Genomic DNA, 115,343 nt, shown 5'->3' with positions numbered 1-115,343 from the left:
TAGCGTTAAACTTCAACCCACAACCCAACAGGACAATGATTTAAGTCATCTTAAAATTTTGATCGCTGAAGATAACGTGGTAAATACCATGCTGATGAAAAAGCTTTTTTCTAAATGGAAAATACAAACATCATTTGCTGAAAACGGTGAGCGTGCTGTAGAGCAGGTACAATACGGAAACTTTGATGTTATTTTAATGGATTTGCAAATGCCGATTATGAACGGTTTTGAAGCAGCCACAGAAATACGCAAGTTAATGGACACCAAAAAAGCCAATACACCAATCATCGCCTTAACAGCATCTGCTTTAACCGAAATTCGTGAAAAGGTTTTCCAATCGGGAATGAATGATTATATATCTAAACCTTTCAAGCCTGAAGAGCTTAGAGAGAAGTTAATCAGCATGACAACTGAAAAAGCTGTATAACTATTTTATCAGCTTTCTTTAACCCTCATAACTTGGTAGCTCCTGAACAAACTTATACGTTTTGTTAGGCACATCAATCAAACAATAATAATGTTGTAAACCGTTAGTTACCGCTAATAAGGGTGCTTGGTGCGTGATATTATAACGGGCAATCTGATCAAATACTTTCTGCGTAATCTCTACGGCAGGCGCCTTACACTCTACCATTAATGTTTTTTGGCCGTCTGAATTAAAAACAACAATATCCGACCGGCGAGGTCTGCCATGTACTTGTAAGCCGCCTTCTAACTTAATTAGAGCTTTCGGGTATTTTTTTTCTCGTATTAGGTATTGTACAAAATGCTGCCGCACCCATTCCTCTGGGGTGAGTACTAAGTTCTTTTTCCTAATCTCATCATAAATAAAGAGTTGTTCATTTTGCTCTGTTAACTTAAAAGGATAGGGAGGTAGGTGGAGCGGTTGTAACAAGTTCATGAGGCGAAAATCAGTATTTTGCCTGCTATTTCCTAAATCGTTATTTGTAATTTGGTACCCGAATGATGACTGCCGACGATATACTGAAAGATTTAGCAAAACGAAAATACAAACCAGTTTACCTGCTTCATGGCGAAGAGCCTTACTTTATCGATCAAATCAGCAATTATGTAGAAGATAAACTCTTAAGTGATGCGGAGAAGGGCTTTAATCAAACGGTATTATATGGCAAAGATACAGAGATCATGACAGTATTAAATGCAGCAAAACGTTACCCGATGATGGCTGAGCATCAAGTTGTTTTGGTTAAAGAAGCTCAAGATTTAAAGTGGGGAAAGGAGGACACTGATAAAAAAGGGATCAACCCGCTGTTGAGCTACATGGAAAATCCTTTGCCGAGCACCATACTGGTCTTTTGTTATAAATACGGTAAGTTCGATAAACGGAAAAAGGTATATAAAGCTATCGAAAAAAACGGGCTTGTATTTGAATCAGCTGCTTTGTATGATAATAAAGTTCCGGCATGGATAGAGAAATTCGTGTCAGAAAAAGGGTATCGTATAGGCGAGAAGGCAGCTAACATGCTTACGGAGTATTTGGGTAACGATTTATCAAAAGTTGCTAATGAGCTGGAGAAGCTGATGCTTAACATTGCAGCTGGTCAGGAAATGACTTTACCTTATATTCAGGAAAATATAGGGGTAAGTAAAGAGTACAATGTTTTTGAACTGCAAACAGCTTTAATTAAGCGAGACGTATTAAAGGCTAATCAAATAGTAAACTATTTTGAAGCAAACCCTAAAAGCAATCCTATTGTACTGATTTTAGCGAGCTTGAATAATTTTTTCAGTAAGGTACTGCAATATCATTACGTTAAAGACAAATCAGCACAGACTTTAGCCCGGGAATTGGGTGTAAGCCCGTATGTATTAAAAAATTACGAGCAGGCAGTGCGCAGCTATTCTCAGTTTAAAACCATGGATATTATAGGCTTGCTGCGCGAATATGATTTAAAAACAAAAGGCGTTAATGCAAACGCCTTACATGGTGATTTACTGAAAGAACTAGTTTTTAAAATTATGCATTAACACCAGTTCTGCTTATACCAGCACCATTTTCTAATGTTTAAATTGTAGCTGCTTTTTATTCGCCGGTATCAGGCTGAAAGTCTTCATCGTAAGCCAAATCATCTTCGTTGAATTGTTTCACTTCACCTGATTCTAGTTCTACTTCAACTAAATCACCATCTTTTAATTGGTTGGTATTTACTGTTCCTTTCTCGTCAGTTGCATCAATAACAACGCGATCGCCGTACTCAAATAATCCGTTTTTCATAGTTCATAAGTAACGCTTAGGTTATGTAAAAGTTTAGGTTATAGCCTATAATTTATCAATATAATTGTACATTCGGCACATATTATTAAGCTATTTGGTTATACATGAATCTACATCTACTGCTGGATACTAACGGCCGTATCAGGTTGGTTAGTAAGTTCAAAGAAAACTTTTTAGGGCATCAGCATGCAGATTTTACGGGCTCATTTATACAAGATTACTTATCAGCAGAAGATGCACAACCCTTATTGTATTTTTTAAAAACGGCATCAGCAGAAGATACAATCATCCGCTCTGCTTTAAGTTTTAAAACGCACAATGCAACTACGGCTAAAGTTGAGATTACATTAACCTGTTTATCTGATAACCCTACAGTTAATGGAATAGCTGCTAGTATCCGGAACATCGTTACAGAGCTGCCTGGCAAGCAAAGAAGTGCACATGCCATAAATGCCTCGTTCTATATTAATCATCCATTAGGGATATTGCAACTGAATAAGACAGGTGAGATTACTCGGGTTAATACACAATTACTAACTGATTCAGGTTACACACTTTCTGACATTCAGCATAAACCTTTGCTGAACTTTATATTGCCTCAATATCGATACAAAGCTTTGCGAAAATTTGTTCAAGCTTGTAATCAAGGTAAAGCTTCCACTTTTGATGTGGAAGTTTTTAAGGCTGGTGATGGGATACTTGATGTTAACCTTACCATGGTTGCCGTGCTTTTTCAAAACCAGATTTTTGAAATTCATGTATCCATAAAAAATATTACTGAAAGATTAGCGCTGCAGCAAACTTTAAAAAAACTGTCTATTGTAGCTGACAAAACTACCAACGGTGTAGTTATACTTAATCCAAATTTTCGGGTAGAATGGGTTAATGACGGCTTTTTACAAATGACAGGCTATAAGTATGCAGAGGTTCTGGAGAGTAAAATAAGCCAACTACTGAAGTTAGAAACGCTGGATTCAGAAGTTCTGGAAGACGCAAGGCAAAAAATGGCCAAAGGGGTAAGTGTTGAGCAGGAGATGCTTTGTTATCGTAAAGATGGCACTACTTTTTGGAACTTGATTAAAGCTACTCCGATATTTGATGATTTGGGAAAGCTAGAACGCTATATTATTATACATGTAGATATTACCGAAAAGAAAAAGGCTGAAATGGAGTTAAGGCTCTTAGCTGATGACTTATACCGACAAAATAAGGAACTGCATCAGTTTGCCTATATTGTGTCGCACAATCTGCGATCGCCGGTGGCCAATATTGTAGGGTTAACCAATTTACTCGAGCTGTTTAAGGATGATGCTGATGTGCATGGCCAAACGTTAAAAAAGCTGATTAAATCAGTAAATAACCTAGATGCCGTTATTAAAGATTTAAGCTATATTCTTACCGTTAATAATGCCAGTAAAGATCTGTTTAAAGAGCCCATTCATTTACAGGATTTATTGCATCAGGTACTCATTGATTTGCAGCCTATAATTGTGCACACAGATGCTGATATTATGCTGCCTCCTAAACCTTTGGTGGTTCATACGAACAGAGCTTATATGTACAGCATATTATATAACCTGATTAGCAATGCTATAAAATACAGGTCATATCAAAAGCCTCACGTTAAAATTGATTATTACTTCACCGAAGAGCATACAATAATATACGTAGCCGACAATGGCAAAGGTATCGATCTGGATAAGCATGCCGATGATTTATTTAAACCCTATAAACGTTTTGACGCTAAAGTAGAAGGCAAGGGTTTAGGCTTATTTTTAGTTAAAAGCCATGTGGAAGCCATGGGAGGAAGCTTAAACCTAAAAAGCAAATTGAATCAGGGTTCCACTTTTTACATTAAGTTACCGCTAGGATAAGCATAATAAACAGGTAGCCGGTTTACTATTTTTTTTATTCGTCCTGCTAAGCTATACCAAGCTTACAGATTAGAAACTCAAGTTACACCAAGTCTGCTTTTTAATTTTTTAAACTCTACCATTTTCATCTAATTTGCAAATGGCTAGGTACATCATAAATATTTTATGATGATTCATTCATGCTTTTGAAGCTTTCAATTTTTTAAATAATGCAATACTTTTTAGTTAAGTCCGAACCTTTTAAATATAGCTGGGAAAAATTTAATGAGGATGGCCGTACCTTTTGGGATGGGGTACGTAATTATCAGGCGCGTAATAATTTAAAAGCCATGAAAGAAGGCGACCTGGTACTCTTTTATCACAGTAATGAAGGAAAAGCTGTAGTTGGTGTAGCTAAAGTGGTGAAAGAGTTTTATCAGGATCCAACTACCGATGATGTCAACTGGGTAGTTGTTGATTTAGCACCCATGGAAACTTTAAAGAACCCAGTAACTCTGGAGCAAATCAAAACCGATGAACAATTAAAAGATATTGCTTTAGTTCGGCAGGGTAGGCTTTCAGTAATGCCATTAAAAGCAGAAGAGTTTGACCGTATAGTGGCTTTGGGAAGTTAGTAAAGCTTGTTTTTGTTTTGTCTTCTATTCTGGTAATTACATAAAACTTTACCATTTATTTATCAGTTAAATAAACATGAAATACAGATCATTCAAAGATGTATCAGTTGCCGAAGTTGGTTTAGGTACCTGGCAATTAGGCAGTGCCGATTGGGGAAATGTAAATGAAGAGGAAGCTTTGCAAATACTGCAGCGTTATGTAGACGCTGGTGGTAATTTCATTGATACGGCCGATGTATATGGAATGGGAGTCAGTGAGACGGTTATTGGTAAGTTCCTGAAATCTGTTAATAAAGAAATTTACGTAGCTACCAAATTGGGCAGGCGCGGAGACGCGGGTAATGGCTGGCCGCAAAATTTCACTTACGGTGCCATGAAACAGCAGGCTGAAGATTCTTTAAAGCATTTGGGTTTACAACAGCTGTTTTTAGAACAACTGCATTGCATCCCAACTGAGGAGATGAAAGCCGGTAAAGTGTTTGATAATCTTCGTCAATTACAACAAGAAGGATTAATCCGTTACTTTGGTGCCAGTGTAGAAACTTCAGAAGAAGCCTTGATTTGCTTGGAGCAAGAGGGGTTAGCCTCATTGCAAATTATATTTAACTTGTTCAGGCAGCATGTGGCCGATGAGATTTTTGCTAAGGCGAAAGAAAAAGGAGTAGCCTTAATTGTGCGTGTACCTTTAGCTAGCGGACTACTCAGCGGTAAATTTAGTGAAGACACACAATTTGAGCAGAATGACCATCGTAACTTTAACGCTAATGGCGAAAAGTTCAATGCCGGCGAAACATTTTCGGGTGTAGAATTCAAAGAAGGTATTAAGTTAGCTAATGAAATTAAAACGATGCTGCCGGATGACCACATGGCGCAATGGGCTATCCGTTGGATTTTAGATCACCCTGAAGTAACAACTGTAATTCCTGGCGCTTCAAAAATCAGTCAGGTTGATAGTAATGTATCTGCTTCCGAATTAGCTTCATTATCATCAGCCACACACCAGCAATTGCGAAAGTTGTATGATGAACAAATTCATAAACAAATAAGAGGGCATTATTAATAATGTCTTCTTATAAATCCTGGTAAGGAAAATTTAGTATGATTATTCTTTACCAGGATTTTTAATGCTCTCTAAAGTTTGTTTAGTAATTCTTCGTACAGAGTTAGGTTCTCTGCATCAAAGCATATAAAAGTTACTTTATCCAAAAACGTGTTTTGCTGTAAAAAGGCATTCACAGCATCAACAGCTACTTGGGCTGCTTCTGTTTTAGGGTAACGGTAAACTCCTGTACTGATATTGGGAAAAGCTATGGTTTTTACGCTGTGTTCAACGGCTAATTGTAAGCTATGGGTGTAGCAATTGGCTAATAATTCGGCCTCGTTCTTTTTACCGCCGTTCCAAACGGGCCCAACGGTATGGATAACATATTTAGCTGGTAACCTGCCGCCGCTGGTAATTACTGCCTCACCTGTATGGCAGCGCCCCTGGTGGGCTATAATGGCTCTGCATTCTTCCAGTATCTGCTTACCACCAGCCCGATGAATGGCTCCGTCCACACCACCACCGCCTAGTAAACTACTATTAGCCGCATTAACAATGGCATCAACATACAATTTGGTTATATCGCCTTGTAGTAACTCTATTCGCTTGTTCATGTATAACTGTTACTAACATATAAACAAGCATTAAGTTTATAGTTGGCTTAAGCCTCGTGTTTGGCAGCCATAAACAAAGCCTTCAGTTCAGTAGCATCATTAGGTTGCATGCGTCCGCTCAGGATAAGTCGTAATTGACGGCGGCGTAAAGCTGCATCAAATATGGTTTGTTCATCAGCCGTTTCTGGTGTAATTTCAGGCACCGGTACAGGTTTACCTTCCTGATCTACAGCTACAAAGGTGTAATAAGCTTCATTACTTTTAACACGTGTACCCGAAGGGATATTAGATGTCCATACGTCTAAACGAACTTCCATGGATTTGTTAAAAGCACGGGTTACTTTGGCTTCAATGGTTACCGCATCTCCTAACTTGATAGATTGTTGAAAAGATACATTATCTACTGAAGCAGTTACTACCAATCGGTTACTATGCTTCTGCGCCGACATAGCTGCGGCAATATCCATCCAATATAATAAGCGGCCGCCCATCAGGTTGTGCATCATGTTGGTATCATTAGGCATTACAAATTCATTCATGATAACTAATGATTCCTGGGGCTTTTTTGTGTTCATGTGAGTAGTGGTGTAAACTGCAAAAGTACACATTTAATATTAGAAGAATTATAGCTGCAACAGCCTAGCGCTTAATCGTGTTTATAGTTTTAAAACCAATTAGTTCTTCCCAGCGAGCGCCTACTGGCCGATAATAAACCAGAAGCTGATAATCATTTTCGGTTTCAAAGTAGCTGCCTTCCAAAGTTACATAATCAGGGTGGGAGGTAGTGTTAGGTACCCAAACATATTGGTAGTCGTAAACGCCTTGTTTAAGCAAGGTGTTTAAGTAATAACGATTACGAGTATCATCGTACGTAAAACGATTACTTGCATTTAGTGCGTAATTATTAAACTTACCTACTACATAAAGCGAACCATTGGCAGGAACTTGTTCGGCAGCAAAGCTAAAGTACATGCGTGCATAATCAGCATCAATACGAGCATCACGACCATCTTGATTACCAATAAAGTAGTTTCCATCATTGTCGTATTCAAGTAGATACCCATTTTTGTTTCGGCTTACATCTGTTAATAACAATACAGCATTTGCAGTATCTTTGAAAATACGCGCAACACGTTCTGAGTTTAACTTGAGCGTGCGAGTATCAAAATGCCGGAACTCATTGCCACCTGGAAAATCGTTGATGCTGATATCATTATAAAACAACTGGCTGCCTTGCACAAAGGTAGGTTGCGTATTCAGGTAACTAACTTCGGGATGCCCATTCTGCATCACGAGCACTTTAATGTCGTTGTATGGATTGGCTACGTTTATACCCGCGTAGTCAAATCTAAAATTTATTTTCTGGTTAGTTTGACGTAGCGATACGTTGTTAGATGGTACAACCTCGGCGCTAATGCCAGCTTGTGGATTAACTACGTAAATGCGCCGGGTTAATACAGGCTTGTTTTGATCGCCGTCTTCATAAACTTTTAATAAGTAGTTGCCGGATAGCTTAGGTGCTATGTTTTGGTTAGGAAACTTCACTTCATAGTGTACATATTTCTGCACCGTACCACTTGAGTACTGATAATCCAGCAAACGATCTTCCAGAAAGCTTTGTAAGTATTCTGCCGGCGATAGCTGAGAAGGCTGCCAACTGTTATCACAATGCTCAACGGTGTAGTAGTAATCGTGGCTTTGTCCACTCAAGTCATCAAAGCTTAACAAGATTTGATCGTTAGAACGCAGGTTAATAGCTGGAAATGATCCTTCTTTAGCTGCATTATAACAAAGTACACTTTTGATATTTGCACGGTAAACATTATCTGTATAAGTTATGCTTTGTGCAAAAGCTGCCGGTAAAAGCAGCATTAAGCAGCTTATACAAGTTATAGTAAAGATGAAGAACTTATAATAATTTAAGCTTGTATAATAATGCTTCAATTGCTGTGATACCTTTACCGGCAAAAACATAATTCAAATAATTAAGCTTCCAGTTCCATAATCTGCTCGGCCAGCGTTTCCCATTGTTGCTGTACCTGTTTTAGCGCCGATTGTTTTTGCTGATAAGCACTGTTGGTTTCTTTGAGCTTGTTAGCGTTGCTGTAAATGCTATCATCAGCCAATTTCGTTTCCAGCTGTTTTACTTCTTTCTCTAAATCGGATATTTGCTGCTCCATCCGACCTAAATCCTGATTTAGTTTTTTCAACTGTTTGGATTTATCCTCGGTAGGCTGCTGAACAACAGGTTTCTTTTCTTCCTTTTTAGGCTGAGGTGCCGGAGCTGCAGTTTTCGGCTGTAACTTGCGTTTATTTTGCCATTCCTCATACTCGGCGTAAGTGCCAGGGTACTCTTTTATTTTATGGTCTTCAATGTACCATATCTTGTTAGCGATATTATCCAGGAAGTAACGGTCGTGTGATACGGCAATAAAAGTGCCTTCATACTGCTGTAAAGCTTGGATCAGAATGTTTACTGACTGCATGTCCAAGTGGTTGGTAGGCTCATCCAGTATCAAAAAGTTAGCATCAGCCGTTAAGGCTTTAGCTAAAGCAACCCTTGATTTTTCACCACCCGAAAGCACCTTGATCTTTTTAAACACATCATCGCCGGTAAACAAGAATGAACCTAGTATGGAACGCAGTTCAGTATCGGTATGTTTAGGGGCAAAAGTTTGTAACTCTTGTAGTATTTCACTTTCCAGGTGCAAAGATTCCAGTTGGTGCTGTGCGAAGAAAGTTTGAGTTACGTTATAACCCGTGTCGGATTTGCCGGTGAAAGTCTTATCAGCACCTGCAATAATGCGCAGCAAGGTTGACTTACCACGGCCGTTAGCACCAATCAACGCAATTTTATCGCCTTTTTCAATGACTGCATTAGCATGATCAAGTATTTCCAGGTTTGGATAGCTTTTACCTAAATTTTCAATGTTGATTACGTGGCGGCCTGATTGCTTGGTAAATTTGAAGTTAAAGTTTACGCTTGGGTTATCATCATCCACATCATCTACACGCTCCATCTTATCCAGCATCTTGATGCGTGATTGCGCCATTTTAGCTTTAGATGCTTTAGCACGGAAGCGCTCAATTAAGCGCTCTTCCTGCTTAATTTTTGCCTGCTGGTTTTTAAACTCACCACGTTGAATTTCTTCACGCAGAGATTTTTCTTCCAGGTAGAAAGTGTAATTGCCGGCGTAAACAGTTAATTTACCTTTACGGGATTCAACAGTTCGGTTAATTACTTTATCTAAAAACCAACGGTCGTGAGATACGATAACGATAGCGCCTTCAAAGTTTTTCAGGTAATCTTCCAGCCATTGAATAGAAGGTAAATCCAAGTGGTTGGTAGGCTCATCCAGCAGTAGAATATCTGGTGCTTGTAACAGAATTTTAGCCAGCATTACCCGCATACGCCACCCACCTGAGAAGGTACTTAGTTTGCGTTCCTGGTCAACATCACTAAAGCCTAAGCCTGCTAAAATTTCGTGAGCTTTGTACTCAATATTGTAGCCATCTAAAGCTTCAAATTCCTGTTGCTTGTCACTGAGTTTGTTAAGCAAATCTTCACTGTAATCAGTTTCTAACTTTTTCAGTAAAGTTTCAATCTCAGTGTGCAATTGATTTTGACGATCAAAAGCTTCCATAGCCACGTGCAGAATAGACTTATCGGAAGCGTAAGAAAGCAAATCCTGATTTAAATAACCAATAGTCAGTTCCTTTGATTTAGATATAGTACCTGAAGTAGGTTTATAATCCCCCACAATCAGTTTCAGCAAAGTAGTTTTGCCAGTTCCATTAGCACCAATAAGGCCAATTTTTTCTCCGGGTTTAATGTGCCAGTTAGCTTCATCATACAGTGCACGCGCACCAATCTCGAACGTAAGGTTATTTATCGCAATCATTTATCTACAAATATACGAAACCATGTAGGCTGCTTAAAATGAAGGTTTAAAAATTAAAGAGCGCTGACTATTAAGTGCTATCGGCCTTGATGTGAAGTTGTGAAATGAATTACTTCACATATTTATTGTGAATAAAGTGAGAAAATTTGCGAATTTAATGAGAAATTTTAACTTTGCGGTAACATATAAACATCACAATTAACATCGATAATCTTCCATGTTGCAAAATGTATACTGGGTTTGCATAAAGATGATCTGTAATAATCGCCGATGCTTATATACAATAACTTCTATCGGTGCATGCACTGATAAAAACGTAGCTAGCTCATAGTTAAACAACTATTACTTGGAAGGCATTGATGATATTAGAATACGCTGGTACTACTTTACCTAAACTTAAACCAAACCCAATTAAAATTTCAACGCCTGTTGAAAGCAGACGTCAGGAATATCCATTTATCAACTTAATACGGTTTTTGTCGATGATGGGCATTGTTTGGGCTCATAACAAAGTATTTTCACCGTATGAAATTGATCCACTGCCCAAGGTAGATCATGCAAACATCTGCATTTATTTTTACCAGATATTTAAGTTTTCTGTACTATGCTTTTTCATTATTTCAGGGTTTTTACTTGGTTCTAAAATAGATCATGATAGCCCTAAAAACTATTTTATACGGCGTTTAACAACAACCTTAAAGCCTTACGCTGTTGCATTTATCATTCTTTTTTCAATAGTTTTCATCAGGGTTTTTCTACTGCATCATGATCAAGATCAACTCAAAACGGTAGGTGGTATTCTGCACTTCTGCTTTTTATCAAGTCATTTATGGTACCTACCTAATTATCTGATTTGTTTAAGTGTTCTATTTTGTTTTCACAAATTAGTTAATAAGGTTTCCTTTGGTTTGATTTTGCTCGGAATAACGTTAGTCTATTCAATAGCTACAGTTTACATCAAGCAATTTGAACTATCCCACACGTCTGCTTTATTTGCCTTTGTATTTTACCTTTGGTTAGGGGTATATATCCGGAAAAGTAATTTTGTACAAAAAATATACATGATGAATCCGTGGTTGTTACTTGGTTTAGTAATAGCTACTTATATCATTTCAAGTGTTGAGTCATGTTACTTGTATAAGCACCAGCTTAACTTTTTTAGCGTATTACGATTAGGAAATCAGCTATATGCTATATGCATGTTTATGTTTTTGGTTCGTGTATGTCCAAAAGCGCCGAAGTTTGGTTTTTTTAATCCGAGAGCCGAAACTTACGGTATCTACCTTTATCATGGAACCATTATGTATTACGTTTTCCCTAAGTTAATTATATGGGCCGATCAGTACTTGGGGGTTCAAATTTATACTTACAAAGCTCTTGTTTATGTACCACTAGCCATAGCGTCTTTTTTTGTCAGCTACCTTACAACTGTAGTGTTTGTGAAATTTTTGTTGCGATATAATTTGGCTTACTTAAAGCTAGGTAACTAAAAATATAGTACCCCTAATTACTAGAGGTTTATTAGTTTTAGAAGCAGTGGGAATGTTATGAAGGATTGATAAATAATTTTATGACCTTTATTATTCACATGAACGCCATCGCCAGAATTGAAATCCGGTTTAATGTTCCAGGTGTCATCACTTAACTGATTCAAATAATCATTTACATGGTTTGGAAAAGCAGCATTTAGTTCATCATCTACAGTTTTTAACCGTTTTCTGGTTTGTAGTGAAGAAAAGTTTCTAGGCTGAGTACCTGTAATAATATAAGCCACTTTAGAGGAATCTAATAATGAAGCCATCAATTTGAAATTGTTCATGATTTCAGTATCGCTATAATCATAAGCAATATCGTTAGTCGGTAAGTTAATAATAACCATATCCGGATGATAGCTTAATGCTTGAGTAATGTTATTATTTACAGCAGGGTAGGCTCTGGATGGTCCGGGTATAAAATTGGTGGGCATGACATTGTAAGTACTGAAACCACCAACACCTAAATTAATTATTCTTGCTTTTTTACTATTAAGTAACTGGCTGTTTAGCCTGTTTACCCAGCTTGAATCAATAGAACTGGCTCCGTAGCCTGCTGCTGTAGATGAACCAACTACAACAATTGTTTTTAGTTTACTGGATACTTTTAAGGGAATAGGGTTTGTAATAGCATTAAGTGTGCTATCATGCTTAGTGGTTGAATCAATTTCCGAAATTTTTTTGCAAGATATACAGCAGTTATAAAGACAGGCAAATAGAAAAAAAAGTCTGGTACGGTAAAGTATACTCATCTACAATATTTTATGAGTCCAATATATATATTGTATTATAAATGTTACAAATAAAAATATATTGAACTCATAAGTCAGATCGTGCTTGTTACTAAGCAGAACGTGAGATATGTGAGAGAATTTGTTACCAACTCATTTCACTGCTTTCAGCCAAGCTTGAGCCATTAAAGCTTCTCCTGCTACACTCGGGTGTACACCATCAGTAGTCCAGTAAGAGCCTGGAGCTGCTTTCAAAGCTTCGTTAAATAGGCTTTGGTAAGGTATAAATACAGCATCAAACTCCGTAGCTATTTCACGAGCAGCCTGTCGGTAGTTGTCAAAGGTAGGATACCATCTTTCATCAACAGCTTTCACGCCTTTAACCGCAAACGGTTCGCCTATAATCAATTTTACATTGGGCAGGGCTTGTTTGGTGCGGGTTAGCAAAGCTTTGTAATCATTGCGGTAAGTTTCTACTGTACCTTTATATCCGTTGGATAAGGTATGCCAAAAATCATTTACCCCAACCAGAACACTAAGCACGTTAGGTTTTATAGCTAAACAATCAGCTTCCCAACGGTCTGCCAATTGATATACTTTATTACCGCTAATACCTTTATTATAAATGTGCAGGTTTTTAGTTGGGTTGTTAAGTAACAACTGCGAGGCCGTTAAAAGCGCGTAGCCCGATCCTAAGGCCGAAGATGTATTAAAATTAGCATCTGTTTTGTTACGTCCCCAATCTGTTATCGAATCTCCTTGAAAAAGAATAGTATCGTTAACAGTTAAAGAAACTTTTTTGGCTGGGAGTGCTGTTGCTGCAGCATTAACAATGTCTGGGATGGAAACGGTAGCCAGTGTTGCAATAGCTGAGCTCTGGATAAATTTGCGGCGGTTAAGCATAATATAGGTAAATTGGTTTTGTAGGTACTTGTTGTTACCAAAGCTACAAATTCAAGGAATAAACTTCTAACTTCGCCTCATGTATTCTTTAATAAAGCCTATACTATTCAAGTTTGATCCTGAGAAAGTTCATCATTTCGTTACTGCCGGCTTAAAGCTAGCTAATCATGTTCCCGGTGCTACTGCACTAACCAGAACTGCTTGGAATGTTGAAGATAAGAGATTAACTCGCGAGGTATTTGGATTAAAATTCAAAAACCCGGTAGGGTTAGCTGCTGGCTTTGATAAAAATGGTGAACTGATAGCTGAAATGGCTAACTTAGGTTTTGGCTTTGTGGAAGTAGGAACAGTGACGCCTTTACCTCAACCTGGTAATCCTAAGCCTCGCATGTTCCGGTTGCCTACTGATGGAGCTTTGATTAATCGGATGGGATTTAACAATCAGGGGGCTGAAGTATTAGCTGCACGTATTAAAGCTTATCGTAAAACCCAACAATCGGAGCAGCAAGGAATAATGATAGGTGGTAATATTGGTAAAAATAAGAATACGTCTAATGAAGATGCCGTAAACGACTACATTAAATGTTTTGATTGCTTATTTGATGTGGTAGATTACTTTGTAGTAAACGTTAGTTCGCCTAATACGCCCGGCTTAAGAGCGTTGCAGGAAAAGGAACCACTCATGCACATCTTGAATACACTGCAACAGCGAAATAATAAGAATGGCAAAAGCAGACCTATATTATTGAAGATAGCACCAGATTTGACCAATGAGCAGTTAGATGATATTGTTGATATTGTGCTGCAAACCGGAATAGCTGGCCTGATTGCTACTAATACTACAATAAACCGCGAAAGTTTGCAAACCAACGGGAGTGTAGTTACTGAAACCGGAGGATTAAGTGGCAAGCCTTTAACCACTCGTTCTACAGAAGTAATCAGATACCTTAATCAAAAATCAAATGGAGCTTTTCCGATTATTGGAGTAGGTGGCGTACACTCTCCTGAAGATGCCTTAGAGAAATTACAAGCTGGAGCTGCGCTTATACAACTATACACCGGCTTTATTTATGAGGGACCAGGGCTAATTGGTCGCATCAATAAAAAAATCCTGTCAGTATAAACTGACAGGATTTTTAATATGGTAAGCTAAAATACTTGCTGAACAAGTTTGCTATTTTTAATTAAATGTAGTAGGTAATTGGGGCAGAAGCCTGATAATTACTTGGTCAAATTAGCTAAAACTTCGTTGTTTTTAGCAATTTGGCTATTTTTAGATTCTTTTGAGCGGCTGCCTGGTTCCAGGTTAGTAGCCAGTTTTAAGTGTTGTACTTCTAAACGAGAAACAGTTTTGTTTCTTCTGTCTTTTCTTTTTAAACGTGTAACGCCCATGGCAAATTTTATTTAATCGTAAATCCTGTGAGGTCGAGAGCGGATTCGAACCGCTGTAGAAGGTTTTGCAGACCTCTGCCTAGCCACTCGGCCACCCGACCATTCGTTTTAAATGGAGTGCAAAAATAATAATTAATATTTCACCAGCAACATTTATTTGTACCTTTTTCTGTTAAGTTCTGAACAAAATAGCGCTGTAGCGATCCCCACATTTAAAGATTCCGCGTTTCCCACACGCGGAATTGTGATAGCTTCGCTAATAAGTTGTTCAATATCAGGTCGCAATCCATTGCCTTCGTTGCCCATTACAATTAGCCCTTCTTCGCCAAAATTTGTAGTATAAATATTTTTACCATTCAGTAATGCACCATAAATTGGAAGTGGCAATGTGGTCAACAAATCTGTCAAAGTGGTATAATGCACTTTAACACGTGCCAACGAGCCCATAGTAGCCTGCACTACTTTAGGGTTGTAAGCATCAACAGTATCGGTAGAGCAGATGATGTTTTCAATACCAAACCAATCTGCTGTACGGATGATGGTGCCTAAGTTTCCAGGGTCTTGTATACCATCCAGTACTAAGGTGAACTTTTGTTTAATATTCTCTAATACAACAGGTGTGTAATCAGGTACTTGCACTAAGGCTAATGCATCTTGAGGTGTGGTGAGGCCAGTGATTTTTTCTAATTCAGCTACTGTAATTTCCTGAAAATTTAGTTTCTTTGGTATTTTAGGCAATTTAGCCGCTATAGCTGGTGTATAAAAAAGGGTTTGAATAGAATATGGTGATGTGATGAATTCGGCAACCGATTTATAACCCTCAACTACAAAAAGCTGGTGTTCGCGGCGAAACTTTTTATGTTGTAAGGATTTAATTAAACTGATCTGAGATTTTGAAAGCATACCTGGGTACTACGTTAAATGGCCTTACAATATTAAGTATTCTTTTCCTCTTACTGGTAAGCAGTTGTAGCTTAACACGCCGGCTGGATGATAACCAGGCACTGGTGCGCAAGTTAAAATTGCAGAATGTAGACAAAGAATTTTCTGAACAAGCTTTAACCTATGTTGATCGTCAGCAGCAACCTAACAACTGGATCAACCTGCAATTATATCTCACTTTCAATAAAAAAGGCAAGAATAACATTGGCGAACCACCATCCATTTTAGATAGTAACCTGGTAGAATATTCACGTATGCAGATAGAGCACTTTCTGCGTAACAAAGGTTATTTAAAGGCAAGAGTAAGCAGTGATATACAAATACGAAAGAAAAAAGCTAAGCTAACCTTTACAGCTGATGAAGGTCCGCTTTTTAGAATAAGAAGTATTCAGGATAGCATAGGCGACTCCAATGTGCGATTGTTGTACCGCATTAACCGACCACGTTTTTCACACGTACAGCCTGGTGGCCGTTTTGATACCGACAGCTTGGCTTACGACCGTGATGAGTTTTATCAAATCATGAAACGTAACGGGTACTATGATTTTTATCGTCAATACATTAACTATAACTATGATTCTACCTTTAACAATAAAGTAGTAGATATCAAGACAGTTATCGATAACCCAGACGGTAAGGCACATCATCCTACTTACAAAATCAACAACACACTGATTACTATATCTAATAGCGCTGGGCGTAGCACAGGTAAAGCAGATACTATACAGGTTGATTCACAATTTCGTTTTGTTGATTACTCCCATAAATTTCATCCTGAATCGGTTACGCGTTATGTGTTTCAGAGAAAAGGAGACCTTTATAATATTGATCAGCAATCATTAACTACATCGCGCTTATCGGAACTCAATGTATTCCGTAACGTACCCAATCCTGTATATATTAAGTTGCCCGATAGTGTAAATCGGAAACTGGACAGCCGTATTGATATTATTCCATTAAAGCGAATGTCTGATCGGGTAGAAGCAGAGTTTCTGTTTAACAGTGGTCGGTATGGTTATAACTTGGGTAACACTTTTACTGATCGTAATATTTTTAAACGGGCAGAGGTATTACAAATTAAGTTAAACTGGAGCGTATTATTTGATAATGCCAATACAGCTACAGCAGGCAGTATCGAAAATCAAGATTTTAAGATAGGAGCTAACTTAGTATATCCGCGCATTATTGCACCTTTTAATGTACCTACTTTAGGCAAATATGGTGTTCCGCATACTACTTTTTCATCCAGTTTGCAGCTATTTTATCAAAAAGGCTTGGTAGAACGCCGCAGTTTTATCAATTCATTAACGTATGATTGGGTGGAAACAGCTCGTAAACAGCATACACTTACGCCAATAAGTATCGAGTTTTCTAACGGAACTATTGATCCAATAGCTAAATCTACATTACTCAGCCAAAATCGTTACTCTTATATCTACCTGATTGGCCGAACCGTATATACGGCAAGTAGCCAATATACTTTTCAGTTGAATGCCAATAAGCTAAACACTTTAGGTAACTTTACTTATTTCAGAGGCTTTATAGATGTTGGTGGTAATACCTTAAGTTTGATTAGTAAAGTTTTAAATACTAAGCGAGATACAGCAGGTCAGCGTACGCTATTTGGATATGCCTTTGCACAATATGCCAAGGCTGAAGTCGATCTACGTTTTTACCGTTACTTAGGTGGAAATGAGCGACAGTTTATATTCCGTATAAACCCAGGTATAGGCATACCTTACGGTAATAGCAATCAGCTAATTTTTGAAAAGAATTATTATGCAGGTGGGGCTAATGATATTCGTGCTTGGTTACCGCGAACCTTAGGTCCCGGACAATTTAATCGGGCTGTATATCCTGATAGCACAACACGCAACCGTTTAAAGTATCTGGATCAGTTTGGTGAAATTAAAATTATTGGTAATGCTGAATACCGGTATAAACTGGCTGATAACTTTTTTGGCACTAAGCTAAAAGGTGCCACTTTCGTTGATTTTGGTAACGTATGGCGTTTGCACGAAACCAGTGACAATCCAGGCGGGCAGTTCCGGTTTGATAAGCTGTTTCAATCTACAGCTATTGGTATTGGTACAGGATTACGGTTTGATTTAAGTTACTTTATTTTCAGGTTTGATGCAGCCTTTAAGCTAAAAGACCCACAATTTAGTGGTGCCGACCAGTGGGTGCTAATAAAGCATTTTGATGAACTCTTCCACACCGGAAGTTTTAAAAACACTTACGAAGACAGTCATAATGAAACTTATCGATTTATGCAGCTCAATTTTGGTATAGGTTTACCTTTTTAACTTTTTTGTAATTATATATCTAAAGCAATTAAGGCCTTATCCTCGTAGTTTATCTAGCAAATTACTTAGCTGGTCTGCTTCCTGCTCTGTAATGTTCTTTTTTAAGAGATCGGCTGTTTTAAAAGAATTGTCCATCTGGTTTAATACATCCAATCCTTTTTCACTGATACGAATGTCTACTGCACGCCTATCATGATTGTTCGTACAACGTGATACCAATTCTTTTTGAACCAGACGATCAACAATACGCGAAGCATCAGACATTTTATCTAACATACGTTCTTTAAGCAAATTTACGGTAGCTGGTTTCGGGTATTGCCCACGCAATATACGTAGCACGTTAAATTGCTGACTGGTTAGGTTGTATTTTTCAAATTGGGAGCGTAGCTGGTTTGCCATCCAGCTATACGTATAAGAAAGATTTATAACAACTTTATGATAACTATCTTCAAATTTATCGCTTTGTATTTCTTTCTCGATTTGCATATATTATAATATAGGTTAACAGGCAAATATGTTTATTTCTTTTTAATTACTTTAACACATTTAGGCCGTCCAAAGTTCCACGGACAATGCAAACATTTGTTTTTGCAGCAGTGACCTCGTTTTAAATGGTACTCGCGTGTAAATACATAATTACCATCCGCATTGATATAATAGTCAATTTCTGCTTTCAACATTTAATTTAGAGCCTTAACAGTTAGTTGATTATCAAAATAGCTTTTCAGGTGACTGCCATCACCATGTAGAGTCCAAATTTGTTTTGGAGAAACTTGCTCAACAGTATATAAAATATTATCCCAGTCAGCATGGTCTGATATAAATAAAGTATCCTGCTGGTTCACCTGTAAATTTTTCCAGCCCGAAGCGAATATACGCTTCACACCAGTAGCTCGTAAATAACTGTCAAATGTAAAAGGAGGTACTAGGTAAACATACTCATCCTGTGTTTTCATGAGTTTTCGGTTATACATTTGGTAGTTACCTACAGCATAGCCTAATTGTTCATAAATTGTATTTATAGGTGCAATACGATGATGTACAAGTACTTTCTTGTTTGGAGCATATTCACTGATTAGTTTAATCAAACGTTGAGCTTTGCCTAATCCATATGCACCTAATAAAATGTTACTCTCAATTTCCTTTAGCTTTTTTATCTCTTCAACAGGGTCGGGGTGTTTGATAGCAGGATTGCCAAAAGTACTTTCGGTAATTAGTACATCTGCTTTTATCCATTCAATAGGTTCGCAGGTAGAGTCTGGCTGTAGCTTGTAGTCACCGGTGTATAAATAAGTAATACCCTCATAATGCATAACAACCTGAGCCGAGCCTAGTATATGGCCAGCAGGTATAAAGAAAATTTTTACTGCGCCTATTGTAAATGATTGATGCCATTTATATAAATGAAACTGGCCACCAGCGTTTTTACTGTAACGCAGTTGCATAAAACGTGCTGTAGCCGGCGTGCAATATACCTGCCGATTACCAGCCACAGCATGATCGGCATGCGCATGCGAGATAACTGCGTGTTGAACAGGTTGCTGTGGATCTAAGTAGAAATCACCGTAACGGCAGTATAATCCATGATCATCAAATACCAGGAAGTCGTCTAAAATCATGATAGGGTACTAGCTTTAGCTAAAAACTGTTCATGTAATGCTAGTACCTGCGGAATAACAAGCTTTGAGTTATCATTACAAATAGTGAAATTAGCTAATTTTATTTTGTCATCCTCCTGCATTTGTTTAGCATTACGGCTTTCTGCTTCTGTTTCGCTAATCCGATCACGCTGCATAACCCGGTTGATGCGCATTGTTGTGGGGGCTGTTACTACTATCGTAAAATCGCAAGCTTGGTTTGAACCACTTTCAAAAAGCAAAGCGGCTTCCTTCAATAGATATGGTGCTTGGTTTTGCTGTGAAGCCCAGCTATCAAATGCCCTAAATACGGCAGGATGTACCAGAGCATTCAGTTTTTGTAGCTCTACCTCATTATTAAATACAATGCCTGCTATATATTTTCGGTTTAAACTGCCATCAGGCAGGTAGGCTGCAGAACCAAATGTTTGCATAAGTGAGGCTATAAGTTCTGGATCGGCAGTCATCACGTTTTTGGCATGTACATCTGCATAGAATACAGGTATGCCAAGCAGTTCAAAAACTTTACTAACGGTGGTTTTTCCACTACCTATATTCCCTGTTATGCCAATTTTTAGCATATTATTTTTTAATTAAAAAATCAATGTTTTGCGGTTCAATGCTTACAATGTTACAGTAGGCAGGCGCATGTGTTATTTTAACAGGAAGCACACTATAGCCATATTGCAGATAAAAGTTTAAATCTGCGGTGGCTTCAAAAAAATCTTCATCTATTTCAGCATAGCGACTTAGCGGCGTGGTAAATGTTACTTTAACTCTTTGCGGAAAGACTTTTATATTATCGTAATGCTGATTGTTAATGATCTTGACGGGTACGCTTAGAACCTTTTCTGTAAACTCCTCAACGGGAATATGAACCTGAACAGTCTTCGGGTAAAAATTAATATTGGCTTCTTTGGTCGCTTGCAAATTTATATTAGCATCTATTGTATTACTAATATTCTGTAGTTTCAAGGTATCTGTTTTCCAACTGGTAATTTTATCAATCAAATTAGTTGGCCCATTTAAAATAATGTAAGCTGGTTTAACAACTATTCTGCTCGAATTTTTATATTGTGACTGATACTTAATGTTTAAAACAGGCTGTACCGGAACTTTTTTACTCAAGCGATTCGTAAAATCAAAATACAGCGTGTCTGGATCAATTGCTATAACCTTTTCATTTTGGTTGTGCTGCGTATTGATTTGAGCCAATTGAGTATTTAGTGCAATATAATTGCTATGCTCTAGGGTATGCAGGTCAACATACACGGGCTGTATGTCGGGGCTTATTTTTGAAAGTAACATTTGCCAGCCATTCCCTTGTACGGTTACAATAGCGGTATCTGACTGCAGAGACCGAAACGCTCTTTTCAGTGGTGTGTTTTTAAAGCTGATAACTTTTTTCGAGGTGAAGTTATAAGTACTGGATAGGGTAGCAAATACCCAAGCCACCATAGCTACCAGCAGGCAGGTAATAAAAGCGGTGAGCCGCCTGCGTTCAGATGCAGATAGTTTTACCAGTGCCATAATTTTTTACAAGGATGAGTAAAAGTAAAATGCCGCTCCGTAAGTTGCAAACGGAACGGCATTTCAGCTGAATATTGTAGCGTTAGTTAAGCTTTAGTTTCAACAGAGGTGGTGGTAGTGTTTAATGCTTTTGATGCATCTAGTGAAATGGCCGATTTATCAAACTTTACATTTACACCTTTATCAATCTCGATTACAAAATGCTTTTCAAATACTTCAGCTACACGGCCGTGTATGCCTGAAGTGGTAACAACTTTGTCTCCTCTTTTTAATTCATCCACATATTTTTTCTGATCCTTTTGCTTTTTTACCTGCGGACGAATCATGAAAAAATAAAATACCACGATAATCAGAATCATCGGTACAATACCGCTGCCGAGAATACCGCCGCCTGCTGCCTGCAATAAAATAGTTGCTGTCATTATAAAAGTTATTTTTTGTTAGGGTCAATTACTTCACCGGTTAAATGTACCATGCTTTGTGCTGGTATAGTGTTAGCCGTTACCGTGATCATTTTATCTTGCTGGCCGGTTTTACCAATGCTATTAAAAGTTACCTTAATGGTGCCTTTGTCGCCAGGTTTTGTAGGTTCCTTTGGCCATTCAGGTCTGGTACAGCCGCAGGTAGCCACCGCATCAGTAATAATTAAAGGTGATTTTCCATTATTGGTAAAATCAAAAGCATAAGTTACTTTATCACCTTGTTTAATTTTGCCAAAATCATGTACCTCATGTTCAAATTTAATAACCGGAGCTAAAGCCGGATTAACTTTTGTGGAAGCAGAAGTTGATGCAGAGTCACCACCGTTTTGCTGGTTAGTAGTGGATGATTGACAAGCCGCCAACGTGCCGGCCAGTAAAGCAATTACAATCAGATTTCTCATTTTTATTCAATTAAGCCACGGCCCGTTTTCCGTATTTTATGCTGTTCTTTCAATTCAAAAAGGATTTTATCTAATATACCGTTGATGAAAGAATTACTTTTAGGTGTACTAAATTCCTTTGCAATTTCAAGATACTCATTAATGGTAACTTTAACCGGAATAGAGGTAAAGTTAATAAATTCTGTAATGGCCATCTTCATCAGCAAAGTATCCATCATAGCAATACGTTCAGGTTCCCAGTTCTGGGTTTTATTGCTAATTAATTCCTGATATTCTCCGTCATGCCGTATAGCTTGTTCAAACAGATTTACAATAAAATCCCGGTCTTCAACCCAATTGCCGGTAATTTCAGCAAGTTTATTTTCTTGCGGGTTATCGTGCGAAAAGTTTTTGAACGTTTTGGCAATTAAAGCTTGTAGCACATCTTTATCAACCGGCCAGAAAATAAATTTATCTTCAAAAACTTGTTCGGCCAGAGATGATTTCAAAATCACCTTCTTAAAGATGTATTTGATAATGTCTTTATCGGTTTGCAAAGTATCATCTGTTTTTTTTAGATATGCTTTGTAATCATCAGAGTTTTTGAGTGCTGTAAATAATGTTTTAGCTAGTTCCGGATCAAAATCCCAAGATACTTTGTATTTCTTGATAGCCAGGTTGTACTCTTTGTTGGCATGTAGCGAAGTAATAAACCGGTTCTCAATAATTTTAAGATTAGGGTTTAAATCTTCAGCAGTAGGTAGGTGTTTGTTGGCTCTCTCGGCTGCATCATTATGAGCGTAGTGGATTACCTCATCAATCAGCGATAGCATCCAGATGTACATCTCATATACCTTATCAATGTTCTGCAGTAAATTCTTTTCGTGCAGTTTTACATCTTTTTGGTCTGTTTGATGATAGGCGTATAAAGCTTGCAATACTTTAACCCTGAGGTGTCTTCTGTTTAACATTTACAAGAACGATTTTAGGATGCGCAGTAAAAATTTCAATCAATGCTGTTGATTTTTGCCTAGTTAACAGCAACTAGTATGATTTGTTCAAATAATTACTAATTCATAGCTTGCGTGGTAAAACAAAGTTGATTATGCCATATTTAGCTTAACAAACAATGTTGTACTATGAAAGCAGAATAAATAATGTTTTGCTCAATGCGCTGCAAAAGTAACATTTTTACTTTTCCACTCAATACCAAAAGAAGTAACATTTTAACAAACAGCTTTGCCATACCGCATGTTGCCGAAGCAAGACTGTAAACCTGTATAATTACTCTATCTTTGTTGCTATTGAATATGAAAAGTCTGGCTTACCTAAATAAGTTTTTTTATAAATATCGCTGGCGGCTTATACCGGGTGTATTGTTTGTCGTTATCTCCAATATTTTTGGTGTGCTGCCTGCACAGGTTATCCGGGTCGCTTTTGATTTGGTGGCTGAGAATATTCAAATTTATCACCTGTATGCAGGTTTTAGCCGTCAAACTGTTATATACGAAATTTTTGGTTCCAGTCTGTTGCTTTTCGGCGTATTAGTACTGGTACTTTCTTTGTTGCGTGGTTTGTTTTTGTTTTTCATGCGCCAAACCATCATTTTAATGTCGCGGCACATTGAGTACGATTTGAAAAATGAAATTTATCAACATTATCAGGAGTTATCATTAGCCTTTTACCGGCGTAACAATACCGGGGATTTAATGAACCGAGTTACGGAAGACGTAAGCCGCGTGCGTATGTATTTGGGGCCTGGTATTATGTATTCTATTAACACGATAGTACTTTTTGTGTTAACGGTTTACGCCATGCTGAGCGTTAATACCCGTTTGGCCTTTTTTTCTTTACTACCTATGCCTGTGCTTGTACTGAGCATCTATTATGTAAATAATATTATCAACCAGCGCAGCGAGCGCATACAGGAAAGGTTATCTTCTCTTTCCAGCTTTGTGCAGGAAAACATATCAGGTATCCGTGTAATCAAATCGTATGTACGGGAAGCTTTCGTTAGCCAGGAGTTTGCTGTTGAGAGTGAAGATTACAAAACCCAATCTATGGCGTTGGTAAAGGTACAAGCTTTGTTTTATCCGATGATGCTACTGCTGGTAGGATTAAGTAATGTGCTGATTATCTATATTGGTGGTATAGAGGTCATGAAAGGTAACATCACCTCGGGTAATATCGCCGAGTTTGTGGTGTATCTGAATCAGTTGATGTTTCCGGTAATGTCATTAGGGTGGGTAACTTCGTTGGTACAACGTGCGGCAGCATCACAAAAACGAATTAACGAGTTTCTGCATGCACAGCCTGAAATACAATCACCTAATGTACAGCCGCAGGCTATTGCTGGTGGCATTACCTTTAATAAGGTAAGCTTTACTTATCCGGATACCGGGATTAAAGCCTTACAAAATGTGTCTTTTCAAGCTGAAGCAGGGCAGATGGTGGCGATAATTGGACGTACAGGTTCTGGTAAATCAACTATTGCTAACCTGATTATGAGGATGTACGATTGTACGCAAGGAGAAATCTTGATTGACAATACTCCGTTAAAGCAAATAAACTTGAACAGCTATCGTTCACAAGTAGGTTTTGTACCGCAGGAAGTTTTCTTGTTTTCAGATACCATTGCTAACAATATTGCTTTTAGCGCTGATGTACTGGATATGGCTAAAGTTGAGCAGGCTGCTAAAGATGCCGCGGTGTATAACAATATTATAGAACTGGAAGATAGCTTTGCAACGCTGATTGGCGAAAGAGGGATTACATTATCGGGCGGGCAAAAACAACGCGTATCTATTGCCCGGGCTATTATTAAGGAACCTCAAATATTAATTTTTGATGATTGCCTTTCAGCCGTAGATACCCGTACAGAGGAAGAGATCTTGAGTAACTTGGGTCGGTTAATGAAAGATAAAACCAGTATTATTATTGCTCACCGTATTTCAACTATTCGAAATGCCGATAAAATTTTGGTGATGGATGAAGGTTGTATTGTGGAACAAGGTAACCATGAAGACCTGATGCAACAAAAAGGCGTTTACTTTGAGCTTTACGAAAAGCAATTATTGGAAGAGCAGGAGAGTGCAGGGTAAGTAAGTCTATCATCTAGCATTGAAGAAAATGTATGTAAAATTCTTTCTATAAACTACCAAATGAACTAAGCCATATCGTAGTTTATAGAACATATATTTATTTGATGTATATTAAACATGTTAATATATTATTAACAGTTAAAAATATTTTCCACATTAGTAAAATTGTTATTGTCAATATTGAAAATTGTCTATATTTATGCAATCAAACTAAAACAATACACTTTATATGGGAGATTTTGATAATAGAGAGCGGGATGAAGTTTTTTCGAAGAAGGTAAGAGCCGGGAAAAGAACTTATTTTTTTGATGTAAAAGCCACACGTTCAAACGACTATTACATCACGATTACAGAGAGTAAGAAGCGTTTGGAAGATGGGTCTTTCGTGAAACACAAAATCTTTTTATATAAAGAAGACTTTGAAAAATTTGCCGAAGGTTTAAAAGACACGGTAGATTATATCAAAGACCATCAGGAAGTAACTGAAAAACGTTACGAGTATAACGAGTTATCAGAAATAACCAAAGCAGCCGGCGTTGCTGGTGCTGAAGAGGACTTTTCTTTCTAATTTATAAACCTAGAATTCAGAAGCAAAGCCCCGTCTTAACCAGACGGGGCTTTTTTATTTTCAATATAAAAGCTTGTATATGATTATTAATTGCAGCAATGCTAAATATGCATAATAGATACGGCAACAGTAAAGTAGATAATAAGTCCGGTTACATCTACTAATGTGGCTACGAAGGGAGCCGAAGAGGTGGCTGGGTCTAAACCTAATCGTTTAAGTAAAAGGGGCAACATGGAACCTGCTAATGACCCCCACAATACAATACCTATTAAAGCAATACCTACTGTAATACCCACTTGTAACCAATGAGGGCCATAGATATTGCTAAACAGTGTCCAGATGTAAATACGGCAAAAGCCGATTACACCTAAAGTTACCCCCAAGAGTAATCCGGAAAGTATTTCACGGCGCATTACTCGCCACCAATCTGCTACAGTAATTTCGCCTAAAGCCATTGCTTGAATAATCAGGGTAGAAGCTTGAGATCCGCTGTTGCCGCCACTTGATATAATTAAGGGCACAAACAAAGCTAATACTACCGCTTTCTTGATAGGCTCTTCAAAAAAACCCATAGCCGTAGCCGTTAGCATTTCGCTTAAAAATAAAATGATCAGCCAACCAACCCGCTTTTTAACCAATCGTAACAATGGAATATCAAGATAGGGCTCATCAAGGGCTTCCGTACCACCAATTTTCTGAATATCTTCAGTATATTCTTCATTGGCAATCCACAAAATATCATCTACCGTAACAATACCCAACAGAATATCATGTTTATCAGTAACAGGCAAAGCCACCCGGTTATTCATCCGGAAAACGTTAATGGCTTCTTCCTGAGGGTCATTAACATTTAATGCAATCAGGCGTTTATCCATCAAATCGCTGATTTTTGTGGCCGGATCAACCAACAAAATTTCACGAATACGAATATCATCCAGTAAAACACCATTATCATCAATCACATAAAGCACATCAATGGTTTCTGAGTTTTTACCGTAACGCCTGATGTGTGATAGTACTTTAACGACATCCCAGCTTGCTTTTACAGCAATGTAATCAGGAGTCATCAATCGGCCTACACTGTCTTCCTCATAGCCTAGCAATGATAAAGCTTGCTTACGATCATCAGGGGGTAAATGTAAAATAAGGTTTTTCACCGTATCCCCATGCATTTCACTAAACAGGGATGTACGATCATCCGGCGGAAGTTCGTTAATCAGTTCGATAATTTTGGGACCGGATAACTTTTTTAGCAGGCGTTCTTGAGTAGGGAAATCGAGAATACGAAAAACATTTACCGCACGATTGAGCGATAAGGTTTCCATGAATAAAGGGGCATGTTCAGGTAGTTCATCAATTAATTGCTCTACGTCCGATATGTTCAGGTTGTTCAAATAGTTGCGCAACTCTTCATGTTGATTGTTTTCCAGCAATAGTTCTATTTGTTCAACCATTTCTTCCATAGTCAGCCCTCGTTTTACATGTGATTAAATAAGTGATGCGTTTTTCTAACGCCCGCAAAAGTCGTTTATTTTTTCAAATTTCAAGGCAGATTTTGTGTTATCTTTGCGGGAATTTTTGGTGAAAGGGTAAGTGGCTGATTGAATTAGGAAAGTTAGGCAGGTAAAAACATTATTACACGCTTGTTCAATCTCAAATTCATTAGCTGTTTAACACAATTAACCACTTAACTTAATAACTACTCAATTAAATATAATGGGTTTACAATGTGGTATTGTAGGTTTGCCAAATGTAGGCAAATCCACGCTTTTTAACTGTTTATCAAACGCGAAGGCTCAGGCAGCTAACTTTCCGTTTTGTACTATCGAGCCAAATGTTGGGGTAATTACCGTACCCGACGAACGGATAACTAAATTAGCTGAACTGGTAAACCCTCAGCGTGTTGTACCGAATGTAATTGAGATAGTAGATATTGCAGGTTTGGTAAAAGGAGCCAGCAAAGGCGAGGGGCTCGGTAACCAGTTTTTGGGTAATATACGTGCTACTAATGCTATTATCCATGTGCTGCGTTGTTTTGATAACGACAATGTAATACACGTAGATGGCTCGGTTGACCCTATACGGGATAAAGAAATAATTGATACCGAGTTACAACTGAAAGACCTGGAGTCAGTTGAAAAGAAAATACAGAAAGTAGAGAAAGCTGCCAAAACCGGTGGTGATAAAGATGCTAAGAAAGCATTTGAGGTACTCACTATTTACCGTGAGCACTTGATGAGCGGCAAATCGGCACGTACGGCTGCTGTGAGTGAAGAAGATAAAGAACACATAGCTGACTTATGGCTGCTTACCGCAAAACCGGTACTGTATGTTTGTAATGTAGACGAAAGTGCAGTAAATACCGGAAACGCTTATGTGGAACGTGTGCGCGATGCCGTAAAAGAAGAAAATGCCGAAGTGCTGATTATTTCGGCACAAATTGAATCGGAGATTGCTCAACTGGAAACTTATGAAGAACGCCAGATGTTCCTGGATGATTTAGGCTTAGAAGAATCTGGTGTAAATAAGCTGATTAAAGCAGCTTATCACCTTTTGAATCTGGCTACCTACTTTACGGCTGGGGTTCAGGAAGTACGTGCCTGGACTATTACAGAAGGTTTTACAGCACCGCAGGCTGCCGGCGTTATCCATACCGATTTTGAAAAAGGTTTTATCCGTGCTGAGGTAATCAAGTATGAGGACTTTGTGAAATATGGTTCAGAAAACGCTTGTAAAGAAGCCGGTAAATTAAGCGTGGAAGGTAAAACCTATGTGGTAGCTGATGGTGATATCATGCACTTCAGATTCAATGTATAATTAAAAAAGAAGTAGCATACAAAATTGAAGGTTAAGGCACAATAAACCAGGTACTAAATTTTATTATTTCTACATTCTGTATTTATGCCTCTAAACAATATATTTGCAGGCAAAATACCAGCACCCGTAGTTCAATGGATAGAATGTCAGATTCCGGTTCTGATGATAGGGGTTCGAATCCCTTCGGGTGCACAAAAGGCTTATTCCTTGTAATAAAAAAGGTACATACTAGATAAAGCTCCCAATTTAGGGGAGCTTTTTTTATTAAGTAGATATTGAATTTGAAAAGATCATAATTTTATCAGCTTTACAACTACTATAATCTCTCATTGTTTCTCAAGATTAACCATTAAGCAATCTCACCCAATTTGGGTGATTGACGAATATGGGTTTGTAGATTAAATTTGACTTAAATAAAATCTATTAAACCAAAAGTTAATTATGAATTCAGTAACTATTTATAATAAGACTCCCAATTATGCTTGGGTGACAATTTATGGATCAGCAGGCAATCAGCTATCTGCAACTTGCGTTCCGCCAAATAATAGTACAACACTTACACAAAGTAATTTTACTCGGAATTACTTGGCTGAAAGAGACAAAGTTCGTGGTGAAGTAAAGCCACTTGGCAACACGGATTGTAGTAATCTCAATAACATCTACGACACGGAAGCTAAGTTTTTTATGGTTGATGGTGATGAGAATTATTTTTCGCTAAACCAAGGAGATGGTAATTTCTATTGGGATGTCAAAAACTCATGAGACTGATAAGGAGTGCTCTCAAGTTAACGTAATATTAAAAAATTAAGGCAACATGGCAGAAACAATTGAAATTATAAATAATGCATCGCAAAGCATATGGATTACGATATATGATGTCGCTAAAACTCAACATTTAGACTGGGGGTGTATTAATGGTACCTCTAGCCGGATGTTTGCTGCTGGTCAGTATACGTTGGGCAGTTATTATCATGTGCGTACAGAGGTTAAAGAAAGTGCTCAATGCGGAGGAAAGACTATTTGTGACACATCCATTCAAATAAGGTGTACCACTCATAACGTTGTAGGGCTGTATTGTCAAAGCGACGGCACTAACTGCTGGCTTAAACAAGAGTAACAAAATAATTCAATAAAGACTTAAGGCTTTACTTTTAATAACCTCATATCGCAATTAAAGCATCTATTTTGAACGTAGATGCTTTTTTGTTGCGGTTAAGTTGAACAGTGTTTTGAATTGATAATTGTCTGAACATCATTTGAAATATCTTTAAATAAAAAAAGCTTTCATATGAGTTACGGCTTTACAGTCGATGTTGATGGAATGCGGTCAGCTAGATACATAAGATCGAGTCAGCTATCCGCTTAATTACAAATCATTTGAGGCCACAGGAGGTATTAAAGGCAACTTCTAGTTACTAATCGATGCCATTAAAAGTGTAGGAGAAGACACTTTCTTTAGCTTTTGAATTTTATATAATTTAAGTACTCCGGGAAAAGATACTGCATTTAACCGCTGAGTTCTCACTGATAAACAATAACGTTTTATTGAAGAATATGTCGTGAATCTGAATGCCACGTAGGCAGCTATATGTGCCGGCTACAGCAAACCCACGGGCCGGCATATCGGTGCCGAGAACTTGTCAAAACCTTATATTCGAGTTTATATCAAAAGTCTATTGGAAGAAAAAGCTATGAAGTGGGAGGAGGCGGTAAAGCTTGTCGGTGGTGTTGGCAAAAGTTCTTAAACGCTTATCTCACCATTCGCAAGGTGAAGCATACCTTAAAATTTAAAAGTGCATTGTTGTTAATAATTGCAATATTCAATATAGATTCTTTTAGCAGTTCACGATTTGTAACAGCATAACAAAACTAAATATTTTTTACAACCGCGTTCTGGTATTCAAAACATGTTCTTATCAGTCAAGAACACATTCTTTTTGCTCAATCTATATTTTCATTATATTGCCAGCTTCAGCTATACGTGATGCTTGCACAGTTATAATTTGCCGCAATAACATGTGTACAGTATAGGTATTAACATAGGTTAATACTTAAGTTTTAACCTGAATTGATTATGCAATACAATGCTCAGCCTGCTACAAAGCCACATTATCCAATACTAGATGGCTTACGTGGCGTAGCCGCTATTACAGTTGTGGCTTTTCACATTTTCGAAACGCACTCTACCAGTCACCTCGATCAGGTTATTAATCATGGCTATCTGGCAGTAGATTTCTTTTTTCTGCTTTCCGGATTTGTTATTGGTTACGCTTATGATGATCGTTGGCATAAATTGACTATCGGTGATTTCTTCAAGCGTCGGTTGGCAAGGTTGCAACCTATGGTAATTATAGGGATGATTATAGGTGCAGCTTTGTTTTACTTTCAGGGTTGTGAACTTTGGCCAGGCATACAGCATACCCCTGTATGGAAAACGTTGTTGGTTATGTTGGTAGGTTGCACGCTGATACCTTTACCTATATCGGCAGATATACGTGGCTGGCAAGAAATGCACCCACTTAATGGTCCGGGTTGGTCGTTGTTTTTTGAGTATATAGCCAATATATTATATGCACTTTTTATCCGAAAGTTTTCTAAAACAGCTTTAACCATTCTGGTCGTGATTGCTGGTATTGCGTTGGTAGAATACGCAGTAAACAGTAAAACAGGTGATGTAATTGGCGGCTGGTCGGTAAATGCTGAACAACTGCGTATTGGTTTTACCCGTTTAACATTTCCATTTTTTGCCGGATTGCTGCTTTCCAGAACAGCTCATTTAACCCGCATTAATCATGCTTTTTTATGGTGCAGTATATTACTGTTAATAGTGCTGATTATGCCCAGAATAGGCGGAGCCAAGAATTTATGGGCAAATGGCCTTTACGACTCATTAAGCATCATCTTGATGTTTCCATTAATCGTTTATCTGGGTGCAAGTGGCGATGTGACAGGTAAGTTCTCCTCCAAGTTGTGTAAGTTTCTGGGAGATGTATCGTACCCGATTTACATTACGCATTATCCGCTAATATATACTTATACAGCCTGGGTGAGCTGGCATCATGGTATCAAATTTCAGCAGGCTTGGCCAGTTGCCATTCTTACTATCGTAAGTGCTATTCTGCTCGCATACGCTTGCTTGAAATGGTATGATGAACCAGTAAGGCGATGGTTAAGAAAGAAGTTTGCGATTTGATAAACAATTATTAACCGGATTGTACGAGCGACTTTGCCAGTTAATAATTGTTTATGTTTAATAAATACATTGCTACTCTTCGGATGAAGTGGCTAACGATTGTTGCAAAAAGTTTAGCAGATGCTGGCTAAGTAAATCTGGTGCTTCACGAGATGGAAAATGGCCAACACCAGGCATCAAAACTCTTTCGAAAGGTCCTGTAAACTTTTCATGTACGTTTTCACTAACATACGGCGGGTTAACGCCATCTACTTCGCCTTGAACAAATAATGCAGGTAGTGAAAGCGTTTTTGTAGCTTTTACTTCTTTTTCCAATTTTTCACTTTTAGGGTCAGGTTCTGCCTCATCCCAACGTGAACGGTAAGAGTGTAAAGTGATGTCTACAAAATCCGGGTTTTGCCAGCTTTGAGCTACCTGTGCAAAAGTATCTTCACTAAACCAGCCTTTAGGCGACCAGTTTTCCCACATAATATGTGCAAAGCCCCTTGGGTCTTGACGAACCGCATCTGCCCCGCGTTTAGTAGCTTGAAACCAGTGGTACCATTCTAGTTGAGCGTGTTGAAAAGGTGGAGTCGGCATACCACCTAATCGTGGTGGAGTTGACAGCAATGCTATGCATTCAACCCGATCTGGCCAACCTACCGCCATAGCTTCCGCAATGTTCGATCCCCAATCGTGCCCAACAATGCTGAACTTTTTTATATCCAAGCTATCCATCAGCTCAATCATGTCGAAAGCATGAATACCGGAATTTCCAGTTCGTGGCGTACTTTTTTCATGAAAAGTAGTACTGCCAAACCCACGAAGCCAGGGAGCAATCACCCGGTAACCGGCTGCCATCAATGGTGGTATTACGTTATTCCACGTAGTCGCATTATCTGGCCAGCCATGCAGCAGCAGTACTACCTGGCTATCATCTCGACCTTGTTCCAGAAATGATATGTTTAATAATTTGGTTGAAGCATGTTGTATCATTGATTGTCGTATTATCAAGTATATTAAATGAGCTAATGCCTATTGTACATAATTAATTAAATACTTTGCTTTTTGTTTAATCGACGCGAAACTACAGCCCTAAACTGTTGTTCGATGGATAGGAGCACAATGTTTAAGGAGTGCTTCTGATTAATAATTTACAATGATGACAACAGCAACGGAACAATCACAGGCACGTACTTGGGTTCAGGAGAATTTACCTGAAATCGGTTTAGGCGGTGTAGCTATAGGTAATGAATTTGAGTATGTATCTGATGAAGAGGCGTACTCTACTTTACAAGCCGCATGGCAGGCAGGGGTACGCTATTTTGATGTTTCTCCATGGTACGGCCTAGGATTGGCCGAACGTAGATATGGACACTTCTTACATAATCAAAACCGGGAAGACTATTTCATTTCTTCAAAAGTAGGTAAGCTGTTGAAGGCTAGTAAAAACAATAAAGGCGCTGAGTACTTTCCGGAAGCGCATTCTCCAAATAACGTGGTTTTTGATTACTCGGCGGAAGGGGTGAGAAGATCAGTTGAAGATAGTTTGCAGCGTTTAGGAATAGACAGTTTAGATATAGTATTTGTTCATGATTTATCACCCGATAATAAATTGCTGGAAGGTAAGTGGCTGGAGCATTTTGCTATTGCCGAAAAAGGCGCATTCCCAGAGTTAACCCGTATGCGTGAAGAAGGCTTAATCAAAGGTTGGGGATTAGGCGTAAACAGTCCGGAACCTATCTTGAAAACTATACAAGTTGCTCAGCCGGATGTATTTTTATTAGCTTCACAATACTCACTCATCGATCATAAAAATGCTTTAAACCAGGTATTCCCTGAAATCAAAAAAAACAACATGGCTTTGGTTATGGGTTCTAACCTGAATGCTGGCTTTTTGTCGGGAAGTGAACGTTATAATTATGATCCGAGTAAACCCATTCCGACCGAATACATAGCAAAGCGTGATAAGTTGCGAGAAATTTCTCAAAAGCACAATGTAGATTTACGAACAGCGTCTTTACAGTTTGCTTTATATCCTGACGTTGCCATTTCTGTAATTCCAGGTGCGCATACAGCAGCTCAGGTTATGGCTAATGTGCAATCATTGAAAGTAGAAATTCCAGAAGATTTTTGGCAAGAGTTAAAGCAGCAACGACTTATTGAAGAAAATGCTCCGGTGAGCTTTTCTTGATAAATAAAGCTTTGATTTTCAATATTAAATAAACATTTTAATAGTTACAAAGCGAACGAGCCTTCCAGGTACATATCTGAAAGGCTCCCTTGTTTTAAGGACTAAATAACATTGCTATTCAAATAGCCGATTATGAAAGATGCCCAAAATAAACCTCGAATTATTTGGCTTGTTGAATTAAGTAATTGTAGGAATTATTTCTAGCCCATTATGGTAATTATACTTTTGAAAAAGTTGATTTCGTAAGCTTTCACGTATCAATTTTAGCATTCATTAAACATTTTGCATGAGATAGGGGTTAATTTTATGACAAAAACATGGGGTTGTTTTTAGTTAACAAAATTAGTACACTAACCTAATACAATATAAAGTTAAAGCTGATGACTGATTCAAGCGGCCAAAAAAGGGTGATTATCACCAATGTATATCCAACGGTAGAAGAGGGCCGATTTCCGGCAAAAACAGTTATAGGCGAAGAGCTTACACTCTCGGCAGATATATTCAGCGATGGGCATGATGAAATTGCAGCAAGTGCTTATGTAAAGCATGCTAATGATGCCCAATGGACTGAAATTCCATTGACCTTTGTAATTAACGACCATTGGGAGGCCATTTTCAAAGCAGAAAAGATAGGTTTTTATGAGTTCCGGATAGAAGGATGGGTTGACCATTATACTACCTGGAAAAAGGGATTAAAGAAAAAATTTGATGCAGGCCAAGATATTGCTGTTGAACTTCAAATTGGGGTTGAATTGTTAGAGGAAGCTGCAACTGAAAACATAAACGATAAGCCCGAACTACTGACCTGGATTGATCAGTTTAAACAATCTAGTAGTCCTGAGCAAAGCGTTACCTTAGCGCTGAGTAAAGAAATTGCTAAGGTGATGTACAAGCATCGTCACCAAAACTTAGTTACGGTGTTTCCAATTACTTACCAGATAGAGGTAGAGCGTAAAAAAGCAGCTTATAGCACCTGGTATGAGTTATTTCCCCGTTCAGCCTCAGCAGAGCCGGGTAAGCATGGCAACTTCAAAGACGTAATAAAGCTACTACCACGTGTGGCCAAAATGGGATTTGATGTATTATATTTTCCACCTATACATCCCATCGGCGAAAAGAACCGGAAAGGAAAGAATAATTCTTTAACTGCAGGACCTGATGATCCGGGTTCACCTTGGGCTATTGGTAACCGTTTGGGTGGGCATAAGGCTATACACCCGCAACTAGGTACTTTGAAAGACTTTAAAGCTTTAATTCAAGAAGCTAATAAACTCAACATTGAAATTGCAATGGATATTGCCTATCAGTGTGCGCCCGATCATCCGTATGTGAAAGAGCATTCGCAATGGTTTAAATGGCGGCCTGATGGTACTGTTCAATATGCCGAAAACCCGCCCAAAAAGTATGAAGATATTTTGCCGTTCAACTTCGAAACCGATGACTGGCAAAACCTGTGGAATGAACTAAAAAGCGTAATTGATTATTGGATAGAAGCAGGGATACGTGTATTTCGGATTGATAATCCGCATACTAAAGCTTTCGGCTTCTGGCAATGGATGATTGGTGAGGTACGGAAAAAGAACCCGGAAGTATTGTTTCTGGCCGAAGCCTTTACTCGTCCGCGTATTATGGAGCGGCTGGCTAAAGCTGGTTTCAACCAATCATACACCTATTTTACCTGGCGCAATACCAAGCAGGAAATAGAAGAGTACATGACTGAGCTGACGCAAAGTGAAATGCGCTACTACTTCCGGCCTAATTTCTGGCCTAACACCCCCGACATATTACCTCCGGCACTTACCTTAGGTGGCGAAAATGCACATATTATGCGGGTTATTTTAGCCGGTACCTTATCATCCAACTATGGCTTGTATGGTCCGGTTTATGAATTTGGCATTAACGAGCCTCATGGTGTAAAGGAAGAGTATGTGGATAATGAAAAGTATGAAGTTAAGCATTGGGACTGGAGTGAGTACACCCGTATAGGTGAAATTATAACCCGCCTGAACCGCATACGTAAAGAAAATACTGCGCTGCATTCAACCTGGAATATCGAGTTTGCCGAAACCAGTAACGATCAAATTATCTGCTATGTTAAAGTAGATAAGCAAACCGGAAATAAGCTGATTGTAGTAGTAAATTTGGATGTATTTAATACCCAAAGTGCAAATGTTAAAATACCTTTACCTGAGTTAAACATTGGGTATGATGAACCTTATATAGTAAAAGATTTATTAAGCGGCAGCAAATACCAATGGGGCGAGTTTAACTATGTTGAGTTAAATCCTTATCAAATGCCTGCACATATTTTTAAAGTAGAAAAATTATAAACCATGCCTGAGAACATAACACCGATTGACGATAAATTACACTGGTATAAAGATGCCATTATATATGAACTTCATATCAAAGCATTCCGCGACGGCAATGGCGATGGTATAGGCGATTTTAAAGGCTTAATGGAAAAGCTGGATTACCTGCAAGACTTGGGGGTAACAGCTATCTGGCTGCTTCCTTTCTATCCGTCGCCGTTGAGAGATGATGGTTATGATATTGCTGATTATTACAATATTAACCCATCATATGGTGATGTGAAAGAGTTTAAAGTGTTTTTAAATGAGGCACATAAAAGAGGGCTGAAGGTGATTACAGAGTTGGTTATCAATCATACTTCCGATCAACACCCTTGGTTTCAGCGGGCGCGTAAAGCACCTAAAGGTTCTGATAAGCGAAATTACTATGTATGGACCGATGATCCTAAACAATACAAAGATGCCCGTATTATCTTCCAGGATTTTGAAGCTTCCAACTGGACCTGGGATCCGGTAGCTCAACAATATTATTGGCACCGGTTTTTTCATCATCAGCCAGATTTAAACTATGATAGCCCTATAGTACAAGAAGAAGTATTTAAAATACTGGATTACTGGTGCAAAATGGGTGTAGATGGCTTTAGGCTGGATGCCGTACCATACTTGTTTGAACGAGATGGCACCAATTGTGAAAACCTGCCGGAAACTCATGTTTTCTTAAAAAAGTTGCGTAAATATATTGATGATCGCTACCCTGGTACACTACTGCTAGCTGAAGCCAATATGTGGCCGGAAGATTCTGCTGCCTATTTTGGTGATGGCGATGAATGCCAGATGAATTACCACTTCCCAGTAATGCCACGTATGTTTATGGCTTTACAGATGGAAGATAAATATCCGATTACAGATATTTTCGACCAAACTCCAGAAATACCAAACACCTGCCAGTGGGCTATATTCTTGCGTAACCACGATGAGCTTACCTTGGAGATGGTGACCGATGAGGAACGTGATTACATGTACAAAGTGTATGTAAAAGATCCGAAAGCGCGTATCAACCTAGGTATCAGACACCGGTTAGCGCCATTGTTAGAAAATAACCGACGTAAAATTGAGTTACTAAATACATTGTTGTTCGCGCTGCCCGGTACTCCTGTATTGTATTACGGTGATGAAATAGGTATGGGCGACAACTTTTATTTAGGTGACCGTGATGGTGTGCGTACGCCAATGCAATGGGATGCCGACCGGAATGCCGGCTTTTCTGAAGCCAACCCACAGCGTTTGTACCTGCCGCTTATCTTAGATCCGCAATACCATTATGAATCGGTTAACGTAGATTTGCAATCCCAAAATACTTCTTCACTGTTGTGGTGGATGAAGCGTATTATCAGCACCCGTAAAAAATATAAAGCTTTTAGCAGGGGCGATATGAAATTCGTGCAAAGTGAAAACTCAAAGGTGCTGGCATTTACCCGTACCTATGAGGATCAAACTATGTTGGTGATCAGCAATCTGTCTCGTTTTACACAGCCAGTTGAATTGGAATTAAGTGCTTACAAAAGCTATGTGCCAGTAGAAATTTTAAGCCGGAACCGTTTCCCCGCCATTCGTGAAGATGCACCTTATTTCGTAACCCTTGGAGCTTATGCCAGCCAGGTTTTCCTGTTGGAAAATACACGTTCTGAATCACAGGATAATTCGCAGTTGCAAGATATTAAGCTAGACAGCTGGGAAGCGTTTTCAAGCCGCGAAGTTTTAGAACGATTCGAAAATCGAATTTTACCGGCTTACATGATGCGTATGCGTTGGTTTGGCGGTAAAAGTAGAGGAATAGAAAACGTTCATATTGTTGACCATGCTAAAATACCGCTAGAAGAGGGAAGCGCACATATCATACTAATTGAAGTATCTTATCGTGATGGATTACCTGATACTTACCAGTTGCCTGTAGCTTTTACTAAAGGACAAAATGCTTACAAATTACAGGAAAACTGCCCGCAATCGGTTATTGCTACCGTGAACATTAAGGGAGAAGAAGGAATACTGTATGATGCCATTTATGGTTTTGATTTGCAACAAGCTATCATAACCAATATGGGTAATCATAATGCTATTCCGCAATCGCAAGGCGAGCTTCTGTTTAAAGGAAACGAACAACTAAAACAGTATATAGCTGAAAATCCGCAAGCTAAACCTAAAGTGTTAGGCGCTGAGCAAAGTAATACTTCTATTACTTACGATGGTCAGTATTATCTGAAAATCTATCGTAAGGTTGATCGTGCTATTAACCCTGATGTAGAAGTTACTGAATTTTTAAGTCAGAAAGCTCAATTCAAGCATATACCGGAATTCATTGGCTCTATTGAGTGGAGTTTTGGTAAAGATACCATGGTATTAGGCATGATGCAGGAGCTGGTAAAAAGCAACAGCGACGGATGGGGATATATGCTTGAGCGGTTAGACGACTTTAATGAACAGCTGCTATCAAGTACTGATAATACCCAAATATCTACCGATTTATTGGGAGGCTTAACCAATCCTGTAAAATACGAGGAAATACCAGAAAGCTTGAAAGCTTTGCTGGATGGTAGCGTAGCTGAGTTGGTAAGATTGCTGGGCGAACGCACTGCCGAAATGCACGTTGCTCTTTCTTCAGATCATGAAGATCCAGCCTTTAAGCCAGAAGATTATTCATTGCATTACCAGCGTTCATTGTTTTCTTCATTGCAATCTTTAGTAAGGGTAGCTTTTCAGAGCCTGAGCAAAAACATCAAGCAGCTTACCGGTGAGGTTAGGGCAGAGGCTGAAGAAGTATTAGGTATGAAAGATGAGATTCTGGCTATCCTGAAAAAAATATATAGTCGCAAGATCGATGTAACTAAAATACGTATCCACGGCGATTATCATTTAGGTCAGGTATTATTCACCGGAAAAGACTTTTTAATTTTGGATTTTGAAGGTGAACCAGCTCGCAGCTACAGTGAGCGCCGTTTAAAGTATTCACCATTGCGTGACGTTGCAGGCATGATTCGCTCTTTCCATTACGCAGCATATGGCAGCTTGTTTTTAGATAATCAAATTAGAGAGGAAGATATCAATAAGCTGATTCCTTATGTAGAACAGTGGTATCACTACATGGCAGGCTTTTTCATGCAATCTTATCTGGATAAAGCTAAAGGACAAGCCTTTGTTCCAAAAGATGTTGAAGATTTAGATATTCTGTTACAAACATTCTTGTTGCAAAAGGCAGTTTACGAATTAAATTATGAATTGAACAACAGGCCAACTTGGGTGATGGTACCATTGAGAGGTATTAAGTCAATAGTAATGAAAAACCGATTGCAAACAGCACAACAACAGGCAAATGGAAGATTATAAAATTGAAGATGGACTGCAAACTGCAGAGGAAACACCCTGGTTCTCTTTGTTCTCGGATTTTGACATTACGTTATTTAAAGCCGGCAAACATTATCAGCTATACAATAAGTTAGGAGCACATCAGGTAGAGCATCAAGGCAAAAAAGGTACTTACTTTGCTGTGTGGGCTCCTAATGCTAAGTATGTATCGGTAGTTGGTAATTTCAATGCTTGGCAGCGAAACGATCATCCTATGCAGGTAAGATGGGATGAATCAGGTATTTGGGAAACATTTATACCGAATATAGCTGCTGGAGAATATTATAAGTACTTTATTGAATCGAACAATGGTTATCAAGTTGAAAAAGGTGATCCATACGCGTTCCAGTGGGAAACACCACCCCATACAGCAACGGTAACGGCTGATATAAGCTACACATGGGCCGATAAAACCTGGATGAGTAATCGTTCACAAGGTTCTGCTTTAAAAAAGCCAATTTCTATATACGAAATACATTTAGGGTCATGGCGTAGGGTAACAGACCCTGATAGCCGGTTTATGACTTATCGGGAAATGGCCATTGAACTGACTGCTTATTGTAAGCAAATGAACTTTACGCATGTGGAGTTTATGCCGGTAATGGAACACCCTTTTTATGGTTCGTGGGGGTACCAGATTACCGGATACTTCGCACCATCCAGCCGTTATGGTACACCGCAAGATTTAATGTATTTGATTGACCAATTACATGAAGCAGGCATTGGAGTAATTCTAGATTGGGTACCCTCACACTTTCCAACAGATGAGCATGGCTTAGGGTACTTTGATGGAACGCATTTGTACGAATACCCTGACCCACGTAAAGGATTTCATCCTGATTGGAAAAGTTTGATATTCAATTATTGCCGCAATGAGGTGCGCGCTTTTTTAATCTCAAATGCTTTATACTGGTTAGATAAATACCACATTGATGGTTTGCGTGTAGATGCTGTGGCCTCCATGCTTTATCTGGATTATTCACGTAAAGAAGGTGAGTGGATACCTAACGAGTTTGGTGGGCGAGAGAACCTGGAAGTAATCAGCTTTTTAAAAGAGTTTAATGATGCAGTACATGAATACTATCCTGACGTGTTCACAGTAGCTGAAGAATCAACAGCATGGCCGGGAGTAACTAGCCCGACTCATGCAGGAGGTTTAGGCTTTGACATGAAATGGATGATGGGGTGGATGCATGATACACTTGACTTTTTTGAAACTGAACCTGTGTATCGCAGCTACCATCACGGGCAAATTACCTTTAGCTTGGTATATGCTTTTAGCGAAAAATTTGTACTGCCGTTATCTCATGATGAAGTAGTTTATGGCAAGCACTCTTTAATTGATAAAATGCCAGGCGACCGTTGGCAAAAGTTTGCAAACTTGCGTCTGTTATATAGTTATATGTACGGACATCCTGGTGCTAAACTAATTTTTATGGGAGGTGAGTTTGCTCAACATCATGAGTGGCAGCACGACTATAGCTTAGATTGGCATGAAAGTCAGGATGCTCATCATCAGGGTATTCAAAAGCTAATCACTGACCTTAATAAATTATATCAGGAATATCCGGCTTTGTATGAAAATAACTTTTCACCAAACGGATTTGAATGGCTTGATGCAGATGATAGTAAAAACAGTGTTATATCTTGGATACGAAAAGGTGAGAACCAAGATGAACAGTTGATATTGGTAGCTAACCTAACACCTGTTGTTCGAGAAAACTATCGCATTGGCGTGCCACAAGTTGGAATATATACCGAAGTATTTAATTCAGATAATTTAAAATACGGTGGTAGCGATGTGCTGAATGAACCAGCATTAGAAAGCTATCCAATTCCTCTTCATGGCAAAAAGAACTCAATATTGCTTATATTACCTCCGTTGGCTTTAGTAGCTATCAAATATAAAGCAGGTTATGAATGGCTGTATTAAATAAAATTGAGCAACTCATAAATTAATTAAGGGTGCTCTTACTTCTGTGAAAATTTCTCTTCATCAAAAATGCACCTCTCAAACTATATGTTTTAGAGGTGTGTTTTTTTTATAAAAAAAGCATGTATCTTTTTTAGAAACGTACCGTATAAAAGGTATAAGTATTAGATTTTGATGGAACGTTTACACGAATTACAGATGAAACATGACAATCTTAAGGATGAGATTCATGAGCTTACTTACGCGTACTACAAAACGCCAATGAATGCAAATGAAAAAGAAACAATCATGGCTTCAGTATTTAATCTTAGATCACAGTGTAGTAAAATAGAGCAGCAAATAGTGAAGCAACAAGTTTTTACTATGCTACTTACCAACAATGCATACGCGGGCGTTAATTAATTCAAGAAAGAATATTTGTGTGCCAATATCTGGGTTATATAACTCTTGGTGCCTTGCTGGTCTATAACTGAGTGTGTTTGAATTCTGCCTTCCAAATGAATCATACGCCCTTTTACAAAGTTTTCAATATTAGTATATAAAGCTGATCTTGGAATCATTATGTCGAATACTTGCTCAAATTCTTTTTTAACACCTTGCTTTACATATGATTCTGTAATTAACAAAGGAAATTGAACTACATCTGCATGGCTACTTGATACATTATTAATGGCATTTTCAAGTAAATTACCTACTACATAGATTCGGTTTATACCATTGTTGTTTAGCATATATTCGTATTATAATTGATCGCAGCTTTTATAAAGCTTTAGTAACGGATTAATAATACTAAATTAAAGTTCTTTGTGAGAAATACTTGTTAAATTAAAGCTCATAAAATTTCTCATTTAGCAACTTTAATAAACATTTTAGTTGTAAGAAATGAGAATAAAAAGCTGGACTATGCTAATAGCTAGGTTAATCCATCAAGTAAATAGTTGGAATATACAGATTATCAAATCAAAGAGCATTTATTCACGAGCTTTTCTCTTTGTCGTACAGTTGACTTGATATAGTTAAATAGATAAAAGTAGGTTTGAGTAAATTATAAATACATCATTAAATTTTAGACATAGAATTATTTACTGTTGATTATTTTAAACAGTAAATAATGGCAAAATTAAAGGGTTGTACATTGGTTTTACTATACTAGTAATTTATTGTAAAACCCTCTCTCTATAACTTCTCAGTCGATTTGGTAAAGTTTGCTAGTATCAGAAATACTGTAATCGTCGTTGTGGTACAATTGACGTTTCTGAAAATTTAAAGTTTTCTCGAGTTAACGTTGAGATTATTGGCTAATAGTTCGTTGTATCTCTCTAGCAGGGTAATGTATTTGTCTTTCCATTTTATTTGGCTAGACTGATCTTCACTACTCTCAACATCATTTTTCTGTGATTTTACTTCATTATTGTTTTTGTGAAAATCTTCAGATGTGAATAGTTCTGGAAACTCAACCGAAAAATCATAATTTAAAACTGTAGATATTCGGTAAATGATATCAGATTTTAGACGTTTCTGATTAAACCAGTTATATACAGACCGACGGTTAACATTCATCAAACGCGCAAGCTCACTTATGCTATAACCGTTGCGTCTGATTATTCTTTCTACAATTTGACCGTAGTGTTTGTTCATAGTGTAATTATCTTATAATATATCTTTTATACAATTCAGTAGTGATGAAAACTTATATGGTTTATGCTTTAGCTGTAATAAGATTAGTGCTGGTATTTCCTATAACATGATCATAAGGAACTTTAACAATTAAGGCGCAGCCTAATTTTTCCATCACCATTAATACTGATTTACCTTGTAGCTGTACAACCTTACCATAATGATTTAATAGGGGCCCGTTGTTAATTTTAACGTTATTACCAACGTTTAATAAGTTAAGATTTACAGTTTCTATATCTACGTAATCTTTAACAATAGAATGGATTCTTGTTATTTCGGTATTTTCCAATAAAACTGGTTTATTACAATGTACTACAAAGTTTAATACACCAGGGGTTTGTAAAATTGTGTTTTGCTCCTGCAGAGTTGCATAAACAAACACATATGAATTAAATAAAGGCATTTCAACAATCTTTGTACGATCAGCCCATTTTCTTTGGCTTTTAACCACCGGGCAATAAGAGGCAATTCCCTGATCGCTTAATAATCTATCAACCTTTTTTTCCCACTTGGATCGTGTGTAAACAACCATCCATCTTCTCTCAATGGCTTTTAATTTATATGTGCTATCTACTGTCTTCATTCAAACTATTGTTGAAACTAACCAATAAACCAAGTGAAAAATAATGTAATTAATCTCTAACTTACCATTATTAGTCGTTTGGCATATGAAATTATTCTGCTTTACAAAACACTTCTTAAATAACCAGACTGATATGGAGTTATATAATTATGTTATATATATTTTCTAATTGATTTATTTTTTTAAGCGTATGGTAAACTGATATTGTAACACTAAGTTAAATATTATTCTGTTTACAAAAGCTCATATCGCATTATGTGTATGTTAATGTGGCTAACTGGGAAGTATTGGGAATGATTATAGTGACTTTTAGAGAAGTTACTTTTAGGTTGCTGTAAAATAGAAGTGATGTGAACCTGTGATAGTGTAGCGGTTATTAAAGGTTGTAAATTATAATAATACGAAAGTTATAAAAGTTGAATATATAAAGATACGTCTTATGCAAAAAACACTGGAATTGAAAATGCCAGATAGCTAAACGATCTTATATTATTTATACGAAATAACGTGTTGTAAAATTGGATTAGTAGAATGTTGGTTGATTTACGTAAACCATTGTTGGTTTACAACATATCTGCTCGGATTGTCTCTTTTATGTTTGCTACTATTTTAAGGTAAATAACAAGTAATATTCAAAATACTGAACATTGTTTTATTATGCAACTACACCTATATATAGCTGCATTAATTTCTAGTAGAATTTCGAAGATAAACAATGCGCATTGTTTATCTTAAATGTTGTAAGTGTCATTAAACATGTTTTATACCATTCAAGGCTTCTAGTTGTAGCAATGTTAACGCTCTGCCTGGTTGATCTATATAGTAATTGTATGGTACTAATTTACTGATGCCAAATTTAATCGCCTCCCTTATAGTTTAGTTGTTAAATAATGCAAATCTTCTCTTAAAAATATGCTTCTAATAGATGTGTGTTTATAGAGAATGTATTAAGGTTAATAAATTAATAGTTCCTAATTGTAGGCTCTTATTATGGATATAAGTACTACACGATGAAGTATATATTATTTATACGTTTAGAATAGATTGCTAAATGGGTAAACTTGTTTACTGTGCAATGGATTGCATAAAAATATATCCATTTTTAGTCATTTTAATTGTTTCTAAAGGGAAAAAATAGATTTTAATATTATTAGCAAAACCTGTATTTTAATGAAAGTATTGGCAAAAAAAGCTTTTTTCATTTAAAAAATGTATCATTTATCAAGTTGTTGCTTATAGCTGAATGTGCATTTATTCACATGTAAAAGCGGCTGTAAGCTACTAATACAGTCTATCCTGGTGCTTATTTCACATAAATTTACATTTACTGCACAACATCTGGTATTTGTTTTTATTATTACGGTCCTAACGTAAATTTGTCATAAGAGTTAATCATAATATTCACTTATAAATATATAGGCAAAAGAATATTGTAAATCTCTTTTGAAAATGAATACCGATGTAACCGGAATGGCGAAGCTATATTTCACAGTAACCTGTTTGAAGTTTGAGTTAGCCTTTTATCTGCATTAAATATTTAATGTATGAGGATTCATTATCATGTAGCATGCCTCTCGCATTGTCAAGGCTAAGCTACTTAATAATGAGGCAAAGGTTTCAGAAGTACATAATATAACAATAGCTTAATCAGACACGAATGGATACACAGATTAATGTTATCATGATTAATGAAGGTTTTTACAAGCACGGTGATATAGCTAGAGGGATAGAAGCATTTATAGCTTTTAATAATTATCAGCCATCTGCTCAATTGCATTTATATGGTGCGGGTTGCGGCGTTGGTCAGGATGTTGATCTTTGGTGTAAAAAAAGCAACATTCAAGCTCCTATTTATTTTCATGGTGAAGTGTCAAGCTATGAATTAAAAATAGCTTTAAATTCTGCAAAAGTATTTTTACACACCTCTTTAGAAAAACCATGTCCGACAGCATTAATCGAGGCCATGGCCTTGGGGGTACCAGTAATTGCCGGCAAGCACAGAGGAGAAGTTTCATCAGTGCTGAAAAACGGAGGTGGAGAATTGGTTAATGTTAAAAAAGTAAATGAGATTACGCTAGCATTGTTACATCTTGCTTTACCTAATTATCATCAACAAGTTTCGAATAAGGCTCGTGAAGTTGCTGTGCAACTCTTTTCAGACCGTGTGTTTAATCAGTACCTTAATATATATAAACAACAAGCTTTAAGTGCATAAAAGTTGCACATACTATATCTTAAAGATATCGGCTACTAAATATTCGTGACTTTAGTGAAGAGCCATACCTTATAACGATATTCATTTTCACATAACAGTTTTCATCTAAAAAATAGTTGCTATGAACTCAACCACAGTTTGTATGGGATATCCTTTGTTTAATGGTTCCCTAATAGATATTTCTCTTCATAAAAAAACTGTAGTTAATACAATTAATCAGTACTCTTATTGTATGGCCGAAAAAGATGAAACTTTTAAAGCTGCTTTAATGGAGTCTGATGTGTTGCTGCCTGATGGTGTTGGCATTACGGTGGCATCTAGCTTTCTAAATCGTCAGAATATTAAAAAGATTGCTGGTGCTGATTTTCATCATTATATGCTGGAAAAGATGAACGAACAATCTGGTTCTTGCTTTTACCTGGGGTCATCCGAAAATACATTATCTAAAATCAGGGAGCGTATAAAAGAAGAATACCCTAACATCAGAGTTGAAACGTATTCTCCGCCTTACAAACCTGAATTTACGGAGCAAGATAGCAATGATATGATTGCAGCCGTTAATAATTTTCAGCCCGATGTATTGTTTATTGGAATGACTGCACCAAAGCAAGAAAAATGGATTCATGCTCATAAAGCTTTATTAAATACTAAAGTAATCGGATCAATAGGTGCTGTGTTTGATTTCTATGCAGGTACTATTGAGCGGCCACCAAGTATATGGATCAGATTTGGATTGGAGTGGTTAGGTAGGCTGGTAGCTGAACCTAAACGTATGTGGAAGCGATACCTATATTATGGGCCTGCATTTGTTATGTTGCTGGTTAAAAATAAAACCAAACAAACGTTCAAGTCTAATCCATAACTAACTTAATAAATCATTAAACAGTTACTTCAAGCTTTGATAGCATCAACTTGAAAAGCTTAACAGATTTTATATTCAACTTACAAAACACATATTAATAATTTAAATCATTCACATTAAAATATTAGACGATGAAAAAAGCGATAGTTACCGGGATCACGGGTCAGGATGGGGCCTACTTAACGGAGTTGTTATTGGAAAAGGGCTATGAGGTGCATGGCATCAAGCGTAGGTCTTCTTTGTTCAACACCGACCGCATTGACCACTTGTACCAGGATCCGCATGAGGGTAACCCGCGCATGGTGCTGCACTTTGGGGATCTGTCCGACTCGACCAATCTGATCCGCATTATTCAGCAGGTACAACCCGATGAGATCTATAACCTGGGTGCCATGTCGCACGTGAAGGTAAGCTTTGATACGCCGGAGTACACCGCCAATGCCGATGGTATCGGTACGCTGCGCATCCTGGAAGCGGTACGCCTATTGGGCTTAACGGAAAAGACCCGCATCTATCAGGCTTCTACCTCGGAGCTATACGGACTGGTGCAGGCCGTGCCACAATCCGAAACTACGCCGTTCTACCCGCGTTCGCCTTATGCCGTAGCTAAGCTGTACGGCTACTGGATTACTGTGAATTATCGGGAAGCTTACAACATGTATGCTTGCAATGGTATTTTGTTTAACCACGAAAGCCCGCTGCGTGGCGAAACCTTCGTGACCCGTAAGATCACCCGTGCGGTAGCGAAGATTGCTATGGGCTTACAAGATAAGCTATACTTGGGCAACTTGGATGCACAGCGCGACTGGGGACATGCCAAAGACTATGTAGAGGCCATGTATCTGATCCTGCAACAAGAGAAACCCGAAGACTTCGTGATTGCCACCGGTGTGACCACCCGTGTACGGGAGTTTGTCCGCCTAGCTTTTGAGCGCGTTGGCATCGAGGTGACCTTCCGCGGCGAAGGTGCGAGCGAGAAAGGCTATGTAGTAAGCTGCACTAACCCGGACTACCAGATAGAAGAAGGCACCGAAGTGGTTGCGGTAGATCCTAAGTACTTCCGCCCAACCGAAGTGGATTTGCTGATTGGTGATCCGACCAAATCCCAAACCCAGCTGGGCTGGAAGCCAAAGTATGACCTGCAAGCGTTGGTAAGCGAGATGGTAGATGCCGATGTGGAGCTGTTCCAGAAAGAAAAGCTGCTGAAGGATTCCGGCTACAAGATCAAAAACCAGTACGAATAAGCTATCCTTTTTTTAGTCACTATTCCACTCACGTTAAAGCGTTAGATACCAAGCTATGGAAAAAGGAGCAAAGATATACATTGCCGGACATCGCGGCATGGTCGGCTCGGCTATTGTGCGCAAGCTGCAGGCCGAGGGCTACCAACACCTTATTACACGCACCTCCTCAGAGCTGGACTTAAGAAACCAGCAGCAGGTGCAGGACTTTTTTGCCCGCGAGCAGCCCGAGTACGTGTTTTTGGCTGCGGCCAAGGTGGGCGGCATTGTGGCCAACAACACCTACCGGGGCGAGTTCTTGTATGACAACTTGCAGATTCAAAACAACATCATTCATGCCTCGTATCTGCAAGGCGTCAAAAAGCTGATGTTTTTAGGTTCGAGCTGCATTTACCCCAAGTTAGCCCCGCAGCCGCTCAAAGAAGCGTATCTGCTGACGGGCCTGTTGGAGGAAACCAACGAGCCGTATGCCATTGCCAAGATTGCCGGCATTAAGCTGTGCGATGCTTACCGGGCACAGTACGGGTGTAACTACATCTCAGTGATGCCCACCAACTTGTATGGCTATAATGACAACTACCATCCGCAGAACTCGCATGTACTGCCGGCGATGATCAGAAGGTTTCATGAAGCCAAAGAGCAGGGGCTGCAAGAAGTGGTAATTTGGGGTACGGGTACACCGCGCAGAGAGTTTTTGTTTGCCGATGATCTGGCAGCTGCTTGTTATTACCTGATGGAGCACTACAATGAGCCGGGACTGGTAAACATCGGCACGGGCGAGGATATCAGCATTCGGGAGCTGGCCGAGTTAGTGAGTCAGGTGGTGGGCTATGAGGGCTCGATCAGTTTGGATACCAGCAAGCCTGATGGTGCCCCGCGTAAGCTCATGGACGTGTCTAAGCTGCATGAATGGGGCTGGCACCACACCATTGAACTGCCGCAAGGCATCCAACTCGCTTACCAGGACTTCCTCCTTAAACAAAAGGAAAAAGAGGATTTGCCTGCTTAATAAAGCTTAATGTACGCTGATGGTACCTGATCTATATTAAGAGAGCTGGTTTAAACCTACGTTAATTATCTACTACTATGCAAAACCGTTATTTATACACGTTACGATTTGTACTGGGTGGTGTTGATTTTGTATGTATAAACATAGTCTTTTTGATGGCTTATTATTTTACTAGCCAAATACAACACCATTTTGTACTAACAAACTATTTACAACTACTAATTGCTAACAACTTACTATGGGTAATAAGCGCAAGCTGTTTACACTTATATCATAAAAAAACAGTATTTAGCTCAAAAACGCTTTTTGCCTTACGGTGGAAGTGCGGTGTGATGCATGTATTGTGGTTAGGTACCATTATTTTAATGACTAACCAATTACAGGCAGTTTACCTCTTTTTGCTTCTGCTTTGCTTGCTGTTAAACTTACATTTGATATTTAGCCAGCTGAGTTACCATATAGTAGAACCATTATTAAAACAACGGTTTAAGTTTAAGAAGCCTATTGCACTGTTGGGTATAACACCAAACAGTGCACAGCTTGCTAGCTTTTTAAAAAGCAAAAATGCCAAATACAACTTGAATCGTTTTTTAGATGAGCATGAATGCTTAATGATGGACGAAACGCCAGTAAGTTTGGCAGATACTCGGGAGCAAATCAGAAAAGCTGCTGACAATGGAATAAATGAAGTATATGTTGCCCTAACGCCCGACAGGAGGATGGCTGACATAGAAGAACTCATTAAAGAAGCGCATAATCAATGCATAAGATTATGCTTGGTGCCTGATTATAGTTACTCTTTTACCAAAAATACACTTTCGGCAATAAATCCTCATGCGGCTCGGATTGAAGAGATGCAGAGTCGTTTTATAAAAAGGTTGTTTGATTTAGTGTTTAGCAGTATGGTAATTATTTTCATATTAAGTTGGCTATATCCTATACTGGCGCTTATTATTAAATGCCAAAGTCCGGGGCCCGTATTGTTTAAACAATTGCGTAGCGGCAGAAACAATGACGAATTCTGGTGCTACAAATTTAGGAGCATGCGTGTAAACCAAACTGCCGATCAGAAGCAAGCCAGTAAAAACGATGATCGTATTACACCTTTTGGCCGGTTTTTACGAAAATCAAGCTTGGATGAGCTTCCGCAATTCTTTAATGTTTTTTTGGGTGATATGAGTGTGGTAGGGCCGAGGCCACACATGTTAAAGCATACAGAACAGTATCGAAATTTGATTGACCGGTATATGGCTCGCCACTACTTAAAACCAGGTATAACCGGATGGGCTCAGGTTAATGGTTATAGGGGTGAGACTAAAGAAATACCACAAATGAAGAAAAGGGTTGATTATGATTTGTGGTATTTAGATAACTGGTCCGTTACGCTGGATGTAAAGATTATATACTTAACTGTTGCTAACATCATTAATGGTGAAGAAAATGCCTATTAGGATTAACCTAATAGGCATTTTATGTATGATGCTAAAATCTTTTAAATACCTACAAAAAGCATTTGACATACTATAGTTTTAACAAAGAACTTATGCCGTTAGGCTTATCTTTTAATAAGCATTCAGTACATACGTATTTCAGTTAAAGTTTAGAGAAAGGCAATCTAGGACCTGAGTATTACAAGTAAAGCATTATGAGAATAAGTGTACAAGGTTTAACCTTTCAAAAAATAATGTGTGTAAGGAATGTTTTAGATATGTTGCAATGTAAGCATATGATTTTGTTGTTTAACGCTGATTTATATACTAATATGGAACCTTGTAATTGTAATATGATTATTGAAGAGATATGACTTTGTTGGTTCTTTCTCTTATTTCTCAGTGTTTAAAATTCAATATACTATATTTTCTCATAATTATACAATGGGTACACAACTTCTGTGTTCTGTTTTGCGATGGTAATAGTTTGGCGTAAATTTATAATCAAATGGTAAATAACTATGAGTTTAAAAAGCTTACGCAGTTTATCATTAAGTTAAAAAAAAAGTGCCCGATGTAAGCGGAATGGCGAAGCTGTTTACTGATTAACAAGATATTTGGTCGATTTAATCTACTTTCTTTTGAAAGATGATTGTTTGAAAATATGATACTTCTATAGTAAACAATCGAGAAAAGTAGATTACAAACTAATGTTTATAGATGAATAAATCCAAGTAAAAAACAGATAAATGTTGCTTAAACAATAGTAATCCTTAAGTATAATCAAAGTCATATATATAATACTCTAACTCATGAATAAAACAAGTATTTTCTTTAGTATTCTAGTAATGTTTCTTTTTAGTTCGTGTGGATCTTACAAAGAAATACCTTACTTCCAAGATTTAGATAGTTCACGACCATCACAAGAGAAAGTTAATAATTATTCTCCTGTTGCTATAAAGCCTGCAGATATTTTAAGCATCATTGTGAGCAGCAGAAATCCTGAATCATCAGCTATATTTAATTTTCCTTCGGTTGCTAGTTCATCTAATCCGGAAGATTATCTTAACAAAGGATACTTGGTTGATGACCAGGGGATGATTAGCTTACCGCTAGTAGGCGTAATGAAAGTAAGTGGGTTAACCACATCTCAATTACGAGCAAAATTAAGAGATACTTTGCTCACCTATTATAAAGATCCTGTAGTAAATGTTCGTATCATCAATATGAATGTAAGTGTTTTTGGTGATGTGTTGCGCCCTAACGTATATAGTTTACAAAACGAAAGGACAACTATTACGCAGGCGCTTACTATGGCCGGCGATTTAAATATTACCGCTAAGCGTAAAAATATCATTCTGATTAGAGAAGAGAATGGCGAACGTAAGTACATTAACATTGATCTTACTTCTAAAAAGATTTTTGATTCACCATACTACTATTTAAAAAATAACGACGAGATATACGTACAGCCTGACCGTACAAAATATGCCACTGTTGATCGTGGTTACCGTATAGCAACTCTGGTACTTTCTGGTCTGTCTATTATAGCAATCGTTCTTTCAAATTTATACCGTTAACCATAATGGCTAATAATTCAGCTCAAATCAAAGCGCTTATTCAAAGCAACGGCCCCACAATTGATGTCAAAAGAATTGTATCAAAATATTTGTTTCATTGGCCTCTTTTCCTAATCGGTATTGTAGTTGCATTAGCAGCAGGTTTTGCTTATTTAAAACTAACAAAGCCTGTGTACCAAATAAAGGCGTCGTTAATAATTAATAACGATAAAAAAACACCTGATCAAAAAACGGCATTGCAGGAAATTGACCTGATTAATTCTAACAAGAGTGTTGAGAACGAAGTTGAGGTATTAAAATCTAACCAGCTTATCAAAAAAGTGGTGGAAGACTTAGAATTATGGATTTCTTATCAAAAGAAAACTAAACTTAACTCAACAGATCTTTACAAAGCTAGTCCTGTTAAATTAATCTTGCTTTCAGCAACCAGAAATTACAAAAATCCGGATATTAATATCATCGTTAAAGATAAAAGCTCGTTTTACATCAAGACTCCTTCAGGAGGTCAGCAGGAACTATCTTTTAACAACACTTACACCAATAGCTTTGGTGACTGGAAACTGGAGCCTACAAAAGATGTGTTGAAATATTCCGGTTCCCTTATTAAAATTTCTGTTGCCGATCCTGACGGGGTAGCTGCCGGATACCAAAAAGCCATTGACGTAAGTTTACCTAACAAGCTAACTAGTACTATTGTACTCGCCATCAATGATAATGTAGCCGAAAGAGGTAAAGATATTCTGAACCAATTACTAACTAATTATAAACAACTAGGTACTATAGCTAGAAACAAGGAGACAGAAAACACAATCAAGTTTCTTGATCAAAGAGTTGCTTCCTTGTCTCGTCAGCTTAACAGCGCAGAGCAGGGTATAGAAGGTTTTAAAAGCAGCAGAGGTTTAACAGATCTGACTTCTGATTCCAAAATTAGTTTGGAGAACATGCAATCCAACACTAATCGCCTGAATGATGTGAATATTCAGCTGAATGTATTAGAAAATATTGAGCGTAAAATCAATTCGCCTCAAGGGTTGGATAAAACCACTGCTGTTTTAGGGGTCACAGACCCAACTTTAACCAATTTAATTGGAAGATTGTCGGATTTGCAGTTGCAACGTGAACGTTTGCTGGCAACCACTCCGGAAACTAACCCTGATTTCGAGCCGATTAATCGTCAGATTACTATAACAAAATCAGCCATCAAAGAAAATGTTAAAACGCTTAAACAGTCTTTAGTTAGTACACAAGAAAATCTTAAAAGCTACAATTCTGGTTTTGAATCTTCTATCAAAGATATTCCTACTGCAGAACGCCAGTATGGTAGCAAAACCCGGCAGAAAAGTATAATTGAAAACTTATACACTTATCTACTTCAAAAAAGAGAAGAACTTTCTGTAAAATATGCTTCAGAGTTAGCTGATGATCATGTGGTAGATAATGCTTACATAGAAGCAGTTAAACGTCCTACAGCTCCTATTACACTTGGTGTAGCATTTTTATTAGGTATTCTTTTACCCGCCGGACTTATTTATACCCGCAATAGTTTAAATGATACTATTACTGATGTGCAAGAAATTAAAGATGCATTAAACTTGCCTATTATTGGTCAGTTACAGTATGAAGAGCCAGATAATGAATTAATTATAACTAAGGCAGGTACTAATGCTTTGAGTGAGCAGTTTAAAGCTTTACGTATTAACCTAAACTATAATTTAGGCAATAAGCCAGGTAGTGTTACTTTGCTAACATCTAGCATATCGGGTGAAGGCAAAAGCTTTATCGGCAGGCATTTGAGCGTGGCTTTGGCCTATTCAGGTAAAAAGACTGTAGTGCTGGAAATGGATATGCGGAAACCTCAGATTTCTAAACTGTTTAATTTAGAAAGCGAACATGCCGGTATAAGCGACTATTTGAATGGTGACGCCAGATTAAATCAGATTATACGTGATTCGGGTATAGTACCAAACCTGCATGTTATAAGTTGCGGAAAAATCGTTGACAATCCATCAGAGCTATTAGAAAAGGATGAGTTAAGGAGCCTGATTGAAACACTGCGTGGTATGTATGACTGTGTTATTTTAGATAGCCCGGCTGCTCACTTAGTTCCAGATGCTATGGTGATGTTTAGCTATGCAGATATTATCTTGTACGTTATTCGCCAGGGTTACACTAAAATTGAAGAGCTTGACTTTATCCAAGATATAATCCAACAAAAGCAGCTGTCAAATATCAATATCATTTTCAATGGTATTAAAAGAATTCAGTATGGGTATGGCTACAGTTATAACAATAACTATTATACTGACAATAAAAAGAGTAGAAAACAGAATTCTGTCTTTACAGATTTCTCAAGCAGATTCTAATAATACCAGAGCCTCTAAGTTAATTAGAGGCTTATTCTACCATATTTCCTGATCCAATTCAACAAAAATTAAAGGTTCACTTAAATGCAAGCTGCAAAACGTATTGCGTTAAATACAGGATTTCTTTATGGTCGCATGGCCATTACCGTATTTATTTCGTTGTACACTACCCGATTAGTACTGGCCACCTTAGGCGCCAGAGATTTTGGTATTTTCAACGTAGTTGGCGGTATTATATTGATGCTGGGTTTCCTGAATGCTTCTATGGCATCGGCCACTCAACGCTTTATGTCATTCACCCAAGGTAAAGGAGATCTGAATAAGTTAAAGCACATATTTAATGTAAGTACGCTATTGCATTTAATTATTTCAGGTATAATTTTTATAGTACTTGAAATTACAGGCTATATACTATTTAAAGGCGTATTAAATATTGCACCGGAAAGGGTAGCAGCTGCTAAGCTGATTTATCAGTTTATGATTATTAGTACCATGTTCACCATATCTTCTGTGCCGTATGATGCAGCAATTAACGCGCGCGAAAACATGTTGTTGTTTGCTATATTGGGTGTAGTTGAATCGGTATTGAAAATGGTGATCGCCATTATTGTTGCACATCAAGCTGGTGATAAACTAATAGCTTATGGTTTTCTGATGGCTACTGTTGCTATCGTGCTGTTTATTATTCGGGTAATTTACTGCCAACGGCAATACCAAGAGTGCAAGATTAACTTACGTGATAATTATGATGGTAAATTAATGCGGGAGATGACCAGTTTTGCCGGCTGGTCACTGATGGGATCTTCTACCAGCATGATTGCTTTTTATGGTCAGGGTATGGTAATCAATATCTTTTTTGGTACTGTTTTAAATGCCGCGCAGGGAATAGCTAATCAGGTCAGTGGACAATTGGGAGCATTCTCGGTTACCATGTTGAGAGCGCTCAATCCTACGTTGGCTAAAAGTGAAGGAGCCGGTGATAGAGAGTTGATGGTTAAAGCTGCCATGCTGGGTAGTAAAATATCATTTTTTCTCCTGATTTTACTTATACAACCCGCATTGATAGAAATGCCGTACGTTTTACATTTATGGTTAAAAAACGTACCTGCTTATACTATTGTATTTTGTCAGTTACTTTTAGTAAGAGATATGATTGAACAGCTTTTCTTAACGTTGTCAACTTCCATTTCTGCTGTAGGTAATATCAGAAGATTTCAAATTGTATCTTCTGTTCTAACATTCTTTCCGCTGGTTGTTACGTACTTACTTTATAGTTTAGGCTATCCGCCTTATGCTATGTATCTCGTTTTCATAGTATATTCAATTATCTATTCCGTAAACATTCTTTATTTCTCAAATAAGTCTTTCAATTTATCATATTGGCAATTTTTTAGTGAGGTTATTGTACGTTGCGTGCTTGCATTTGGTGTAGCGGCAGCGATTGCATGGGTGCCACATTATTTCATGGCAGAAAGTGTATTGCGGCTTATAACAGTTGCTGCAACTAGCTTTATATCTATTTTAATTGCCTTTTGGTACATTGGTTTTGCCAGATCTGAACGTTTAGAATTCCAGAAAGCAGCCAGCGGTTTAGGTATTATTTTGTTAAAAGTTATTAGAAAAGGGTATGAAAAAGGCTTGAAGCCCCAACCTAAAAAGAAACCCGAATGCGAGCAGAATGCTGATGTAGCTGCAGATGCAATTTATAAAGCGTTAACCTCTGATGAGCCAAGTATGATTGCGCGTTTTGGCAGCACAGAAATGATATGTCTGTGTAATTACATAGGTGTTAAAAATCATAAAAACCAGTTTGTGAATTTTATCAAAGGTAAAACACAACCCTGGTGGTGGGAAAACAACATTATTAACCAGATGCAGGTGTATAGTGGTTTCTTCCCTACCACAACTGAGAAAATAGAGCAGTTTTGCGAGTTGATGTTGCATGATATTCCTGAAGTGGATGTGTTAGGTAGCTGGATGGCTCAAGAAAGCTATTTTACAGATGAGCTAAAGCAAGCGACAAAAGTAAACTTCGAGTTATTGAACCCATACTTTTCAAAAACTCCTTGGACTAAAGCTTTAGAAGGTAAAAAAGTGCTGGTTGTTCATCCTTTTGCCGAAACTATCAAATCACAATACAATAAGCGAGAAGTTCTATTTGAAGATAATTTGTTGCCTGATTTTGAACTGGAAACAATAAAGGCAGTGCAAACTATAGCCGGTGTACCAACCAGCTTTAATGATTGGTTTGAAGCTTTGGATTACATGAAAGCCGAAATAGATAAGCGAGATTACGATATCTGTTTAATAGGTGCTGGTGCCTACGGGTTCCCGTTAGCTGCCCACGTAAAAAGAATGGGTAAAAAAGGTTTTCACATGGGAGGGAGCCTGCAACTATTATTCGGCATTATAGGCAAACGGTGGGAAACCGCTAATTATAATGATACCTACAATTATGCACGTTTAATTAATGAGCATTGGGTAAGACCAGATAATAAAGAAAAGCCTGAAGGAGCATTAAAGGTTGAAGGCGCTTGTTACTGGTAGTTTATCAATCAGTAGTGCTTTCTTCAATTAAATCAATTAAATAAATGTTAAAACTAAGCTAATGCGCGTTCTCTGGATTACCAATACGTTATTTCCTGACGCTTGTAAAGCGCTGAATATAGCTACGCCTGTTATTGGAGGCTGGATGTATGCCGGTGCAAAAGCATTGTTAGCTACAAATAGTAATATCCAATTAGCAGTAGCGTCTCTTTACTCGGGCGAGGAGTTGCAAGTATTGAAATTAGGAGAAATTACCTATTATCTGCTGCCAGGCGCTGGTGATGTTATATCGTACAATGCAAAGCTTGAAGCTTATTGGAAACAAATAGATCAAGATTTTGCTCCTGATGTAACACATGTGCACGGAACAGAATACCCGCATGGATTGGCTTATGTAAATGCTTGCGGAAGTGAGAAGGTAATAATTTCTATTCAGGGGTTAGTGAGTGTTTATGAGCGTTACTACTATGGCGGTATTAGCGAAAAAGTATTGCTGAAAAACATTACGATTAGAGATATTTTACGGAACGATACCATTATTACTCAACGTAATAGAATGGTGCAAAGGGGAAGCTTTGAAAAACAGATGATTCAATCTGTAAAGCATATTATAGGCCGTACAGCTTGGGATAAAGCGCATACATGGGCTCTCAATTCAGCTATAAAGTATCACTTCTGCAACGAAACACTCCGTGAGGAATTCTATAAGTACAAGTGGGGGTATCAGAACTGTAAAAAATACAGCATCTTTTTAAGCCAGGCCCACTATCCTATTAAAGGTTTGCAACAAATGCTTGCTGCTTTACCTTTTATATTGGCCCATTATCCTCAAACCAAAGTATATGTAGCCGGGCATAACTTTACCAATAAAGGTTTTCTGAAGATAAATGGATTCGGAAAATACATTCAATCACAAATTGAAGATTTAGGAATTCAAGACAATGTGGTTTTTCTGGGTATGCTTTCTGAACAGCAAATGTGTCAGCAGTTTTTAAAGGCAAATGTATTTGTCTGCCCATCTTCTATCGAGAACAGCCCTAATTCAATAGGAGAGGCTCAGCTATTAGGTGTTCCATGTGTAGCATCAATTGTAGGTGGCATGACCGATATGATTGAGGACCATCAATCAGGATTGTTGTATCGTTTTGAGGAAGTTGAAATGCTAGCCAAAAATGTATGCGATATTTTTTCTGATTTGGAACTGACTCAAAAACTTTCAGAAAATGGTAGAATTGCGGCTTGGGAACGCCATAATAAAACGGCGAACTCTACCAGAATGGTTGAGATTTACAACAATGTAGCTAAGGTTGATACAAGTTATATGCAGGTATCAAATCAGGTTTAAAGGAGAAACTTAGAGGATGATTAGTACAAGACAACTTTTTAAAACTGCGCCTTTTTTCATATTATTAATAGCTGTTAATTCAATAGTCGATTACTCATCACTTCCGTTACATAATATAACCATTTGGTGGATTATACAACTTATTACGCTTTTGATGTTTTGGCGTTTTAAAAGTATTCTGGAAACCACTATTAATAACTATGATATGCGGGTGGTTAAATGGTATTTGCTATGGAATGTGATATGTATCATCAGAGGCTTATTTGTAGCTGAAACTTACTGGGATTGGAAAGGCTTCACCAGTGCTTCATTAGGAATACTTGTTCCGATAGTCGCATTTTCAGCATCGTGCTTGCCCTTATGGCAATCAATAATAAAGTTTTTCTTAAAGTTCGGATTGCCATTGTTTTTATTGCTGTCGTTCGCTATTTCAAAAGATGCCTATGGCTTTTTCTTGGTTCCTGTAACTTTCCTGCTGTTTTTTTTACCGGTTATACCGTTTAAAGGAAAAATTATCATCACTTTTTTTGCTATATGGGTAATGTTTGCTGATGTAACCGCCAGAAGTAATGTAATTAAATTTGGCGTTCCGTTTGTACTGCTTTTGGTTTACTGGACTCGCAATATTGTTCCTGTAAAAATTCTGGAGGTTTGTAGAATAGTACTTATTGTTACTCCAATTATACTGTTTTCACTAGCCGTAACTGATACCTTTAATGTATTCAAGATAAACGAATATGTAAGTGGTGATTATACAAAATCAAAAGTTAATGCAGATGGTGAAGTAGTAGATGAAAGCTTAACTACAGATACGCGAACCTTTTTGTATGAGGAAGTATTAGGGACCGCCAAAAAATACAATACATGGATTATAGGTAGAAGTCCAGCGCGTGGAAACGAAACAGTTTGGTTTGCCGATCTGGCAGAAATAACCGGTCGTAAAGAACGCTTGTGGAATGAAGCTGCAATTCTTAACGTTTTCATGTGGACAGGCATTGTTGGCGTGGCATTATACCTACTTGTATTTAATAGAGCTTCATACATGGCTATAAACCATTCAAATAATATTTATTCAAAAATGTTGGGTCTTTTTATGGCTTTCCGCTGGGGATACGCCTGGGTAGAAGATGGTAACTTTTTCAATATTACAACGGTGTTTTTGTGGTTTATGTTGGGCATCTGCTTAACAACATCGTTCAGGAGCATGACTGATGAAGAAGTAAAAAACTGGATTGGCGAAATATTCGGTAAACGAAACATTAAAGAGGAGCTCGAAGAATTAGAAATGCAGCTTAATGCATAAAATAAATTTATACTTAAGCTTTGTATATAAAAGTTTGATAGTACGCTTAAAAGCAACCTGCAAGGCAGTTCTATAAACTAAAATGATAAAAGATGCAAAAAATCATCGTTACTATATTTAAGGTGTTGCGTAGAATAGATGTATACTGTTCTGGTGCTGTAAATCAACTCTTGTGTAAGATTCTGTTTTACATTAAAAATGTGCAGCATGCTAACTTTAAAACAGAAGGTTTGCCTTATGTATCTATTGCTACAGGTGGAACATGTGTTATTGGGTCTGGACTTGATATGAATAATACTTTGTCATCCAATCCTATAGGTCGCCCACAGCCTTGTGTATTCTTTGTTGACAAAAATGCGCAACTAATTATCGGCAGTAATGTGGGCATGAGTCAGGCTGCATTAATCTGCCATTCAAGCATTACTATTGGGAATGATGTAAAATTAGGAGGAGGTGTGTGTGTGTATGATACCGACTTCCATTCTATAATACCAGAAATCAGGAAAAGCCCTGCACTTGATTTAGCTAATAGAATAAAAAAACCTGTAATTATTAGCGATAACGCCTTTATTGGTGCTCATTCTACTATTTTGAAAGGCGTAACTATTGGTAAAAACTCGGTTGTAGGTGCTTGTTCGTTGGTTACTAAAGATATTCCTGATAATCAGGTCTGGGCAGGTAATCCGGCTAAGCTAATAAAAGTCTTATCCGAACAGGAAATTGTAAGTTCAAGTCAGGAGCAACTATCTATCGTATAAAAATGGTAAAGCCCGATTCAGGAAAGATTATTAATTTTTTAATGTTGCTGGTTACAGTCAACTCCATAAATCAATGGAGTAGGTTTGAACTTGGCGGCACGTTTGTATGGTGGGCTATCAATTTGGCTTTGATAATTGCTGTCGTTAAAGCAAAGAAAAAGTATTACGATACACAGAATAACCGTAATACCAAATTTTTGGTGTTGTACTTAGTCTGGAATGCCATCTGTATTGTTCGAGGTATGTTTGTGGCCGATAATTACTGGGAATGGAAGAATTTAGTAGGTAATGCAATGTTACTACTAACACCGTTAGTCGTATATGTTGCCACCAATAAAGAGTTGGTACAAAGCATATTTAGTACTTGGTTAAAGTATGCACTTCCTGCTTTTATATTGTTCCTGCCTATTATTGCCTATCCCGATGCCTTTGGCAGATATTTGGTACCTATAGGGTTCTTCTTGCTATTCTTTCCGGTGCTTAGCAAAAAATGGAAGATCATTAGTTTTGTATTAACAATAATAGTGATTTTCAGTGCTCTTGATGCCAGAAGCAACGTCATTAAATTTTCATCAGCTTTGCTGTTAAGCTTTGTTTACCTATTTAGAAATACTATATGGATTAGGTTTTTAGGTTTGACTAGATGGTTACTTCTAATTGTTCCGATAGTACTTTTTTGTTTAGCTGTAAGCGGGAAGTTTAATGTATTTAAAATGGATGAATACATTAAAGGTGACTATACTACAACTTCCGTAGTTGAAGGTGGAGGAACCGAAGAAGCTAATTTAACAACCGACACAAGAACCTTTTTGTATGAAGAAGTATTGTCTTCGGCTGTAAAATATAGCTATATATGGTTGGGGCGTACTCCTGCACGAGGTAATGAATCAGCTTCTTTTGGCGAGTATGCTATGGAAGTTTTAAAAACGGGTAAAATGGAGCGACCCTATAACGAGGTTGCCATTTTAAATACATTTACATGGACGGGGGTAGTCGGCGTTGTTTTATCATTTTTGGTGTATTTCTGGGCATCTTTTCTAGCCGTTGCCAGGAGTAACAATACCATCATGAGAATACTAGGTGTTTGCGTTGCATTTCGCTGGGCCTATGGATGGGTTGAGGATTTCAGCGCATTTGATTTATCTTATCTATACTTGTGGATAATGATTGGGATGTGTATTTCTCAAGCATTCCGCGAGATGGATGATGCAGAAATGGAAAATTGGATATTGGGGATTTTTGATAAACGCTATCGCAACTTAGACTTGTATCTGCAAAGTTCAACACTTATTAACAATAAATACCAGGATACAACATTGGCTGAATAATATCAGCTTAGTTGTTCTATTACTTTATAATACAATTACTTACATATATAATATTCGCTATGCCACACATTGCTGTTTTAATGACATGCCATAACAGGAAAGAGAAAACGCTTGACTGTTTAAACTTGTTGTTCAATCAAAAAGGCCTTAATCAGGATTATACAATTCAAGTATATCTGGTAGATGATGGCTCTACAGATGGAACCGGCGCTGCTGTTCAAAAACAGTTTCCGATGGTGACCACCATTCAAGGCGATGGTAATTTATTCTGGAACAGAGGCATGTACACAGCTTGGGAAGCAGCAGCAAAAGCTAATGAAAAGAACGACTTTTATTTGTGGCTGAATGATGATACCAACATCTACGAAAATGCCATTCTGGAACTATTATCTGCTGCAAAGGAAACACAAGATAAAGCAATCATTTGCGGCTGTATAGAATCTCCTTTGGAAGCCGGTGTACTTACTTATGGCGGCGGGAAACTGCAACGTAACAGACCTGTAATGAACTATCCGGATGTAAACATAGTAGAATGTGATATCATTCATGGTAACTGTGTTTTGATACCAAAATTTGTTTATAATGAAGTAGGAAATTTAGACTGGAAGTTTACACATGCCATAGGAGATCATGATTATGGGTTACGAGCACGGAGCGAGGGTATAAGATCCTACACGACAGGCAATTTTATAGGAAATTGTGAAAGAAACGATGCTTTACCAAAATGGCGCTTACCCCAGGTAAAATTAAAAGACAGGATCAATAACTTGTATTCTCCTTTGAGCTACGGCCCTCCAAATGAATTTTTCGTTTATGAAAAAAGGCATTTTGGTTTGTTAGTTGCCATAAAACATTTTTTTACTATTCACCTGCGCTTATTAATGCCGGGTATAATAAAGTAATCAGCAAAGCATTATTGGATATGAGGTAAAGAGGTGATACTGCTTAAAGTAATCAGAAGTATTGCGCACACCTTATATCCATACATCTCTACAAATGAAAAAAGTTCTTTTATCTGCATTTGCTTGCGACCCAACTCAAGGATCTGAACCGGGTAATGGCTGGAACTGGGCTACTGGTTTGGCTAAACAAGGTTTAGAAGTACATTGCTTTACCCGTATAGAAGGAAAAGCGAATATTGAAAAGGTTAATGTACCTGATAACTTGTTTTTCCACTATGTTCAATTACCATTTGGAGCTGAAAAGTTATACGCCAAATCTCAGGCGAGCATGTATCTATACTATATTATGTGGCAATGGTTTGCCTACAAGGCAGCCAAAGCATTACACACGCAAATGGCATTTGATATAGCTCACCATGTTACTTGGGGTAGTGTGCAGTTGGGTTCATTCATGTATAAGCTTCCGGTACCATTTGTTTTCGGGCCTGCTGGTGGTGGGCAGCAATCGCCAGTAAGTTTTAAAAAGTATTTTGAATCAGGTTGGGGGGCTGAAGAAAAGCGTGAAAAGGTTTCAGCGTTTCTAATGAAATACAATCCAGCTTGCAAAAGTATGCTGAATAAAGCATCAGCCGTTTGGGTTTCTAATCATGACACCGCTACTATGGTTAAAAAGATCAGTTCTTCACCTGTACATTATACATTAGATGCTGCTCTGCCATCAACCTTTTTTCCAAGTCAATTTCAACATAAAGTTACACAGCCCGGCAAACTCAATCTCTTGTGGGTAGGCCGAATGATGCCCCGAAAAGGTGTGTTAGTTTTGTTGGAAGTAATGGAGAAGTTAAAATCTTATCCCGGTATCACACTAACCATTGTTGGTGATGGTGAACAAAGAGACTCATTGTTAAAGTCAATTGAAGAGAAAGGATTGCAAAATACCGTTTTTTGGAAGGGAAAGGTACCGTTTGAGCATGTAAAAGGCTTTTATGCAGATTGTGATGTATTCTTTTTTACTTCCCTGAGAGATTCCTGTCCGGCTCAGTTGATTGAAGCCATGGCTTATGGTATGCCTGTAGTTACCTTAAATTTGCATGGACAAGGCATTATTGTTAATGATGAGACCGGATTTAGATGCTCTTGTGATACACCTGAAGAAGCAATCAATGAACTAAATAAAGCTATATTAACGTTATATAATGAACCTGCTTTAGTAACATCTATGAGTAAGGCTGCCAATGCTTTTGCATTGAAGCAAACATGGGAGAACAAGATTAAGCATATTGTTCAGCAATCCTATTTAAACTAGCAGTAGTACCTTTTTTCTAGGAAGTGAAAAATTATTATCCGTATATGGCTTTTAAATAATTCTGATAGTTGCTTGTTTGGAAAACTAGCAGCTGTTAATCATAAGTATATATTAACTATCAACTAACACTCAGCAATATAAGTACGCGAACCTTAAAATATATGATTATGAACCTTGCACCAGTTTTAGTTTTTACATATAAGAGATTAGAGCCTTTAAAGCAATCCATAGAGGCTTTAAAGAAAAATGTTTTGGCTAAAGAGTCAAACCTTTATATTTTTTCCGATGGCGCCAAGAATGATTCGGATCGGGAACAAGTAAAAAGTGTTCGAGAATTCCTGAAAGATGTATCGGGATTCAAAAGTATTACGATTAAAGAAGCAGAAGTAAATAAAGGCTTGGCAAACTCTATAATACAAGGTGTTACTGAAGTTCTGGAAAACCATAATGAAGTAATTGTTCTTGAAGATGATTTATTAACAACACCCAACTTTTTAACGTTCATGAATCAAGCCTTAAATAAATACAGAAATTCAGCTTCGGTATTTTCAATATCAGGTTATTCATTTGATTTAGGTGAATGTACCTATGAAAATTCGGATGCTTATTTTTTAGAGCGTGGATGGTCATGGGGGTGGGCAACCTGGAAAAACAAATGGAGCGATGTGGACTGGAAAGTAAAAGATTATGATTCTTTCAGGCGAGATAAGCGCCGGCAAAGGGCTTTTGCTAAGGGTGGGTCAGACTTGAACAAAATGTTGCGTAATCAAATGAATGGCTTACTGGATTCATGGGCTATCCGATGGTTTTATTATCAATATAAAGTTAAAGGACTTACTTTGTATCCGGTTAGATCTAAAGTTTATAATAACGGATTTGATAATTCAGCAACTCATACAAATGGATCAGACCGGCGCTATAGACCCTTATTAGATACCGAACATTCGCTTGAGTTTCAATTGCCTGATGCCGTAGCTATACATCCTTACTATCATGAAAAATTTTCGTTAAAGATGGGGCTCAGAGCGCGTATTATATCTAAAGTAGAAACCTTAATATTAAAAGTTAAGAATAGCTTATGATTAAGTTCCTTAAAAAGCTCCGTGACTTGTACTTAGTAAAAGTAAAATGGAGAAATTACAACTTAGGCCAAAATTTTCATGCCGGTGCCAGGGTAAGGTTATGGGCGAAGGATAACATTATAACAGGCAGAAACTTTTATATAGGTAGAGATTCGCAGATTGAAACCAATTGTAAAATTGGTAATGATGTGATTTTAGGTAATAAAGTAGCACTGGTTGGCCGCTATGACCATAATTTTCATGAAGTAGGAGTACCAATCAGATTGGCATCACAGATAAGAGATAAAGATTACAATTGGAAAGGGCTTAATGAAAAGGTTGTAATAGAAGATGATGTGTGGGTAGGATATGGTGTAATTATTATGAGTGGTGTTAAAATTGGTACAGGCAGCATTATTGCAGCTGGTTCTGTAGTAACCAAAGATGTAGAAGCATACTCTATATACGGTGGAAACCCAGCCAAAAAAATAACTGAACGCTTTCCTTCACTTGAAAATAAGAATGAACATATTACAGTTTTAACTTCCACTTATTTTCATTCATGAACCATTTTGCTTTGAATAAAATACTAAATAAAAATCAAAAAATGTTTAAGTTCGTACCATAAATATCTTTTTAACTTCCTTAATATAACGCCCAATATAACAGAGTATTTTACTATACACTACTTCGGATAAAAGCATTATTCATTACCTCTTTTTCCTAATACTTTATAAAATAATTTCCAACCAACATATAGCTAGCTTCATAGCTATAAGAGCTAAAATTACATTATGCAGTACACAAGTGCTCAAAATAAGCCTTTTCAAACGCCTGTTTTATTCTTGATTTTCAATAGAGTTGGTTTAACACAGAAAGTGTTTAATGAAATAAAAAAGATTAAACCTAAATACTTATATGTTGCTGCTGATGGCCCTCGGCCAGACAATAGTAGTGATGTTGAAACCTGCCGTGAAACCAGAAATATTATTGAACAAATCGATTGGGATTGTGAACTTAAAACATTGTTCAGAGATAAAAATCTAGGATGTGGCCCTGCTGTAAGTTCGGCTATTTCGTGGTTTTTTGAACATGTGGAGGCCGGAATGATCCTGGAAGATGACTGTGTACCTAATTTGTCCTTTTTTCCATTTTGCGAGGAGTTATTGGAAAAGTATAAAGATAGTGACGTGGTAAAGTTTATTGGTGGTAACAATTTTCAAGGTGGAAGAAAGCGTGGAAATGCAAGTTATTATTTTTCACATTATCCAGCATCATGGGGATGGGCAACCTGGAGAAGGAGCTGGCAAATATTCAGAGCGAACATTAGTGAATCTACAGCAGAAATTAAGAGTGGTAAGCTCGATTACGTGTTTAATTCAACTAAAGAAAAAAATCATTGGATAAAATCTTTGTACAAAGCTAATAGAGAAAGCAGCAGTGTATGGGATTTCCATTTTTATTATTCTATATGGAAAAGTGGCGGATTATGTATAACACCTAACCAGAACTTGGTAGTTAATATGGGCTTTTTTGATCAGGCTACCCATTATTTTTTGAAAGATTCTACCAAAACCAGCGTTAAGAATGAAACTATGGTATTTCCATTAGTGCATCCTGACAAGGTTGAAGTAAATAGAGAAGCTGACAAATACACTTTTAATCATTTTTATAGTCATTCTGGACAACGGGCTATTCGGTTGCTTCGTGAAAATAACATTTATGGCATTCTTGCTTATCTGAAAAACAGATTTTTGTAGCAGCCACAGTATTTAAAATCTATAGTTATCTGAGCAATTTTTACATACAGAAAAAATGAATGTCTGCTTAGTTGTGATGTGGAAGCGTTTACGTTCCGCTTTGCTGGTGAGTTTGTTTTTCATGGCGCTGCAACCAGCGTATGCAGCAATCGCTTCAAATGGTGTTGATGATACAGATGCTTTACAAGCTCAGTTAGACAAAGGAAAAGATCTGGTATTAACCGGCACGCTAATCATTAACAGAACACTAATTGTACCTAGTGGCGTAAATATTACAGGCGGAACATTAGTAAATGGTAATAACATGTCGGGTTATTTGCTTGCCAATGGCACTTTTTTAAAGTTTCAAAATGTTAGTAATAGCGTAATCAAGAACGTCACTTTCAAGGCAACAAATGGGTTTCATTTAACCGGATGGCTGGATGCTGTGGTATTAATTAAAGATGCTGTAAACATTACAGTGAGTAATTGCACTTTCAATTTAAATCAACCTTATGGTAAAGCCGGTATGGAAGCTGTATGGATTACCGGCCCACAATCGTCAAAAAACAATATCCTGAGTAATAAGCTAAAAACCTGCGGCATTGTATATGCCGAAAATGGTGCATCTGGTACTTTAGTTAAAGGCAATTCAATTATTAATGCTCATCAAAATGCTTTAACTGGTACCGGTAATAATGCTGCTTGTGCATCAAAAGATGTTTCGTTAATACAAAACACCATTATCAATGCCGGGCGTATGGGCATTGAAGATTTTAGATATATGGATGGTACCACCATTGCTGCTAATAAAATAAAAGGTACAGGAAAAAGTATTAAAGAACGCGTTGATGGAATGGGAATATCCTGTGTAGGATATAACTCGAAAGTTACAGGTAATATTATTGAAGATGCTCAAACCTATTGTATTGAATCAGGTGGAAATCATCATATACTGATAGCTGATAATACTATTATTGATAATGAACTGACAGCAACCGGTATTATGTCAAATGTCACCTCTCCGCCACCGTCATCACACATCAGTAATAACAGTATTACACGTAATAACACAATTAAAGGGACATACGTAGCAATTGCTGTTTTTGGGAACAATCCGCTCAATTTATCTATTGAACGTAACAATATACAAAATCCATCCTCTAAAGGTATAGATATTACGAGTACTGCAGTTAACTACCAAATTACTGTAAGTGGTAATCATTTTATCTTTAGTAAAGCCGGTAAGGATAAAAGAACGGCTCTGTCAACTTATGCTGCAACGCCGCAAGTTAATCAGTTACTTACAGTAGCTAATAACATTTTAAGTTATAATGATGAAATAGGGATGAGTAAAAATACCGAATATGGATTTTTTATCACTACTAATTATGTAACCTTCACACATAATATAGTTAGTTACCATAAACAAAAGGTATATCCATTCTTTACTAATGGTGTAAAACTAGTCGGCTTAAAAGCAATTGATAATACAGCAAATGGGGTAAAACTGTGATTTGATATAGTAATTTATAGCTGTGGATTTAACTTAGCTAGCAATTATATGTTGAGAAGCATTGCTGCCTTGTTAAATATTAATACACATTTGTACGCTTAGCTTACCACAAGAAGCGTTTAGAAATACCAATGATAACTTATTATCTCTTAAGGTATTTAGTTCGAAAATAAAGTTAAAGCCTGTATAATCAACAATTTACAATACAATTACGCTTAGCTGTTAAGCTAAGTAGATATATAACTAAGATGTGCAATTCATGAACAATTTTAACGTTGCTCATTAGTTAGTTATTTTTTGATTTAAATTAGTTCTAATTAAAATTATTGCCTTTATGAAAAATGTTGTTTTACCTCATAATGATGCTTTGATTGATAGTCATTTTTACAAGACTAAATCAAAATGGGGTAGATTAAGACGTAAGATAAACTCTAAGATAGTAGAAAATACATTAAATAACAGCTGGCGTTTTAAATTATACAAATCGTACTGGCACTACATAACTCATAAAAACGATACTGCAGTTAAGAGCGGTGAAATTCAAAAGCAGCAGTATTTAGCTCAGGCTCCAAATTACGGAGCTGGTATTGGTCATCAGCTGGCAAACTGGAATACAGGCTTATACTTTGCTGATTACTTTAACCTGAATTATGCTTATTATCCTTTTTCTACTAAAAAGTGGGATTCATTTTTTGGCTTCGGTGAAGGAGAAATACATGCCTTATCTTTATATCGAAACAAAGCAATCCGGAAGGTGAAATTACCTTGGTTTAATCCTGATAAACCAGATGAGGTAAAGTTGATACAAGATATAATTTCATCTTATAAAGAGCCAAATACTTTATTTGAGCTAGAATTAGATCAAGGATACACTCGCCAGTGTGATACCACAAAACTGATTTCTGATAAATTTTTTAAAGCCAAGTCTCGCAACAATGACCAGCTAATCTATAATCCGGATCATTTTAACATCGCTGTACATATCCGCCGAGGCGATATTGTTATTGAAGAAAATACAGCTAATGCCAACTTAGAAATGCGTTGGTTAAATAACGATTATTATGTTTCTATTTTAAACCAGGTACTTGATACGCTAAAAACAGATAAGAAGATTGATGTCTATGTATTTTCGCAAGGGGAGGAGAGTGATTTTCCTGAATTTAGACAATACGAGAACTTGCATTTCTGCTTAGATATGGGGCCTGTCGAATCTGTATTACACATGATTCATGCAGACTTGTTAATTAGCAGTAAAAGTTCATTCTCTTATAAACCAACTTTGATATCACGCGGAACTAAAGTAGTTCCGGGAAATTTTTGGCATTCGTATCCGGATGATGCAAGCTATATTCTTGCAGATGATAACGGAGACTTTGATAGTAACAAGTTGTTAAACGGTTTAAAGTTAAACCTGAAAACTTAAGAGCATGCAATCTTTATCAAGTTTAATAGGCGATTTTGTTTGAAAATAAACTTTAAAAAAGCACGTATTTAGGAACTACAGAATTTTTGCTTCAGGAGATCTCCGCTCAAGTTTTCTCTCTGTTATTTTATGAACCAAAGCTGATCTTGATTATATTAGTTATAGTATTAAGCAGCATTGTATATACCAGTTATTTAAGTAGTTGACTATTAGATGATGATAGTTGATTAAGGAGAACAAACCAATTATAACCTTTATTACTAATGAAAAATTTTACTGCATTTGGAAATGCAGGCTTAGGAACAAGTCATATAGCCTCTTTGGGCTCTGCTATTTCCTTAAATGAGGCTCATGCGCTTTTTCGTAAAGCCTTTGAACTCCAAGTAAACCTTATTGACACGGCTGATACTTATGGATCAGGCGATGCAGAGCGGTTAATTGCCCGAGCTACTCAGGATCAGGAGCTGAAAAATTACTTTTTTATTGTTACCAAAGCAGGTTTTCGTCATCTGGCCTTGCCTGCATTTATGTCGCCTTTAAATCAAATTGGCAAAAAAGTACTGCAGAAAATAGTACCGCAGAAAAACTTTTCGCCTCAGTATTTAGAATGTTCGCTACATAGAAGCCTAAAAAGGCTCAAAACTGATAATGTAGGAGCGTTTGTTTTGCATGAACCACTTGCTGGCGATTACGTACCCGACGAAAGCTGGCGCGCGTTGGAGCGCATCCGAGAAAAAGGTATGGCACAGCTAACTGGTATATCATCTGGCGATGAGCAAGTGGTAAGTGCAGGTATTCACAGCGGTCAGGTACAACTGGTGGAAACGCCTGTTTCTTACTGTGTTCCTGGTTCAGCAGTCATACTAAATCTGTGTCAGCAAAATAATATTCCGGTTATTGCTAATCAGGTTTTCTTGCCCCTCAATGTTATTAGCCCGGCTATACTAATAAAAATTCGTCAACTACTGCCAGCTTATGGTTTAGAAGATACCTCACTTCGTGAAATCATGATTGGATATGCTCAACGAAAGCCAGCTGTTAAATGCGTGCTTTTCGGAACTAGAAAAGCTGCCCATTTAGCCCATAATGCAGCAGCGGTAAACCATTCGTACCCTGAACCGTTGTTTGATGAAATCAATCACCTTATCCATTCTAACCAATGATTTTGAATCCATCTCAGATTGGAGATAGTCTGAATTTTGAAACAGATATTTGTATTATTGGTGGCGGACCGGCTGGTATAAGTATTGCCGTCCAGTTTATTGACACTGCTGTTAAGGTAACTTTAATAACAGGTGGAACATGGTCGGAAACAGCATTTAATCGAGAGCTTAATAAAGGTTTGGCTACTAGTAGCCATGAGCCTTTTGAAGAGAACAGAAGGCGGCAGTTTGGCGGAGGCACCGCTGTTTGGGGAGGCAGGTGTATACCACTTGATCACATTGATTTTGAAACCCGCCCCTGGGCTGGCCCGTATGCTAAATGGCCAATAAGTATTCAGGATTTAGATCCTTATTTCAACATGCACTCGCCCTGTGCGAAGCTGGTTCTACCTTTACATTTGATGCAAGGCAGGCTTTTCCTGGTAGCCAGCTGGAAATCTTGCCTGATTTTGATAATGAAGATATTGTTTCATGGCCGCTGGAACGCTGGAGTCTGCCTACAAGGTTTGCTTTCAAATACAAAAAAGCATTTTCTGTTGCAGCTAACATTAACGTGCTAATGGATACCCATGTTCTTCGTATTCATGTTGATGAGGAAAAGCCTGATCAGATTAAAAGTGTAGATATTTATACAGAAGGCAGAAAAAACAAAATATTTGCACGGCAATTTATATTGGCTGCGGGGGGAATAGAAAATCCGAGAATGTTGTTGATGTCGGTTTCAAAAGCTTTTCCACAGGGTATCGGAAATCAACATGATAACGTGGGCAGGTTTTATATGTCTCACTTAATTGGTTCTTATTCGGCCATAAATCCTTATAATCGGGAGAATCTGTTGTTTGATTTTGAAAAAGATAAGGAAGGTGTGTATTGCAGGCGCAGGTGGTGGATTTCTCCCAAAGCTCAGCATGAAAAGCAAATCGGTAACATAATCATGTTCTTGCATCGTTCAATGGATGCAATTGGACATCGTGATCCTTTGTTTTCTGGCGTTTTTCTAGCTAAAGAGGCAATGTCTATCGTTCATCAAAAACGATTGGGCTTAATGTATAAACGCCTGAAAACTTCAGCACCAGCTATAAAAGAACACCTGCATACTATTGTTAAAGAAGGACCAGCAATGTTACCTCAGGTGTTTAAACTAGCTAAAATGCGTTTTGCTAAGAGGCGATTACCTTTCATATTACCAGATGTAAATTCTTCCGATTTATACTTGTATTATCAGTCGGAACATTTTCCTAATCCGCAAAGCCGTATAACTCTGTCTTCAGAAACTGATGCACTAGGATTACCTTTACCGGTAATAGATGTTCAGTTCCAACCATTAGATATTGAAACCGTAGTAGCGGCTCACCGTATGTTTGCACAGCAGTTTACCTCTAAGCATTTAGGTGAAATACGTTTTGATGAGGCAGAGCTCAGATCATATCTGCAAGATAAAATTATTAATTTTAACTCTGCCGCGCATCATTTAGGTACTACTCGCATGGCCGAAGATCCGGCGGAAGGAGTGGTTGATGCCAATTGCCAGGTACATGGTGTATCTAACTTGTATATAGCGGGCAGTTCGGTATTTGCCACAGGCGGGCATGCCAATCCTACATTAACTATTTTGGCATTGGCCCTAAAGCTTGCTGACCATCTAAAAAAGCAGTTTTAACAGGATTAATTGTTCTCATTGATTTTCTTTTCTAGTAGAATGGTGTTTAAACTAGTTTAAACACCATTCTACATTACTATGATCGAACTAACTAACATTTGTACTTTTACTAAGTATTGTGCCAGCTTCTATAATTTACTAATATGTAAATTATAGCAAATAGTTTAGTTCCTATCTTTTCTTAAGTATTATAGAGTTGCTCTCTTTTAAAGAGTTAATAAGTATCTAGATAATTTCTGTTTCTTTTACAGCTTCTATAATGCAAAAACTGTTTAACTCTTGATCTCATTCTGTTCTGTTGTTTTACTTTATATTGATATTGTTAATTAGCAGAATGTAGAATTACTTAGAACTATAACTAAACTTTATAAGTGAGGTATAGTACGATTACTTTTCCCAAAATATACGTTTTTTGTTCAATAAGATATTATATAAATGTATATATAATAATGTACCATATATTAGTGCTTATTAACTTAGATGAATGCTTAAAAAATTACCCTATATAGATGCGCTTAGAGGATTAGCGGTTCTTGGTGTAATAATGGTTCATGTGAGTTTAAATAGTCTTACTGGTCGTTACCAGACCATGGCAGGTTTAGGCGCCAAAGGGGTTCAACTGTTTTACTTTATAAGTGCATTTACATTGTTTTTATCTGCTCATGGCAGAACAAATCAAGAAACAAACGCAAACATTAACTTCTTTATCCGAAGAATATTCAGAATTGCTCCACTATACTATTTGGCAATAATTTATTATGGTATAATAATTCCATATTTTACTACTCAGAAAATCAGTATTGAAGGCATAATCTTGAATTTAACTTTCATGCATGGATTTTCACCCAATTATATTAATAACGTTGTTCCGGGAGGGTGGTCAATAGCAGTAGAAATGTTGTTTTATGTTTTTGTACCTTTATTAGTTATTAAAATAAATTCATTAAATAAAGCTATATTGTTTTTAGTGATAGCTTTATGTATTAAAGCTATTTTCAATGGCTTACTCATACATAATCCATTAAACTTTAATCAAGGTTTATGGACAGAGTATTTATATTGGTACCTGCCTGATCAACTTCCTTCATTTGCTTTTGGGATACTATTTTATTTCTTAACTATACAATCCAATATAACTCAAACTATAAAAAAGCATTCTAAGACTATTGCAATAACCTTTACAACTCTTTTGTTGATATTTCTGTTAGATAGAAGTGTGTTGAAAATTAGATTGTTCAATGTTGATTTCTGCTTTGGTATAATGTTTCTGCTTTTGGCATTATGCTTAAGAAAATACAGCGTTAAAATACTCGTTAATAATTTCACCATGCTGGTTGGAAAACTAAGCTTTAGCATGTATTTGATTCATTTTGCTGTAATATTCTGGCTTTCAAAGTTTAACCTTATTCACATCCAGCATCCTCAGGGTTTATTAAACTTTGTTTACAGCTACTTAGCAGTTTTGATTGTTACTGTTCTGCTATCTAATTTTTCTTTCAAGTATATTGAGGTAAATGCTCAAAATTGGGGTAAGCAAATCATTAAGAGCTGGAAAGAAAAAGGTATAGAACTTGCCAATAAAGCATAAATATTTCTATACGTATTCTGATTTACTTCTTACGTATCTCCTGATATTAGAAGTTCTTTTGCGCTAGTTCATCTACTTTGCAAAGCAACATTAGGTTTGTAATCTTCGTACTACTCGTATTACTTTAAAAAAAAGAATTTAATCGTTTATGTTTAATAAACGAGCTATAAAGTCCTTAATAATATTATTTAAAGTATATAAATTTTTGTTTTTAAACGTATAATCAATTTATTTTCATAAAAATCATAACCAGCGTAACATTTAATATCCCATAACGTAAAAAAACGTAAATACATTGATACTGTAATATTAGAATCACTATAAGATCATCGATTCAAACAAAAGAATCTGAATTGATTAAACTAGAGTTATATGAATCCAGTTACAACGCTGATAAATAATGAAAACAATATTTATCAGCAAAATTTAAAAGCCGAAGCTATGCAAAATAATAAGACTATGAATATGTTTAACAATGCCGCTGCTATTGCCATCAATGCAGATTCTGATTCAAAAAAGGAATTTTATTTTAACAATGAGCCTTCAGGCGAAGTTAAAATTATCGCCAATGGTGAGGAAACTACTTTCTTGCAAAGTGGGTTAATACTTGGTGTACTTATCATCTTCTTTGCAGGTTTTATTGCCGGCGCAATTATATTTTAAATTAAATGTTTGCTCTGTTAAGTTAAATAACTATTTTTAAAGCAGAGTTTTTTAGAGAGATGTACAAAAATAAATAATGTAATTGAAGGAGCCATTATTGGGTTTTATCATACAAACGTTAATGCTTAGGTATCAAACTAGTTAAACCTGTCTGTTTGTATATTAAACTTTATGTAGTGGTATAAAACTTAGATACGCTCATCTTTATCTACCTACCATCTATTCTATTTTAGAGCGATCTGTTTTTCAATCTTTCAACGCCATTGTAATTAGTTATTACAGTTCAACTAATTCCCTCTCTTCCGTTTTTCAAATTCAAGTTTCTTGTAATTACGTGTTTATTAACACAAGTAATTGAGGATAAGGAATGTCTCATTTCTTAATAGGCCACGCTTTGGACTTTGATAAGCAAATAGTCTGGAGCATACAAGGTTGTTGCTCTTTTCCTCTTCATCATCTACTTGTGTATTAAAATTATATCAAAAAAGAAAAGTTTATTATAATAATGAAAAAATTTACACAGCAGTTCCTTTTATTAAATGCTCTAGCTATTATGGTTGTTTCCTGCAAGAAGGAAGCAACTGAGGTTACATCAACTCAGTCAAAAATTGATAGTAAAACACTTACATTAACAACTAACAATATTACACTAGTTAATGCAAGTTATGTATTTAAAGCTACTGCCGGCTCAGATGTTACTACTGCTCTACAATCGGCTTTGAATACCTACAAAAATGTTAGTATAGATGCCAATTATGTAATCAGTACAACCCTTCAGGTGCCTTCTGGCGGTTCATTAACCGGTCTTAACAGTAATTCAATACTTAAAGCAGCAAATAGCCGTTCCGGACTATTATCAAGTCGTGGTATTTATATCGATTTATCTGGTAAAAGTTCAGTAAACATTAAAGGTATCACCTTTAAACCTGCCGATAACATGACCAATATGTTAGGTTGGGCAAACACAGTTATCTTGTTAAGCAATGCACATTCTTGTATTATTGATAGCAACACTTTCAGCTTCTCTTTTGCATACGGTAAAGGTATGGAGGCTGTTTGGATAACCGGGCCTTCAGCTAACAACACTGTAAGCAATAACTATATAAAAACATTAGGTATCACTTATTGCGAAAACGGTTCATCAAACAGCATTATCAAAAACAATCAGATTATTAATGCATACGCTAATGCCTTAGGTGGAATTGGTAATGGTACTACGCCTTGTTATGATAACCAGGTTTTGAATAACTATATAGAAAATGCCGGTCGTATGGGTGTTGAAGATCAACAAAATACATCTGGTACTATTATTAAAAACAATATCATTAAAGGAACCTCTAAAATGCCAAGTCTTCCGGCTGGCCAAGGTATGGGTATCTCGGCTGTGGCGCTTAAAACTATAGTAGATGGTAACGCTATTACCGATGTTGAAGATTACTATATTGAAGTAGGAGGTAGCAATGGCTTAACCATCACGAACAATTTGATTTACGATACAGGTGCAGAAAAAGGCATTTTCGTAAACTTCTTAAAAGATGTTTCTTTAACGTTAAATAAAATTACAACTATCCGTGGCAACATTATTACTAATTGTGCACGAGCTATTGAAACATTCGGTCAAAATACTCAACAATCAGTTTCTATTGAATCTAACACGATAATAGATCCTACTGGTTATGGGATCAGTTTATATGCAGGTAGTTCTGTCCAATCATCATACTCGGTAGTTAAAAACACCATTCTTTTCAACAGTAAAACTACTGCTACACGTTACGGTATCGCCAGCTCATGTGTACAGGCTTGTGGCAAGCAAAATTATACGATTAAACTTGATAAGAATACACTAACATACTCCCTTAATGCACCTAAAAGTACAGGCAAGGATGTTACCTTTGCAATAAGCGTTGATAATGCTGCTTTAACTTATAACACTATTAATGGTTATTCTGGTGGGGTAAATGTTGGTATAACAAACAATGGTGTAACAACACGTGGTGTTAGCTTTGTTGGCAACAGTGTGCAAAAAGCAACATGGGATACTTCAATCTTCTCAAAATAAAAGTAAGCTCGCTTTTATAACAGATAATTAGAAGGTTTTACAACAAACCAGTATTCACTCTTGTGAATGGAAAGCCTAAAGCTATAAAGTTTTAGGCTTTCGTATATATACAGTACCGTATAATGTAAGTAATATTATTTATTTGATGTATATACAGCAAATTAAAAAGAAGTAGAGGGAATTTGGGTGCTTATTAAGTGTAATAAAATTACTGAAGTTTGTTTTGATTAATTTAAGTGCTTCATGTATATGCTCTTATTACAAAACACAGCATGTATAGGTAACTTTTAATGCGTAAATACGTAATATTCGCCATATTGATTTAGCTATAAAAAGCTTGCTTGAATAAGTGTTTAATGTGTTATTACATGTGAAATTATCTGTTAGCTGCTAGCTTGGCAAATAAATGATATTACGGCAAAAGATAGTAACTTTGAACAATAGGCAAGTTAAAACAAGTAAACTTGATTGTTATCACATTAACAGAGATTCGGCCATATAATGGTTCAAAAATTTATATTCATTAGTTTACACTCGAAAGTTAACAATGCAGGCTCTAAATAATTTTACAAGCTTAACAACGAGCCACAAAGAAGCTTTCAATAATATTGCAGCGCTGGCAGCACAAATATGTCAAACACCATTTGCTGCTATAATTCTTCCTGACAATAATGAGTTAAAAGTTGTATCTTCTGTTGGATACTTGTTCTCTGATAATTTAGTTGGCCTCATTGCTGAACGTGGACAGCACGCTTTGAACGCAGAACCATATGTTGTAACTGATATCAGCTATGATGAAGATTTTAAACTTCATCAGCTGGTTGCTGAGCATCCTTACCTTTGCTTTGTTTCATGTTTGCCTATACAATCTGGTAGCGGCTTAAGAAATGGGTATTTGTGTGTAATGGACCAAAATGTCAGAGAAATAACCAGTCAGCAAATTTCAGGACTAAAGTTATTAGGTAAGCAGTTAGAATTGTTAAGTCAGCTTCATTTACCTATTGTTAAGTCTGAGCCTTCATCGTTTAGTTCTGCTTATAATCAAATCAGTGCAGTATTTCATCATTCATTAGATGCCATTATAATTTTAGACGAAAATGGCGTAATACAGCACTGGAACCCCAAGGCAGAGAACATATATGGCTGTAGAGCTGAAGAAGCGATCGGCAAAGTATTTTATAAGACATTCTTGCCGCAGCATCATCACGCTATGTGGCATGAAACTATAGCACGTAGCAATCAAGAACGGCAAAGAGTAACAGCAAATAAACCTATAGAAATTACAACTTTGCATAAAAGTGGCAATGAGTTTGAAATTGCATTAGGTGTTTCATCAACTATAATTGATGGAAAAATGTGTAACATTGCTTACATTAGTGATATCACGGATCAGAAGCAAGTATCATCAGAGTTAAATAAGCAAAGGGCATTTTACGAGAATATTTTAAACAAATTACCAGCAGATATTGCTGTTTTTAGTCCTGACCACAAATACCTATTTGTAAATCCTGTAGCTATTAGTAATCCGGAGTATAGAAAGTATATTATTGGTAAAGATGATTATCAGTACGTTGCTTATCGTAATCGAGACATATCCATTGCGCACTCGCGCCGAGAAAAGTTTTTACAAGCTAAAAATTCAGGTAAAGAAATTCGGTGGGAAGAAGGCATACGTAACCCACAAGGAGAGGTAGTTACCAGTTTACGTAGAATGTTTCCTGTTTATAATGATACAGGCGAACTTACTATGGTTATAGGGTTTGGTGTTGATATTACAGACCGGAAAGTTCTGGAAGAAAAACAGACGCATATGCTTAAGCAGCTTTCAGCGCAAAATGCTCAGCTGATTGATTTCTGTAACATTGTGTCTCATAACCTTCGAGCACCGTTGGTAAATATGTCAATGTTGGTAGAGTACATTGAAAAAAGTAATAGCGAAGAAGAACAAAAGTTTCTAATATCAAAGCTTTCACCTGTCATTGATAATCTGCATGCCACTTTCAATGAACTGGTTGAATCTATACAGATAAAGCAAAATCTGGAAATTAAGTCTGAAAAGTTAGAGTTAGCATCTTATGTAAACAGAACGCTGGAAACCCTTCAAACGGAAGTTGATAAGCTAGAAGCGACTATTGATATAGATTTTACAGAAGCACCTGAAATTTATTTTCCGCCTAAATACCTGTTAAGTATTTGCCATAATCTCATTAGTAATGCATTAAAATATCATTCACCTAAAAGGAAGCCGATTATACAACTGCGAACACGTAGAGAAAATGATATTATTACCTTTTCGGTAAAGGATAATGGCTTGGGTATTGACATTGCTAAGCATAAGGATAGCATTTTCAAAATTGGAAAAGTATTTCACCGACATCCTAATGCCAAAGGGTTTGGCCTGTATATGACGAAAACACAAATTGAAGCTATGGGAGGCGAGATATGGGTGGAAAGCACACCTGATGAAGGTGCTTGTTTTTATGTTGCTTTTAAAAACCAAATAATATGAGCTTGTTACCTAAAATCTTTATTATTGATGATGACATGCTCTTCGTTTTCTTGACTAAAAAAATGATTCAGACTATTGGCTTTACAGCCGATATTACGGAGTTTCAGGATGGTTTGGAGGGGCTGGAGCATTTAAAAAAAATAAGTAGTCAGAAAGAGCAGTTACCCGACCTGATTTTTTTAGATCTGAATATGCCCGTAATGGACGGTTGGGAGTTTGTTGAAGAATTTAAGACCATTCAGCCTGATTTAGCCAAGAAAGTCAAGTTGTACATTTTTTCATCTTCCATTTCCCCGTATGATATTGAACGAGCTAAGGAATTGTCGGTTGTGGACGATTTCATTATCAAACCTTTAACACAAGATAAATTTATGAATATAATGCAAGATGCATAGATAGTACTTTTGAGTTTGTTAATTCTGTTATATATTTATGACCTACAACTAGTACTACAATTGCTATTTCTGCACCTATGTTTACACAAAGTTCTATTCAGTTAGAAATTCTAAAAAAGAGAGCTTATAATTTACGATGGGCAACGTTGCCCGAGGGCGTTATCCCCTTAACAGCTGCCGATCCCGATTTTCCGAGTGCTCCTGAAATAGGTGAAGCTATAGCTCGATATGCACGTGAGCAGTACTTCTGCTATACGCCACCTGAAGGCTTGCCAATGTTTAAAGAAAGTATGGCAGCCTACTTTCAAAATAAACGCAGTATCCCGGCTTTGCCCGATTTTATATTGCCGGTAGATAGCGCTGCATTCGGTATTTACATTACCTGCAAAGCATTTCTCTCTGGCGGCGACGAAGCTATTATATTTGATCCTGTTGATTTCTTATTCCGGTATTCTGTAGAAACAGTAGGCGGAGTGGCCGTTCCTTTTGCTATTCCGGCAGGTGTTGATAATGTGGATTTTAGCCAATTAGAGCAGCTAATAACACCAAAAACAAGATTGATCTGTTTGTGTAATCCATTAAACCCTACAGGTAAGGTTTTCAAACATACGGAACTAGAGCAACTTGGAAAAATTGCTTGTAAGCACAACCTTATTATCTTATCAGATGAAATCTGGAGTGATATTGTTTTTACACCTCATCAGTTCACAAGCATTGCTTCCATTAGTGAAGAAATCAGAAATTCTACAATTACTATTACTGGTTTTAGTAAATCATATGGGCTGGCAGGTTTACGTATTGGTGCAGTAATGGCATCAAATGTACAGCATTATGAGAGGCTAATGAATGTTTCCTTGCACCGTTCTACTATTCATGGTGCAAATGTGCTCTCGCAGGTGGCCGCCACAACTGCTTTGACCCAATGTGAGTATTGGCTTAATGATTTTCTAATTCATTTACAAGCTATGCGTGATTTGTGCATTAACGAGTTGAATGCCTTACCTGGTTTTACATGTATAGCGGCCGAAGGTTGTTATGTAGCCTTTGCTAATATTTCAAGTACCGGAAAAACCAGCCAAGGAATGCAGACGTTACTTATGGATAAAGCCAAAGTAGCCGTTGTGCCAGGATTGAAAGAATGGTTTGGACCAGGTGCAGAAGGGTATATACGTTTGAGTTTTGCTACATCAGCAGAAATTTTACAAGAAGCATTTTCAAGAATCAAACAAGCTGTTGCTTAAATAGTATGAAAGTTGTAATAATTGGGGGCGGCATTGCCGGCTTAACTGCTGGTATACTGCTGAATCAACAAAATTTTGAAGTTGTAATTTGCGAAAGAACTGCAGGCATACCCAACAGGGGCCATGCTTTCTTGATGCATGAAGATGGACTAAACATTGTAAATGAACTAAAAGGCACTAATACTGTGCAGCTACCTGCAAGTAGTTTAGCTACCTACAGCTTAAACAGTATTGATCATACCGAATTGAAGAACGAGCAGTTGGATGCTTGGTATTGTATCAAAAGGGTTGATCTAATCAAATACCTCAGAGAATTGTTGCCAGCACATCAGGTGAAAGAAAGCAGTGCGTTTTCACATTTTTTGTATGAAGATGATCAAGCTATAGCTGCTGTTTTTACCAATGGTGAGGTAGAATATGGAGATATTTTCATCGGGGCTGATGGCGGCAATTCTAAAGTGCGTAATCAATTATTCGGTCCTGCAAATTACACCCCTGTTGAAGTAAAGGAAATTGTTGGGATCTCAAACTGCAAAGATTTAAAAGAACCGTACATTCATCAGTTTACTAAATTTCAGGATCGGACAAAAGGATTATCATTTGGGCTAATCCCGGCAGCAGATCAGGAGTTTGTCTGGTTTATTCAATATGATCCGCTGATTGCTGATATAACAGAACCTTCGGCAGAAGAGCTGGCTGCTTTTTGCAAGAATATTTTGAATGATTTCCCGCAGGTAGTTCATGAGGTGCTTGAACATAACAATTTTTCAAGCACTTATATCTGGCACACTCGTGATTTTGATGTATTGCCTGCATTTCATCGTAGCAATGTGGTTTTAATCGGTGATGCTGCACATTTAGCTTTACCATTTACTAGTGCAGGAACTACCAATGCCCTTATTGATGCGCAAACCTTAGTGTCGTATATAACTAAAAGCAACTCTTTAGAAGAAGCTTTCAATAAGTACCATCAATCGCGTGCTGAAATCATCGCACAACAATTACAACTAGGGCGCGATTTGAAAAAACAGTTTTTACATCCGCACAGCCACACTCAGCAGAGTTTAATTACACCGCTTATTGAACAGAAAAAAGCAAAAAGCCAAAAAGATACCAAGGTGGATGTGTTGTATTTTACAGATCCTATTTGTTCTACCTGTTGGGGCATTCAGCCTGTGTTGCGTAAACTAGAATTAGAATATGGTCATCACCTGAATGTACAATATATAATGGGAGGGTTGTTGCCTAGCTGGGAAAATTATAGTTCTGGAAAAATTAAGCAACCATGTGACGCAGCCCACCATTGGGAAGAAGCCTGCCTGATTTATGACATGCCTCTGGATGGCGATATTTGGCTGGAAGATCCGCTAACTTCTTCTTATACACCTTCTATTGCTTTTAAAGCTGCTCAGCTGCAAAGTATAACCAAAGCCAAGCTGTTTTTACGAGAACTTCAGGAATTAGTATTCGTAAAGAAAAAGAACATCACTCATTGGAATAACCTAGAGCAAGCGGCTGTTAAAAGTGGTTTGAACATAGAGCAACTTCTGGAAGATATTAAAAGTTTAGCTCATGATAACTTTAAAGAAGATCTACTTCTCACTCAGAAATATGGAGTGTATAGCTTTCCTACGCTATTGTTTTCAAAAGGTTCTAAACCAGCCCTTATTGTAAAGGGTTATCAGCCTTATGAAAAGTTTGAAGAAACAATTTTATCGTTGGAGCCATCTGCTCAGAAGAAGTTAATGAATAATGATGCAAAAGCTCCGTTTCTGCATTTTCCGACTCTGACTGCTAAAGAATTTGCTTTTTTAAGCAATAGCTCTAAAGAGGAAGCTCAAGCCATGCTTGATGAATTAGTTAGCAAAGAGTTGATTCAAAAAGATGAAAGTAAAAGCGGTGTACTTTGGGTAAGTAAGATTTATAAGAATAATCAATAACGTCTGTAAAGTGGTTTACATAATTTATGTAACCATAAAGGTTAGTAAATCACTTTATAATGTAGCTAGTAAAGTCTCATAAGTATCTATACAATCGGCTATTTTCATTAATTGGATAAGTTTGTTCAAGATTACCTTCTAATACAAACCATTAAGCTAACTTTTAAGTGCAAATTTGATTATCAATATAGCTTGATAATCTATAACCCTCTTACCTTTACACCTGTATTATAAACCGTTGATGGCATATGTGCTAACCTATAGTCACACTTGTCATCTATAGACATTTTCAGGTTATGGTAAAAAAGCACTGTACTTTTTGGGCCTTGCTTATTGTAAGTGTTTTTTGCGGAGCTACGAAAGCACAGGTACTTACAAAGCCCTACAGCCAAATTGAAGGCGGCATTGTGGTTATTGTACCACATTCGTTAAATGGAGTCCGGTTAGTCAGGCTTCAGCCGGTTAATGCCAGTATTATACATGTAACATTAACACCTGATAGTGCTTTTAATGATTCTCCAAGTTTAATGGCAGTATTGCAACAGCATTCAACTACAAAGTTTTCTATTCAATATAGCAACAGTGAAGTAGCTTTAACTACCGATTCGGTTAAAGCTGTAGTTGATGTACGCAGTGGCTTAATATCGTTTTATGATGCTTTTGGGCATGTATTGGTTAAGCAAAGTGCATTACCCTATTCTGCATTTACAAAAAGCATGTATGGCGGCAATAGTACTTATCGAATTAGTCAGTATTTTGATTCGCAGAATAATGAAGCTTATTATGGTTTAGGCCAGCATCAGCAAAGTATAGTAAACTACAACGGCCGACATGTTGATTTAATACAAAATAACACCGAAGTGGCTGTTCCTTTTGTGGTCTCTGATAAAAACTATGGTTTATTGTGGGATAATAATAGTATTACTACAGCTGGGGATATTAGAGAGTTGCAATCACTATACGCTTTAAAGTTGTATGGTAAAGGTGGGCAGCAAGGCTGGCTAAGTGCAAGCTATAACTTAAAGAATAATCCAGATCAGAAAATATTTGAACAACCGATATCAGAGCTTGATTATAACTGGTTATCGGACATGAAAAAGTTTCCTTATAAAGTAAAAATGGAGGATGCCATAGTTACTTATGAAGGAGCTATTGAAGGAGATCAATCCGGTTTGTATCAGTTGCAGGTAAAGTATGCTGGCTATATTAAAGTGTGGTTAGATGGTAAGTTATTGGCTGATTACTGGCGTCAGCCTTGGAATCCGGCTACCACTATTTTAGACCTTAACTTACAAAAAGGTAAAAAATACCAGCTGAAGATGCAGTGGGTTCCTAGTGGCTCAGAGTCATATCTGGGTGTAAAGGTGCTTATACCAGCACCAAGTGAGGTTAAAAATACTTTTGCACTAAGTTCTGAAGCTGGCAGTACTATAGATTATTATCTGATTTACGGTAAAGGTGCTGATCGGGTAATTAGTGGTTATCGTACTGTAACTGGCAAGGCAGTTATGATGCCTAAATGGGCGATGGGCTTCTGGCAAAGTCGGGAGCGTTATAAAACGCAAGATGAAATACTAAACACAGTTAATGAGTTCAGAACTCGTAAAATTCCTTTAGATAACATTGTACAGGATTGGTCGTACTGGAAAGAGAACCAATGGGGTAGCCAAGAATTTGATCGGACTCGTTTTAGTAGTCCTGAAGGTATGATAAAGCAGCTACATGCTCAGAATGTACATTTTATGATCTCTGTATGGCCTAAGTTTTACGAGGAAACCGACGCTTACCAAGCTTTTGATAAAGATGGCTTTCTATTTAAACGAAACATTGCCAACCGCCAGCGTGATTGGATAGCACAAGGTTATGTTTCTACCTTTTATGATGCCTTTAACCCGAATGCCCGCAAGGCCTTCTGGAACCTAATTAATCAAAAGTTATACACCAAAGGCATTGATGCGTGGTGGCTGGATGCTACTGAACCGGATATTTTGTCTAATGCATCAGTAACTGACCGGAAGATGTTGATGGAGCCTACTTATTTGGGTTCATCAACACAGTACTTTAATGCTTTTCCTTTGCAAAATGCTAAAGGGGTATATGAAGGTCAGAGAACAGTAAACCCGAACAATCGTATTTTTATTTTAACCCGCTCTGCTTTTGCAGGCTTGCAACGTTATGCAGCAGCTACCTGGAGCGGTGACATAGCTGCCAGGTGGGAGGATATGAAAGCGCAAATTGCCGCGGGCATCAATTTCTCTTTATCGGGTATGCCATACTGGACGATGGATATTGGCGGCTTTGCTGTAGAACAACGCTATGAAAAACCTATCGGTACAGATTTGGATGAGTGGCGTGAATCTATGACACGCTGGTACCAATTTGGTGCATTTGCACCTTTGTTCCGCGTTCATGGCCAATTTCCATATCGCGAAATCTACAACGTGGCACCACAAGGCCATCCGGCTTATCAAAGTATGTTGTATTATGATAAGCTACGCTATCGTTTGTTGCCATACATCTACTCGCTGGTTGGAGCTACCTATCAGCAAGATTATACCATTATGCGTGGCTTAGTCATGGATTTTCCTCATGATAATCATGTTAAATCAATTAATGATGAATATATGTTTGGCCCGGCTCTACTTATAAATCCGGTGTATAAATATGGTGCAAAAAGCAGATCTGTTTATCTGCCTCAAAGCAACGGCTGGTATAATTTATACACAGGAAAGTACTACAAAGGCAATAACACTATAGAGGCTGATGCGCCATACAGCCAAATACCGGTTTTTGTAAAAGCGGGTTCTATTATACCTTTTGGTCCCGATTTACAATACACTACCGAAAAGCAGCCTGATCATATAACATTATATGTATATGCCGGAGCTGATGCTAAATTTACCTTATACGAAGATGAAGGTACCAATTACAACTACGAACAAGGTAAGTTTACTGAAATACCTATAACTTACCATCAGAGTACCCAAACACTAACTATTGGTGGTAACATGCATAGTTATACCGGTATGCTTAAGCGCAGAACGTTCAGCATTGTGTTGATAAAGCCAGATGATGCAAAAAAGCTGGATTTTAGCCAAAAAGTAAATACAACAGTTACTTATACTGGTACCGAGCTAACTGTTAAACTATAGCAGAAGGTTAATCAAGTAAGTATAGTTGGTATTTATGTAAACAATAATTATAGTTATCATGTAGTACCATTTATTTTGTAAGTCTTGCTTTATTAAGCTTTACAGATTGATAGTAAACAGATGCGATGAAAACTAAACTGATCCTTTTTCTTGCGCTTGCATTGGCTGCCTGCAAATCTCGTCAACCTGCTAGCAATGGTTGTAATGTAATTTGCACCAAGCAATTTGTAATTATTCCGGTAAAACTCATATCAACAGCTGGCCATGAAGTTGATTATAAATCCTATCATGTGATAGAAACGGCTACAGGTAAGGAAATTAAAAGCAGGAATGAACTACCCGTTACTGACAGGAGTAATGCTAATATCGTATTGTTGGTAGATGATAGCCATTTACATGATTTTGTTGAGAAGGGCACAAATGTACAATTACAAATTACCCGTAAAGACGATAAAGTACTTAAAGTAAATTATAAAATATCAGGGGGTAAATGTGCCTGCCATGTAGCCAAACTGGATGGGCCTGATGAGGTAGATATTGATCAGCAATTATAATTATTGTTTACCAGCCAACTTATCTGCAACTCGGATGGTGCTGCCAATTTTAATGGGGCCACCTTGCAGAATACGTGCTGTAATACCACCATGTCCACGTACCGCATTATACCCGCCTGGCCCTAAGTTTTCTTCCATGCGCGAGCAGGGGTGGCACTCGCCGGTATATTCAAGCAAAGCATCTTCCACCCAAAAGGTTTTGTCTTTCAATGCTAATAGGTTAATGCCTTTAGTTACAATATTTCGACGCAATAGTTCAGGTGATAATGGTTGTATGCGCATTACCGAAGCTATAGCATCTAAGTGTTCTTGCTGAATGAGGGTAACCTGTCTTTTGCTGCCTAGTGTGCCGGCATAATGGTCGCCGGTTATGCCTTGCTGGGTGATAGCTTCTGTTTGGGTTAAGGTTTGTATAGCGGCTTTGCGTTTTGGTCGTACCCCAATCCAGCACACTGTGCCTTGTTGTGGTAAAGTATCTAGCAGTTTTTGTAATGGTGATGATTGAGATAATTTCATAACTGATCTGTAATTAGAGCCATCACACTACCAACTGGTTGTACAACTTATTCAACGTTTGATGAGCATCGCCATTGCACAAGCCTGGGTGTATTTTTGAAGCTTGCACAATAGTACTTCGGGTAGCCGTTAACCAACGGAAACGCGAGGCTGCATCTAGTTGTGCAATGGGTCCACCGGTTTTATTCCCCTGGCATATCTGTTCAAAAGCATTAATATTTTGCTGCAGTTCCTGAATGTCTAACTCTTCTGCAAAAAGTTGTAATCGGCTTTCATTTAGCTTAAAATGACATTGCAAAAACTTCTGCTTGGGACAGAATACAATGACTCCTATGTTTAAAAATTCTTCACGTTCTACCCTGGGTACAACGCGGATAACGGCGTACTCAAAAACGTGATGTTCGGGCATTTTGTGCTTCTTTTAAAAAAATTTCAGACGAGGCTATGCGCAATTGCAGAAAACGGGTATATACCTGCCTTACTTCCTCGGCAGACTCACCACTTGGCCATTCGGTCAGCCATTCGTCAGGAATAAGTTCTACTACAGATTGCAGGCGTTCGGGTGTTAGTAAAGCTCGCATTTCTGCATCTACAGCGTCCAACTCAGTAGCTTTGCATAGCAGTACATGATCTTTCACCAAAGCAAACGGCCGTTTAGCTTGTTCTTCCCAATTACTCCAAGTATGATGAAAGTATAAAGAAGCGCCAAAATCAATCAGCCATAATTCTTTATGCCACATCAGCATATTGGTGTTGCGTACTGTGCGGTCAACGTTGGTAAGTAAACAATCCAGCCACACAATTTGTGAAGCTAATTTAGCTTCCACGTTGGTAACTGCCGGGTCAAAGGTAATAGCACCTGAAAGGTAATGCAGAGCCAAATTAAGTCCGGTACTGGCTTTCAGTAAATCTTGTATTTCTTCATCAGGTTCAGTACGGCCAAAAGCCGGATCTAAGTTGGCGAATACAATTTCAGGCATTTTGAGGCCGATCATTCGGGCTAACTCGCCGCCAATCAGTTCTGCAATCAAAGCTTTAATGCCCTGACCGGCACCTCTAAATTTCAGAACGTATAAAAAATCATCATCTGCTTCGGCAATAGCTGGTAATGAACCGCCTTCGCGTAAAGGAGTAACATACCGCATTACATTAACAGTGCGGATGAGTGGTAAACTTGAACTCATGTGCTTTAAATCAACAAGCTTATGAACTTTTTGGCTTAATATTCTTCTTGCCAGCTGGTTTATTACCCGGCTTCCGGTTGCCGGAATGCCGCTTTTGCCGGTGTTGGTTATGGCTGGTAACAGGTTTAAATATTGGTGCTTCTCCCAGTTCAGCAGGTAAAGCTACTTCGGTAATTTCTTTATTAATGAGTTGCTGTATGTTAGCCAACCTACGCTGATCGCGCTCATTTACCAGTGTAATAGCTGTTCCAGTAGTAGCAGCACGTGCCGTACGACCAATGCGGTGAATGTAGTCTTCCGGGTCGGATGGTACATCATAGTTAACGACCAGATCAATACCCTCTACATCAATACCTCGTGATAGGGCATCAGTGCCAATAATTATAGGCAGCTTTTTATTTTTAAAATCAAGCAGGATGTCTTCGCGCTCGTTCTGCTTCATATCAGAATGAAAGAGGTTAACATTTAAGCCAGTTGATTTTAAATCTTTATACAATGCTTTTACTTTCTCTTTGGTTGAAGCAAAAATAATTATGCTATTGTATTGCCCGCCTTTCAATAGTAGAGTGAGCAGTTTGGTTTTTTGCTCATCATATACTTTATAAATTTGTTGGTTAATGCCTTCAGCTGGTTGTGAAATGGCAATGTTAATCTGTTCCGGGTTCTGCAATATAGCACGTGCTAACGTACGTATGCGACCGGGCATCGTAGCTGAAAACAACAGTGTTTGCCTTTTAGCTGGTATATGACTAATAATACGCATAATATCGTCCTGAAAGCCCATATCCAACATACGGTCAGCTTCATCCAGCACCAAAAAATGCAGGTGGTTAAGTTTTAATGCACCGGAAGATAAAAATGAAAGGAGCCGTCCGGGCGTAGCAATCAGAATATCTACTTTATTGTCAATCCCTTTACGTTGCTGGTCATAAGCAGAGCCATCACCACCACCATAAACCGCTTGCGAACTAATAGCCGTAAAATAAGCCAATCCTTCTACTTGCTGATCTATTTGCTGTGCCAACTCACGTGTAGGCGCCAAAATTAAAGCACTAATTTGGTGCTTAGGATTTTGCCCGATGTGGTTTAAAACCGGCAACAAGTATGAAGCTGTTTTGCCGGTACCAGTTTGCGCACAGGCAATTACATCTTTGCCCTGTAAGATAACTGGTATGGCCATTTGCTGTATGGCAGTAGGAATGTTGTAACCCATACTGTCTAAACCTTCTGACAGTTGCTCGTTAAAATTAAAATCTTGAAAAGTCACTTACCTTATATAATTGTTGCAAGATACTAAATATGCAACGTTACTCTGGTACGGTATCGATTTTATAATCTTAATTAAGTATATAGCAAATTGTATTACGTCAAAACAATTACCAATGAAGGCTAATTTAAAAGGGGTGCAGTATTTATTTGCTTCTTTATTATAAAATACAGTTTGCTAGTTACTTACTTGTATAATAAAGTAGATACTTTATCCTGTAAAACGTCCATATCGAATGGCTTTTCCAAGTAATCGTCCGCGCCGCAGGTTTCTGCATGTAAACGAATATCACTATTACCTGATATTACAATTACCGGAATATCTTTAGTAGAGGCCTGCCTTTTCAATTGTCGACATACCGCCGGACCATCATGCCCGGGCATTTGAATGTCCAATAGTATCAAATCAGGTTGTGCTTTAACGGCTTGCATTACCGAAGTGCCATCACTTACATCCAACACTTCGTAACCTGATATTTCAAGTATAGCTGTAATGGAATCAACTATAGCTTTATCATCATCTGCAACTAATATCGTTTTTTGCTTAGTCTCCATGTTCTGCCCGGCTCAAAAATTAAGCCTAAATCGGTTACACTTACTTTTATTATAAATAAACGTTTCTCAAAACCAGTAGCTGATTTATTCAGGTTCAAATTTAATTACTCTAAACCAGATGGTTCTGAATAGTGAATGAATAAACACTTAAGATATTGTTAAGTTTTAATAAACCTTTCTACTCATACTCAATTAACATCAGAACGCTTCAACTGAAAATAAAATTTCCACTATTAAAAAATATTTGTTTATTTATGCAACCGATTGCAAAATCACTATAAATATAACATATGTTCAAAAACTCGTCTTTAATAATTGCTGCTTTGCTGGGAGCAGCTGTGTATTCAGCTACTGGTCAAACCAAAGGAGGTAGTACTGTAAAAAGTGTTGTAGACAGCAAAAAAACAAAATTTATATCTAAGCCGCTCGTTACTTCTATTTACACTGCAGACCCATCAGCACACGTATTTAATGGAAAAATCTACATCTATCCATCACATGATATTGATGCTGGTATTCCAGAAAATGACAATGGTGATCACTTTGCCATGCGCGACTTTCATGTGTTATCTATGGACCGTGTAGGAGGTAAGGTAACGGTTAATCCGGTGGCCTTAACAGTAAAAGACATTCCTTGGGCTGGCCGGCAGCTTTGGGCACCCGATGCAGCTTATGAAAAAGGAACTTATTACCTGTATTTTCCAGTTAAAGATAAAAGTGATGTTTTTCGTATTGGCGTAGCTAGCAGTAAATCTCCAACAGGGCCATTTAAAGCCGAGCCACAGCCTATTAAAAGTAGTTTTAGTATTGATCCTGCCGTGTTTAAAGATACAGATGGTAGCTACTACATGTATTTTGGCGGTATTTGGGGCGGCCAACTGCAGCGTTGGGCTACAAGAAGGTACGAAGCTGAGGGTTCAAAAACGGATTTGGGCAAACCTGACGAACCTGCTTTAACAGCCAAAGTGGTTAAGCTAAGCAAAAACATGAAAGAGTTTAGCGAAGCTCCACGCAATGTAGTAATATTGGATGCTGCGGGTAAGCCTTTGTTAACTAAAGATCATGACCATCGCTTTTTTGAAGGTTCATGGATGTTTAAAAATAATGGTAAATACTACTTTACTTATTCAACAGGCGATACACACATGCTGTGTTACGCAACAGGCACCAGTCCGTATGGTCCATTCACCTATAAAGGCGTAATTTTGAACCCGGTACAAGGCTGGACAACGCATCATTCGATTGTACAAATTAAAGGTAAATGGTACCTGTTTTATCATGATACGGAGCTATCCGGTAAAACCTGGCTGCGCAACGTAAAAGTAACACCATTAACTATTCATCCTGATGGAACTATCGAAACTGTAGATGAGTTTGTAAAGTAATTTTAATAATCACATTGAACGAAAAAGCGGATATTCAAAGTTGAATATCCGCTTTTTCGTTACTTAAATTTTTATTTAGGACTTAATGAGTTTAACCCCGCTACCTATGGCAAAGCTATCTTCAACAGCACCTACTACTGCATCCTGTACATGCGGTAGCGTATCTAGATATTTGCGGGCGTAAAAGCTGGCAAACGTAGCTGCCAGCGCCGATGCTCCGCCTATTAAGGCACCTTTTAGTAAGCTTTCCCGATTAGCCACAAATATAGTTGCACCTACCAGTGCTCCCGAAGCTACGCGAGCTGTAATTTGTGGTAAAACAATACGGTTAGGTGCGCTAGGTAATTTATCGCCAGATATTTCAGCGGCGCTTAAAACTTTGGTAATAATAGAGGTAAGCGGTGATTGAATGAACTTTAATTTTGAAGATGCCAGGGCAGTATTAGGGTGTTTGCTCAAGTAATTGCTGGCTACTGCCGGCGCTACTGTTGCACGCAAGCCAGCTACTGCACCCAAGCCCATAGCTTGTTTTAAAGCATGTTTATAGGTCTGTTTCATGTGTCGATGTTTTCATCAACAACAGCCTATGGCTTGTAAAGTTTTATAATGCACTATGCATTACCAACACCCGAGCAGCTACTTAAAGCTCATGAACAAAGCCTAATAAGGCAATACCAACACCCAGTAATACAGCTATGAGCTTACGGCGATTGAAGGTATGATCAGGCCCAGCTTCAAATAAAATGGTAGTAGAAATGTGCAGGAATATACCAATTACTACACCCATAATGCGGTTAAAGTAATGTTGTAAGTTCCCTATACCGCCAGTGCTTAAAGCTGTGCTGAAAAAATATCCGGCTGGTGCCATAATCGCAAACAAGATAATGAAAAAGAAGATTTTAGCTTGGGGTTGGTGATTGGCTTGCAACACGGTGCCTAATGCAAATGCTGCCGGTATGTGGTGCAATGCAATGCCGAATACCAGTTGGTCCTGGTAACCTTCGGCCAGAGGCATACCTTCCAGGAAAGCATGCAGGCAAAGACTTACCATAATACCTAACGGAAAAGTGGCTTTATCATGTTCGTGTTTGTGTGCATGCATGTGCCCATGCTCAATACCGTCTGAAAACTGTTCGAGTACAATTTGGAACAAAAAGCCGATTAATATAAAAACACCCACATAATTATCATTGCCATGATAGGCATCAGGTATTAAGTGCAGTACCGTAATAGCAAACAAATAAGCGCCGCTAAAGGAAAGCACCAACTTCAGTTGCTTATGGTTGCCGCCTTTGAACAGGAAAACTGATGTGCCGCCTAAAAAGGCACTTAAAAATAGTAGAATGATTTTCCAGCTCATGCAAATTGAGAATGATATTTTTTAAATAGCCAGGCAAATAAGGTCCCGATTAAAGTGCCAAACAGAGCACCCGCGGTTACATCTACCGGATAATGAACGCCTACATAAACTTGGGCAAAAGAAACTAACATAGCCCAAAGAATGGTCCAGAACCATACCCAACGCCATTTTCGATAAAAGACCAGCGCCAAAAAGATTGACATGGCAAAATGATCGCTGGCATGTGTTGAGGGGAAACTGTAGCCCGTGCCACAGGGTACCCGGCTAATGATGGTGGTAGCTATCACTTCATCCCGGCATGGACGACTGCGCTGTACCCAAGTTTTAATTACACTAGCACTACCATAATCGGCTACGCCAACCGTAAGCAACAACGTAAATATTAACCGCACACCAGTATTTTTATAATTCCAAATGACGAAAGCTATGATGAAAATGTATAATGGGATCCAAAAGCGTAGATTACGCAGCAAGGGCATAATCGCATCAAATACCGGATTGCTAAAATTGTGATTAATCAGGTAAAAGCAATGCCGGTCAAGCTGTAGTAGAAAATCAGGCATTGTTGTAAGTAATATGGGTAAATGTCAGATTGAAAATGCTCATGCTATACTAACACTGACCTTTAGCCAATGATTAATAAAATGCCGACAAATATAGCTAATTAACCTTGAGCCGAAAACAGTAGTGTTTTTATAGTACTATAGTTCAAGAATAACTATTTTTGCACTCTAAAAATTTTTGTCTTGACACTTATCAAATCTATATCCGGTATAAGGGGTACCATTGGTGGAAAAGCAGGTGATGGGTTAACACCTCCCGACGTAGTTAAGTTTACAGCAGCTTTTGCTGCCTGGGCTTTGCAAAAAACTGGTATTCAAAAAATTGTTATTGGCCGTGATGCCCGTTTATCGGGTACTATGGTTAATAACCTAGTAGTAGGTACCTTACAGGGTATGGGTATGGATGTGGTTGATTTAGGTTTATCTACCACGCCGACAGTTGAAATAGCTGTACCTGCCGAACAAGCAGCCGGCGGTATTATTTTAACTGCAAGCCATAACCCTAAGCAGTGGAACGCACTTAAGCTTTTAAACGCTACTGGCGAGTTTGTAAGTGAACAAGATGGTAAGCAAATACTGGAAATGGCCGACGCTGCTGATTTCAAGTATGCCGAAGTAAATCAATTAGGTAAAGTAGTGTATGATGATACCTATCTGCAAAAACATATTGATCAAATATTAGCATTGCCATTGGTAGATGTAGAAGCAATTGCTAAAGCTGATTTTAAGGTGGTGGTAGATGCTGTAAATTCAACCGGTGGTATTTTTGTACCGACCTTGCTTAAGGCCTTGGGCGTAAAAACGATTCATCCATTATATTGTGAGCCAGATGGGCAGTTTCCGCATAACCCAGAGCCTTTACCTGAAAACCTGGCAGAACTTTCTAAACAGGTGCTGCATAAGAAAGCAAACCTGGGTATTGCCGTTGACCCCGATGTAGATCGTCTTTGTTTTGTATGCGAAGATGGTAATATGTTTGGCGAAGAATACACCCTGGTAGCTGTGGCCGATTATATTTTGAAGCATAATAAAGGCAATACAGTATCAAACCTGTCATCAACCCGTGCGCTGCGTGATGTAACCGAGAAAGCAGGTGGCGAATACCATGCTGCGGCCGTAGGTGAGGTGAATGTGGTAACCAAAATGAAAGAAGTAAATGCTGTAATAGGTGGCGAAGGTAATGGTGGAGTTATTTATCCTGAATTGCATTATGGCCGTGATGCACTTGTGGGCATTGCTTTGTTCCTAACTCATCTGGCAAAATTTGGTAAATCAGCATCGGTGCTACGAAGCTCATACCCGAATTATTTTATCTCTAAAAATAAAATCACTTTAACTCCGGAAATGGACATTGACCTTTTATTACGGAAGGTTGAAGAAAAATATAAAAAGCAGCCGCACAGTACCATTGACGGATTGAAAATAGAATTTGATAAGGAGTGGGTGCATTTGCGGCGTTCTAATACAGAACCTATTATCCGTATCTACTCAGAGGGTAATTCAGAAACAGTAGCTAATAATCTGGCTAACAAAATCATTGCTGATATCAAGGAAATACTTCAAATCAACTAGTAAAATATTGCACGATTGAAGGAGATGGTTGGATACTCCGAAAGTATATACTAAACTTGCCCTTCAATCTTCATATAGTTCAATCCTCAATACCTTAAAATATGACCCGCGTATATTTCGATAATGCTGCTACCACACCGATGGACCCAGAAGTAATGAAGCAGATGGTTCAGGTAATGGAAAGCCAATATGGCAATCCATCGTCTATTCATGCTCATGGCCGTGAAGCCCGTACCCTAATTGAGAAGGCTCGCCGTACAGTGGCAGGCTTACTGCATACATCACCAGCCGAAATATTTTTCACATCAGGCGGAACCGAGGCCGACAATATGGCTATCCGTTGTGGTATTATCGATCATCAGATCAAGCATGCTATTACCAGTCCGCTGGAGCATCATGCGGTAATGCATACACTGGAGGCTATGGAAAAGGCAGGCATGATTAAGTTAAGTTTTGTAGAGGTAGATAATAAAGGTGCCATCAATTATGAGCATTTAGAACAGCTGTTACAACAAAATGAACGCAGCTTTATATCGTTAATGCATGCTAATAATGAAATTGGAACTTTGACGGATATTAAACGTGTTGGTGAATTAAGTGAACAATATAATGCTTTGTATCATTGCGATACGGTACAAACCGTAGGGCATTACCAGCATGATTTAAGCAAACTAAAGCTACACTTTATGGTGTGTGCTGCACATAAGCTGCATGGCCCTAAAGGAGTAGGCTTTTTGCATATCAACCATAAAGTAAAAGTTAACCCTTTAATATATGGTGGTTCACAGGAACGTAATATGCGGGGGGGAACTGAAAATATTTATGGCATTGTTGGTTTAGCCAAAGCTCTTGAATTGGCTTATGCTGATATGGAGCAGCACCAGCAACATGTACAAAGCTTGAAAAGCCGGATGATAAGCCAATTACAAGAAATTCCTGGTGTACATTTTAATGGTGAAACAGCACCCGATAAAAGTTTGTACACGGTACTGAACGTCTCTTTTCCTGAAATGGAAATGGCTGATATGTTGTTATTCAGCCTGGATATTGCAGGTATATCAGCATCAGGCGGTAGTGCTTGCAGTTCGGGTACCAATATAGGTTCGCATGTGCTGAATGCCATTGGCGCAAACCCTGATCGGCCAGCCGTGCGCTTCTCATTTTCTAAGTATAACACTTTGCAGGAAGTTGACTATACAGTAAACAAAATACGAGAAATTGTTTCTGTAAATGCCTGATAAGTCGGTTTCTGCTTTGACATAATACAGTTTTACTACTATTATAAATACAAGAGCGTTTTTGAACATGCTAAAGTATGGGGCAAATACGCTCTTGTTGTATTTAGTAATTTGAGCTAATGTAAATCATTAAGTTTTTCAATTCCTTTACAAACAAAGCCTCTGTTTTGAAGGTTATCTATACAATACCTTAAAATAGAGAACCTATGTTAGCATTTAATCAGGAATCTTGGACTAATGACCAAGAAACACCAGTAATAGAAAATGATTTTCGCCGTATGAGCGATGAAGATTATCGTAAAGATGAACTGGATCGCGACAGGTTGTCAAGGGCTTTAGGTCCTGATCCGGACGATGATGATCTGGATGATGACGATTTTGATGATGAGGATCTGGACGACGATGATTTTGATGATGATGACGATGTTGTGCCCGATTACGACGAAGATGTAGATGATGACGATTTGGACGACGATGATGACTTAGACGATGATGACGGTCGTATTACAGGTCGTACAACGCAGCCATTATCTTCAGGCGTAACTGCCAGCTATGATGACACAGATGACTTAGAGGAGCCTAACGAAACGCCAGAGTATGAGGAAGCTGATAATGAAAAATCAGAATATCCTGACCAGACAGAAGTTGAGCAGCAAAAAGGGGGCAATGATGCATCATTTAGTGAGCAAAATGATGTTACACCGCCAATACCTCATGAGTTCCCTTCAGAAGGTACTCACACCGAAACTAACTTTGAGGCTCGCCCACTAGGCCGTACTACTGGCCGCATGGTTGGACATGAGCCAGGTACAGAAGGTATTTAATAATACCCAATGTTATAATAAAAAAGCTATCCTATTTAAGGATAGCTTTTTTTGTATGTACAATTTGTACTGGTAAGTTTGATAGCAATGTCTGTCATGAGCGTTCACAATGTTTATGAACGTTAAGACACTTAAAAAATGAATACCAAACTTAGTTAGCCATCATTTTTAAAAATGAACCCAGTTTTTCTTTCATCTCTCTACGGTCAACAATAAAGTCTAAAAAGCCATGTTCTTGCAAAAACTCGGCAGTTTGAAAGCCTTTCGGTAAATCTTTCTTAATCGTTTCTTTAATCACACGCGGACCGGCAAAGCCTATCAGAGCGCCAGGTTCAGCAATGTTAATATCGCCCAGCATAGCGTATGATGCGGTTACACCACCGGTAGTAGGGTCGGTGAGTAATGAAACATAAGGTACTTGTGCCTGTCCCAGCAAAGCCAGTTTGGCCGATGTTTTAGCCATTTGCATCAGTGAAAATGCAGCTTCCATCATACGTGCACCCCCTGACTTAGAAATCATTAAGAAGGGAACTTTATGCTCAATACAATAATCAATAGAGCGTGCAATCTTTTCACCCACTACTGAGCCCATTGATCCGCCAATGAAGTTAAAATCCATACAGGCAATCATCAATGGCTGGCCATCAACAGTACCATGTGCAGCACGTATAGCATCTTTCAGGCCAGTTTTGTTTATCGTTTCCTTTAAACGGTCGCTATACTTTTTAGTATCTTCAAACTGCAATGGGTCGGCTGATCTCAAATCGGTAAACAGCTCGGTAAACTCGTTATTATCAAATATTATAGAAAAGTACTCTTTTGAACCTATACGTAAATGATAGCCGCAATAATGGCAAACATACTGGTTTTCAACCTGCTCAGAATAATGTAGCGGTCTTTTACAGTTCGGGCACTTATTCCATACGCCATCAGGCGCTTCCTTCTTTTCCTCCGTACTTGTAGTTATACCTTTTGATTCTCTTTTAAACCACGCCATGGCAAATATTCCCTGTTTTTCAATAATGAGGATACAAAGAAACAAAAATAATCATACTTAACAGCAGGTTAACACGGCAGATTTTACACCATTAAATTAATTGTATCACATACTACATAGTTGAATGGGTTGAGCATACCTGCATTAATATAATTTTTTTATAAATTCGTAGCTTAAACATATCAGTTCAATGGATTTAAAAAATTATAAAGGCGTTTTGCACGGCGATCAGGTGCAAGAACTGTTTGAAGCAGCTAAAGCTCATCAGTTTGCGCTGCCTGCTGTAAATGTAATTGGTACCAATTCTATTAACGCGGTAATGGAAACAGCTAAAGCTGTAAATTCACCGGTTATTATCCAGTTATCAAATGGTGGTGCACAATTTTATGCCGGTAAAACATTAGATAATTCCAAACTGCAAGCTTGTATTTTGGGTGGTGTTTCAGCAGCGAAACATGTGCATTTACTAGCCGAACACTATGGCGTTGCTGTAATTCTGCATACCGACCATGCTGCCAAAAAATTATTGCCTTGGATTGACGGTTTGTTAGAGCATGGTGAAAAGCACTTTGCAGAAACAGGTAAGCCGTTATTTTCTTCACATATGCTCGATTTGTCAGAAGAGCCAATTGAAGAAAACATTGAAGTATCAGCCAAATATCTGGCACGCATGGCTAAAATGAACATGACACTTGAAATTGAGCTGGGTGTAACCGGTGGTGAAGAAGATGGTGTTGACAATAGCGATGTAGATAGTTCACGTTTATATACCCAGCCTGAAGAGGTAGCTTATGCTTATGAGCACCTTTCAGCAGTAAGCCCGCGTTTTACCATTGCAGCAGCTTTTGGTAACGTGCATGGTGTTTACAAACCAGGTAATGTGAAATTACAACCTAAAATTCTGCATAACTCACAAGTTTATTTAAAAGAAAAACATAATCTGGAAGCTGAAAAACCAATTAACTTTGTGTTCCATGGTGGTTCAGGCTCAAGCCAGGAAGAAATTCGTGAAGCTATTTCATACGGCGCTATCAAAATGAATATTGATACTGATATGCAATGGGCTTTCTGGGAAGGCATTAAAGATTATTACCAATCAAAAGAAGGTTACCTGCAAAGCCAAATTGGTAGCCCAGAAGGAGAGGATTCTCCAAATAAAAAATATTATGATCCGCGAGTATGGTTGCGCAAAGGCGAGGAATCTTTTGTAAAAAGATTAACCCATGCTTTTGGCGATTTAAATTGCTTAGATGTTAACAGTAAGCTGTAACATACTCCTAGATTAAAATGTGGTTAGAAAAGTCAATACTACACAGTATTGACTTTTTTTGTTGAAGATATTACAGACATTTATACAACTAATAGTTATAACATGTCTAAGAACAGAAACTTTTTTGAAAAATTCTCTAATTGGGCTACAACTGCTACGGGCAGTTCAGCCGCTTTTATATTAGCCGCTCTAGTAGTAATTGTTTGGGCAGTTTGTGGCCCTGTGTTTCACTACTCTGAAACTTGGCAACTTGTAATCAATACGGGTACAACTATTATTACCTTTTTAATGGTTTTCCTGATCCAGAAAGCGCAAAATAAAGATTCAAAGGCATTGCACCTAAAGTTAAATGAATTGATTGCAGCGCATGAAGGTGCCAGCAACCGTATGGTAAGCATTGAAGACTTAAGCGAAACAGAACTGGAACAAATACGTGAATTTTATGTACGTTTATCACAATTGGCGAAAGGCGAAGATAACTTAGGTTGCACGCATACTATTGATGCTGCTAATATGAATCACGAAACGAAATCAGAAAGAACCAAAAATACTACAAAACGAATTAATGAATCTAAAGATAGAAGTAAGCAAAGTAACTAATCAGGCCGATCTGGATAAGGCTTTTGCCATTAGGGAAGAAGTATTTATTAACGAGCAGGAGTGCCCTCCAGAGTTGGAATGGGAGTTTGAAGAAGAGTCGACTCACTTTTTAGCCGCAGTGGATGGTGAGCCTGCTGGTGTATCCCGATGGCGCAAAACAGAAAAAGGTTATAAGCTGGAACGTTTTGCCGTATTGAAAAACTATAGAGGACACGGAGTAGCTCAGGCTTTGGTACAAGCGGTGTTGAATGATTTACCTCCAAAAGCAGATTACGTTTACCTGCATGCTCAAGTGCAAGCTGTGCCTTTGTACAAAAAATTTGGTTTTAAAAAGACCGGACAACAATTTGACGAAGCTGGCATTCAGCATTACAAAATGGTTTTGCAGAAAAGTTAAAATGCAGCGTATTAAGCTTAACATATAAAAAGGCTCCTATTAAACAATAAGAGCCTTTTGTATAAAAGTTCTTTTTTAAAGCTATTTTACGGCCTTGGTAAATCGGAAGGAACTGGAATTGGATCTTTCTTGGTTTTAGTTAAGATTAAACGGGTACCACCACTATAAGTAAAGTAGCCACCAAACCAGTTAACAAAAGCTACCACCTTATTACGGAAACCTGCCATTAGCAGTAAGTGTACGCCCATCCACATTAACCATGCAAAAAAGCCAGCAGTTTTGAAGCTGCCAATATCGGCAACTGCTTTGTTTTTGCCAATTACAGCCATGGAACCTTTATCCCAGTATTTGAAAGGTTCAGTTGGCTGACCTTTAATAATACGTGCTAAGTTTTTACCTAGGTGTTTACCTGCTTGGGTTGCAACGGCACCTACCATTGGGTGGCCTCTTTCCAGCTTTTCAGAAATTTCGGCTGCTACATCGCCAACAGCAAAAATATTGTTGTAGCCTTTAGCACGGCCAATACTATCTACCTGGATACGGTTACCTCTCACAACAGATTCTTTAGCAATACCATCAGGCACCACACCAGCTACACCGGCAGACCATACCACGTTTTTGGTTTTAATTACGCGGCCACCTTCAAAGCTCATTTCTTCACCATTATAGGTATTGATCTTTACGCCTGTAAGAACCTGTACACCCATGGCTTCTAACGCTTCCTGTGCCTTCTTAGAGGCCTTCTCTGACAAGGGAGGTAATACCCTTGGCATCATATCGCACAAGTATATGTTAAACTCGTCTTTATTCAAGGTCGGATATTCCAGTGGCAGAACTTTATTTCTAATTTCGGCAACAGCACCGGCTAATTCAACACCAGTTGGTCCAGCGCCAGCAAAAACGAAAGTCATGTAAGGAGCACGCTCTTCTTTAGTAGCTTTTAAAGTAGCTTCCTCTAAACTTTGCAGAATTTTTGATTTCAGGTTTAATGCCTCTGTCGTACTTTTCATAGGCATGGCATTGGCTTCCATCTCTTTGTTGCCAAAGTAGTTGGTATTTGCACCTGTAGCAACTACCAGGTAATCATAGGCAATAGGGCCCAGGCTAGTTTCGATACTGTTGGTTTCAGGACTTACTTTAGTAACTTCGGCTATTTTAAAGTCAAAGTTTTTCTGCCCTGCAAACATTTTTCGGATAGGGTATGATACCGTATCTGCTTCTAATGTACCAGTAGCTACCTGGTATAAGAGCGGTTGAAAAATGTGGTAATTGTTTCTGTCAAGTAGTAATACTTCAGCTTCAGCATCTTTTAGACCCTTGGCTACTTCTATGCCACCAAAGCCTCCACCAATAATTACAACCAGCGGAAATTTAGTGTTCTTATTTGCATCCATAGCATTTTTGTAATTTGTTGCAAATGTACGATTGTTGAATAAACAAAAAAGGCTTCAAATGTTCTTTGAAGCCTTTTATAATTTGAAAGTGAAAATTATTTTATGCTTTTGCGATCAAAATCCAGCATAATAGGGGTTGCAACGCAAATAGAGGAGTAAGTTCCGAAACATACACCAACTAAAAGCGCGAATGAGAAACCACGAATTACATCACCACCGAAAATAAATAATACCACTAACACGAACACTACGGTTAAAGCAGTGATAATAGTACGGCTAAGTGTGCTATTAATAGCTTGATTCACTACTGTAGCTTTATCTGTATTGGTAGTATGACCTAAGAATTCACGAATACGGTCAAATACAACCACAGTATCGTTAATAGAGTAACCAATAACGGTCAGGATAGCGGCAATAAAAGCTTGGTCAATATCTAATGCGAAAGGTAATATACCATTAAACAATGAGAAGAATGATAATACCAGCAATGCATCATGCGCTGTAGCTACCATGGCTCCTAAGCTGAACTGCCATCTGCGGAAACGAATTAGAATGTAGGTAGAAATCACAATTATGGCTAAGATTACTGTCCATATTGCTGAAGTTTTAATATCGTTAGCAATGGTAGGACCAACTTTTTGCGAACTTAAGATTTGGTACTTAGGAGATACCTGACTTAAACCAGTACGCAAAGTAGATTCTACTTTGTTGTCAGCAGCTGTGGTGTTATCTTCAATTAAGTAATTAGTAGTAACACGAACCTGGTTATTGCCACCAAACGATTTAACTTCTGATTTACCGTTACCTAAAGTTTTGTCAATAGCGTCACGTACTGTTTGAGTAGAAGTGTTCTGATCGAAGCGAACTACGTAAGTACGGCCACCTTGAAAATCTACACCATAGCTAAAGCCACGTGTAAACATGGAAACAATACCAGCCAAAATAAATAGGCCTGAGAAAGTATAAAATCTGAAACGATTTTTTACAAAGGCGTAGTTAGCATGTTTAAACAGGTTTGAACTCCATGGATTTGAAAATTTGATTTCCATGTTTCTGTCCATCATCCATTCAAAAATTACACGGGTAATTAGTAATGAACAGAATAATGAAGTTATAATACCAATCATCAGCGTAGTAGCAAAACCTTGGATTGGACCGCTACCGAAAATAAACAGGATTAAGCCAGTCAGGAAAGTACTGATGTTAGAGTCAAGAATAGAAGATAAAGCATGTTTAAAACCATCAGCAATAGCTAAACGCTGAGATTTGCCTAATGCTAATTCTTCACGTACTCTCTCATAAATCAATACGTTCGCATCCACCGATACACCCAATATTAGTACGATACCGGCTACACCTGGTAAGGTTAATACTGCATGTACGCTGGTTAAAACACCCATTAAGAAAAACACGTTTACAAATACAGCTAAGTCAGCTACCGTACCTGCACGGTTGTAATAGGCCACCATGAATACCAATACTACAACCAAACCTACACCACAAGACATTAAACCGTTGTTGATAGCTTCCTGACCTAATGATGGGCCTACTACGGCTTCTTCAACTATACGAGCCGGAGCTGGTAAACGACCAGCTTTTAAAACGTTGGCTAAGTCTTCTGTTTCAGTTTTGGTAAAGTTACCTGAAATTGAAGAGTGACCACCTGCAATCTCACCGTTAACACGTGGTGCAGATACTACGTTGTTATCTAACACAATGGCAATAGCGCGGTTGTCATTATCATCGCCTGGGTTTCCAGATGCATCAGCGGTAACGCGTCTCCAGGTTTTAGCACCATCAGAGTTCATGTCCATAGTTACTTCATAATCCCCAGTGTTAGGGCTTACTTCACTACGGGCATCAGTAATTACATCACCACCTAAGGCAGGTCCGTTTTCAGCACCAGTTAATTTGATGGCATATAGTTGCAAGGCTTTAGTGCGATCATCAGGTTTAGAACCCCAAAGTAACTGCATGTTTTTTGGAATTACCGCAGATACTTCTTCAGTGTGTAAGTAAGAATTAACTTTAGCAGTATCTTTTGTTAAAGCATAACCAACTACACAACCTGGTGCTAATTGAGCTTGGCCACTTTGATCTTGATAAATGGCAGGTGTTAATACGCTAAATAACGGGTTTTGCTCAGCTAATTTAGCTTTGTTTTGCAATGAAGCAGCAGAAGAGGTATCCTTACCGGCATTCTTCTGAATTTTACTTAATAAGCTACCAGTACCTTTAGTTGTGTCAGCTTTCGCTGTTGTAGTAGCAGTTGTAGCTGTTGCAGTATCTTTTTTGGCAGACTTGTTTTTAGCTGCTAATATACCATTGATGTTGCCCAATAATTGGTAAACTTCACTGTTATTATAAGTATCATAGAATTCCAGCTTGGCTGAACCCTGAAGCAACTTGCGGACACGGTCGCGATTGGTTTCTGATACACCGGGCAATTCAACTAAAATACGGTTACCATTCTGCAACTGAATGTTTGGTGATGCTACACCAAATTTATCAATACGATTACGCAAGATGTTGAATGATTGGTTTACCGCAGTATTAGCCTGATCTCTTAAATAATTTTCAACCTGATTGTTGCTGGCATCAAACTTAAGCTGGCTTTGGTTAGCTTGGGTAGAAAAAATCGGAGCTAATTTACCATTGGGGCTCAGTTTTTTATACTCGCGCATTAAAATGTCAATGTAGTTGTCTGGGCTGGTTTTAGCTACTACATCAGCATTATGCAATGCTTGATTAAAGGCAACATCAGGGTTGTTGTTTGATAATGAACGGATCAGTTCGCTTAGCGAAATCTGCATGGTTACGTTCATACCGCCTTTTAAGTCTAGCCCTAAAGCCAGTTCGCGGTCTTTACAGTACTGATAAGTATGTTTCAAAACTGGGTAAACTGGCTGTGATGAAACAGAATCAAGATAAGCTTTTTCTTTGTCTGAATTGCCTTTCGCGTAGGCTCTGGCGTCATCTTCCACACTACGTGTTACCCACGTGAATGAGAGCTGATACAAGCAAACAATAGCCAACAGAACGGCAAAAAATTTAATAACCCCTTTACCTTGCATGGTGTAGTTTATATGTAAATTAATTAGTTTATAAGCATTCTAAAAATAAGACGGCAAATCTAATAAAATTTCGTAACCGTAATAGTTTAATTAAAACAAAATAAGGGCGTTCAATGTTAGCGCCTCCGTAAGGTGATAAACGAGTAAGAAAATTCGTTTTTTACATCAGGTTGATAGTCTTCGTGGCTTATTTCCAGCCACTCATCTTTATTGATTTCTGGAAAGTAAGTATCAGCTTCGAAAGCTTGATGTACAAGTGTTAAATATAAGGTATTTACCACCGGAAGGGTTTGTTGGTAAATTTCAGCGCCTCCAATTACAAATATATTTTCATCAGCATTACAGCTATTCAAAGCATCTTCAACAGAGTTTACAACTTCACAGCCTTCTATATTTAAAGGCCGACGAGTAATCACAATATTACGGCGATTAGGCAATTGTTTTCCAATAGAATCATACGTTTTACGACCCATAATTACCGTATGACCTGAAGTGATTTGCTTGAAATGCTTTAAATCGGCCGGTAGGTGCCAGAGTAATTGATTGTTTTTGCCTATACCGTTGTTAGTGGCAATAGCAACAATGATGTTCAGGTTTTTCATTGTGTAATAATGTATAATAGGCTAGATAGAGAAAGAGCAACTAGTAAGTTTCAAACTAAAGATTAGAGCATAAACGAACAATGCTGATTATGATGTAGAATAGCTTTACTCATAGAAACCATCAAGTTATTCACCTTCTGGGTATTTACGAAAAACGCTGTTGATTTTCATTTGAATAACGCCAAAGAAAGCTTCACGGAAAATACGGGTTGACATTTTAGAGGTACCTTCTGTACGATCAGTAAATATAATTGGAATTTCTACCACTTTAAAGCCGTGCTTAATAGCAGTATATTTCATCTCAATTTGGAAAGCATAACCTACAAACTTAATCTTATCCAACCGGATGGTTTCCAATACACGTCGCTTGAAGCATACAAAGCCAGCAGTGGCATCATGTACTTTAATACCCGTAATAAATCGTACGTAGGCTGAGGCATAATAGCTCATAAGTACACGGTTCATGGGCCAGTTTACTACATTTACCCCTTTTACATAGCGTGATCCAATGGCTACATCGGCATCTTTCACGCAGGTTTCCCGTAAACGAAGCAAGTCATTCGGATTATGCGAAAAGTCAGCATCCATTTCAAAGATATAATCATACTTGCGCGCTATAGCCCATTGAAATCCAAGAATATATGCAGTGCCTAATCCTTGTTTTCCTTTACGTTCCTGTATGTGTAAACGTTCGGCAAATTCAGGTTGTAAATTTTTTACAATTTGTGCTGTACCATCTGGCGATCCGTCATCGATAATCAGCACGTGAAAATCATGCGGTAGTGAAAACACGGTACGGATAATGCGTTCAATGTTTTCCTTCTCATTATAAGTAGGTATGATGACGAGACTGTCGGGCACTTAGAAAGTTGAATTAGTTAAAAATTAGCCAAAACTAATGTTTTTTATACAATTGGGTTATCTGGGTGTATTTCGTTGGTTTTATCACCACGTACGTTCAAGCCATCTGTTTCAGCTAAAGTAGCATCAGCAACTAGATATACCTTTTCCTTTATAAACGGACTTACCAGTACAAACAGTACCACAAAGAATCCCATAATACCAACAAATAGCCAGTAATATTTCTCGCCGGTAAAGTAAGCAAAGAAGCCTTTGTTTGATATGTTAACATTAATTAAAGTAGTAAAGAAAGTACCTACTGAATAGGTTAGGTACCAGATAGCTGTCATAGTACTTTTCATGGATGGAGGCGACTGGGTATAAGCATACTCTAAGCCGGTAATTGATACTAATACTTCGCCTGCAGATAGCATGAAGTACGCAAATATTTGCCACCATACAGAAGGGTGACCACCTGCATCAATAGAACGTTGTAAGAAAGCAATTATCACAAAGCTGAAGCCTGTGATGAACAAACCTGCACCAATTTTTTTAAGCGGTGTAAGTTTAATGCCCATTTTTCCCACAAGTGGATAAATCCCATAATTGAATACTGGTATCATGAGTAATAAAAACAAGGCATTCACAAATTGAATTTGAGAAGGCAGGATGTGCATGTTAAAAATACCCAAACCCAGGTTTAACTTTTCGGCCTGTAAAATCCACTCAGAACCGTTCATGTCCCACATACCCCAAAAGATAGGAATAAAGGCAAATACAGCAATTACGCCCCAAACAGCCTTTATAGCCTCTACTTTTTCTATACCATATTTGGCTTCAGCTTGCTGCCAAGCAGTTTTTGATTTGTCTTTTTTAGCAAAGAATGCACTTAAAGTGTAAAAGTTTACAGTAACAAAGTTGTCTTTTTTGATACCTCCCGGAGGTAGTTTTACATAACTTTTACTACCTAAAAAGAAAATCAGTGTAGCTAACGCCATTAATATTCCGGGTACACCAAACGCCCAGGCCGCACCCGCTTTATCATAAATTAATGGTATTAATAACAAACTAATCATAGAGCCCGCATTGATGCTGAAATAGAACCAACCATAAATACTGCTCATTAAATGTTGGTTTTTATGATCGAACTGATCACCTACGTTGGCAGATACACAAGATTTAATAGCACCTGCCGAAAAAGCAATGACAATTAGCCCAGTAACGAAACCCGACAACGAGGTATCAAACATGGATAAGATAAAGTGACCAATAGTATAAACTAATGAGCCGATCAAAATAACGCGGTATTTGCCAAAAAACCAATCGGCTAATATAGCACCAAGCAAAGGCGTAAAATAAACCAGGGTAGAAAACGCGTGGTTAATAGCATTGGCTTTAGCATTAGCTACTTCTATGGTTTCATGATTGAAAAACTGATGTACCAGAAAAACAGCAATAATACTGCGCATTCCATAAAAACTGAATCGTTCGGCAAACTCATTACCGATAATAAAAGGTACGCTTCTCGGAATCTTGGCTGTTGATTTGACTGGGGTATCAATAATTTCTTGCATGATGATGATCCGTTAAAAAAATTTCGCCTAAAATACTACAATTATCACTAATCAAAATTTTGTGTTGAGATTAATCATTGCAGAATTTATATATTCTGTATTCCAACATGTTTTAAAATTTATTGCTTACGTACAGGTACAGAGTTCCGGTCAATAATAGCTTGCTTTTTAGGGTCGGGTTGGTCAATATCTTGCGGTGTAGGTACGTTGCGCATATCTAAATTATCTTTTAATTGCCATTTACCATTGATTAGCTTATATCCATCGTAAGTCAGGTCTGGACCATATAAGTCTGGTTTGTCTTTCAGTTTATCATCTGGTGGTGCCAAGTGGTCAAATACAATGAGTTTTTGTTCGGGAACGTAATGCAACAGCATAGATGCTTGCCGACTATATTCAAAGATAATCCGTTTATGAGGTTTTAAATGTTCTTCAAAAACAGGCATACCAAATAAGGGTTTGTTATTTTGAAAGCGTAAAACCTCAATCACTTTTTTTGTGGATTTGATCGTGTTGCCTTTCCATCCTAACAAGATATAATATGGGCTACTACTTGCAACCGGTATAATTTTGTAATATTCGGCGCCATACCATTTTCGGTTATCCAACATAGAATCTTGAGGGTTCTTCAGTAATGGCGAGTAATCTTCCAGTGGGTACAAAGCTAGCTTACCTGGTATATTCATCTGAATGGCTCCATAGAAGCGGTAGCTGCCATCATCATTCATCAAGAACCAGCTAAAAATCCGAAACTTATCGTCCGGTGATGTTTGTATGCTGATGCTTTTTACAGAATCAAACCCGAATGAAAAAGAATTTGGAGTTTGTAATGCTTTAACCAGGGTACGTATAAAAGCGTAATTGGCATTTTTACGTTCCAGTTCGTTTTCATTATTGATTAATGTGTGGCTTAACTGCGTTAAACTATCCTGGTAGGGACGTAGGCGATTTAATTCATCAGGAGTTAAAAAGTGCTGTGCTAAACTGATACTTGGTACAATCAGCATAAAGGCAAGCAACCACTGTATTTTTTTCATTGTATTAAAAACGTAATTCAGGTTAGAGCATTATAAAAGTGTAAAGCTTTATTATAGATAAATATGATAAGTATTTCAGCTAAAATCAAGCAGCAATCCGGCATGTTTAGATTGCACTTTAAAGTTTAACGATTTACTTTACCTTTGAACTTGCTCCTCAAATTAACAGTTTAACTATTATAATGGCAAAACTATCTATTTCACGCCAAAGAGCTATACTACGTAAATATGCTATAGGTGTAAAATTTTTGATGATACTGGCCAGTGTGTTCCTCATTGTGGCATCATTACCTAAGCAATCTAAGTTCAGGTATGAATTTGAAAAAGGCAGAATCTGGACTCAAAAAGATTTAATAGCGCCATATAACTATGCTATGCTGAAAACCGGCACTGAAATGGAGCAGGATGAAGAAGTGGCCGTTAATAGTGTTTATCCTGTTTATCAACTTAACAACGATGTTCAGAAGCAACAGCTAGAAGGATACAAGAATGATTTTGATTTAAAATGGCCTACCTCAGGTGTTAATGAACATGTAAAGAAACAATATTTTGCTATAGGTGAAAACTTATTGAACCATATTTATACCGTTGGTTTGCTTACGTTAGATGCCAAGCACCAGCGCCGTAATGATAATTACAATATTGCGGTGGTTAGTAAAAACGTATCTGTTGAAAAAAACACTTCAGGATTATATACTAAAGAAAAAGCTTTAGCTTATTGTGATAATGTTTTAAGCCATTATGCAGGGATTGATAAAGCTTTTATGCTTGATATACTGCAAAACCGGTTACAGAACAACTTAAATTACGATGATAAATTAACTACCCGGCTGGAAAAAGAAGTGCTGAGTAATCTATCCACAACAAGAGGGATGGTGCAAAAAGGAGAAGTAGTTGTGGCTAAAGGAGCTGTGATAAATGATGAAGTTTATCAAAAGCTACAATCTTATAAAAAATCGTTTGAAGATAGCAGCCAGGTAAATGGCAATCGTTTCTTGGTGTTGGCGGGGCAGTTTTTGCTGGTAAGTGTAGTGGTTACCTTGCTTGTTGTATTTCTTTATTTATTCAGGAAAGATATTTACCAAGATAACCGCTTGATAGGGTTGATACTGCTGGTTATTACAGCCATGCTGGCCACCTTATCATGGGCTATAACTTTGCAGCTGCCTAATTTGTATTACATACCTTATTGTATTGTACCCATTATTATACGCATACTTTTTGATACGCGCCTGGCTTTGAATATCCATTTACTTGTAATTCTAGTAGCTGGCTTTTTTGTACCCAATAGCTTTGAGTTTGCCTATTATGAAATTACAGCCGGTATGGTGTCTATTTACAGCATTAAGAACCTGCTACGCCGCGGACAGTTTTTGACTTCAGCTCTTTTAATAACAATAAATTACTTTTTGGCTTTCATAGGGATTTCTTTCATACGTGAAGGCAACTTCGATAGCATTGAATGGATTGAGTTTTTTCCGTTTGTAGTAAGCGTAATGCTTACTTTATTAGCTTATCCTTTGATTTATGCATTCGAAAGAGCCTTCCGCATTACCTCTGATTTAACACTTATTGAATTAACTAATACCAATGCTCCCTTGTTGCGTGATTTAGCTTTTAAAGCACCTGGTACCTTTCAACATTCATTACAAGTGGCCAACCTGGCTGAAAATGCCATCTATAGCATTGGTGGCAACGCCTTGTTGGTTAGGGCAGGGGCATTATATCATGATATAGGAAAAATGGAAAACCCTTTGTACTTTATTGAAAATCAAAGTTCCGGTTTTAATCCGCATGATAAACTGCCTTACGAGGAAAGTGCCCAGATTATTATTAGACACGTACGGCAGGGTGTTGAAATGGCAGATAAGGCTAATTTGCCTGAAGCAGTTATCAACTTTATACGTACCCATCATGGCAATACCCGAGTAGATTATTTTTACCAATCTTATTTAAAAAACTTTCCAGAAAAATTGATTGATGAGAACATTTTTCGCTATCCTGGGCCTATTCCCTTCTCGAAAGAGACGGGTGTTTTAATGCTTGCCGATTCAGTTGAGGCTGCTTCTCGTTCATTACGCGAGCCGAATGCACAATCTATTAATGATTTGGTAGATCGTATAGTTAACTACAAGCTAAGTCAGAACCAGTTGAAAGACAGTGATATAACTTTGAAAGACTTAGAAACTATAAAAGATATTTTTAAGCGTATGCTAATGAGTATCTATCATGTTCGAATAGATTACTAGAAAACTGAATTTTTTTTTTGACGACTTAAGTGAATTACTATATTTGCAGTCCCAAAGCATAGGGGCGGTTACTACCGTAGAACAGGTGAGGTGCCTGAGAGGCCGAAAGGATCAGTTTGCTAAACTGACGTACGGGAAACTGTACCGAGGGTTCGAATCCCTCCCTCACCGCTGATTAAATAGTCAAATAACATCAAAAGCTTGTAAATCAAATTTTTACAGGCTTTTTTGTTTCCATGAGATAACCAAAACGTTCAAGATTTCGCAATTTAAATCAGCGTCATTCGTGGCGTCTTTTTTTAACGAAAAAAAACGCCACGAAACCGTCATAAACAATTGATTTACAAGGTGTTTAATGGATGAACATCTTGACTTTTTACTTCTGTATTTCGATATTTAAACACTTATTAAATTATCGTCATGCTAGAAAAAAGTTTAGGGTTGATGTTCTTTTTAAAAAGACCAAAAAATTATCAAAGTGGACCGATGTATATCTATCTCAAGGTTACAGTAGATGGCGTGCCTAAAGATCTTTCGGTTAAACGGTCCTGGGAGCCTTCGAGATGGAACTCTAAGGGAAATAAGGCAAGCGGTAACAAGGAAGACGCAAAAGCGCTTAATGAGTATCTATATTTATTACAGAACAAAGCATATGATGCAAGAAAACACTTGATCGACCGTGGGAAAGTGGTAACAGCGTCGGCTATAGTAGAATTGTTATCAGGTATCAATGAGCGGAAGTGGATGTTACTCTCGTTATTTGAAGCGCATAATAATGGTTTAAAGAATATGGCCGGTAAGGGTGTTGCCAAAGGAACTTATACTAATTTTAATACTTCCTTTAAGCACACCGCTAAGTTTATCAAAAAAGAATATAAAGTGGATGATATCAACATTCGCTCCTTAGATCTTGAATTTGTCAAAAAGTTATATAATTGGTACCGTACAGATCAAAATCTAATCCATAATTCAGCGTTAAAAAATATTGCCAATATGAAGAAGATTGTATTGGATTGTGTAGATAACGGATGGTTACTAGGGGATCCTTTCGCTAAATTTGAGATGACCAGAGATGAAGTAGATACCGTTTTTCTTACCAAAGAAGATTTGCAGGCTATTGCAACGAAAACGTTAAATAACGCTCGCTTAGAAAAAGTTCGAGACCTGTTCGTGTTCTGCTGCTTTACCGGCCTTTCTTTTATTGACGTTAAACAACTCAAAAGGTCGGAAGTTAATATTGATTATAATGGCGAACTACGCATCTATAAAAATCGGCAGAAGACGGGTACCCCAGCTGTAATTCCTTTATTACCTATTTCTAAAAAGATTCTGTCTAAGTATAAAAACGATGAAGATTGCTTATTAAAGGATATTTTGCTTCCTGTACTAAGTAATCAGAAGTACAATTCTTATCTTAAAGAATTGGGAACAATCGCTAACATAAGCATTGAACTGAGTTCCAAAGTAGCGAGGAATACGTTTGCTACCACTGTGACACTGGCTAATAACGTTCCTATGGAAACCATCAGCAAAATGATGGGACACAAATCCCTCCGCCAAACACAGCATTATGCCAAAGTGCTAGCAGTTAAAGTGAGCGAAGATATGCAGTTACTCCAAAAACGGTTTAAGAAAACCAACTATTTAGCTGATTATAACATTTAATTTTAAAATGAATATTCTTTTGAATACATATTTATTCAAAAGAATATTCATTTTAGTAACATATCAAAGTTTTGGACGGGACTTGAACTTTGCCCTAAAAACCGCAATTAAATAATATCTTTAAACTTTTTAAATCAGTGCTCACCAATTTAATATTATTAGACTTTAATAGACTAATCAAATATATAGAACGATTTTGAGTATTATAACAAGTTCACAATTCTGGCCTAAGCAACTAATTTCAATGTCTGTATTAGCCCTCAACAAACCGTTAGTTGTATGGAGAGTTTGATGTGATCATCGGCCGTATTAAGCGTAAATATTATGTGTGCCAATAAGCCTATTGAGAAAAAACATTTTATCCTAGAAAGTTTTACTTGTGATTGGCCATAAATGCAGCGCGGCTAACAAAGTGGTTACTACTTTTTTATTATGATTTTCAATAATTGTATAACTTCTTTCACTTTAAAATAATACCCTTCCATCATTTTAAATGTTAAATTGTCAACTTCTCCATGTGCAATGTTATTTCTGTTTGTAACTACAGAATTGAGTGCAGACCTTTGCTCCTCTGAAATTTTAGCGCAGAATTTTGCATGCCATTCATCACTGAATGATTTCAAACAATATTCTATCTTCTCATCTTTAAGGTTTGTAAGAGAACGTATGGATTTACCAATATAATTCTCCACTTGTTGAGGAGAAGAACCGTGAACAAATTCTAATAAAAGACCTTTTAAAGCATTTTCTAACAATCCAGATGTTCTTATGCAAAGGAATTTTGATAAATACGCTTTAATTTCTTCATCACTTACAGCCTGTACCATATTAAATAGTTCATCTAATTTTTTCTCCTGCTGATCTAGACGCAATTTCATTAAGCAAGCTTTGAAAATTTGCCCGTAGCCAGTTCAATGCGCTTTTTCAATGAGTTTTCATCAGATGTGCCAGTATCAATTAACTTTTTATATGATTTGTCATTTAATAAAGTTCTATAAGTATCTTTAAATTTTAATGTATCTAAAATAGGCCCGCGTTCCAAGCGTTTTCCTACACCAATAAGTATTGAATCAAAGATTGCTGTATGCACACCCTTTTCTACTTTGAATGCGGATTTTCCAAGATTAGTATCAATGAAAGTGATTGTCCGGTTGAACGTTTCTTCTAACAATTCTTGTGAATATAATTCAAAATTTCTGTTAGCCGACATTCTTCTGTTAAGAAAATCCTTTAGCGGTTTTTGGTACAATTCTATATCGTAATAAAGAGAAAAAAATCGTAAAACAAGCTCTTCTTCTTTTAACCTATCATTATGTTTAGGCCCAAAGATCATTCTCCAATGAACGTTTTTAGTGAGCTTTCCTAATAATTCATTGTATTTACCGTAGTAAATACAGGCACGGATTTCTTGTGGACTTAAAGGTCGTCCACCGCTATTTAATCTTTCAAAAATTAAATAAATGCTACTCTCATTATCGTCCGGCTCATCCTGACGAATTATCGTTGAGTGTAAAATGGAATCGTCCAACCTAGTTTTGTCGGAAAGAGATAGATCATGATACCTTTTGCCTTCAAGATCTTTTTGTACTCCTAAAAGCCGAAATTCCTGATCTTTAAATTTGCCAGTATAATAACTGTGCAATGTTAAAAGTCTTTGCTGACCGTCAACAATTAACAACCGGTTTGTTTCCTTTTCTTTCGAAAGAAAAATACCTGGCACCGGGAGGCCTAAAATTAGGGATTCAACAAATTTTGAAGCTTCAAAAATATCCCAGACGAATTTACGCTGAAAGGGTGGAACGAAAATTACCTTTGAACTAATTCGTTGTACAAGGGAGTCCACTGGATAGTCGGCACCATAACTGGTAATTTCATACCGAAAGTCAATATGTTCTTTTTCAGTTTCGTCAATAATTGTGAAAAGTTCGTACTGGTACATGCTCCGGATTTTGTTTAAAGGTATTAATTCTTAAAATATATCCCTAATGCTTATGGTATAACATTTTTCATGCTTCAATGTGACATTTACTTATCTTAAAGCATCTTAAGGGTCATTTTTTTCGACTAGGATGACATCAAATAAGATCATTTATTTTACCTACTCATGTACCTACGTGTTGTTATGTTCTAGTGTTGATTTGTATTTTGGAAACGAAGTAAATTGCGGTTAATATTGTGAGGGGTATATGAACATAAAGCAATAAAAGTACCTTAACAAGTTTAAATAAAAAGTTTCGGGTTATATTAAATGACAATGGTCTTCGTATTGATTTTAAACAATTATTATTACATCGAAGTTCTAAGCTCAGGTATATAAAAAATGCACTTTATTTTCTTTCTAAGATTTATTTCGAGGCTTTAAGATAATCAGAAAGGGTAAAGTGCAACAGAGGCTTAAACTACTTTTGTCAAGTGATAATCGCATGCACTTTAAGCCACAATAGCAATCTACATTT

General features: G+C 37.6%; 99 protein-coding genes and 3 tRNA genes (1 of these 102 running past the window's edge). 61 read left to right on the top strand and 41 right to left on the bottom strand.

The window, feature by feature from the left end; genetic code table 11:
- Positions 1-427, top strand: the 3' portion of a protein-coding gene (locus HH214_RS00520; RefSeq protein WP_211166282.1) for an ATP-binding protein. It extends 1,340 nt beyond the left edge of the window; 427 of the gene's 1,767 nt are visible here — the last part of the coding sequence; its start codon lies beyond the left edge, outside the window; the stop codon is at positions 425-427.
- An 18-nt stretch (positions 428-445) separates the two neighbouring features.
- Here HH214_RS00520 and HH214_RS00515 read toward each other — a convergent pair whose 3' ends face one another.
- On the bottom strand, positions 446-901 hold the full coding sequence (locus HH214_RS00515) for a type I restriction enzyme HsdR N-terminal domain-containing protein (protein ID WP_169605474.1): 456 nt from the start codon (positions 899-901) through the stop codon (positions 446-448).
- Between the two features lie 65 nt (positions 902-966).
- Between HH214_RS00515 and holA the strand changes: the two genes are divergently transcribed.
- Positions 967-1,989, top strand: a complete 1,023-nt coding sequence (gene holA, locus HH214_RS00510; RefSeq protein WP_169610999.1) for a DNA polymerase III subunit delta — start codon at positions 967-969, stop codon at positions 1,987-1,989.
- Between the two features lie 55 nt (positions 1,990-2,044).
- Here holA and HH214_RS00505 read toward each other — a convergent pair whose 3' ends face one another.
- Positions 2,045-2,236 carry a hypothetical protein gene (locus HH214_RS00505; protein ID WP_169605473.1) on the bottom strand — a complete coding sequence of 64 codons (192 nt, stop codon included), beginning with the start codon at positions 2,234-2,236 and terminating at the stop codon, positions 2,045-2,047.
- Positions 2,237-2,340: 104 nt separating this feature from the next.
- On the opposite strand from HH214_RS00505, the gene HH214_RS00500 reads away from it, so the two are divergent.
- From HH214_RS00500 to HH214_RS00490, 3 genes are all read left to right on the top strand, one after another.
- The gene (locus HH214_RS00500; protein WP_169605472.1) at positions 2,341-4,110 is read left to right on the top strand and encodes a PAS domain-containing sensor histidine kinase; all 1,770 of its coding nucleotides are present in this window, start codon (positions 2,341-2,343) and stop codon (positions 4,108-4,110) included.
- Positions 4,111-4,319: 209 nt separating this feature from the next.
- Complete coding sequence (locus HH214_RS00495) at positions 4,320-4,724, top strand: EVE domain-containing protein (protein WP_169605471.1); 405 nt, start codon at positions 4,320-4,322, stop codon at positions 4,722-4,724.
- A 76-nt stretch (positions 4,725-4,800) separates the two neighbouring features.
- Positions 4,801-5,784 (top strand): aldo/keto reductase, encoded by a 984-nt coding sequence (locus HH214_RS00490; RefSeq protein WP_169605470.1) that lies wholly within the window; start codon positions 4,801-4,803, stop codon positions 5,782-5,784.
- 71 nt (positions 5,785-5,855) lie between these two features.
- Here HH214_RS00490 and HH214_RS00485 read toward each other — a convergent pair whose 3' ends face one another.
- From HH214_RS00485 to HH214_RS00470, 4 genes are all read right to left on the bottom strand, one after another.
- Positions 5,856-6,380 (bottom strand): O-acetyl-ADP-ribose deacetylase, encoded by a 525-nt coding sequence (locus tag HH214_RS00485; protein ID WP_169605469.1) that lies wholly within the window; start codon positions 6,378-6,380, stop codon positions 5,856-5,858.
- 47 nt (positions 6,381-6,427) lie between these two features.
- Positions 6,428-6,955 (bottom strand): acyl-CoA thioesterase, encoded by a 528-nt coding sequence (locus HH214_RS00480; RefSeq protein WP_169605468.1) that lies wholly within the window; start codon positions 6,953-6,955, stop codon positions 6,428-6,430.
- A 64-nt stretch (positions 6,956-7,019) separates the two neighbouring features.
- A complete protein-coding gene (locus tag HH214_RS00475; RefSeq protein WP_169605467.1) occupies positions 7,020-8,252 on the bottom strand; it encodes a type IX secretion system plug protein in 1,233 nt (410 codons plus the stop codon).
- A gap of 113 nt (positions 8,253-8,365) precedes the next feature.
- Positions 8,366-10,282, bottom strand: a complete 1,917-nt coding sequence (locus HH214_RS00470; protein WP_169605466.1) for an ABC-F family ATP-binding cassette domain-containing protein — start codon at positions 10,280-10,282, stop codon at positions 8,366-8,368.
- A 359-nt stretch (positions 10,283-10,641) separates the two neighbouring features.
- Here HH214_RS00470 and HH214_RS22275 point away from each other — a divergent pair, with 359 nt between their 5' ends.
- Entirely contained in the window at positions 10,642-11,772 is a 1,131-nt protein-coding gene (locus tag HH214_RS22275; RefSeq protein ID WP_169605465.1) for an acyltransferase family protein, read from the top strand.
- Positions 11,773-11,792: 20 nt separating this feature from the next.
- On the opposite strand, the gene HH214_RS00460 is transcribed toward HH214_RS22275, so the two are convergent.
- Positions 11,793-12,566 carry an SGNH/GDSL hydrolase family protein gene (locus tag HH214_RS00460; RefSeq protein WP_169605464.1) on the bottom strand — a complete coding sequence of 258 codons (774 nt, stop codon included), beginning with the start codon at positions 12,564-12,566 and terminating at the stop codon, positions 11,793-11,795.
- Positions 12,567-12,698: 132 nt separating this feature from the next.
- Complete coding sequence (locus tag HH214_RS00455; RefSeq protein ID WP_211166281.1) at positions 12,699-13,448, bottom strand: SGNH/GDSL hydrolase family protein; 750 nt, start codon at positions 13,446-13,448, stop codon at positions 12,699-12,701.
- A gap of 79 nt (positions 13,449-13,527) precedes the next feature.
- On the opposite strand from HH214_RS00455, the gene HH214_RS00450 reads away from it, so the two are divergent.
- Positions 13,528-14,571, top strand: a complete 1,044-nt coding sequence (locus HH214_RS00450; RefSeq protein ID WP_169605463.1) for a quinone-dependent dihydroorotate dehydrogenase — start codon at positions 13,528-13,530, stop codon at positions 14,569-14,571.
- Between the two features lie 98 nt (positions 14,572-14,669).
- Here the strand turns inward: HH214_RS00450 and HH214_RS00445 are convergent, their stop codons facing one another.
- The 3 genes from HH214_RS00445 to HH214_RS00435 all read right to left on the bottom strand — a co-directional run bounded on the left by HH214_RS00445 (position 14,670) and on the right by HH214_RS00435 (position 15,743).
- Positions 14,670-14,840, bottom strand: a complete 171-nt coding sequence (locus HH214_RS00445) for a spore protein (RefSeq protein ID WP_169605462.1) — start codon at positions 14,838-14,840, stop codon at positions 14,670-14,672.
- Between the two features lie 30 nt (positions 14,841-14,870).
- Positions 14,871-14,941: transfer RNA gene (locus tag HH214_RS00440), tRNA-Cys, on the bottom strand.
- Positions 14,942-14,993: 52 nt separating this feature from the next.
- Positions 14,994-15,743 (bottom strand): TrmH family RNA methyltransferase, encoded by a 750-nt coding sequence (locus HH214_RS00435; protein WP_169605461.1) that lies wholly within the window; start codon positions 15,741-15,743, stop codon positions 14,994-14,996.
- Between HH214_RS00435 and tamL the strand changes: the two genes are divergently transcribed.
- Positions 15,734-18,088 carry a translocation and assembly module lipoprotein TamL gene (gene tamL / locus HH214_RS00430; RefSeq protein ID WP_248282173.1) on the top strand — a complete coding sequence of 785 codons (2,355 nt, stop codon included), beginning with the start codon at positions 15,734-15,736 and terminating at the stop codon, positions 18,086-18,088. The two genes, HH214_RS00435 and tamL, sit on opposite strands and share 10 nt — an antisense overlap.
- A gap of 36 nt (positions 18,089-18,124) precedes the next feature.
- Here the strand turns inward: tamL and HH214_RS00425 are convergent, their stop codons facing one another.
- The 8 genes from HH214_RS00425 to nusB all read right to left on the bottom strand — a co-directional run bounded on the left by HH214_RS00425 (position 18,125) and on the right by nusB (position 23,088).
- A complete protein-coding gene (locus HH214_RS00425; RefSeq protein WP_169605460.1) occupies positions 18,125-18,574 on the bottom strand; it encodes a MarR family winged helix-turn-helix transcriptional regulator in 450 nt (149 codons plus the stop codon).
- A gap of 32 nt (positions 18,575-18,606) precedes the next feature.
- Complete coding sequence (locus HH214_RS00420; RefSeq protein WP_169605459.1) at positions 18,607-18,768, bottom strand: DUF5522 domain-containing protein; 162 nt, start codon at positions 18,766-18,768, stop codon at positions 18,607-18,609.
- Positions 18,769-19,707, bottom strand: coding sequence for an MBL fold metallo-hydrolase (locus HH214_RS00415; RefSeq protein WP_169605458.1), 939 nt, complete (start codon positions 19,705-19,707; stop codon positions 18,769-18,771).
- Entirely contained in the window at positions 19,704-20,306 is a 603-nt protein-coding gene (gene coaE / locus HH214_RS00410) for a dephospho-CoA kinase (RefSeq protein WP_169605457.1), read from the bottom strand. The genes HH214_RS00415 and coaE overlap by 4 nt, the downstream gene beginning before the upstream one ends.
- 1 nt (position 20,307) lies before the next feature.
- On the bottom strand, positions 20,308-21,255 hold the full coding sequence (locus tag HH214_RS00405; protein WP_169605456.1) for a YbbR-like domain-containing protein: 948 nt from the start codon (positions 21,253-21,255) through the stop codon (positions 20,308-20,310).
- 86 nt (positions 21,256-21,341) lie between these two features.
- Complete coding sequence (yajC, locus tag HH214_RS00400; RefSeq protein WP_169605455.1) at positions 21,342-21,677, bottom strand: preprotein translocase subunit YajC; 336 nt, start codon at positions 21,675-21,677, stop codon at positions 21,342-21,344.
- Positions 21,678-21,685: 8 nt separating this feature from the next.
- Positions 21,686-22,138, bottom strand: a complete 453-nt coding sequence (locus tag HH214_RS00395) for a DUF1573 domain-containing protein (RefSeq protein WP_169605454.1) — start codon at positions 22,136-22,138, stop codon at positions 21,686-21,688.
- A gap of 2 nt (positions 22,139-22,140) precedes the next feature.
- On the bottom strand, positions 22,141-23,088 hold the full coding sequence (gene nusB / locus HH214_RS00390) for a transcription antitermination factor NusB (RefSeq protein WP_169605453.1): 948 nt from the start codon (positions 23,086-23,088) through the stop codon (positions 22,141-22,143).
- Between the two features lie 339 nt (positions 23,089-23,427).
- On the opposite strand from nusB, the gene HH214_RS00385 reads away from it, so the two are divergent.
- Both HH214_RS00385 and HH214_RS00380 read left to right on the top strand, forming a co-directional pair.
- A complete protein-coding gene (locus HH214_RS00385; protein WP_169605452.1) occupies positions 23,428-25,218 on the top strand; it encodes an ABC transporter ATP-binding protein in 1,791 nt (596 codons plus the stop codon).
- Between the two features lie 229 nt (positions 25,219-25,447).
- Entirely contained in the window at positions 25,448-25,786 is a 339-nt protein-coding gene (locus HH214_RS00380) for a DUF3276 family protein (RefSeq protein ID WP_169605451.1), read from the top strand.
- Between the two features lie 101 nt (positions 25,787-25,887).
- On the opposite strand, the gene mgtE is transcribed toward HH214_RS00380, so the two are convergent.
- A complete protein-coding gene (gene mgtE / locus HH214_RS00375; protein ID WP_169605450.1) occupies positions 25,888-27,249 on the bottom strand; it encodes a magnesium transporter in 1,362 nt (453 codons plus the stop codon).
- Between the two features lie 253 nt (positions 27,250-27,502).
- Here mgtE and ychF point away from each other — a divergent pair, with 253 nt between their 5' ends.
- From ychF to HH214_RS00345, 6 genes are all read left to right on the top strand, one after another.
- Positions 27,503-28,603 (top strand): redox-regulated ATPase YchF, encoded by a 1,101-nt coding sequence (gene ychF, locus HH214_RS00370; protein WP_169605449.1) that lies wholly within the window; start codon positions 27,503-27,505, stop codon positions 28,601-28,603.
- 120 nt (positions 28,604-28,723) lie between these two features.
- A tRNA-Arg gene (locus tag HH214_RS00365) sits at positions 28,724-28,795 on the top strand.
- 249 nt (positions 28,796-29,044) lie between these two features.
- Positions 29,045-29,365 carry a hypothetical protein gene (locus tag HH214_RS00360; protein WP_169605448.1) on the top strand — a complete coding sequence of 107 codons (321 nt, stop codon included), beginning with the start codon at positions 29,045-29,047 and terminating at the stop codon, positions 29,363-29,365.
- A 52-nt stretch (positions 29,366-29,417) separates the two neighbouring features.
- On the top strand, positions 29,418-29,720 hold the full coding sequence (locus tag HH214_RS00355) for a hypothetical protein (protein ID WP_169605447.1): 303 nt from the start codon (positions 29,418-29,420) through the stop codon (positions 29,718-29,720).
- A 469-nt stretch (positions 29,721-30,189) separates the two neighbouring features.
- The gene (locus HH214_RS22270; RefSeq protein WP_211166358.1) at positions 30,190-30,348 is read left to right on the top strand and encodes a terminase small subunit; all 159 of its coding nucleotides are present in this window, start codon (positions 30,190-30,192) and stop codon (positions 30,346-30,348) included.
- Positions 30,349-30,677: 329 nt separating this feature from the next.
- Positions 30,678-31,796: an acyltransferase family protein gene (locus HH214_RS00345; RefSeq protein WP_169605446.1), complete on the top strand. Its 1,119-nt coding sequence runs from the start codon at positions 30,678-30,680 to the stop codon at positions 31,794-31,796.
- 72 nt (positions 31,797-31,868) lie between these two features.
- Here HH214_RS00345 and HH214_RS00340 read toward each other — a convergent pair whose 3' ends face one another.
- Positions 31,869-32,771, bottom strand: coding sequence for an alpha/beta fold hydrolase (locus HH214_RS00340; RefSeq protein WP_211166280.1), 903 nt, complete (start codon positions 32,769-32,771; stop codon positions 31,869-31,871).
- Between the two features lie 163 nt (positions 32,772-32,934).
- Between HH214_RS00340 and HH214_RS00335 the strand changes: the two genes are divergently transcribed.
- From HH214_RS00335 to HH214_RS00315, 5 genes are all read left to right on the top strand, one after another.
- Entirely contained in the window at positions 32,935-33,969 is a 1,035-nt protein-coding gene (locus HH214_RS00335; RefSeq protein ID WP_169605445.1) for an aldo/keto reductase, read from the top strand.
- A 380-nt stretch (positions 33,970-34,349) separates the two neighbouring features.
- The gene (locus HH214_RS00330) at positions 34,350-36,299 is read left to right on the top strand and encodes an alpha-1,4-glucan--maltose-1-phosphate maltosyltransferase (protein ID WP_169605444.1); all 1,950 of its coding nucleotides are present in this window, start codon (positions 34,350-34,352) and stop codon (positions 36,297-36,299) included.
- 3 nt (positions 36,300-36,302) lie between these two features.
- On the top strand, positions 36,303-39,662 hold the full coding sequence (gene treS / locus HH214_RS00325) for a maltose alpha-D-glucosyltransferase (protein WP_169605443.1): 3,360 nt from the start codon (positions 36,303-36,305) through the stop codon (positions 39,660-39,662).
- Entirely contained in the window at positions 39,649-41,613 is a 1,965-nt protein-coding gene (gene glgB / locus HH214_RS00320; RefSeq protein ID WP_169605442.1) for a 1,4-alpha-glucan branching protein GlgB, read from the top strand. Before treS ends, glgB begins: the two co-directional genes overlap by 14 nt.
- A 174-nt stretch (positions 41,614-41,787) precedes the next feature.
- Positions 41,788-42,015: a hypothetical protein gene (locus HH214_RS00315; protein WP_169605441.1), complete on the top strand. Its 228-nt coding sequence runs from the start codon at positions 41,788-41,790 to the stop codon at positions 42,013-42,015.
- Here the strand turns inward: HH214_RS00315 and HH214_RS00310 are convergent.
- The 3 genes from HH214_RS00310 to HH214_RS00300 all read right to left on the bottom strand — a co-directional run bounded on the left by HH214_RS00310 (position 42,012) and on the right by HH214_RS00300 (position 43,873).
- The gene (locus HH214_RS00310) at positions 42,012-42,344 is read right to left on the bottom strand and encodes a single-stranded DNA-binding protein (RefSeq protein ID WP_169605440.1); all 333 of its coding nucleotides are present in this window, start codon (positions 42,342-42,344) and stop codon (positions 42,012-42,014) included. The genes HH214_RS00315 and HH214_RS00310 overlap by 4 nt on opposite strands.
- Before the next feature lie 532 nt (positions 42,345-42,876).
- A complete protein-coding gene (locus HH214_RS00305) occupies positions 42,877-43,251 on the bottom strand; it encodes a helix-turn-helix transcriptional regulator (protein ID WP_169605439.1) in 375 nt (124 codons plus the stop codon).
- Between the two features lie 61 nt (positions 43,252-43,312).
- On the bottom strand, positions 43,313-43,873 hold the full coding sequence (locus HH214_RS00300; RefSeq protein ID WP_169605438.1) for a UpxY family transcription antiterminator: 561 nt from the start codon (positions 43,871-43,873) through the stop codon (positions 43,313-43,315).
- 1,657 nt (positions 43,874-45,530) lie between these two features.
- Between HH214_RS00300 and HH214_RS00295 the strand changes: the two genes are divergently transcribed.
- The 30 genes from HH214_RS00295 (at position 45,531) to HH214_RS00140 (ending at position 86,725) form a co-directional block, all read left to right on the top strand.
- Positions 45,531-46,088: a glycosyltransferase family 4 protein gene (locus HH214_RS00295; protein ID WP_169605437.1), complete on the top strand. Its 558-nt coding sequence runs from the start codon at positions 45,531-45,533 to the stop codon at positions 46,086-46,088.
- A 232-nt stretch (positions 46,089-46,320) separates the two neighbouring features.
- A complete protein-coding gene (locus tag HH214_RS00290) occupies positions 46,321-46,950 on the top strand; it encodes a WecB/TagA/CpsF family glycosyltransferase (RefSeq protein WP_248282172.1) in 630 nt (209 codons plus the stop codon).
- Positions 46,951-47,081: 131 nt separating this feature from the next.
- Positions 47,082-48,194 (top strand): GDP-mannose 4,6-dehydratase, encoded by a 1,113-nt coding sequence (gene gmd / locus HH214_RS00285; protein WP_169605436.1) that lies wholly within the window; start codon positions 47,082-47,084, stop codon positions 48,192-48,194.
- Positions 48,195-48,249: 55 nt separating this feature from the next.
- Positions 48,250-49,200, top strand: coding sequence for a GDP-L-fucose synthase (fcl, locus tag HH214_RS00280; RefSeq protein WP_169605435.1), 951 nt, complete (start codon positions 48,250-48,252; stop codon positions 49,198-49,200).
- A 77-nt stretch (positions 49,201-49,277) separates the two neighbouring features.
- Entirely contained in the window at positions 49,278-50,651 is a 1,374-nt protein-coding gene (locus tag HH214_RS00275) for an undecaprenyl-phosphate glucose phosphotransferase (protein WP_169605434.1), read from the top strand.
- Positions 50,652-51,442: 791 nt separating this feature from the next.
- Entirely contained in the window at positions 51,443-52,210 is a 768-nt protein-coding gene (locus HH214_RS00270) for a polysaccharide biosynthesis/export family protein (RefSeq protein WP_169605433.1), read from the top strand.
- A gap of 5 nt (positions 52,211-52,215) precedes the next feature.
- A complete protein-coding gene (locus tag HH214_RS00265; protein WP_169605432.1) occupies positions 52,216-54,573 on the top strand; it encodes a GumC family protein in 2,358 nt (785 codons plus the stop codon).
- Positions 54,574-54,657: 84 nt separating this feature from the next.
- Positions 54,658-57,120 carry a lipopolysaccharide biosynthesis protein gene (locus HH214_RS21890; protein WP_211166278.1) on the top strand — a complete coding sequence of 821 codons (2,463 nt, stop codon included), beginning with the start codon at positions 54,658-54,660 and terminating at the stop codon, positions 57,118-57,120.
- A 145-nt stretch (positions 57,121-57,265) separates the two neighbouring features.
- The gene (locus HH214_RS00250; protein WP_169605431.1) at positions 57,266-58,465 is read left to right on the top strand and encodes a glycosyltransferase family 4 protein; all 1,200 of its coding nucleotides are present in this window, start codon (positions 57,266-57,268) and stop codon (positions 58,463-58,465) included.
- A gap of 154 nt (positions 58,466-58,619) precedes the next feature.
- Complete coding sequence (locus HH214_RS00245; protein WP_211166277.1) at positions 58,620-59,768, top strand: O-antigen ligase family protein; 1,149 nt, start codon at positions 58,620-58,622, stop codon at positions 59,766-59,768.
- A gap of 92 nt (positions 59,769-59,860) precedes the next feature.
- On the top strand, positions 59,861-60,526 hold the full coding sequence (locus HH214_RS00240) for an acyltransferase (protein WP_169605430.1): 666 nt from the start codon (positions 59,861-59,863) through the stop codon (positions 60,524-60,526).
- Positions 60,527-60,528: 2 nt separating this feature from the next.
- Positions 60,529-61,854, top strand: a complete 1,326-nt coding sequence (locus HH214_RS00235) for a hypothetical protein (protein WP_169605429.1) — start codon at positions 60,529-60,531, stop codon at positions 61,852-61,854.
- A 59-nt stretch (positions 61,855-61,913) separates the two neighbouring features.
- On the top strand, positions 61,914-62,756 hold the full coding sequence (locus HH214_RS00230) for a glycosyltransferase family 2 protein (protein ID WP_169605428.1): 843 nt from the start codon (positions 61,914-61,916) through the stop codon (positions 62,754-62,756).
- 94 nt (positions 62,757-62,850) lie between these two features.
- Positions 62,851-64,062: a glycosyltransferase family 4 protein gene (locus HH214_RS00225; protein ID WP_169605427.1), complete on the top strand. Its 1,212-nt coding sequence runs from the start codon at positions 62,851-62,853 to the stop codon at positions 64,060-64,062.
- 167 nt (positions 64,063-64,229) lie between these two features.
- Positions 64,230-65,144: a glycosyltransferase gene (locus HH214_RS00220; RefSeq protein WP_169605426.1), complete on the top strand. Its 915-nt coding sequence runs from the start codon at positions 64,230-64,232 to the stop codon at positions 65,142-65,144.
- Positions 65,141-65,689, top strand: coding sequence for a CatB-related O-acetyltransferase (locus tag HH214_RS00215; protein WP_169605425.1), 549 nt, complete (start codon positions 65,141-65,143; stop codon positions 65,687-65,689). Before HH214_RS00220 ends, HH214_RS00215 begins: the two co-directional genes overlap by 4 nt.
- A 228-nt stretch (positions 65,690-65,917) precedes the next feature.
- Entirely contained in the window at positions 65,918-66,883 is a 966-nt protein-coding gene (locus tag HH214_RS00210; RefSeq protein ID WP_169605424.1) for a nucleotide-diphospho-sugar transferase, read from the top strand.
- Between the two features lie 55 nt (positions 66,884-66,938).
- A complete protein-coding gene (locus HH214_RS00205; protein ID WP_169605423.1) occupies positions 66,939-68,378 on the top strand; it encodes a right-handed parallel beta-helix repeat-containing protein in 1,440 nt (479 codons plus the stop codon).
- Between the two features lie 334 nt (positions 68,379-68,712).
- Entirely contained in the window at positions 68,713-69,801 is a 1,089-nt protein-coding gene (locus tag HH214_RS00200) for a hypothetical protein (protein ID WP_169605422.1), read from the top strand.
- Positions 69,802-70,064: 263 nt separating this feature from the next.
- Positions 70,065-70,964 carry an aldo/keto reductase gene (locus HH214_RS00195; protein ID WP_169605421.1) on the top strand — a complete coding sequence of 300 codons (900 nt, stop codon included), beginning with the start codon at positions 70,065-70,067 and terminating at the stop codon, positions 70,962-70,964.
- A gap of 319 nt (positions 70,965-71,283) precedes the next feature.
- A complete protein-coding gene (locus HH214_RS00185) occupies positions 71,284-72,624 on the top strand; it encodes a GMC oxidoreductase (RefSeq protein WP_211166276.1) in 1,341 nt (446 codons plus the stop codon).
- A gap of 484 nt (positions 72,625-73,108) precedes the next feature.
- Positions 73,109-74,212 carry an acyltransferase family protein gene (locus HH214_RS00180; protein ID WP_169605418.1) on the top strand — a complete coding sequence of 368 codons (1,104 nt, stop codon included), beginning with the start codon at positions 73,109-73,111 and terminating at the stop codon, positions 74,210-74,212.
- 372 nt (positions 74,213-74,584) lie between these two features.
- The gene (locus HH214_RS00175) at positions 74,585-74,875 is read left to right on the top strand and encodes a hypothetical protein (RefSeq protein WP_169605417.1); all 291 of its coding nucleotides are present in this window, start codon (positions 74,585-74,587) and stop codon (positions 74,873-74,875) included.
- Between the two features lie 505 nt (positions 74,876-75,380).
- Positions 75,381-76,934 carry a right-handed parallel beta-helix repeat-containing protein gene (locus HH214_RS00170; protein WP_169605416.1) on the top strand — a complete coding sequence of 518 codons (1,554 nt, stop codon included), beginning with the start codon at positions 75,381-75,383 and terminating at the stop codon, positions 76,932-76,934.
- Between the two features lie 547 nt (positions 76,935-77,481).
- Positions 77,482-79,443 carry a sensor histidine kinase gene (locus HH214_RS00165; protein ID WP_169605415.1) on the top strand — a complete coding sequence of 654 codons (1,962 nt, stop codon included), beginning with the start codon at positions 77,482-77,484 and terminating at the stop codon, positions 79,441-79,443.
- Positions 79,440-79,838 (top strand): response regulator, encoded by a 399-nt coding sequence (locus HH214_RS00160; RefSeq protein ID WP_169605414.1) that lies wholly within the window; start codon positions 79,440-79,442, stop codon positions 79,836-79,838. Before HH214_RS00165 ends, HH214_RS00160 begins: the two co-directional genes overlap by 4 nt.
- A gap of 77 nt (positions 79,839-79,915) precedes the next feature.
- Complete coding sequence (locus HH214_RS00155) at positions 79,916-81,079, top strand: pyridoxal phosphate-dependent aminotransferase (protein WP_169605413.1); 1,164 nt, start codon at positions 79,916-79,918, stop codon at positions 81,077-81,079.
- Between the two features lie 5 nt (positions 81,080-81,084).
- Complete coding sequence (locus HH214_RS00150; RefSeq protein ID WP_169605412.1) at positions 81,085-83,019, top strand: DsbA family protein; 1,935 nt, start codon at positions 81,085-81,087, stop codon at positions 83,017-83,019.
- Between the two features lie 296 nt (positions 83,020-83,315).
- The gene (locus tag HH214_RS00145; RefSeq protein WP_169605411.1) at positions 83,316-86,171 is read left to right on the top strand and encodes a TIM-barrel domain-containing protein; all 2,856 of its coding nucleotides are present in this window, start codon (positions 83,316-83,318) and stop codon (positions 86,169-86,171) included.
- Between the two features lie 125 nt (positions 86,172-86,296).
- Positions 86,297-86,725, top strand: coding sequence for a hypothetical protein (locus HH214_RS00140; RefSeq protein ID WP_169605410.1), 429 nt, complete (start codon positions 86,297-86,299; stop codon positions 86,723-86,725).
- Here the strand turns inward: HH214_RS00140 and HH214_RS00135 are convergent, their stop codons facing one another.
- From HH214_RS00135 to HH214_RS00115, 5 genes are all read right to left on the bottom strand, one after another.
- A complete protein-coding gene (locus HH214_RS00135; protein WP_169605409.1) occupies positions 86,726-87,241 on the bottom strand; it encodes an MOSC domain-containing protein in 516 nt (171 codons plus the stop codon).
- A gap of 22 nt (positions 87,242-87,263) precedes the next feature.
- Positions 87,264-87,650 carry a DUF3037 domain-containing protein gene (locus tag HH214_RS00130; protein ID WP_169605408.1) on the bottom strand — a complete coding sequence of 129 codons (387 nt, stop codon included), beginning with the start codon at positions 87,648-87,650 and terminating at the stop codon, positions 87,264-87,266.
- Complete coding sequence (locus HH214_RS00125) at positions 87,628-88,425, bottom strand: HipA family kinase (RefSeq protein WP_169605407.1); 798 nt, start codon at positions 88,423-88,425, stop codon at positions 87,628-87,630. Before HH214_RS00125 ends, HH214_RS00130 begins: the two co-directional genes overlap by 23 nt.
- Before the next feature lie 19 nt (positions 88,426-88,444).
- Entirely contained in the window at positions 88,445-89,692 is a 1,248-nt protein-coding gene (locus HH214_RS00120; protein WP_211166275.1) for a DEAD/DEAH box helicase, read from the bottom strand.
- A 185-nt stretch (positions 89,693-89,877) separates the two neighbouring features.
- Positions 89,878-90,246: a response regulator gene (locus tag HH214_RS00115; protein ID WP_169605406.1), complete on the bottom strand. Its 369-nt coding sequence runs from the start codon at positions 90,244-90,246 to the stop codon at positions 89,878-89,880.
- Between the two features lie 290 nt (positions 90,247-90,536).
- Between HH214_RS00115 and HH214_RS00110 the strand changes: the two genes are divergently transcribed.
- The gene (locus tag HH214_RS00110) at positions 90,537-91,631 is read left to right on the top strand and encodes a glycoside hydrolase family 43 protein (RefSeq protein WP_169605405.1); all 1,095 of its coding nucleotides are present in this window, start codon (positions 90,537-90,539) and stop codon (positions 91,629-91,631) included.
- 75 nt (positions 91,632-91,706) lie between these two features.
- Here HH214_RS00110 and HH214_RS00105 read toward each other — a convergent pair whose 3' ends face one another.
- The 3 genes from HH214_RS00105 to HH214_RS00095 all read right to left on the bottom strand — a co-directional run bounded on the left by HH214_RS00105 (position 91,707) and on the right by HH214_RS00095 (position 93,554).
- Positions 91,707-92,189, bottom strand: coding sequence for a DUF4126 family protein (locus HH214_RS00105; protein WP_169605404.1), 483 nt, complete (start codon positions 92,187-92,189; stop codon positions 91,707-91,709).
- An 82-nt stretch (positions 92,190-92,271) separates the two neighbouring features.
- Complete coding sequence (locus HH214_RS00100) at positions 92,272-92,991, bottom strand: ZIP family metal transporter (RefSeq protein ID WP_169605403.1); 720 nt, start codon at positions 92,989-92,991, stop codon at positions 92,272-92,274.
- Positions 92,988-93,554 (bottom strand): phosphatase PAP2 family protein, encoded by a 567-nt coding sequence (locus HH214_RS00095; RefSeq protein ID WP_169605402.1) that lies wholly within the window; start codon positions 93,552-93,554, stop codon positions 92,988-92,990. The genes HH214_RS00100 and HH214_RS00095 overlap by 4 nt, the downstream gene beginning before the upstream one ends.
- 183 nt (positions 93,555-93,737) lie before the next feature.
- Here HH214_RS00095 and glmM point away from each other — a divergent pair, with 183 nt between their 5' ends.
- The 3 genes from glmM (at position 93,738) to HH214_RS00080 (ending at position 97,188) form a co-directional block, all read left to right on the top strand.
- Positions 93,738-95,126 carry a phosphoglucosamine mutase gene (gene glmM, locus HH214_RS00090; protein WP_169605401.1) on the top strand — a complete coding sequence of 463 codons (1,389 nt, stop codon included), beginning with the start codon at positions 93,738-93,740 and terminating at the stop codon, positions 95,124-95,126.
- A gap of 101 nt (positions 95,127-95,227) precedes the next feature.
- Positions 95,228-96,364: a cysteine desulfurase family protein gene (locus tag HH214_RS00085; protein WP_169605400.1), complete on the top strand. Its 1,137-nt coding sequence runs from the start codon at positions 95,228-95,230 to the stop codon at positions 96,362-96,364.
- A gap of 206 nt (positions 96,365-96,570) precedes the next feature.
- Positions 96,571-97,188 carry a hypothetical protein gene (locus tag HH214_RS00080; RefSeq protein WP_169605399.1) on the top strand — a complete coding sequence of 206 codons (618 nt, stop codon included), beginning with the start codon at positions 96,571-96,573 and terminating at the stop codon, positions 97,186-97,188.
- Between the two features lie 151 nt (positions 97,189-97,339).
- On the opposite strand, the gene accD is transcribed toward HH214_RS00080, so the two are convergent.
- Positions 97,340-98,185, bottom strand: a complete 846-nt coding sequence (gene accD / locus HH214_RS00075; protein WP_169605398.1) for an acetyl-CoA carboxylase, carboxyltransferase subunit beta — start codon at positions 98,183-98,185, stop codon at positions 97,340-97,342.
- A 190-nt stretch (positions 98,186-98,375) separates the two neighbouring features.
- Here accD and fbaA point away from each other — a divergent pair, with 190 nt between their 5' ends.
- The 3 genes from fbaA (at position 98,376) to HH214_RS00060 (ending at position 100,452) form a co-directional block, all read left to right on the top strand.
- Positions 98,376-99,455 (top strand): class II fructose-bisphosphate aldolase, encoded by a 1,080-nt coding sequence (gene fbaA, locus HH214_RS00070; protein WP_169605397.1) that lies wholly within the window; start codon positions 98,376-98,378, stop codon positions 99,453-99,455.
- A gap of 102 nt (positions 99,456-99,557) precedes the next feature.
- Positions 99,558-100,055: a low affinity iron permease family protein gene (locus HH214_RS00065; RefSeq protein WP_169605396.1), complete on the top strand. Its 498-nt coding sequence runs from the start codon at positions 99,558-99,560 to the stop codon at positions 100,053-100,055.
- A complete protein-coding gene (locus HH214_RS00060; protein WP_169605395.1) occupies positions 100,021-100,452 on the top strand; it encodes a GNAT family N-acetyltransferase in 432 nt (143 codons plus the stop codon). Before HH214_RS00065 ends, HH214_RS00060 begins: the two co-directional genes overlap by 35 nt.
- Positions 100,453-100,538: 86 nt before the next feature.
- Here the strand turns inward: HH214_RS00060 and HH214_RS00055 are convergent, their stop codons facing one another.
- From HH214_RS00055 to HH214_RS00030, 6 genes are all read right to left on the bottom strand, one after another.
- Positions 100,539-101,846, bottom strand: a complete 1,308-nt coding sequence (locus HH214_RS00055; protein WP_169605394.1) for an NAD(P)/FAD-dependent oxidoreductase — start codon at positions 101,844-101,846, stop codon at positions 100,539-100,541.
- A 95-nt stretch (positions 101,847-101,941) separates the two neighbouring features.
- Positions 101,942-104,920 (bottom strand): protein translocase subunit SecDF, encoded by a 2,979-nt coding sequence (gene secDF, locus HH214_RS00050; RefSeq protein ID WP_169605393.1) that lies wholly within the window; start codon positions 104,918-104,920, stop codon positions 101,942-101,944.
- 116 nt (positions 104,921-105,036) lie between these two features.
- Complete coding sequence (locus HH214_RS00045) at positions 105,037-105,522, bottom strand: dihydrofolate reductase (RefSeq protein WP_169605392.1); 486 nt, start codon at positions 105,520-105,522, stop codon at positions 105,037-105,039.
- A 126-nt stretch (positions 105,523-105,648) separates the two neighbouring features.
- Entirely contained in the window at positions 105,649-106,383 is a 735-nt protein-coding gene (locus HH214_RS00040) for a polyprenol monophosphomannose synthase (protein WP_169605391.1), read from the bottom strand.
- 44 nt (positions 106,384-106,427) lie between these two features.
- On the bottom strand, positions 106,428-107,936 hold the full coding sequence (locus tag HH214_RS00035; protein ID WP_169605390.1) for a POT-type proton-dependent oligopeptide transporter: 1,509 nt from the start codon (positions 107,934-107,936) through the stop codon (positions 106,428-106,430).
- 119 nt (positions 107,937-108,055) lie between these two features.
- The gene (locus tag HH214_RS00030; RefSeq protein ID WP_169605389.1) at positions 108,056-108,973 is read right to left on the bottom strand and encodes a hypothetical protein; all 918 of its coding nucleotides are present in this window, start codon (positions 108,971-108,973) and stop codon (positions 108,056-108,058) included.
- A gap of 182 nt (positions 108,974-109,155) precedes the next feature.
- Here HH214_RS00030 and HH214_RS00025 point away from each other — a divergent pair, with 182 nt between their 5' ends.
- The 3 genes from HH214_RS00025 (at position 109,156) to HH214_RS00015 (ending at position 112,887) form a co-directional block, all read left to right on the top strand.
- Positions 109,156-111,222 carry an HD family phosphohydrolase gene (locus HH214_RS00025; protein WP_169605388.1) on the top strand — a complete coding sequence of 689 codons (2,067 nt, stop codon included), beginning with the start codon at positions 109,156-109,158 and terminating at the stop codon, positions 111,220-111,222.
- 84 nt (positions 111,223-111,306) lie between these two features.
- A tRNA-Ser gene (locus HH214_RS00020) sits at positions 111,307-111,393 on the top strand.
- A gap of 249 nt (positions 111,394-111,642) precedes the next feature.
- The gene (locus tag HH214_RS00015; protein ID WP_169605387.1) at positions 111,643-112,887 is read left to right on the top strand and encodes a site-specific integrase; all 1,245 of its coding nucleotides are present in this window, start codon (positions 111,643-111,645) and stop codon (positions 112,885-112,887) included.
- 419 nt (positions 112,888-113,306) lie between these two features.
- Here HH214_RS00015 and HH214_RS00010 read toward each other — a convergent pair whose 3' ends face one another.
- Together HH214_RS00010 and HH214_RS00005 are read right to left on the bottom strand one after the other, a co-directional pair.
- Positions 113,307-113,765, bottom strand: coding sequence for an MAE_28990/MAE_18760 family HEPN-like nuclease (locus tag HH214_RS00010; protein WP_169605386.1), 459 nt, complete (start codon positions 113,763-113,765; stop codon positions 113,307-113,309).
- Complete coding sequence (locus HH214_RS00005; protein ID WP_169605385.1) at positions 113,765-114,826, bottom strand: DUF262 domain-containing protein; 1,062 nt, start codon at positions 114,824-114,826, stop codon at positions 113,765-113,767. Before HH214_RS00005 ends, HH214_RS00010 begins: the two co-directional genes overlap by 1 nt.
- Between the last annotated feature and the right edge of the window lie 517 nt (positions 114,827-115,343).

This window comes from Mucilaginibacter robiniae, from assembly GCF_012849215.1.
GTDB classification, from domain to species: Bacteria; Bacteroidota; Bacteroidia; order Sphingobacteriales; family Sphingobacteriaceae; genus Mucilaginibacter; species Mucilaginibacter robiniae.
The sequence above is the reverse complement of the archived record's forward strand: the minus strand, read 5'-3'. Positions and strand labels throughout refer to the sequence as shown.

What these genes read in the sequence shown, in the direction of transcription:
- HH214_RS00445 (WP_169605462.1), bottom strand. Translation starts at nt 14,840, where the DNA reads ATGGGCGTTACACGTTTAAAAAGAAAAGACAGAAGAAACAAAACTGTT.
- accD (WP_169605398.1), bottom strand. Translation starts at nt 98,185, where the DNA reads ATGGCGTGGTTTAAAAGAGAATCAAAAGGTATAACTACAAGTACGGAG.
- HH214_RS00080 (WP_169605399.1), top strand. Translation starts at nt 96,571, where the DNA reads ATGTTAGCATTTAATCAGGAATCTTGGACTAATGACCAAGAAACACCA.
- mgtE (WP_169605450.1), bottom strand. Translation starts at nt 27,249, where the DNA reads ATGGAAGAAATGGTTGAACAAATAGAACTATTGCTGGAAAACAATCAA.
- HH214_RS00330 (WP_169605444.1), top strand. Translation starts at nt 34,350, where the DNA reads ATGACTGATTCAAGCGGCCAAAAAAGGGTGATTATCACCAATGTATAT.
- HH214_RS00360 (WP_169605448.1), top strand. Translation starts at nt 29,045, where the DNA reads ATGAATTCAGTAACTATTTATAATAAGACTCCCAATTATGCTTGGGTG.
- HH214_RS00450 (WP_169605463.1), top strand. Translation starts at nt 13,528, where the DNA reads ATGTATTCTTTAATAAAGCCTATACTATTCAAGTTTGATCCTGAGAAA.
- HH214_RS00140 (WP_169605410.1), top strand. Translation starts at nt 86,297, where the DNA reads ATGAAAACTAAACTGATCCTTTTTCTTGCGCTTGCATTGGCTGCCTGC.
- HH214_RS00265 (WP_169605432.1), top strand. Translation starts at nt 52,216, where the DNA reads ATGGCTAATAATTCAGCTCAAATCAAAGCGCTTATTCAAAGCAACGGC.
- HH214_RS00225 (WP_169605427.1), top strand. Translation starts at nt 62,851, where the DNA reads ATGAAAAAAGTTCTTTTATCTGCATTTGCTTGCGACCCAACTCAAGGA.
- HH214_RS00230 (WP_169605428.1), top strand. Translation starts at nt 61,914, where the DNA reads ATGCCACACATTGCTGTTTTAATGACATGCCATAACAGGAAAGAGAAA.
- HH214_RS00420 (WP_169605459.1), bottom strand. Translation starts at nt 18,768, where the DNA reads ATGTTGAAAGCAGAAATTGACTATTATATCAATGCGGATGGTAATTAT.
- HH214_RS00305 (WP_169605439.1), bottom strand. Translation starts at nt 43,251, where the DNA reads ATGAACAAACACTACGGTCAAATTGTAGAAAGAATAATCAGACGCAAC.
- HH214_RS00045 (WP_169605392.1), bottom strand. Translation starts at nt 105,522, where the DNA reads ATGAAAAACCTGAACATCATTGTTGCTATTGCCACTAACAACGGTATA.
- HH214_RS00105 (WP_169605404.1), bottom strand. Translation starts at nt 92,189, where the DNA reads ATGAAACAGACCTATAAACATGCTTTAAAACAAGCTATGGGCTTGGGT.
- HH214_RS00395 (WP_169605454.1), bottom strand. Translation starts at nt 22,138, where the DNA reads ATGAGAAATCTGATTGTAATTGCTTTACTGGCCGGCACGTTGGCGGCT.
- HH214_RS00490 (WP_169605470.1), top strand. Translation starts at nt 4,801, where the DNA reads ATGAAATACAGATCATTCAAAGATGTATCAGTTGCCGAAGTTGGTTTA.
- HH214_RS00210 (WP_169605424.1), top strand. Translation starts at nt 65,918, where the DNA reads ATGCAGTACACAAGTGCTCAAAATAAGCCTTTTCAAACGCCTGTTTTA.
- HH214_RS00205 (WP_169605423.1), top strand. Translation starts at nt 66,939, where the DNA reads ATGAATGTCTGCTTAGTTGTGATGTGGAAGCGTTTACGTTCCGCTTTG.
- HH214_RS00025 (WP_169605388.1), top strand. Translation starts at nt 109,156, where the DNA reads ATGGCAAAACTATCTATTTCACGCCAAAGAGCTATACTACGTAAATAT.
- HH214_RS00200 (WP_169605422.1), top strand. Translation starts at nt 68,713, where the DNA reads ATGAAAAATGTTGTTTTACCTCATAATGATGCTTTGATTGATAGTCAT.
- HH214_RS00015 (WP_169605387.1), top strand. Translation starts at nt 111,643, where the DNA reads ATGCTAGAAAAAAGTTTAGGGTTGATGTTCTTTTTAAAAAGACCAAAA.
- HH214_RS00425 (WP_169605460.1), bottom strand. Translation starts at nt 18,574, where the DNA reads ATGCAAATCGAGAAAGAAATACAAAGCGATAAATTTGAAGATAGTTAT.
- HH214_RS00300 (WP_169605438.1), bottom strand. Translation starts at nt 43,873, where the DNA reads ATGAAGACAGTAGATAGCACATATAAATTAAAAGCCATTGAGAGAAGA.
- HH214_RS00495 (WP_169605471.1), top strand. Translation starts at nt 4,320, where the DNA reads ATGCAATACTTTTTAGTTAAGTCCGAACCTTTTAAATATAGCTGGGAA.
- HH214_RS00405 (WP_169605456.1), bottom strand. Translation starts at nt 21,255, where the DNA reads ATGGCACTGGTAAAACTATCTGCATCTGAACGCAGGCGGCTCACCGCT.
- HH214_RS00125 (WP_169605407.1), bottom strand. Translation starts at nt 88,425, where the DNA reads ATGAGTTCAAGTTTACCACTCATCCGCACTGTTAATGTAATGCGGTAT.
- HH214_RS00165 (WP_169605415.1), top strand. Translation starts at nt 77,482, where the DNA reads ATGCAGGCTCTAAATAATTTTACAAGCTTAACAACGAGCCACAAAGAA.
- HH214_RS00355 (WP_169605447.1), top strand. Translation starts at nt 29,418, where the DNA reads ATGGCAGAAACAATTGAAATTATAAATAATGCATCGCAAAGCATATGG.
- HH214_RS00335 (WP_169605445.1), top strand. Translation starts at nt 32,935, where the DNA reads ATGATGACAACAGCAACGGAACAATCACAGGCACGTACTTGGGTTCAG.
- HH214_RS00170 (WP_169605416.1), top strand. Translation starts at nt 75,381, where the DNA reads ATGAAAAAATTTACACAGCAGTTCCTTTTATTAAATGCTCTAGCTATT.
- yajC (WP_169605455.1), bottom strand. Translation starts at nt 21,677, where the DNA reads ATGACAGCAACTATTTTATTGCAGGCAGCAGGCGGCGGTATTCTCGGC.
- HH214_RS00455 (WP_211166281.1), bottom strand. Translation starts at nt 13,448, where the DNA reads ATGCTTAACCGCCGCAAATTTATCCAGAGCTCAGCTATTGCAACACTG.
- HH214_RS00155 (WP_169605413.1), top strand. Translation starts at nt 79,916, where the DNA reads ATGTTTACACAAAGTTCTATTCAGTTAGAAATTCTAAAAAAGAGAGCT.
- HH214_RS00010 (WP_169605386.1), bottom strand. Translation starts at nt 113,765, where the DNA reads ATGAAATTGCGTCTAGATCAGCAGGAGAAAAAATTAGATGAACTATTT.
- HH214_RS00175 (WP_169605417.1), top strand. Translation starts at nt 74,585, where the DNA reads ATGAATCCAGTTACAACGCTGATAAATAATGAAAACAATATTTATCAG.
- HH214_RS00500 (WP_169605472.1), top strand. Translation starts at nt 2,341, where the DNA reads ATGAATCTACATCTACTGCTGGATACTAACGGCCGTATCAGGTTGGTT.
- HH214_RS00385 (WP_169605452.1), top strand. Translation starts at nt 23,428, where the DNA reads ATGAAAAGTCTGGCTTACCTAAATAAGTTTTTTTATAAATATCGCTGG.
- HH214_RS00275 (WP_169605434.1), top strand. Translation starts at nt 49,278, where the DNA reads ATGCAAAACCGTTATTTATACACGTTACGATTTGTACTGGGTGGTGTT.
- HH214_RS00085 (WP_169605400.1), top strand. Translation starts at nt 95,228, where the DNA reads ATGACCCGCGTATATTTCGATAATGCTGCTACCACACCGATGGACCCA.
- nusB (WP_169605453.1), bottom strand. Translation starts at nt 23,088, where the DNA reads ATGTTAAACAGAAGACACCTCAGGGTTAAAGTATTGCAAGCTTTATAC.
- fcl (WP_169605435.1), top strand. Translation starts at nt 48,250, where the DNA reads ATGGAAAAAGGAGCAAAGATATACATTGCCGGACATCGCGGCATGGTC.
- HH214_RS00470 (WP_169605466.1), bottom strand. Translation starts at nt 10,282, where the DNA reads ATGATTGCGATAAATAACCTTACGTTCGAGATTGGTGCGCGTGCACTG.
- HH214_RS00215 (WP_169605425.1), top strand. Translation starts at nt 65,141, where the DNA reads ATGATTAAGTTCCTTAAAAAGCTCCGTGACTTGTACTTAGTAAAAGTA.
- HH214_RS00475 (WP_169605467.1), bottom strand. Translation starts at nt 8,252, where the DNA reads ATGCTGCTTTTACCGGCAGCTTTTGCACAAAGCATAACTTATACAGAT.
- HH214_RS00315 (WP_169605441.1), top strand. Translation starts at nt 41,788, where the DNA reads ATGGAACGTTTACACGAATTACAGATGAAACATGACAATCTTAAGGAT.
- HH214_RS00220 (WP_169605426.1), top strand. Translation starts at nt 64,230, where the DNA reads ATGAACCTTGCACCAGTTTTAGTTTTTACATATAAGAGATTAGAGCCT.
- HH214_RS00505 (WP_169605473.1), bottom strand. Translation starts at nt 2,236, where the DNA reads ATGAAAAACGGATTATTTGAGTACGGCGATCGCGTTGTTATTGATGCA.
- HH214_RS00030 (WP_169605389.1), bottom strand. Translation starts at nt 108,973, where the DNA reads ATGAAAAAAATACAGTGGTTGCTTGCCTTTATGCTGATTGTACCAAGT.
- HH214_RS00130 (WP_169605408.1), bottom strand. Translation starts at nt 87,650, where the DNA reads ATGCCCGAACATCACGTTTTTGAGTACGCCGTTATCCGCGTTGTACCC.
- HH214_RS00460 (WP_169605464.1), bottom strand. Translation starts at nt 12,566, where the DNA reads ATGAGTATACTTTACCGTACCAGACTTTTTTTTCTATTTGCCTGTCTT.
- HH214_RS00380 (WP_169605451.1), top strand. Translation starts at nt 25,448, where the DNA reads ATGGGAGATTTTGATAATAGAGAGCGGGATGAAGTTTTTTCGAAGAAG.
- HH214_RS00095 (WP_169605402.1), bottom strand. Translation starts at nt 93,554, where the DNA reads ATGCCTGATTTTCTACTACAGCTTGACCGGCATTGCTTTTACCTGATT.
- HH214_RS00290 (WP_248282172.1), top strand. Translation starts at nt 46,321, where the DNA reads ATGGCCGAAAAAGATGAAACTTTTAAAGCTGCTTTAATGGAGTCTGAT.
- HH214_RS00065 (WP_169605396.1), top strand. Translation starts at nt 99,558, where the DNA reads ATGTCTAAGAACAGAAACTTTTTTGAAAAATTCTCTAATTGGGCTACA.
- HH214_RS00415 (WP_169605458.1), bottom strand. Translation starts at nt 19,707, where the DNA reads ATGATTTTAGACGACTTCCTGGTATTTGATGATCATGGATTATACTGC.
- HH214_RS00310 (WP_169605440.1), bottom strand. Translation starts at nt 42,344, where the DNA reads ATGCTAAACAACAATGGTATAAACCGAATCTATGTAGTAGGTAATTTA.
- HH214_RS00235 (WP_169605429.1), top strand. Translation starts at nt 60,529, where the DNA reads ATGGTAAAGCCCGATTCAGGAAAGATTATTAATTTTTTAATGTTGCTG.
- HH214_RS00345 (WP_169605446.1), top strand. Translation starts at nt 30,678, where the DNA reads ATGCAATACAATGCTCAGCCTGCTACAAAGCCACATTATCCAATACTA.
- HH214_RS00485 (WP_169605469.1), bottom strand. Translation starts at nt 6,380, where the DNA reads ATGAACAAGCGAATAGAGTTACTACAAGGCGATATAACCAAATTGTAT.
- HH214_RS00245 (WP_211166277.1), top strand. Translation starts at nt 58,620, where the DNA reads ATGTTTTGGCGTTTTAAAAGTATTCTGGAAACCACTATTAATAACTAT.
- glgB (WP_169605442.1), top strand. Translation starts at nt 39,649, where the DNA reads ATGGAAGATTATAAAATTGAAGATGGACTGCAAACTGCAGAGGAAACA.
- HH214_RS00240 (WP_169605430.1), top strand. Translation starts at nt 59,861, where the DNA reads ATGCAAAAAATCATCGTTACTATATTTAAGGTGTTGCGTAGAATAGAT.
- HH214_RS22275 (WP_169605465.1), top strand. Translation starts at nt 10,642, where the DNA reads ATGATATTAGAATACGCTGGTACTACTTTACCTAAACTTAAACCAAAC.
- HH214_RS00180 (WP_169605418.1), top strand. Translation starts at nt 73,109, where the DNA reads ATGCTTAAAAAATTACCCTATATAGATGCGCTTAGAGGATTAGCGGTT.
- coaE (WP_169605457.1), bottom strand. Translation starts at nt 20,306, where the DNA reads ATGCTAAAAATTGGCATAACAGGGAATATAGGTAGTGGAAAAACCACC.
- HH214_RS00135 (WP_169605409.1), bottom strand. Translation starts at nt 87,241, where the DNA reads ATGAAATTATCTCAATCATCACCATTACAAAAACTGCTAGATACTTTA.
- HH214_RS00100 (WP_169605403.1), bottom strand. Translation starts at nt 92,991, where the DNA reads ATGAGCTGGAAAATCATTCTACTATTTTTAAGTGCCTTTTTAGGCGGC.
- HH214_RS00270 (WP_169605433.1), top strand. Translation starts at nt 51,443, where the DNA reads ATGAATAAAACAAGTATTTTCTTTAGTATTCTAGTAATGTTTCTTTTT.
- HH214_RS00250 (WP_169605431.1), top strand. Translation starts at nt 57,266, where the DNA reads ATGTATGCCGGTGCAAAAGCATTGTTAGCTACAAATAGTAATATCCAA.
- HH214_RS00145 (WP_169605411.1), top strand. Translation starts at nt 83,316, where the DNA reads ATGGTAAAAAAGCACTGTACTTTTTGGGCCTTGCTTATTGTAAGTGTT.
- gmd (WP_169605436.1), top strand. Translation starts at nt 47,082, where the DNA reads ATGAAAAAAGCGATAGTTACCGGGATCACGGGTCAGGATGGGGCCTAC.
- HH214_RS00035 (WP_169605390.1), bottom strand. Translation starts at nt 107,936, where the DNA reads ATGCAAGAAATTATTGATACCCCAGTCAAATCAACAGCCAAGATTCCG.
- HH214_RS00340 (WP_211166280.1), bottom strand. Translation starts at nt 32,771, where the DNA reads ATGATACAACATGCTTCAACCAAATTATTAAACATATCATTTCTGGAA.
- HH214_RS21890 (WP_211166278.1), top strand. Translation starts at nt 54,658, where the DNA reads ATGCAAGCTGCAAAACGTATTGCGTTAAATACAGGATTTCTTTATGGT.
- HH214_RS00480 (WP_169605468.1), bottom strand. Translation starts at nt 6,955, where the DNA reads ATGAACACAAAAAAGCCCCAGGAATCATTAGTTATCATGAATGAATTT.
- HH214_RS00435 (WP_169605461.1), bottom strand. Translation starts at nt 15,743, where the DNA reads ATGCTTTCAAAATCTCAGATCAGTTTAATTAAATCCTTACAACATAAA.
- treS (WP_169605443.1), top strand. Translation starts at nt 36,303, where the DNA reads ATGCCTGAGAACATAACACCGATTGACGATAAATTACACTGGTATAAA.
- HH214_RS00060 (WP_169605395.1), top strand. Translation starts at nt 100,021, where the DNA reads ATGAATCTAAAGATAGAAGTAAGCAAAGTAACTAATCAGGCCGATCTG.
- HH214_RS00160 (WP_169605414.1), top strand. Translation starts at nt 79,440, where the DNA reads ATGAGCTTGTTACCTAAAATCTTTATTATTGATGATGACATGCTCTTC.
- HH214_RS00295 (WP_169605437.1), top strand. Translation starts at nt 45,531, where the DNA reads ATGGATACACAGATTAATGTTATCATGATTAATGAAGGTTTTTACAAG.
- secDF (WP_169605393.1), bottom strand. Translation starts at nt 104,920, where the DNA reads ATGCAAGGTAAAGGGGTTATTAAATTTTTTGCCGTTCTGTTGGCTATT.
- HH214_RS00150 (WP_169605412.1), top strand. Translation starts at nt 81,085, where the DNA reads ATGAAAGTTGTAATAATTGGGGGCGGCATTGCCGGCTTAACTGCTGGT.
- ychF (WP_169605449.1), top strand. Translation starts at nt 27,503, where the DNA reads ATGGGTTTACAATGTGGTATTGTAGGTTTGCCAAATGTAGGCAAATCC.
- HH214_RS00185 (WP_211166276.1), top strand. Translation starts at nt 71,284, where the DNA reads ATGGCCAATAAGTATTCAGGATTTAGATCCTTATTTCAACATGCACTC.
- HH214_RS00115 (WP_169605406.1), bottom strand. Translation starts at nt 90,246, where the DNA reads ATGGAGACTAAGCAAAAAACGATATTAGTTGCAGATGATGATAAAGCT.
- fbaA (WP_169605397.1), top strand. Translation starts at nt 98,376, where the DNA reads ATGGATTTAAAAAATTATAAAGGCGTTTTGCACGGCGATCAGGTGCAA.
- HH214_RS00055 (WP_169605394.1), bottom strand. Translation starts at nt 101,846, where the DNA reads ATGGATGCAAATAAGAACACTAAATTTCCGCTGGTTGTAATTATTGGT.
- HH214_RS00110 (WP_169605405.1), top strand. Translation starts at nt 90,537, where the DNA reads ATGTTCAAAAACTCGTCTTTAATAATTGCTGCTTTGCTGGGAGCAGCT.
- HH214_RS00515 (WP_169605474.1), bottom strand. Translation starts at nt 901, where the DNA reads ATGAACTTGTTACAACCGCTCCACCTACCTCCCTATCCTTTTAAGTTA.
- holA (WP_169610999.1), top strand. Translation starts at nt 967, where the DNA reads ATGACTGCCGACGATATACTGAAAGATTTAGCAAAACGAAAATACAAA.
- HH214_RS00005 (WP_169605385.1), bottom strand. Translation starts at nt 114,826, where the DNA reads ATGTACCAGTACGAACTTTTCACAATTATTGACGAAACTGAAAAAGAA.
- HH214_RS00195 (WP_169605421.1), top strand. Translation starts at nt 70,065, where the DNA reads ATGAAAAATTTTACTGCATTTGGAAATGCAGGCTTAGGAACAAGTCAT.